Source organism: Acinetobacter sp. F16, from assembly GCF_052712855.1.
Genome location: NZ_JBRATK010000003.1, coordinates 1 through 115,343 on the forward strand (window position 1 = coordinate 1; position 115,343 = coordinate 115,343).

103 protein-coding genes, 4 tRNA genes and 2 pseudogenes (1 of these 109 running past the window's edge) are annotated in these 115,343 nt (G+C 42.9%); 50 read left to right on the forward strand and 59 right to left on the reverse strand.

What is annotated here, in order from left to right:
- Positions 1-145 precede the first annotated feature (145 nt).
- The 6 genes and pseudogenes from ACU0NF_RS02395 to ACU0NF_RS02420 form a co-directional block, all read right to left on the reverse strand.
- Positions 146-717: pseudogene (locus ACU0NF_RS02395) on the reverse strand (HdeD family acid-resistance protein).
- 136 nt (positions 718-853) lie between these two features.
- Complete coding sequence (locus ACU0NF_RS02400) at positions 854-1,612, reverse strand: hypothetical protein (RefSeq protein ID WP_171535654.1); 759 nt, start codon at positions 1,610-1,612, stop codon at positions 854-856.
- A 335-nt stretch (positions 1,613-1,947) separates the two neighbouring features.
- Positions 1,948-4,587 (reverse strand): type I DNA topoisomerase, encoded by a 2,640-nt coding sequence (topA, locus tag ACU0NF_RS02405; RefSeq protein WP_445660011.1) that lies wholly within the window; start codon positions 4,585-4,587, stop codon positions 1,948-1,950.
- 35 nt (positions 4,588-4,622) lie between these two features.
- Positions 4,623-5,072, reverse strand: a complete 450-nt coding sequence (locus ACU0NF_RS02410; protein WP_445660012.1) for an ammonium transporter — start codon at positions 5,070-5,072, stop codon at positions 4,623-4,625.
- A gap of 71 nt (positions 5,073-5,143) precedes the next feature.
- Positions 5,144-6,142, reverse strand: a complete 999-nt coding sequence (locus ACU0NF_RS02415) for a hypothetical protein (RefSeq protein ID WP_370982752.1) — start codon at positions 6,140-6,142, stop codon at positions 5,144-5,146.
- Between the two features lie 98 nt (positions 6,143-6,240).
- Complete coding sequence (locus ACU0NF_RS02420; protein WP_131384742.1) at positions 6,241-6,486, reverse strand: SlyX family protein; 246 nt, start codon at positions 6,484-6,486, stop codon at positions 6,241-6,243.
- Positions 6,487-6,519: 33 nt separating this feature from the next.
- Here ACU0NF_RS02420 and ACU0NF_RS02425 point away from each other — a divergent pair, with 33 nt between their 5' ends.
- The 3 genes from ACU0NF_RS02425 (at position 6,520) to ACU0NF_RS02435 (ending at position 10,600) form a co-directional block, all read left to right on the forward strand.
- Positions 6,520-8,415, forward strand: a complete 1,896-nt coding sequence (locus ACU0NF_RS02425) for an ATP-binding cassette domain-containing protein (RefSeq protein ID WP_407306361.1) — start codon at positions 6,520-6,522, stop codon at positions 8,413-8,415.
- Positions 8,416-8,521: 106 nt separating this feature from the next.
- Complete coding sequence (gene lpxL / locus ACU0NF_RS02430; protein WP_445660013.1) at positions 8,522-9,457, forward strand: LpxL/LpxP family Kdo(2)-lipid IV(A) lauroyl/palmitoleoyl acyltransferase; 936 nt, start codon at positions 8,522-8,524, stop codon at positions 9,455-9,457.
- A 36-nt stretch (positions 9,458-9,493) separates the two neighbouring features.
- Positions 9,494-10,600 (forward strand): glycosyltransferase family 4 protein, encoded by a 1,107-nt coding sequence (locus tag ACU0NF_RS02435; protein ID WP_445660014.1) that lies wholly within the window; start codon positions 9,494-9,496, stop codon positions 10,598-10,600.
- Positions 10,601-10,693: 93 nt separating this feature from the next.
- Here ACU0NF_RS02435 and ACU0NF_RS02440 read toward each other — a convergent pair whose 3' ends face one another.
- The gene (locus ACU0NF_RS02440; protein WP_445660015.1) at positions 10,694-11,101 is read right to left on the reverse strand and encodes a GNAT family N-acetyltransferase; all 408 of its coding nucleotides are present in this window, start codon (positions 11,099-11,101) and stop codon (positions 10,694-10,696) included.
- Positions 11,102-11,746: 645 nt separating this feature from the next.
- Entirely contained in the window at positions 11,747-12,874 is a 1,128-nt protein-coding gene (locus tag ACU0NF_RS02445) for an endonuclease/exonuclease/phosphatase family protein (RefSeq protein WP_445660016.1), read from the reverse strand.
- Between the two features lie 187 nt (positions 12,875-13,061).
- Here ACU0NF_RS02445 and asd point away from each other — a divergent pair, with 187 nt between their 5' ends.
- The 5 genes from asd (at position 13,062) to truA (ending at position 19,010) form a co-directional block, all read left to right on the forward strand.
- Positions 13,062-14,180 carry an aspartate-semialdehyde dehydrogenase gene (gene asd / locus ACU0NF_RS02450; RefSeq protein ID WP_131316035.1) on the forward strand — a complete coding sequence of 373 codons (1,119 nt, stop codon included), beginning with the start codon at positions 13,062-13,064 and terminating at the stop codon, positions 14,178-14,180.
- A 143-nt stretch (positions 14,181-14,323) separates the two neighbouring features.
- On the forward strand, positions 14,324-15,781 hold the full coding sequence (locus ACU0NF_RS02455; RefSeq protein WP_445660017.1) for a FimV/HubP-related protein: 1,458 nt from the start codon (positions 14,324-14,326) through the stop codon (positions 15,779-15,781).
- A 70-nt stretch (positions 15,782-15,851) separates the two neighbouring features.
- Positions 15,852-17,183: a fimbrial protein FimV gene (locus tag ACU0NF_RS02460; protein ID WP_445660018.1), complete on the forward strand. Its 1,332-nt coding sequence runs from the start codon at positions 15,852-15,854 to the stop codon at positions 17,181-17,183.
- A 48-nt stretch (positions 17,184-17,231) separates the two neighbouring features.
- Entirely contained in the window at positions 17,232-18,200 is a 969-nt protein-coding gene (locus tag ACU0NF_RS02465) for an asparaginase (RefSeq protein WP_445660019.1), read from the forward strand.
- 12 nt (positions 18,201-18,212) lie between these two features.
- Positions 18,213-19,010, forward strand: coding sequence for a tRNA pseudouridine(38-40) synthase TruA (gene truA, locus ACU0NF_RS02470; protein ID WP_445660020.1), 798 nt, complete (start codon positions 18,213-18,215; stop codon positions 19,008-19,010).
- A 278-nt stretch (positions 19,011-19,288) separates the two neighbouring features.
- On the opposite strand, the gene ACU0NF_RS02475 is transcribed toward truA, so the two are convergent.
- Entirely contained in the window at positions 19,289-20,299 is a 1,011-nt protein-coding gene (locus tag ACU0NF_RS02475; RefSeq protein WP_131267178.1) for an AraC family transcriptional regulator, read from the reverse strand.
- 231 nt (positions 20,300-20,530) lie between these two features.
- On the opposite strand from ACU0NF_RS02475, the gene infA reads away from it, so the two are divergent.
- The 3 genes from infA to ACU0NF_RS02490 all read left to right on the forward strand — a co-directional run bounded on the left by infA (position 20,531) and on the right by ACU0NF_RS02490 (position 21,857).
- Entirely contained in the window at positions 20,531-20,752 is a 222-nt protein-coding gene (infA, locus tag ACU0NF_RS02480) for a translation initiation factor IF-1 (protein WP_001284370.1), read from the forward strand.
- A gap of 161 nt (positions 20,753-20,913) precedes the next feature.
- Complete coding sequence (locus ACU0NF_RS02485; RefSeq protein WP_445660021.1) at positions 20,914-21,312, forward strand: hypothetical protein; 399 nt, start codon at positions 20,914-20,916, stop codon at positions 21,310-21,312.
- Between the two features lie 143 nt (positions 21,313-21,455).
- Positions 21,456-21,857 (forward strand): hypothetical protein, encoded by a 402-nt coding sequence (locus ACU0NF_RS02490; protein ID WP_445660022.1) that lies wholly within the window; start codon positions 21,456-21,458, stop codon positions 21,855-21,857.
- Between the two features lie 67 nt (positions 21,858-21,924).
- Here ACU0NF_RS02490 and leuB read toward each other — a convergent pair whose 3' ends face one another.
- From leuB to ACU0NF_RS02515, 5 genes are all read right to left on the reverse strand, one after another.
- Positions 21,925-23,004: a 3-isopropylmalate dehydrogenase gene (leuB, locus tag ACU0NF_RS02495; RefSeq protein WP_445660023.1), complete on the reverse strand. Its 1,080-nt coding sequence runs from the start codon at positions 23,002-23,004 to the stop codon at positions 21,925-21,927.
- Between the two features lie 24 nt (positions 23,005-23,028).
- Positions 23,029-23,574 carry a hypothetical protein gene (locus tag ACU0NF_RS02500; protein WP_445660124.1) on the reverse strand — a complete coding sequence of 182 codons (546 nt, stop codon included), beginning with the start codon at positions 23,572-23,574 and terminating at the stop codon, positions 23,029-23,031.
- Positions 23,575-23,716: 142 nt separating this feature from the next.
- Complete coding sequence (leuD, locus tag ACU0NF_RS02505) at positions 23,717-24,367, reverse strand: 3-isopropylmalate dehydratase small subunit (protein WP_445660024.1); 651 nt, start codon at positions 24,365-24,367, stop codon at positions 23,717-23,719.
- A gap of 24 nt (positions 24,368-24,391) precedes the next feature.
- A complete protein-coding gene (leuC, locus tag ACU0NF_RS02510) occupies positions 24,392-25,825 on the reverse strand; it encodes a 3-isopropylmalate dehydratase large subunit (protein ID WP_445660125.1) in 1,434 nt (477 codons plus the stop codon).
- A gap of 272 nt (positions 25,826-26,097) precedes the next feature.
- Positions 26,098-26,289: a hypothetical protein gene (locus tag ACU0NF_RS02515; RefSeq protein ID WP_445660025.1), complete on the reverse strand. Its 192-nt coding sequence runs from the start codon at positions 26,287-26,289 to the stop codon at positions 26,098-26,100.
- 174 nt (positions 26,290-26,463) lie between these two features.
- On the opposite strand from ACU0NF_RS02515, the gene ACU0NF_RS02520 reads away from it, so the two are divergent.
- Together ACU0NF_RS02520 and ACU0NF_RS02525 are read left to right on the forward strand one after the other, a co-directional pair.
- Complete coding sequence (locus ACU0NF_RS02520) at positions 26,464-26,718, forward strand: DUF2061 domain-containing protein (RefSeq protein WP_445660026.1); 255 nt, start codon at positions 26,464-26,466, stop codon at positions 26,716-26,718.
- 194 nt (positions 26,719-26,912) lie between these two features.
- Positions 26,913-27,773, forward strand: a complete 861-nt coding sequence (locus tag ACU0NF_RS02525) for a LysR family transcriptional regulator (RefSeq protein ID WP_131384775.1) — start codon at positions 26,913-26,915, stop codon at positions 27,771-27,773.
- Positions 27,774-27,887: 114 nt separating this feature from the next.
- Here the strand turns inward: ACU0NF_RS02525 and ACU0NF_RS02530 are convergent, their stop codons facing one another.
- Together ACU0NF_RS02530 and ACU0NF_RS02535 are read right to left on the reverse strand one after the other, a co-directional pair.
- Complete coding sequence (locus ACU0NF_RS02530) at positions 27,888-28,133, reverse strand: DUF2789 domain-containing protein (RefSeq protein ID WP_131384777.1); 246 nt, start codon at positions 28,131-28,133, stop codon at positions 27,888-27,890.
- Between the two features lie 179 nt (positions 28,134-28,312).
- Positions 28,313-28,963: an HAD family hydrolase gene (locus tag ACU0NF_RS02535; RefSeq protein ID WP_445660027.1), complete on the reverse strand. Its 651-nt coding sequence runs from the start codon at positions 28,961-28,963 to the stop codon at positions 28,313-28,315.
- 182 nt (positions 28,964-29,145) lie between these two features.
- Between ACU0NF_RS02535 and ACU0NF_RS02540 the strand changes: the two genes are divergently transcribed.
- Both ACU0NF_RS02540 and ptsP read left to right on the forward strand, forming a co-directional pair.
- A complete protein-coding gene (locus tag ACU0NF_RS02540) occupies positions 29,146-29,622 on the forward strand; it encodes an RNA pyrophosphohydrolase (protein ID WP_131267189.1) in 477 nt (158 codons plus the stop codon).
- Between the two features lie 87 nt (positions 29,623-29,709).
- The gene (ptsP, locus tag ACU0NF_RS02545) at positions 29,710-32,007 is read left to right on the forward strand and encodes a phosphoenolpyruvate--protein phosphotransferase (protein WP_445660028.1); all 2,298 of its coding nucleotides are present in this window, start codon (positions 29,710-29,712) and stop codon (positions 32,005-32,007) included.
- Between the two features lie 8 nt (positions 32,008-32,015).
- Here the strand turns inward: ptsP and ACU0NF_RS02550 are convergent, their stop codons facing one another.
- Together ACU0NF_RS02550 and ACU0NF_RS02555 are read right to left on the reverse strand one after the other, a co-directional pair.
- Positions 32,016-32,207: a DUF7230 family protein gene (locus ACU0NF_RS02550; RefSeq protein WP_445660029.1), complete on the reverse strand. Its 192-nt coding sequence runs from the start codon at positions 32,205-32,207 to the stop codon at positions 32,016-32,018.
- A 490-nt stretch (positions 32,208-32,697) separates the two neighbouring features.
- Positions 32,698-34,359 carry an acyl-CoA dehydrogenase family protein gene (locus ACU0NF_RS02555; protein WP_445660030.1) on the reverse strand — a complete coding sequence of 554 codons (1,662 nt, stop codon included), beginning with the start codon at positions 34,357-34,359 and terminating at the stop codon, positions 32,698-32,700.
- Positions 34,360-34,441: 82 nt separating this feature from the next.
- On the opposite strand from ACU0NF_RS02555, the gene ACU0NF_RS02560 reads away from it, so the two are divergent.
- The 4 genes from ACU0NF_RS02560 to ACU0NF_RS02575 all read left to right on the forward strand — a co-directional run bounded on the left by ACU0NF_RS02560 (position 34,442) and on the right by ACU0NF_RS02575 (position 37,848).
- Positions 34,442-35,110: a TetR/AcrR family transcriptional regulator gene (locus ACU0NF_RS02560; RefSeq protein ID WP_445660031.1), complete on the forward strand. Its 669-nt coding sequence runs from the start codon at positions 34,442-34,444 to the stop codon at positions 35,108-35,110.
- 285 nt (positions 35,111-35,395) lie between these two features.
- The gene (locus ACU0NF_RS02565) at positions 35,396-36,916 is read left to right on the forward strand and encodes a catalase (RefSeq protein ID WP_445660032.1); all 1,521 of its coding nucleotides are present in this window, start codon (positions 35,396-35,398) and stop codon (positions 36,914-36,916) included.
- A 97-nt stretch (positions 36,917-37,013) separates the two neighbouring features.
- Positions 37,014-37,457 carry a thiol-disulfide oxidoreductase DCC family protein gene (locus ACU0NF_RS02570; protein ID WP_445660033.1) on the forward strand — a complete coding sequence of 148 codons (444 nt, stop codon included), beginning with the start codon at positions 37,014-37,016 and terminating at the stop codon, positions 37,455-37,457.
- Positions 37,447-37,848 carry a DoxX-like family protein gene (locus tag ACU0NF_RS02575; protein WP_445660034.1) on the forward strand — a complete coding sequence of 134 codons (402 nt, stop codon included), beginning with the start codon at positions 37,447-37,449 and terminating at the stop codon, positions 37,846-37,848. Before ACU0NF_RS02570 ends, ACU0NF_RS02575 begins: the two co-directional genes overlap by 11 nt.
- A gap of 4 nt (positions 37,849-37,852) precedes the next feature.
- On the opposite strand, the gene ACU0NF_RS02580 is transcribed toward ACU0NF_RS02575, so the two are convergent.
- From ACU0NF_RS02580 to hcaE, 9 genes are all read right to left on the reverse strand, one after another.
- Entirely contained in the window at positions 37,853-38,908 is a 1,056-nt protein-coding gene (locus ACU0NF_RS02580) for an MBL fold metallo-hydrolase (protein ID WP_370982727.1), read from the reverse strand.
- Positions 38,909-38,985: 77 nt separating this feature from the next.
- On the reverse strand, positions 38,986-39,924 hold the full coding sequence (locus ACU0NF_RS02585) for a cation diffusion facilitator family transporter (protein WP_131267197.1): 939 nt from the start codon (positions 39,922-39,924) through the stop codon (positions 38,986-38,988).
- A 304-nt stretch (positions 39,925-40,228) separates the two neighbouring features.
- Positions 40,229-41,128, reverse strand: coding sequence for a DMT family transporter (locus ACU0NF_RS02590; RefSeq protein ID WP_445660035.1), 900 nt, complete (start codon positions 41,126-41,128; stop codon positions 40,229-40,231).
- 292 nt (positions 41,129-41,420) lie between these two features.
- On the reverse strand, positions 41,421-42,647 hold the full coding sequence (gene hcaD / locus ACU0NF_RS02595) for a 3-phenylpropionate/cinnamic acid dioxygenase ferredoxin--NAD(+) reductase subunit (RefSeq protein ID WP_445660036.1): 1,227 nt from the start codon (positions 42,645-42,647) through the stop codon (positions 41,421-41,423).
- A 5-nt stretch (positions 42,648-42,652) separates the two neighbouring features.
- On the reverse strand, positions 42,653-43,618 hold the full coding sequence (locus tag ACU0NF_RS02600; RefSeq protein WP_131316081.1) for a 3-carboxyethylcatechol 2,3-dioxygenase: 966 nt from the start codon (positions 43,616-43,618) through the stop codon (positions 42,653-42,655).
- Positions 43,619-43,698: 80 nt separating this feature from the next.
- Positions 43,699-44,514, reverse strand: coding sequence for a 3-phenylpropionate-dihydrodiol/cinnamic acid-dihydrodiol dehydrogenase (gene hcaB, locus ACU0NF_RS02605; RefSeq protein WP_131287640.1), 816 nt, complete (start codon positions 44,512-44,514; stop codon positions 43,699-43,701).
- A gap of 2 nt (positions 44,515-44,516) precedes the next feature.
- A complete protein-coding gene (hcaC, locus tag ACU0NF_RS02610) occupies positions 44,517-44,843 on the reverse strand; it encodes a 3-phenylpropionate/cinnamic acid dioxygenase ferredoxin subunit (RefSeq protein WP_005250582.1) in 327 nt (108 codons plus the stop codon).
- Entirely contained in the window at positions 44,843-45,361 is a 519-nt protein-coding gene (gene hcaF, locus ACU0NF_RS02615) for a 3-phenylpropionate/cinnamic acid dioxygenase subunit beta (protein WP_171535676.1), read from the reverse strand. Before hcaF ends, hcaC begins: the two co-directional genes overlap by 1 nt.
- On the reverse strand, positions 45,358-46,725 hold the full coding sequence (gene hcaE, locus ACU0NF_RS02620) for a 3-phenylpropionate/cinnamic acid dioxygenase subunit alpha (RefSeq protein ID WP_131384802.1): 1,368 nt from the start codon (positions 46,723-46,725) through the stop codon (positions 45,358-45,360). Before hcaE ends, hcaF begins: the two co-directional genes overlap by 4 nt.
- A 281-nt stretch (positions 46,726-47,006) precedes the next feature.
- Here hcaE and hcaR point away from each other — a divergent pair, with 281 nt between their 5' ends.
- The gene (hcaR, locus tag ACU0NF_RS02625; RefSeq protein WP_131384804.1) at positions 47,007-47,906 is read left to right on the forward strand and encodes a DNA-binding transcriptional regulator HcaR; all 900 of its coding nucleotides are present in this window, start codon (positions 47,007-47,009) and stop codon (positions 47,904-47,906) included.
- 294 nt (positions 47,907-48,200) lie between these two features.
- Complete coding sequence (locus tag ACU0NF_RS02630) at positions 48,201-48,878, forward strand: DUF1345 domain-containing protein (protein ID WP_445660037.1); 678 nt, start codon at positions 48,201-48,203, stop codon at positions 48,876-48,878.
- A gap of 97 nt (positions 48,879-48,975) precedes the next feature.
- On the opposite strand, the gene ACU0NF_RS02635 is transcribed toward ACU0NF_RS02630, so the two are convergent.
- From ACU0NF_RS02635 to ACU0NF_RS02655, 5 genes are all read right to left on the reverse strand, one after another.
- The gene (locus tag ACU0NF_RS02635) at positions 48,976-49,833 is read right to left on the reverse strand and encodes an alpha/beta fold hydrolase (protein WP_370982720.1); all 858 of its coding nucleotides are present in this window, start codon (positions 49,831-49,833) and stop codon (positions 48,976-48,978) included.
- A gap of 289 nt (positions 49,834-50,122) precedes the next feature.
- The gene (locus tag ACU0NF_RS02640; RefSeq protein WP_445660038.1) at positions 50,123-51,376 is read right to left on the reverse strand and encodes an OprD family outer membrane porin; all 1,254 of its coding nucleotides are present in this window, start codon (positions 51,374-51,376) and stop codon (positions 50,123-50,125) included.
- Between the two features lie 426 nt (positions 51,377-51,802).
- On the reverse strand, positions 51,803-52,822 hold the full coding sequence (gene dmpG, locus ACU0NF_RS02645) for a 4-hydroxy-2-oxovalerate aldolase (RefSeq protein WP_131267208.1): 1,020 nt from the start codon (positions 52,820-52,822) through the stop codon (positions 51,803-51,805).
- Between the two features lie 10 nt (positions 52,823-52,832).
- A complete protein-coding gene (locus ACU0NF_RS02650) occupies positions 52,833-53,747 on the reverse strand; it encodes an acetaldehyde dehydrogenase (acetylating) (protein ID WP_131384814.1) in 915 nt (304 codons plus the stop codon).
- Between the two features lie 25 nt (positions 53,748-53,772).
- A complete protein-coding gene (locus ACU0NF_RS02655; RefSeq protein ID WP_131267210.1) occupies positions 53,773-54,570 on the reverse strand; it encodes a fumarylacetoacetate hydrolase family protein in 798 nt (265 codons plus the stop codon).
- Positions 54,571-55,009: 439 nt separating this feature from the next.
- Between ACU0NF_RS02655 and ACU0NF_RS02660 the strand changes: the two genes are divergently transcribed.
- Positions 55,010-55,405, forward strand: coding sequence for a hypothetical protein (locus ACU0NF_RS02660; RefSeq protein WP_445660039.1), 396 nt, complete (start codon positions 55,010-55,012; stop codon positions 55,403-55,405).
- A 69-nt stretch (positions 55,406-55,474) separates the two neighbouring features.
- On the opposite strand, the gene ACU0NF_RS02665 is transcribed toward ACU0NF_RS02660, so the two are convergent.
- The 3 genes and pseudogenes from ACU0NF_RS02665 to ACU0NF_RS02675 form a co-directional block, all read right to left on the reverse strand.
- On the reverse strand, positions 55,475-56,143 hold the full coding sequence (locus ACU0NF_RS02665) for an HAD family hydrolase (protein ID WP_445660040.1): 669 nt from the start codon (positions 56,141-56,143) through the stop codon (positions 55,475-55,477).
- 271 nt (positions 56,144-56,414) lie between these two features.
- Positions 56,415-57,386: an RluA family pseudouridine synthase gene (locus tag ACU0NF_RS02670; protein ID WP_445660041.1), complete on the reverse strand. Its 972-nt coding sequence runs from the start codon at positions 57,384-57,386 to the stop codon at positions 56,415-56,417.
- A 55-nt stretch (positions 57,387-57,441) separates the two neighbouring features.
- Positions 57,442-57,780, reverse strand: a pseudogene (locus ACU0NF_RS02675) (hypothetical protein).
- A gap of 362 nt (positions 57,781-58,142) precedes the next feature.
- On the opposite strand from ACU0NF_RS02675, the gene ACU0NF_RS02680 reads away from it, so the two are divergent.
- The 6 genes from ACU0NF_RS02680 (at position 58,143) to ACU0NF_RS02705 (ending at position 64,317) form a co-directional block, all read left to right on the forward strand.
- Positions 58,143-61,568: an Rne/Rng family ribonuclease gene (locus tag ACU0NF_RS02680; protein WP_445660042.1), complete on the forward strand. Its 3,426-nt coding sequence runs from the start codon at positions 58,143-58,145 to the stop codon at positions 61,566-61,568.
- A gap of 174 nt (positions 61,569-61,742) precedes the next feature.
- The gene (locus ACU0NF_RS02685; protein ID WP_445660043.1) at positions 61,743-63,584 is read left to right on the forward strand and encodes a long-chain-acyl-CoA synthetase; all 1,842 of its coding nucleotides are present in this window, start codon (positions 61,743-61,745) and stop codon (positions 63,582-63,584) included.
- Positions 63,585-63,777: 193 nt separating this feature from the next.
- A tRNA-Lys gene (locus ACU0NF_RS02690) sits at positions 63,778-63,853 on the forward strand.
- Between the two features lie 17 nt (positions 63,854-63,870).
- Positions 63,871-63,946 (forward strand) — tRNA-Lys (locus ACU0NF_RS02695).
- Between the two features lie 65 nt (positions 63,947-64,011).
- A tRNA-Lys gene (locus tag ACU0NF_RS02700) sits at positions 64,012-64,087 on the forward strand.
- Between the two features lie 154 nt (positions 64,088-64,241).
- A tRNA-Lys gene (locus ACU0NF_RS02705) sits at positions 64,242-64,317 on the forward strand.
- 48 nt (positions 64,318-64,365) lie between these two features.
- Here the strand turns inward: ACU0NF_RS02705 and ACU0NF_RS02710 are convergent.
- Positions 64,366-65,001, reverse strand: coding sequence for a hypothetical protein (locus ACU0NF_RS02710; protein WP_445660044.1), 636 nt, complete (start codon positions 64,999-65,001; stop codon positions 64,366-64,368).
- Positions 65,002-65,318: 317 nt separating this feature from the next.
- On the opposite strand from ACU0NF_RS02710, the gene ACU0NF_RS02715 reads away from it, so the two are divergent.
- On the forward strand, positions 65,319-65,585 hold the full coding sequence (locus ACU0NF_RS02715) for a PspC domain-containing protein (protein WP_445660045.1): 267 nt from the start codon (positions 65,319-65,321) through the stop codon (positions 65,583-65,585).
- 82 nt (positions 65,586-65,667) lie between these two features.
- On the opposite strand, the gene ACU0NF_RS02720 is transcribed toward ACU0NF_RS02715, so the two are convergent.
- Positions 65,668-66,768 carry an HPP family protein gene (locus ACU0NF_RS02720; protein ID WP_445660046.1) on the reverse strand — a complete coding sequence of 367 codons (1,101 nt, stop codon included), beginning with the start codon at positions 66,766-66,768 and terminating at the stop codon, positions 65,668-65,670.
- A gap of 272 nt (positions 66,769-67,040) precedes the next feature.
- The gene (locus ACU0NF_RS02725) at positions 67,041-67,847 is read right to left on the reverse strand and encodes a transglutaminase-like domain-containing protein (protein WP_445660047.1); all 807 of its coding nucleotides are present in this window, start codon (positions 67,845-67,847) and stop codon (positions 67,041-67,043) included.
- A gap of 326 nt (positions 67,848-68,173) precedes the next feature.
- On the opposite strand from ACU0NF_RS02725, the gene glyQ reads away from it, so the two are divergent.
- The 6 genes from glyQ (at position 68,174) to ACU0NF_RS02755 (ending at position 74,963) form a co-directional block, all read left to right on the forward strand.
- Positions 68,174-69,157, forward strand: coding sequence for a glycine--tRNA ligase subunit alpha (gene glyQ, locus ACU0NF_RS02730; RefSeq protein ID WP_445660048.1), 984 nt, complete (start codon positions 68,174-68,176; stop codon positions 69,155-69,157).
- Positions 69,157-71,226 carry a glycine--tRNA ligase subunit beta gene (gene glyS / locus ACU0NF_RS02735; RefSeq protein WP_445660049.1) on the forward strand — a complete coding sequence of 690 codons (2,070 nt, stop codon included), beginning with the start codon at positions 69,157-69,159 and terminating at the stop codon, positions 71,224-71,226. The genes glyQ and glyS overlap by 1 nt, the downstream gene beginning before the upstream one ends.
- A gap of 97 nt (positions 71,227-71,323) precedes the next feature.
- The gene (locus tag ACU0NF_RS02740; protein WP_131316121.1) at positions 71,324-73,105 is read left to right on the forward strand and encodes an AAA family ATPase; all 1,782 of its coding nucleotides are present in this window, start codon (positions 71,324-71,326) and stop codon (positions 73,103-73,105) included.
- A 58-nt stretch (positions 73,106-73,163) separates the two neighbouring features.
- The gene (locus tag ACU0NF_RS02745; RefSeq protein ID WP_445660050.1) at positions 73,164-73,553 is read left to right on the forward strand and encodes a hypothetical protein; all 390 of its coding nucleotides are present in this window, start codon (positions 73,164-73,166) and stop codon (positions 73,551-73,553) included.
- A gap of 369 nt (positions 73,554-73,922) precedes the next feature.
- Positions 73,923-74,255, forward strand: coding sequence for a hypothetical protein (locus ACU0NF_RS02750; protein WP_445660051.1), 333 nt, complete (start codon positions 73,923-73,925; stop codon positions 74,253-74,255).
- A 204-nt stretch (positions 74,256-74,459) separates the two neighbouring features.
- Positions 74,460-74,963 (forward strand): hypothetical protein, encoded by a 504-nt coding sequence (locus ACU0NF_RS02755; protein WP_445660052.1) that lies wholly within the window; start codon positions 74,460-74,462, stop codon positions 74,961-74,963.
- Between the two features lie 46 nt (positions 74,964-75,009).
- On the opposite strand, the gene ACU0NF_RS02760 is transcribed toward ACU0NF_RS02755, so the two are convergent.
- From ACU0NF_RS02760 to ACU0NF_RS02770, 3 genes are all read right to left on the reverse strand, one after another.
- Complete coding sequence (locus ACU0NF_RS02760) at positions 75,010-75,963, reverse strand: 2-hydroxyacid dehydrogenase (protein WP_445660053.1); 954 nt, start codon at positions 75,961-75,963, stop codon at positions 75,010-75,012.
- A 111-nt stretch (positions 75,964-76,074) separates the two neighbouring features.
- The gene (locus ACU0NF_RS02765; RefSeq protein ID WP_445660054.1) at positions 76,075-76,272 is read right to left on the reverse strand and encodes a hypothetical protein; all 198 of its coding nucleotides are present in this window, start codon (positions 76,270-76,272) and stop codon (positions 76,075-76,077) included.
- A gap of 163 nt (positions 76,273-76,435) precedes the next feature.
- Positions 76,436-77,707: a hypothetical protein gene (locus ACU0NF_RS02770; RefSeq protein WP_445660055.1), complete on the reverse strand. Its 1,272-nt coding sequence runs from the start codon at positions 77,705-77,707 to the stop codon at positions 76,436-76,438.
- Between the two features lie 123 nt (positions 77,708-77,830).
- Here ACU0NF_RS02770 and ACU0NF_RS02775 point away from each other — a divergent pair, with 123 nt between their 5' ends.
- Entirely contained in the window at positions 77,831-78,613 is a 783-nt protein-coding gene (locus ACU0NF_RS02775) for a class I SAM-dependent methyltransferase (protein ID WP_445660056.1), read from the forward strand.
- A 9-nt stretch (positions 78,614-78,622) separates the two neighbouring features.
- A complete protein-coding gene (locus ACU0NF_RS02780; RefSeq protein WP_445660057.1) occupies positions 78,623-79,204 on the forward strand; it encodes a hypothetical protein in 582 nt (193 codons plus the stop codon).
- A gap of 41 nt (positions 79,205-79,245) precedes the next feature.
- On the opposite strand, the gene ACU0NF_RS02785 is transcribed toward ACU0NF_RS02780, so the two are convergent.
- From ACU0NF_RS02785 to ACU0NF_RS02795, 3 genes are all read right to left on the reverse strand, one after another.
- The gene (locus tag ACU0NF_RS02785; protein ID WP_445660058.1) at positions 79,246-79,656 is read right to left on the reverse strand and encodes a GFA family protein; all 411 of its coding nucleotides are present in this window, start codon (positions 79,654-79,656) and stop codon (positions 79,246-79,248) included.
- Between the two features lie 73 nt (positions 79,657-79,729).
- Entirely contained in the window at positions 79,730-80,932 is a 1,203-nt protein-coding gene (locus tag ACU0NF_RS02790; protein WP_445660059.1) for a TIGR03862 family flavoprotein, read from the reverse strand.
- Between the two features lie 7 nt (positions 80,933-80,939).
- Complete coding sequence (locus tag ACU0NF_RS02795) at positions 80,940-81,614, reverse strand: SAM-dependent methyltransferase (protein WP_445660126.1); 675 nt, start codon at positions 81,612-81,614, stop codon at positions 80,940-80,942.
- A gap of 84 nt (positions 81,615-81,698) precedes the next feature.
- Here ACU0NF_RS02795 and ACU0NF_RS02800 point away from each other — a divergent pair, with 84 nt between their 5' ends.
- A complete protein-coding gene (locus ACU0NF_RS02800) occupies positions 81,699-81,884 on the forward strand; it encodes a DNA gyrase inhibitor YacG (RefSeq protein ID WP_445660060.1) in 186 nt (61 codons plus the stop codon).
- A gap of 69 nt (positions 81,885-81,953) precedes the next feature.
- Here the strand turns inward: ACU0NF_RS02800 and ACU0NF_RS02805 are convergent, their stop codons facing one another.
- From ACU0NF_RS02805 to ACU0NF_RS02825, 5 genes are all read right to left on the reverse strand, one after another.
- Positions 81,954-82,598, reverse strand: coding sequence for an MBL fold metallo-hydrolase (locus tag ACU0NF_RS02805; protein ID WP_131385290.1), 645 nt, complete (start codon positions 82,596-82,598; stop codon positions 81,954-81,956).
- A gap of 21 nt (positions 82,599-82,619) precedes the next feature.
- A complete protein-coding gene (gene hemH, locus ACU0NF_RS02810) occupies positions 82,620-83,633 on the reverse strand; it encodes a ferrochelatase (RefSeq protein ID WP_445660127.1) in 1,014 nt (337 codons plus the stop codon).
- 66 nt (positions 83,634-83,699) lie between these two features.
- Positions 83,700-84,728 carry a DUF4062 domain-containing protein gene (locus ACU0NF_RS02815; protein WP_131385292.1) on the reverse strand — a complete coding sequence of 343 codons (1,029 nt, stop codon included), beginning with the start codon at positions 84,726-84,728 and terminating at the stop codon, positions 83,700-83,702.
- 131 nt (positions 84,729-84,859) lie between these two features.
- A complete protein-coding gene (gene murI / locus ACU0NF_RS02820) occupies positions 84,860-85,732 on the reverse strand; it encodes a glutamate racemase (RefSeq protein ID WP_131385294.1) in 873 nt (290 codons plus the stop codon).
- Positions 85,733-85,780: 48 nt separating this feature from the next.
- Positions 85,781-86,392: a DUF1285 domain-containing protein gene (locus tag ACU0NF_RS02825; RefSeq protein WP_131385296.1), complete on the reverse strand. Its 612-nt coding sequence runs from the start codon at positions 86,390-86,392 to the stop codon at positions 85,781-85,783.
- A 188-nt stretch (positions 86,393-86,580) separates the two neighbouring features.
- On the opposite strand from ACU0NF_RS02825, the gene ACU0NF_RS02830 reads away from it, so the two are divergent.
- Entirely contained in the window at positions 86,581-88,293 is a 1,713-nt protein-coding gene (locus ACU0NF_RS02830) for a 4Fe-4S dicluster domain-containing protein (RefSeq protein ID WP_445660061.1), read from the forward strand.
- Between the two features lie 149 nt (positions 88,294-88,442).
- On the opposite strand, the gene tusA is transcribed toward ACU0NF_RS02830, so the two are convergent.
- The gene (gene tusA / locus ACU0NF_RS02835; RefSeq protein WP_004649978.1) at positions 88,443-88,700 is read right to left on the reverse strand and encodes a sulfurtransferase TusA; all 258 of its coding nucleotides are present in this window, start codon (positions 88,698-88,700) and stop codon (positions 88,443-88,445) included.
- A gap of 202 nt (positions 88,701-88,902) precedes the next feature.
- Between tusA and ACU0NF_RS02840 the strand changes: the two genes are divergently transcribed.
- Positions 88,903-89,742: an HlyC/CorC family transporter gene (locus ACU0NF_RS02840; protein WP_445660062.1), complete on the forward strand. Its 840-nt coding sequence runs from the start codon at positions 88,903-88,905 to the stop codon at positions 89,740-89,742.
- Positions 89,739-91,298 carry an apolipoprotein N-acyltransferase gene (gene lnt, locus ACU0NF_RS02845; RefSeq protein ID WP_445660063.1) on the forward strand — a complete coding sequence of 520 codons (1,560 nt, stop codon included), beginning with the start codon at positions 89,739-89,741 and terminating at the stop codon, positions 91,296-91,298. Before ACU0NF_RS02840 ends, lnt begins: the two co-directional genes overlap by 4 nt.
- A gap of 178 nt (positions 91,299-91,476) precedes the next feature.
- On the opposite strand, the gene ACU0NF_RS02850 is transcribed toward lnt, so the two are convergent.
- The 3 genes from ACU0NF_RS02850 to gspF all read right to left on the reverse strand — a co-directional run bounded on the left by ACU0NF_RS02850 (position 91,477) and on the right by gspF (position 93,776).
- Positions 91,477-91,812: a hypothetical protein gene (locus tag ACU0NF_RS02850; protein WP_445660064.1), complete on the reverse strand. Its 336-nt coding sequence runs from the start codon at positions 91,810-91,812 to the stop codon at positions 91,477-91,479.
- A gap of 282 nt (positions 91,813-92,094) precedes the next feature.
- Entirely contained in the window at positions 92,095-92,532 is a 438-nt protein-coding gene (gspG, locus tag ACU0NF_RS02855) for a type II secretion system major pseudopilin GspG (protein WP_407307959.1), read from the reverse strand.
- Between the two features lie 38 nt (positions 92,533-92,570).
- Positions 92,571-93,776 carry a type II secretion system inner membrane protein GspF gene (gene gspF / locus ACU0NF_RS02860; protein ID WP_445660065.1) on the reverse strand — a complete coding sequence of 402 codons (1,206 nt, stop codon included), beginning with the start codon at positions 93,774-93,776 and terminating at the stop codon, positions 92,571-92,573.
- Positions 93,777-93,928: 152 nt separating this feature from the next.
- Between gspF and ACU0NF_RS02865 the strand changes: the two genes are divergently transcribed.
- From ACU0NF_RS02865 to ACU0NF_RS02905, 9 genes are all read left to right on the forward strand, one after another.
- Positions 93,929-96,151, forward strand: a complete 2,223-nt coding sequence (locus tag ACU0NF_RS02865; RefSeq protein WP_445660066.1) for a primosomal protein N' — start codon at positions 93,929-93,931, stop codon at positions 96,149-96,151.
- A gap of 59 nt (positions 96,152-96,210) precedes the next feature.
- Positions 96,211-98,052, forward strand: a complete 1,842-nt coding sequence (locus tag ACU0NF_RS02870) for a monovalent cation:proton antiporter-2 (CPA2) family protein (protein WP_445660067.1) — start codon at positions 96,211-96,213, stop codon at positions 98,050-98,052.
- Positions 98,053-98,102: 50 nt separating this feature from the next.
- Complete coding sequence (gene hslO, locus ACU0NF_RS02875; protein ID WP_370982684.1) at positions 98,103-98,978, forward strand: Hsp33 family molecular chaperone HslO; 876 nt, start codon at positions 98,103-98,105, stop codon at positions 98,976-98,978.
- Positions 98,979-99,205: 227 nt separating this feature from the next.
- Entirely contained in the window at positions 99,206-99,661 is a 456-nt protein-coding gene (locus tag ACU0NF_RS02880) for a DUF2147 domain-containing protein (RefSeq protein ID WP_445660068.1), read from the forward strand.
- A gap of 252 nt (positions 99,662-99,913) precedes the next feature.
- A complete protein-coding gene (locus ACU0NF_RS02885) occupies positions 99,914-100,345 on the forward strand; it encodes a DUF2147 domain-containing protein (RefSeq protein WP_445660069.1) in 432 nt (143 codons plus the stop codon).
- 183 nt (positions 100,346-100,528) lie between these two features.
- Complete coding sequence (locus tag ACU0NF_RS02890; protein WP_131385316.1) at positions 100,529-100,996, forward strand: DUF2147 domain-containing protein; 468 nt, start codon at positions 100,529-100,531, stop codon at positions 100,994-100,996.
- Positions 100,997-101,140: 144 nt separating this feature from the next.
- Positions 101,141-102,109, forward strand: coding sequence for a DnaJ C-terminal domain-containing protein (locus ACU0NF_RS02895; RefSeq protein WP_445660070.1), 969 nt, complete (start codon positions 101,141-101,143; stop codon positions 102,107-102,109).
- Between the two features lie 10 nt (positions 102,110-102,119).
- Entirely contained in the window at positions 102,120-102,458 is a 339-nt protein-coding gene (locus tag ACU0NF_RS02900; RefSeq protein ID WP_131385319.1) for a chaperone modulator CbpM, read from the forward strand.
- 97 nt (positions 102,459-102,555) lie between these two features.
- Positions 102,556-102,822, forward strand: a complete 267-nt coding sequence (locus ACU0NF_RS02905; RefSeq protein ID WP_131385321.1) for a YdcH family protein — start codon at positions 102,556-102,558, stop codon at positions 102,820-102,822.
- A gap of 127 nt (positions 102,823-102,949) precedes the next feature.
- Here the strand turns inward: ACU0NF_RS02905 and ACU0NF_RS02910 are convergent, their stop codons facing one another.
- From ACU0NF_RS02910 to ACU0NF_RS02935, 6 genes are all read right to left on the reverse strand, one after another.
- Positions 102,950-104,185, reverse strand: a complete 1,236-nt coding sequence (locus ACU0NF_RS02910) for a magnesium transporter CorA family protein (protein WP_445660071.1) — start codon at positions 104,183-104,185, stop codon at positions 102,950-102,952.
- 256 nt (positions 104,186-104,441) lie between these two features.
- Positions 104,442-106,529 (reverse strand): polyribonucleotide nucleotidyltransferase, encoded by a 2,088-nt coding sequence (gene pnp, locus ACU0NF_RS02915; protein ID WP_445660128.1) that lies wholly within the window; start codon positions 106,527-106,529, stop codon positions 104,442-104,444.
- 253 nt (positions 106,530-106,782) lie between these two features.
- Entirely contained in the window at positions 106,783-107,052 is a 270-nt protein-coding gene (gene rpsO / locus ACU0NF_RS02920; RefSeq protein ID WP_067722305.1) for a 30S ribosomal protein S15, read from the reverse strand.
- Between the two features lie 974 nt (positions 107,053-108,026).
- Positions 108,027-109,802, reverse strand: coding sequence for an exodeoxyribonuclease V subunit alpha (gene recD / locus ACU0NF_RS02925; protein ID WP_445660072.1), 1,776 nt, complete (start codon positions 109,800-109,802; stop codon positions 108,027-108,029).
- Positions 109,803-109,865: 63 nt separating this feature from the next.
- Complete coding sequence (locus ACU0NF_RS02930; RefSeq protein WP_445660073.1) at positions 109,866-113,567, reverse strand: UvrD-helicase domain-containing protein; 3,702 nt, start codon at positions 113,565-113,567, stop codon at positions 109,866-109,868.
- A 6-nt stretch (positions 113,568-113,573) separates the two neighbouring features.
- Positions 113,574-115,343: the 3' end of an exodeoxyribonuclease V subunit gamma gene (locus ACU0NF_RS02935; RefSeq protein ID WP_445660074.1), read on the reverse strand. 1,923 nt of this gene lie beyond the right edge of the window; the window shows 1,770 of its 3,693 coding nt (coding positions 1,924-3,693); its start codon lies beyond the right edge, outside the window; it ends in the stop codon at positions 113,574-113,576.

Here is a 115,343-nt window from a genome sequence, read left to right on the forward strand (position 1 = left end):
CACAACGTTTAAATCAGCGCCCAAGAAAAAGACTCGGCTTTAAAAGTCCGAGTCAGGTATTATGGCAACAACATGGCGTTGCACTTCAACTGCTAATCTAAGAATAAAAAAAGAGCACATATAGCGCTCTTTAGTCGAATTGGATTTAAACATCGGCAGAACTTTTGGGCAGTTCATGTTTGATATAAGAAGCTAAAATGAGATAGTTAATGCCCTGAAATAAAATATCGATTGCAAGGAATAGACCCAGCACCCAGAACGGCGCATCGGGTGACATCAAAATAATAACCCCGGTCACCAAGGTAACAATGCCGAAAAACAATACCTATCCCCAACATTGATAGGCTTTAAAAACAAAGGCACTCAAGACACGGATGACACCCGCAACAATCAAAACGATGGCCAAGAAATTGGTCAATACAATGGCGATTTTTACCGGCGTGCTAAAGGCATAATATCCTACCACTCAGTAAAGCAAGCCAAACAATGCCTACAACCAGCGATCCCCCCATCAAAGATTTTAAATGCTGCAATGAAGTGCAGAACACCACCGATCACCATGAGCACACCAAACAGAAAAATGACTGAAAGCATGGCGAAAGGTAAAGATGCCAGCAACACCATTCCAAATACGATGAGCAAAATGCCCAGACCTAAATACTACTTTCGATTTTTATACAGCTGATGCCAAACCAAATCATTTCCTACTGTTTTTATGATTCTTCTGAAGTCTCTTGCTTAAGAACAGGTTTATTTTTCAATATTTTAAAACAGATATCTGTTATGAATATGCGACATTTTTATCCACATCAGTGAGTTAAACTGTGGATAAATTAAGCGTTATCCACATCTTTTATTTTTTCCAGCCCAATTCAATCGCGGTAATTTCATTAATTAATGTCTGTTGCAAAGTATCCGGCATCTTACTTTTATCGAGTGAGACAGGAATATGTCCCGCCATCAATTCACATTTGGCTTGGGGAAATAAAGGCTTTTGATTGGGATAGGCATAACCAATTGGATACAGGGGTTGTCCGGTCGCCAAGTCGTATTTATCGGTTGCACCGAAAGCATGTAACAGCTCATGCACAAGCACAATTTTGTTTTGTTCAGCCTGTTTTTTAGAGGCAAATAAATTGACGGAACCAATCCGGCCTTTTTGCAAGGCGGTTGAATGCTTTAATTCTTTAGTGTGTGCAGGATCATAATAATTTAAAAACAAAGTCACACTAGGCGTGCCATCTTTACTTTCATGCTGTTTCCATGCATAAAAACGGAACTTTAAACTCCATAAAATGGTATTCAGCATGCTTGCATGCTCAGGTACTCTAGGTGGAAGTTGTTTGAGTTCTCGCCCCATTTGAAAATATATAGAAATGGGTTGTCCACGATATTCAGTCGACATTTGTTTCAAGTATTCTTGTGCAGCCGTTAATTCAGATAAATTAAGAGTCTGAATATAGTTTTGGGTAGCAACCTGCCCATCTGCATTAATGAGATGCAGCATGACAATAATGGGTTTGGACCAGTCTTGGTTCTGGTCACGGTAAGCATTGACTGCCACGATGAATAAAATGATGAGTAAACACAGTACCCGAATTTTTTTCCACATTTCCCCAATATCTCAATATTTTGTATTTATTTTCAACTATCATTAAAACATATAAGCATGATGGAGTCTTTCCATTCAGCCATGAAGAGCTGGAATTCATTCTGTACTTTTTGCTGTCAAAAAGTACCAAAAAACTTTGTCATGCACAAAACTCGACAACTTCCGTCTTCTATCTATTTTGTCGCTGAAACAGTATTTTACCGATGTAGTCCTGCCTCAAACAGTTGTGCATAACCTTGTCACGTATTCAAATGCTCTTTTATAAATTATGCTCAATACAATTTATAAAACAATAAAAATGCCGACATTCGTCAGCATTTTTCACTTGTTAAAAATTAGGCTTCAACCCATTTCCCATCTTGGTAAACCAGGCTCCACTTGGTTTGCTTACCTTCAGCATTTTCAGAACCAATATATTGCGCCTGATTCTTACGGCTGAATTTCACCAATGCCGGATTGCCATCAGGGTCTACATCTGGAGCTTGCAAGATAAACTGATATTTTGGATCAAGCTGTTCAGCTACAGAACGTAGTTCAGCGACTTTCGGCGCACGTGTTTCACGAACTTTCGGGAATTTGCTGGCTGCCAGGAATAAGCCAGCTGCACCATCACGAAGAACAAAGAAATCATCGTGTTTGGTTGAACGTAGGTGTTCCATTCTAATAGGATCAACACGTGGAGGTGCAGGCTGACCACTCTTCAATACTTTACGGGTATTGTCACAGCTGGTGCAGGCAAAGTAAGGTCCAAAACGCCCAGTCTTAAGCTGCATTTCACCATCACATTTGTCACATGGAATGGTTGGTCCATCGTAACCTTTAATTTTGAACTCACCTTCTTCAAGTTCAAAACCTGCACAGTCCGGGTTATTACCACAGACATGCAATTTACGGCCACCATCAATCACATAACTGTCCATTGCCGTTTCACAAATCGGGCAACGTTTTTTCGACATTAAATCCGCAGTTTCTGCCGTATCATCATCAGACAAGGCAGCAAGTGACTCAACCGGAGTCAGGTTCAAGGTACCCTTACAACGCTCTTTTGGCGGCAAGTTGTAGCCTGAACACCCTAAGAATACACCCGTTGTACCGGTACGAATCTGCATTGGACGTGAGCATTCAGGGCAATGTACCGCTTCAACTTCAACAGGTTGATTACGACGCATGCCGTTTTCGCCCTGTGCCGTGGTTAAACGTTTTTTGAAGTCACCGTAGAAATTATCCAGTAATTCCTTCCAGTTACGCTGTCCGTCAGCCACTTTATCGAGCTGACCTTCAAGATCGGCCGTAAAAGCATAATTCATCAGGTTGTTGAAGTTTTCATCGAGACGATCGGTCACGATTTCACCCATCTTCTCGGCAAAGAGACGACGGTTATCCAACTTCACATAACCACGATCTTGAATGGTTGAAATGATTGCTGCATAGGTGGATGGACGACCAATACCTTTTTTCTCTAATTCTTTAACCAATGACGCTTCGGTAAAACGTGCAGGCGGTTTAGTGAAGTGTTGAGATGGATCAAGCTTCTCAAGTTTAAGCACTTCACCCACTTTAACTGCAGGTAGCAAAATATCGTCATCTGCCTTGTTTGCAGCACGTACTTTGGTGAAACCATCAAACACTAAAGTACGACCTTTGGCTTTCAGTTCCACACCATTCGCATCGACTAAAATCGTTGAAGACAGGTATTCTGCTGGTGTCATCTGACACGCGACAAACTGACGCCAAATTAAATCATACAGACGTTGTGCATCACGATCGACACCAACTAACTGATCACCTTTTAAAGCTACATTTGAAGGACGAATCGCTTCATGGGCTTCTTGCGCACCGGCTTTATTGCCATAACGGTTTGGTTTGGCTGGAAGATATTTCTGGCCAAACTCTGTTTCGATATGACCACGTACCATATTGACCGCATCATCACTCAAGAATGTTGAGTCAGTACGCATATAGGTAATAAAACCTGCTTCATACAGACGCTGCGCCATCGTCATGGTTTTCTTTACAGAAAAACCTAAACGTGTGCTTGCTGCCTGTTGCAGGGTCGAGGTGATATACGGTGCGCTTGGATTAACCTTGGTCGGTTTGTCTTCACGCGTGCTAACTTTATATTCGGCATTATTCAGGATTTTTAACAAAGCATCCGTTTGGGCTTTGTTTTGCAGTTTTAAGGTTTTACCACCTTGTTTGACTGCTTCTAAGCGAATGTCATCGCTTGATGATTTGGTATCTGCAAATACTTGCCAATATTCTTCAGGAATAAAAGCACGAATCTCACGTTCACGTTCTACCACCAATTTTACTGCAACCGATTGCACACGACCTGCCGATAAACCACGGGCAATCTTTTCCCAAAGTAATGGCGAGATCATAAAACCGACAATACGGTCCAAGAAGCGCCGTGCTTGCTGCGCATTGACTTTATCAATATCTAAACGTGATGGCTGTTTAAAAGCCTCTTGAATCGCATTTTTGGTAATTTCGTTAAAGACTACACGTTGATAACGTGAATCATCTCCACCAATCACTTCTTTTAAATGCCAGGCAATCGCTTCCCCTTCACGGTCCATATCCGTTGCGAGGTAGATTTCATCGACTTGCGATGCCAGTTTTTTCAGTTCGGCAACGACATGCTCTTTACCCGGAAGCACCTCATAATGAGCTTTCCAATCGTGTTCAGGGTCAACGCCCATACGATTAACCAAGGCTGTTTGTGCTTTTTCAGCTTTTTGCTCATCGGTCAGTTTGGCACGTGATACAGGTTTTTTTTCTGTACTTTTAGAACCACCGGTCGGTAAGTCACGGACATGACCGACGGATGATTTCACAATGTAATCTGAACCGAGGTATTTATTGATTGTTTTCGCTTTTGCAGGCGACTCCACAATCACTAAGGCACGCTTTTTCGCAGCACTCGGTGATTTTGCTGTGGTGCTTTTGGATGTAGACCGAGGAGCGTTCGCCATAGTTAACCGTTAATCCTGTTTGTTTCGTATATAAATTAAATTTCAGCCAAAGACTGTAAATAGGTTTTAATGTCATCTAACTGTGTTGCTCGAAGGTCAGATTCTTCATCCCAATAGAGTCCTACACAGTTTGCCTGCATATCAATAGCATAAATGCCCTTTAATGCAATGGGCAAATCGTTAAACTTATCATCGCCCTGCACAAGTTTTAGCTTTTGGTCTTCAACCCGCGCACGCATCAAAGGCAGGCGAGCATCTGGAATAAGTACACTATAATAGGCCACCATACTGGCACGCTTTTCAGAGACCATTGGAATTTTTGTCCAATCGGGAGCTGCGACTAAACGTGGGTGCAGTGCCATCTTGCGTGCTCTCTCACGCATCATGCCTAATGCTTTTTCTCGCGGACTGACGCGAAGACCCAAAATCGAGCCCAAAACAAATAGGATGATGAAGCCAATGACCCAAATACCAGTGTTTTCCATAGTACAACCTTGTCTATTCCTTTATTAGAGTTGCATAAGCGCAATATAAAACGCAAGTTGCAACGATGAAATTAATTCAAGAACATCTCGTGACTATACAGCACTTCACTGCCATTCCAGTAGATATATCCCTTTTCAATCAATTCCTTAAGCAATAATCTAACATCCGATTTCGGGAACATTTGCTCCAGTAAATCGCGCAAGGCATAAATATCCTTAGGCTTATCCGACTTTAATTCGCGCAATTTACGCGCGACAATGACCTGAACCGGATCAATCTTAGAGAAGTTTTTAAATAAATCTTTTTGCGCATGATGAATGGGATTTGACTGCTCCAGTTCTTCATTCGAGGAAGCTTCTGTATGTAGTTGAGCAAAAATCGGGGAAATGTTCTGTGCTGTTTCTGAAGGCGTTGCTTGCTCTAAATCAAGTTCCGTCCATTGTTTTAAAACTTTTTTACGGAAGTTGATTTGCTCATCATAACGTTTCACAATTTTTAGATTGATCAGCAAAGCAATCAGCTGCTGTGCCTGATCGCTTTCAACTTGCAAAATATTACTGATCGAGTTTTTAAGTTTCTCAATCGAGTTCGGTTTACCCTTCATTTTACTTAAAGCATCACAATATTTTTTGACCAACAACAATTCTGGTTTTTGCTGAATGGTTTCAATACTTGGAAGTTTATATTTTGCATTTAAGCAAGATGCTTCAGCCTGAATTTGAATCAGGTGACAGTTCATGTCTGAAGATTGCATCATTTCAATCAGGATTTCACTGCTTGGCATGGCAGAAATGACTTCAATGGTCGTGTCCGGTTCTAACAATGCAATCAGCTGTCCAACTACCACGGCATATTCAAATTCTTTATGATCGATCTCTGCGGTTTCTAAGATAACCACTTGTCCACTACTGATCCAAGCTGAAAATTCGGTTAAATCTTCAAGTGAGTATTCAAACTTTCCTTGGCAGTTAAATAAATAAATTACGGCGTAGTGTTGAATAATGTCACGCAACAATTGTGCGGTGGGCATATTCTTTTCAAGATCAAGAAGAACGACTTTGTTGGACATAATCTCAATAGACAAGTAAGCGGACTTTGAGCCCGCATTAGAGCGAGCCTGGATGAAAAGGTCAAATCAATTCAGCAAAAAGACCCGTGAACATTAAATCAATAATGCGGTGGTCGATTGGTCATCGGATCAAAAGCGGCAATTCCATCGGATAAATCGGCAGACTCAATGCGTTGATACAGAAACTGCATTTGTTTTTTCAAATCAGCTATTTCGGCATGTTGCAGAGACACCTGCTGATTTAATTGTTCAACTAAATCATCTAAAAATGTAATTCGCACTTGCAAATCTTCTATGGGTGCGGAAAATGACGCCTGATCATTAAGATTTTTTTGTTTAGTCATTTTAAGTCCTCATTTTGGATTTCAGGAAACAGTATGGCCTATATTACGTTAAGGGATGTCCAACTCGCGTTTGGCGGACCTTCCCTGCTCGACGGCGCGAACTTCAATTTGGAACGCGGTGAACGAGTGTGTTTGATTGGCCGTAACGGTGAAGGTAAGTCTACTTTACTTAAACTCATTGAGGGAAGTTTACTGCCAGATCGTGGTGAAGTTTCTATACAAAATGGCATCACCATTTCCATGCTTGCTCAAGATGTACCCATGGATTCCGGTAAGGTCGCTGATATTGTAGCCGATGGCGCAGGTGAAGCGGCTGCTGTACTCAAAGCCTATCACGAAGCAAGCGATGCTTGTGTACTCGGTGATATGGAAGCATGCGACCGCATGGGTAACCTGCAGCACAAACTCGATCAGGTCGATGGTTGGGCTTTGGAGACCAAGGTAAATTCTATTTTAAGCAAAATGGGTTTAGACCCGGATGCCGATTTAGCCGATTTATCCGGTGGTCGTAAACGTCGCGTCCTATTGGCACGTGCCTTACTTACGCAACCCGATGTACTTTTACTCGACGAACCAACGAACCACTTGGACGTAGAAAGTATTGAATGGTTAGAAAAATTCCTGCTCGATCAAAATAATTTAACCTTATTATTTATTTCACATGACCGTTCATTTGTCGACAGCATTGCAACGCGTATTGTCGAACTGGATCGCGGTACTTTACGGAGTTATGAAGGTAACTATTCACGTTACCTTGAGCTTAAAGCGCAGCAGATGGAAGCCGAAGAAAAGCAGAATGCTTTGTTTGATAAACGTTTGGCTGAAGAAGAAGTCTGGATTCGCCAAGGCATTAAAGCCCGTCGTACCCGTAACGAAGGTCGTGTACGTGCGCTGAAAGATTTACGTGAAGAGTCGAAAGCACGTCGTTCACAACAAGGTAAAGTGAGCATGGCAACGCAAGATGCCAACCGCTCGGGTAAACTGGTCTTTGATATTGAGCATCTAAGTGTTGCTTTTGGCGATCAAGAACCCATCATCAAAGATTTCTCTGCATTGGTACTTCGTGGCGACCGTATTGGTTTGGTCGGCGACAATGGTGTGGGTAAAACAACCCTGATCAAAGCCATTTTAGGTGAGCTTGAGCATGGTGGCACAGTTAAAACGGGTACACAGCTGGAAGTGGCTTATTTCGACCAGCTGCGGAATGCACTAGATTTAGAGAAATCGGTTAAAGACAACATTTCTGAAGGTTCAGACTTTGTCGATGTTAACGGTGGTCGTCGTCATATCTACAGTTATCTTCAAGATTTCCTGTTCTCGCCTGAACGTGCCCGTACTCCGGTTAAAGCGTTGTCGGGTGGTGAACGTAACCGTATTCTTCTTGCCAAGCTACTGCTTAAACCATCGAATTTAATTGTGATGGATGAGCCAACCAACGACCTGGATATGGTAACGCTTGAACTATTGGAAGAAATGCTCGGTGGCTATACCGGTACATTACTGTTGATCTCGCATGACCGTGCATTTATGGACAACGTGGTCACATCGACTTGGGTATTTGATGGTAAAGGCAACATTGATGAATACATCGGTGGTTATCAGGATTATCTGGAACAACGCCCAGATCAAACTGCTGTCGGTCTGAAAAGCGATGCCAAGAAAGCCATTGCCAAAGCCGAAGCAGCAGTGCCAAAAAAAGTAAAGCTCAGCTATAAAGATCAACGTGCTTTAGAACAGTTGCCGGTTGAAATTGAAGCATTAGAGAAAGAACAGACCGCGCTGAATGAGCAGCTTGCAGATGGCTCTTTGTTTGTTAAAGATGCCGATGCAGCAGCGCAAGCATCACAACGTTTAGCTGAAATTGACGAGCTATTGCTTGAAAAATTGGAACGTTGGGATGAATTAGAAAACCTGACCAAAGGTAACTAATTTAGCCGCGTGATAAAAGCACCTGTAAAGTATTTTGCAGGTGCTTTTTTATTTAGAAAATAACTTCATGTTAAACTGCAGATAACTTTTGGTATAAACGGTCATTATGAGTAAAAAGCCAGACTACAAACCGGGTGAGTTTCAATGGTCTTTCCTTCTTCCACAATATTGGGGCATTTGGATTGGAATCATATTTTTAATGATTCTGGCAATTTTACCGTGGGCCATTCAGCATCGTTTAGCTACTTTTTTAGGCAACCTTGCATTCAATCAGCTCAAATCGCGTCGTAAAACAACAGTTCGTAATTTGGAACTCTGTTTTCCAGAATGGACAGCCGAACAGGTTCGGGAAAATACCCGACACGTTTTTGTCGATCAGATGATTGGGATTTTTGAAACCTTAAATGCATGGTATTGCCCACAGTGGTTTAAAGATCGTGTCAGCATTGAAGGCTTGGAACATCTGCAAAAGGCACAAGCTGAGGGCAAAGGCGTTTTACTGTTAGGCACGCATTCAACATTACTCGATGCCGGCGGATATTTATGTGCTCAATATTTTGAGCCAGATGTAGTCTACCGCCCGCAAAATAATCCATTGCTAGATATGCTGATCTACCGCTGCCGCGCCACCATTTATGCCAATCAAATTGACCATGATGATATGCGTGGCTTGATTCGTCATTTAAAAAATGGCCATGCGATCTGGTACAGTCCCGACCAGGATTTCGGTTTAAAACAAGGCGTGATGGCGCCCTTTTTTGGGATACCTGCAGCAACAGTCACTGCACATCGCCGGTTAATAAAGATGACCAAAGCCGCCGCAATTCCGCTGTATTTCTACCGTGATGGCGATATTGCCAATCCACAATACAAAGTTTTAATTGAAGCATCGGTAGAAAATCTGCCGAGCGACGATGAAGTGGATGATGCAACACGTGTTAACAAGATCATTGAAAGTCAGCTACGGATTGCACCCACTCAATATATGTGGTTTCACCGCCGCTTTAAAACGCGTCCTGAAGGCTATGACAAAATTTATTAACCAATCCCACCCTTTAAAATAATGAAGATAACACCTATGAAAATTATGCAGCTTCTTCCTGAATTGAACAGTGGTGGTGTTGAACGTGGCACACTAGAAATTGCACGTGCGCTTGTTGCAGACGGTCACCAATCTTTGGTGGTTTCCAATGGTGGACGTCTGGTTACCCAACTTGAAGCCGAAGGCTCAAAACATCTGACTTTGGCCATTCACAAAAAATCTTTATCCAGTCTTTGGCAAATACGCCCTTTACGAAAACTGATTGAACAGCATCAACCTGACATCGTGCATGTTCGTTCACGCGTACCTGCATGGCTGACTCATTTTGCCTTAAAAGGCATTCCGGCACATAAACGCCCGCATCTCATTTCAACGGTGCACGGCTTTTATTCGACCAATCGTTATAGTGCCATTATGACGCAGGCGGAAAAAGTCATTGCCGTTTCGGATAGTGTAGTGAAATACATTACCGAGCATTATAAAAACTGTCCGCCTGAAAATATCGTGCGTATTTATCGCGGCATTTCACCACAAGAATTTCCGCATGGCTATCAACCCTCTGCACAGTGGATCAATCAAACGTTTAAAGATTTTCCGCAACTGGAAAACAAGTTTTTAATTTGCCTGCCTGGGCGTATTACCCGTTTAAAAGGCCATGAAACTTTAATTGAATTAATGCAACAGCTGAAAAACCAATATCCAAATCTGCATGCGGTAGTGGTGGGTGGCGCGGATTCGAAAAAGGTTGCTTACTTACAAGAAATGCAAGACACCATTCAGAGCAAAGGTTTACGCGACAAAATCACTTTTGTTGGTCATCGTTCGGATATTCGTGAATGGCTAGCCTTTAGTGATGTGGTCCTTTCTCTTTCAAATCAGGCGGAAACCTTTGGTCGTACCGCATTAGAAGCATTATCGGTAGGTACACCCGTGATTGGCTGGAATCGTGGCGGTGTGGCAGAGATTCTATCCCAGGTTTATCCGCAAGGCTTAATTGAGGTAGATGATCAATCTGCACTTTTAAATGCCGTAAAGCATCATATTGATCAGTCTCAAGAAGTTACGCCAGTCACGATGTTTAGCTTAAAAGAGATGTGTGATCAGACCATTGATTTATATAAACAGGTTTTAAGTTCAAATTAAATTTGTTCAGCTCAGTCTATGGATGACGTCTTCGTGACATACAAAGACAGGTTGGGCATAAAATACAAGCTTAAATAAATCATCTAAAAATGATCAATGTTCTGTTCCTGCATAGATCCACATAGACTCGGTTTGTCCTGCGCGAACAAAGCCCATTGATTGATAAAATTTTATGGCTTGATGTTCAGCAACCAATATTTTTTGGTGAAAATCTTTATATTTAAACAACATGGCTTTTATCATTAAGCGGCCCGCACCCAAATTTTGAAACTGGGGATGCACGAGTAGGTGCGGAAAATACACCACCAGATACCCATCAGATATTGCATTTCCCAGACCAATAAGCTGTCCATCCTGTCTGGCTGTGACCAGACTATGTGAATGACGTAATGCTGCCATCAGCTGAACTGGCTTTTGCGCTGATGACCAGTCATTTGCCCGATAAATTTCTAAAACTTCTGCTTCATGAATCTGATCATGCATTGATATTTCAAAAGTCATCACGTGATTAGTCCTTTCACGCTCTAAACCTCACCATTAACCCACTCGCCAAAGGCCAGAAAATAGTATTTATATTATAATATTGTTCATACTGGCTCCAATACGCCAAAGTCCATGATTGATTAAATCATCTCGGGCAGCAAACATGGGCATTAAAACTGTTCTGCACTGATAGCAACAATCACCCCAGCCCAAATGGCAAAGTGTAATTGCAACTGACGATGATAATGAAAAAAGGTCCCTATAAAAAATATCAATAACCCTGCATAGATATCAAAAGCATCACGTGACAAATCAGTAAATTGAGCAATTAAAATTTAAGTGCGTGGAATTTGAATAAATACAGAGCTGAAATTTTATTTTTAGCATGTTCTATAAAAGTAGAACCCGAGTTCTGCATCCTGCAAAACTCGGGTGTATAAGGTTGTGCTTTTCAAACTTTATTTTTATTATCTTATTTGCGATCCATTGCTGCATCATATCCATGATGACTCACCATCAGCCCAACATCGTCTTCCATAATGGGATTTTCCGTTCCCAACTCCTTGGCTGATGAGGCTAGATTAAACAAAAATAGAAAAAAGAACTATTCGCAATTCACCTCTATCCATGTAAGCAATTTCGTACACTTTTCCTCTAATTACCTTAAAGTACTTTCGTACCATTTTTATAGTCCTGTGCAATTTCATCGGTGACCAATTTTTCTTCTTTTTCTGCTTTTTGAATACCTTCCTGAATCGCCTCTTGGGCTTCTTGTTCATCGGCATCGGTTTGTTCCAGCTCGTCCTGAAACTGTTCGAAAACGCGACCCGTTTGTAGTACAACATACACCGGAAAATGATCCGATCCAACATGTGGCAAACGCTCCATATGAACTAAAGCAAAGTCGGTGCTATGAAAGACATGGTCGAGTGACCAGCGAAACATTGGATAATCTGCATGAAAGGTATTGATATAACGTCGTCCTACACGCGGATCAAGCAACCCACTAATACGCTGAAATAATCGTGTAGTTCTTGACCATGCCACGTCATTCAAATCCCCCATCACAATACAGCTTTCATCCAAATCTTTAATTTGATCACCCACCATTAAAAGCTCTGCATCGCGGAGGGTCGAATCTTTGGCTTCGGTTGGGCTGGGCGGTTTAGGGTGCAGACAATACAGTTGCACCGGTTGGCCTGAACGTAAAATTACAGTGGTATGAATGGAAGGAATTTCATTACTTAAAATGAATTTCACTTCGGTATCTTTCAGTTCAAGCTTACTGTAAAGATGCATACCATACAGATTGTCCAAAGGCACAGGCACACGGTAGGGATAATCTTTTTCAATCACAGCAAGGGCTTTTTGCCAGATGAAATCTGTTTCTAAGGTCAGTACCAAATCAGGCTGATGTTTCTGGATCTGCTCAACCAACAGGTGATATTTATCATTTGGAGTTAATACATTAGATACAATCAAAGAAATTTGCTTATCGGGGTTGAGCTGATGCTTATGGACTTTTTTGACCTGTTTTTTCCAGATAAAGGTATAAGGCAGCACCATTTTAAGCTGATATGCGAGTGCCGCAATCAAGGCAGTAAAGACAATTTCACGCCGTAGATCCCATGGTTGATCCCAGACCAATAACAGCACCAAAGCAATCAGTCCCAAAACTAAAATTTGCAAGCGTGGAAAATCGGCCCCTCGAATCCACCATTCATCCCGTGGAATTAATGACCAAAATGTCAGCCATATAACAAAAACTGAAATTAACTCCACCCAAATCATAAGTCTCTGCTCTTTTGTTGCTTTTAGTTTTTCTATGATGAAATAACTTTATCAATTTTCTATGTAACATAAACAAGATATTCCGCTCAATAATATTGATGTTTTCATTGTGTAGTACTTGCAGTTGCGGTCGCTTTTGATACACTCAAGCCCCCTTTTATTTTTTTACGCACCGAGGCAAAGTGACATGAAAGTAGGTCTGGTCGGTTGGCGCGGGATGGTTGGTTCTGTCCTCATGCAACGTATGGTTGAAGAGAATGATTTCGCTCATTTTGAGCCATTCTATTTTTCCACCAGTAATGCGGGTGGTGAAGCGCCTGCGTTTGGCGGTAAGACTGCCCCAGCACTTATGGATGCATCAGACATTAACAGTCTGAAGCAGATGGATGTCATTATTACCTGCCAAGGCGGTGATTATACCTCTGAAGTTTTCCCTAAATTAAAAGCGGAAAACTGGAACGGTTACTGGATTGATGCTGCATCTACCCTGCGTATGGATGATGAAGCGATCATCGTGCTTGACCCAGTCAACATGCACGTGATTAAAGATGGTCTAGTCAACGGCACCAAAACATTTGTCGGCGGTAACTGTACCGTTTCATTGATGTTGATGAGCATGGGCGCGCTTTACCAAAACAATTTGGTTGAGTGGATGACTGCAATGACCTATCAGGCAGCATCGGGTGCAGGTGCACAAAACATGCGCGAGCTGATCACTGGTATGGGTTATTTATATAACAATACCAAAGATTTGCTTGATGACCCGCGTTCACCCATCTTAGACATCGACTCTAAAATTGCATCGTTGCAACGTGGTGAAGGTTTCCCTGCTGCCAACTTCGGTGTGCCTTTAGCGGGTTCTTTGATTCCATATATCGACAAACAGCTCGACAATGGTCAGTCAAAAGAAGAGTGGAAAGCGCAAGTTGAAACCAACAAGATCTTGGGCAATCAACAAATCGTTCCAATTGATGGTCATTGTGTCCGTATTGGTGCGATGCGTTGTCATTCACAAGCTTTAACTTTGAAGCTTAAGAAAGATGTTCCTTTGGATGAGATTGAAGACATGATTCGTCAATCCAACCCATGGGCGAAAGTCGTTCCAAATACACGTGAAGCGTCGATGACAGATCTGACTCCTGTAGCCGTTACCGGTACATTGTCTGTTCCGGTGGGTCGTTTGCGTAAGCTGAATATGGGTAAAGAATACCTGGGCGCATTCACTGTAGGTGACCAATTGCTTTGGGGCGCTGCGGAACCTTTACGCCGTATGCTTCGCATCCTCATTGAATATAAAAATGCTTAATTGTTAAAGTTAAAAAAACGAAAAGCCGGTCACAATTGATCGGCTTTTTTTATGTAGGCTTTATGTTAGTATTTTACAATTATTCAACATCTCGTTAATCTACAACTTTCGCAATGCGATACAGAATTGAGCTAAAAATTAAGATGACTGCATATAACAAATTAAAGATTGCCATTTTAGCCATTATTACTTCACAGAATATTCATGCGATTACTATTGATCCTATTCAAATTCAATCTGCACCGGGCGAATTGCTCTATGCAGAAATGAATTTCCGCCAAGCTGATCCTAATTCACAAATACAAGCCAGCTTGGCTAGTTCAGAAGACATCACCACTTTAGGCGTAGGCCACCAACCGCCTGGACATCTTAATTTTTTTACCCGTCGTGATGGCTCGGGGAATGGCGTGATTACCATTACCTCTTCGCGTCCATTAACTGAAGCTGAACTGAATATTATTATCAAAATTCAGGAAGGCAATGCCACGCGCTTGCAGCATATTAAAACCCCGTTACAACGGGGTAGCACCAATACTCAGGCACGTATTGCCAGCAATGAAAAACCTTTAGCGCCCATTACCATTGTTAGTGAAAAAGATATTGCCTTGCACCTGCCTGAAAGCACTCAATATCAGCTTGCAAAAGCACAACCAGCAGCTGAGCAATCCTTTGAAGCCCCATTGATGGTGCAAAAAGCAGCGCCACCTCGCTTAAATGCCATGACTGCTGCACCTGTGGTCATCTCATCAATGAGTATGCCTTCCGCGCAGCCCCATACAACGACTTTAGCTGAAATAAAAACATCAGCACCAGAACAAATCACCACAAAAAATCAGATTAAAAACACGCCTGTTGCATCGAACAAAACGTCTTCCAATGCAATGACTTCTGCAGACCCATTAGTGAAGAAATTTGCAGAATCACCCACTCAAAAGATAGCCGAAAATAAAATAGCCAGTAAACCAGCAGAACAAGCTGCCGCAAAAACCAAACCGGAAATACCTGCGCCTGCTCCTAAGCCACCCAAACAGCAACATGAAGGTGTAGCTACAGCGCAAACCACAAAACATGTGGTGCAATCCAATGAGTCGCTTTGGGTGATCGCTTCACGGGTTGCAACTGAGCAAAACCGTCCGGTTGGCGAAGTCATGAAGCAGATCAAAGCGAACAATGAACACGCCTTTATTCAGGGGGATATGAATCGCTTACGTCGTGGTGCGGCATTGAATCTAAATACCGCCCATAGTCAAAAAGAAGAGAAGAAAGTCAGTGTCGCACATTTGGCAAAAACCCCGTCTAACCAATCAGGAAAAGCCAAATATCGCCTAAATCAGGCAGAGATGAGCCTGGTTGCAGAGAAAGAACAAGATTCAGCCAGCGGTTCTGCTAAAAAGAACACAGAAAAAAATCAAACATCGAACGAGTTGTCATTAAAAGTTATGACATCGCGTGAAAAAACCGTTAAATTACAGAGAAACGTAACACAGTTAGAATTGGCATTACGTCACAAGGATCACAGAATTCAATTATTAAATACTCGTCTTGCCCAATTGCAACAACAATTGAAAGCACAACAAGTAGAGAAAAAGCCAACACACTAAGGTGTTATACAATTTGATTTTTTTGGATGAGTTTCATTGATAACAACTCAATCCTGTAAGGGGTAACAACATGCTGCTTTATGTGATTCCGTTTATATTATTATTAGTGATCGCAATTGTATTAAAAAAGCGTGACACCAATAAACAAGCAGAGCAAACGTCAGCATCCAAGGCGAAAGCTAAAAAAGTAAGCTCAACAAAAAAACCCGCGCAAAAAACTCAAATTGTGGCAAATACGGTTGTTGAGAAGAAAAAAACAACCCCTTTATCTGCTGATGTGCGCAATAAAATTGAAGCGCTCATCCGTGAACGTAACTTTTTCTCTGCTGAAGCACAGATTAATCAGGCGTTAAACAGAGACAATTCACAGCATGAGTTGTATTTACTGTTGCTGGATATTCACATCTTGCAAAAAGATGAATTTGCAATTAGCCAGCTGATTAATCATCTCCGTTCATTAGAGCTTGATGAGATTTTAGAACAAGCGCTTGCTAAAAAAGCAGCACATGACAAAGAAGCAGAAGGTTCTAGAGATACTATTGATTTCAAAACAGAAACTTCTATTTCAACACCTACGTATACAGCACCGACTGAACAAAAAAATACGGCTGATTTTGATGCGCTCATGAATACTGCTGCTCCATCTGGGACAGCAAATGATGTATCTTTCGATCAGTTGCAGCAAGAATCGCTTTCGGCCAAAACAGAAGCAGCTGAAGAAATTCAGCCCTTAGATTTCAATACCCTTTCCTTAGATACAACAATAAAAGCAGAAGCACCTGCCGCTCCTATTGAAGAAATCAAGCCTTTAGACTTCAGTACATTCTCTTTAGACCCGAGTCCTGCGGCAACGGCTCCCAAGCAAGAAGCGGCTCCAGTAGCAGAAGAAATCAAGCCTTTAGATTTCTCTTTTAGTTTAGATACTCCGGCAGCAGAACAAAGCACAATAGCTGATGTAGCTACAACTGCTAAACCTGTGCTTGATGAGAAACCTGAATTTAATTTTGATTTTTCAGCTGCAGAAACTGTTGCAGCGCCTGAAGCAAAAATTACAGTCGAAGAAACCAAGCCAAGTTTAGATTTAGACTTTAATTTAGAACCCGTAACGACAACTGAACAACAGCCTGTAGAACCTGCTCCAGCAAAAGCTTCAGGTGTAAGTTTTGATATTAGCAATATCAGCTCATCTGCATCTAAAGCAGATCAAAATGATCCGCTGGTTCAATCTTTCCCTGAACTGATTGAAGTCAATGAAATCAGTCTGAATTTAGATCTTGCACAGCAATACATTCAATTGGGTGCTTTTGAATCGGCACGTGAATTACTGGCAGAACATGAAGCTGAATATACAGCTGAACAACGCCAACAAGCCGATCAGTTGCGCAATCAGATAGCTTCTTAAGTTATTTCGCTCTACTATAAAGCAGTCATCATTGACTGCTTTTTTATTATGAAAAAAATAGCTTTAATTTATATGGGGGGAACGTTTGGCTGCATTGGCGAGCCACTGAGTCCCATGCCTGCTGAAAATTTTATTCCCCAGTTACAACGCGTTCTCCCTTTGCATCTTGATATCGAATGTTTTGTTGCACCCAGCATAAAAGACAGCAGTGCCAGTACTGCAACTGACTGGCTGCAACTGATTCAGTTGATTCAAAGCTTACAACTTAAAAATTACCAACATTTTGTCGTAATTCACGGCACTGATACCCTCAGCTATGCCAGTGCAACACTTGCACGATTTCTGGGACAATCCGCACATGTGGTACTCACCGGTAGTCAATATCCACTATTGAATATAAGTGGAAGCAATATCCGTGAATTTACCGATGCCATCGATAACCTTAATTTTGCCCTCGATGCGGTAGCAACATGTTCTGTCGGTGTATATTTAGCTTTTCATCACCAGCTTATTCACGCCCAGACAGCGCTGAAACGACATACGACTGAGTTAGACGCTTTTGCTGGATTAAACGCTACAGAAAACATCATTAACCATCAGCAAAGCTATATCGTCCATGAACCTGATATTGAGAAGGCACGCTCATTTAACTGCTTAAGTTTAATGGCACAGCCCATAGATATAGAACAGCAAATTAAAAACCTGAAAAATTTACAACAACATCTCCCTGATGTTCTGATTTTACAAGGCTTCGGCACAGGGAACTTGGCAGTCAATGATGAATTCATTGCTACGCTTCATGATATACAAGCTGAAGGTTGCGCCATTATTCTCACCACCCAAGTCCCTTTTGGCACGATTAACCAACACTATGCCGTGAGCGAATGGACTCAGCATGCCAATATCATTATTAGTGATTGCTTGGGACATGCAGATCTTTATGCAAAAGCACTGAAAATGTATTTACAATACGACAGCGTAGACCAGTGGCATGCTCACTGGCATGATTCAATGTAAATAGAGGTAAATATGCAGCGTTTTGCGGTCGGTATTGAGTTTTCTGGGGTTGAGTATCGAGGATGGCAAACCCAGCAAACTGGCGTGCGTAGCGTACAGGAAACCATTGAAAAAGTACTGTCCAAAGTCGCAAATGAACCGATCATGTTACATGGCGCTGGACGTACCGATGCCGGCGTACATGCCACCAATATGGTGGCGCATTTTGATACCTCTGCCATTCGTCCATTGCGTGGTTGGCTGATGGGTGCAAATAGCACTTTGCCTAAAGACATTGCCATCCAGTGGATTAAACAGATGGATACGGACTTCCATGCCCGTTTTAAAGCACAATCACGTCGTTATCGCTATGTCGTCTACAATTCACCCAGTCGCCCTGCACTGCTCTATAAACAAGTGACACACGTCTATTACCCGCTTGATGTAGACAAGATGATTGAGGCTGCAAAGAAATTTGAAGGTACACATAACTTTGAAAGTTTTCGTGCTGCATCCTGCCAATCGAATCAGCCTGTCCGTCATGTCAGCCATTGCCGTTTAATTCGTCATGGTTGTTATCTAGTACTCGACATTCAGGCCGATGGTTTTTTACATCATATGGTACGCAACATCATGGGTTGCTTACTTGAAATTGGTCAGGGCATGTATGAAATTGACCATATTGACCAAATTTTTGCAGCTGAAGACCGTAAAGCTGCGGGGATTACCGCGCCACCCGATGGCTTATATTTTATTCAAGCACATTATCCTGAACAGTTTAATTTACCCAAAGCACCGCTTGGTCCACATTGGCTGAATATGCCGGAGTGATTTTAAGGGATTCTCATCCTGTTTCTTATTCACCTCTTCTAGCTGATTCACCTCCCCTAGCCCCTCCTAAAAGGAGGGGAAAAGTTCCTCCCTTTTTCAAAGGAGAGGGATTTTACTATGAGCTAAAATGGATGAGAAAAAATCCCTCCTTTCAGGAGGGACTTAGGGAGCTGCTTTTATAAAACTAACGCTGCTTTCTTATTTAACCTCCCCTAACCCCCTCCTAGAAGGAGGGGAAAAGTTCCTCCCTTTTGCAAAGGGAGGTTAGGAGGGATTCCTTAACGCTGCTTACGCTTTCTATATTCCACTGGCGTTTCATTGGTCCAGCGTTTAAAAGCACGGTAGAAAGTGCTTGGCTCAGAAAAACCGGTAAGATAGACAATCCGTTCAACACTTTCCGCGGTATTCGCCAACAATTTTTTCGCCAAACGACATCGATAATCGGAAAGAATCTGCTGGAAACTGGTATTGGCCTCAGACAGCTGGGTACGCAAACGGCGCGGTGTAATATTCAAATGCGTCGCAACGGTTTCTAAAGTCGTTTCACCACTTTCTAGCGTTGAACCGATGGCACGGCGAACCTCACCGACCAAGTCATAGCGTGCAAGTTCTTGCAGCTTTTCAAGCGCCAGTTGCTCATGTAACTGCAATAACTCGGGCTCTGCTTGCCATAATTGATAATCCAAAATGGCAGGATCAAAATACAAACGTGTTTCCTTTTGCCCTAAACTCACCGGACATTCGTAAACCCGAAAATATTCTTCATCAAACGCACCCTGACTAAAATTAAAGTCGATATAAATCGGCTGAAAACGACCTTCGGTAATAAATTTAAAGAAGCGCAATACCCCAGACATCGCACATTCAGAAAAATGACGATTGACCAAATTGTCCGACCAAGCACCCTGTTCCCCATTGGTGAGATAGCAACGGTCATCTTCAATAATCAGTTTGGCATGAAATGCATCGCTGATCAGCCGTTGATAGGCCAAGGCACGTTTTAGCCCTTCACCAAAGTTTTCACTCGAAATAAACAGGTGTTCAATCACCTGCCCACGATATAAAGGCAGGTGTTCACCTAAATGCAAACCGATGTCAGGATCTTTACTCACCTCCTCTGCAGCCACCCAAAACGCATATTGGGCACTGAGCGGAGTGCGATCATTGGTTTCGACCTGATTTAAGGCCACACCAGCTTTCGTTAAAATTTCTTCAGTTGGCAAACCTGAACGACGAATGGCCTGGTAGCCCAATCGCAAAATAACCGATGCATCAGTTAACTGACCCACGCAAAGACCTTCCTTATATATTATTCATTTATACTTAAAAAGATTAATTTTAGATTAACTGCGATTGACCAAACTGACAACAGAACAATACGATTTTTTGTAGAAAAAATTTATACCCATGGTTCGCTTATTTAACTGACAGATGATCGGGCAAAGCCGCATTGTGCCTTGTTTTATGCAAAAAAATTGACTATAATTTGCGCCTTTCCAATTTATTCATTCAGGTAGGCTATGGCCAATAAAGAGGAACTCATCGAGTTCGAAGGCGTTGTCACCGAGACGCTTCCTAATACTATGTTCCGTGTACGTTTAGAAAACGGTCATGAAGTGATTGCTCACATCTCTGGTAAAATGCGTAAACACTATATTCGTATTTTAACTGGCGACAGTGTTAAAGTAGAAATGACTCCTTATGATTTGACCAAGGGTCGTATTACTTATCGTGCACGCTAAGTTTTAGCGAAAGCAAAAGCCACTTTACAGTGGCTTTTTTATTGTCTGCAATAACGCAATTCTGACTTAAAGATCGACTTAAAAATTGACTTTAAATACAAATCCAATCTATAAGTAAATGGATTAAAATCAATTATAAATTTAAAAATATCAGTAGGAAAATGACATTTAACAGAAAGCACCTTTCTCTAGCCAATATGCTCGCTTGTCCAATTTTTCTTATGGCCTGTGCTACAGGCGGCAATCATCGTCTTGATCAGTCTCTACAACACTATGTGGGTCAAACTGCAGATCAGGTTCGTAGCCAACTTGACCTGAATAAAATGGGATTTAAAACCACTCAAGAACCCACTCAGACAGCAGAATTGCTCAGCTACACCATTTTTCGTGATATGAATATTCCAATGGGTACGCCCAATATTAGCCACAGTGTCTCGATGGGCGCACCGGTGTCTACTCCCTCAAATGGTGGATATGATATCGAGATGAAATGTCAGATAGGGTTTGCTCTAAAAGAAAAAATTGTTCAATCGATTCGTTATACTGGTAGAGCGTGCTAATGCCAGAGTACAGTCTAAAGCCTGTGTCAGGTTTTAGATAATAGGCTTTGATCTCCAGTCACCCATCTGTACCGTGTATCAAATAACAACGTTCATTGACAGTTTATTCATCTAAAATAAAGTTTTATTCAATGGAGAAAGCCATGTCATTTCTTCCCTCCGTTGGTCTGTTTACCACGCTTTGCTTGTTGTATGGCTGTGCCACCTCCCCAATCACCACCGCACAACAACGTGAAGCGTACTTAGAGCAATTCATTGGGCAGACTAGCCAAAGTATTCAAGCCAACCTGGATTTGAGCAGTATTGATTATCAACAAATACAGTCACCTACCCTAGATAATCAGACACTCACTTATACGGTGATTCGTCCCATCACCATTCCTGCACCCATGGCACAAAATCCTGCTGACATCGACTCTGGTGCAGTCCCCATACAAATCACGCCTCGAGCGCAAAGCTATGACGTGAACTTGCAATGCAAAATTATCTTTCGTTTAGAAAACAACATTGCCAAGTCTGTTCATTACTCAGGGCGAACCTGCTAAATCAGGCCTAAATATCCATAAAAAAACGCAGCTCTTTGGCTGCGTTTTTTATTTAGATCTTGATGGCTTAGTTCAGAGCTGTAACCACAGCTTGGCCCATTTCAACAGTACCCACTTTGCTCATACCTTCAGACATAATATCTGCTGTACGCAAACCTTGGTCTAATACATTACCTACAGCATCTTCAATGGCTTGAGCAGCAGTTTCTTCACGGAAAGTATAACGAAGCATCATGGCAACCGAAAGAATGGTTGCAAGTGGATTTGCCAGGTTTTGACCTGCGATGTCTGGCGCCGAACCGTGGCAAGGTTCATACATGCCCTTACCATTTTCATCTAAAGATGCAGATGGCAACATGCCAATTGAACCGGTTAACATTGCCGCTTCATCCGACAAAATGTCACCGAACAAGTTAGAGGTTACAATCACGTCAAACTGTTTAGGCGCACGCACCAGTTGCATAGCTGCATTGTCGACATACATGTGTGATAGGTTGATCTCTGGATATTCTGCTTCTTTCATTGCAGTCACAGTTTGTTTCCAAAGCTCAGTCACTTCAAGGACATTGGCTTTATCGACAGAACAGACTTTACCACCACGTAAGCCAGCAAGTTCAAACGCCACTTTAGCAATACGCTTGATTTCAGATTCTGAATAAACGTCAGTGTTAAAACCTTGTTTCTCACCATTCTCTAATTCACGAATACCGCGCGGTTGACCGAAATAAATGCCACCTGTCAATTCGCGCACAATCAAAATATCTAGGCCAGATACAATTTCTGGTTTCAAGCTCGAAGCGTCTGCCAATTGCGGATATAAAATCGCAGGACGCAAGTTAGCAAACAAATTCAGTTCGCTACGCAATTTTAATAGTCCGCGTTCAGGGCGAATTGAACGCTCAATCGTATCCCATTTAGGACCACCGACCGCACCGAGTAAAATTGCATCTGCTTTTTTTGCCTGTTCAGACGTCACTTCCGGATATGGCGCACCATGTGCATCAATCGCGGCACCACCCAATAAACCTTGTTCCCAAGTCAAACCTAAATTGAATTTTTCATTTACGCGTGTGAGTACTTGCTCTGCGGCTTTAACAATTTCAGGACCGATGCCGTCACCAGCTAAAATCAAAATATGTTTAGACATGAGTTTTTCCATTTTTCAATTCAGTCATTTGACTGATGGGGATTTTAAATTTTTTTGTTCTACAAACTCGCCTAAGCCATTCAGGACATTATACGGTTTGCAGAAACGCCGAATGGTCTTTTGTTCTTGATGAAGTTCAACACACAGTGGATCTGGTGCAGATGCGTTCAACAAATTACCTTTATGGTTGCTTCGGTCACGATACATCTTAAAGGTATAGGTTTTTTGCGAAATAAAATTGTGGAATACATGCAGCGTTTCAGCGCGGTCCTTGGACACAGGATAGAAGCGAATCACTAATTCATGCTGCCCGGCAGGTACCGACAAAGACAAGGGATTAGCGTCATTTAACGACTTCTCTTTTAAACGGACAATCCCTTGCTGAATGGCTTCACGACTCACCCGATGACTTTGAGCATCGACAATGTGAATCTGATCCAAACGTTCAAATTCACATTGTTCTGTACCGCTACAGAAGATCAAGGCATTCAATTCTGTCGATTTTGTTTCTTTCACATGTTTAATGCGTACGGTATCAATGCTTTGGCATGCACTTAAGGATGCGACCATAAGACCAAGTACCGCAAGCTGACCATAAACTTTTGCCACTGTTCGAGCCCCCCTCACCAATTAAAGCCAACGAGATATTTTTATGGACTCGATATTAGCAAGAGTTAAGCTCCGATACTACTAGCGCTGAAAATTCAAACAATTAACTACGAATTTCCTGAAATACCCAAGGACGCGATTGCTTGGTTTTCTCTTCATAGGCACGAATATCATCTGCAGCTTGGAGAGTTAAACCAATATCATCTAAACCATTCAATAAACAGTGTTTACGGAATGGGTCAACTTCAAATTTAAAGCTTTCACCCGATGGTGTACGTACTTCTTGCGCTTCCAAATCAATCGTTAGCTGATAGCCTTCAGTCGCAAAGCATTCTTTAAACAGTTGATCCACAATCTCTTCAGACAAGATCACAGGCAACATGCCGTTTTTAAAGCTGTTATTAAAGAAGATGTCTGCATAACTTGGTGCAATCACGGTACGGAAACCGTATTCTTCCAATGCCCACGGCGCATGTTCACGACTTGAACCACAACCAAAGTTGGCACGTGAAATCAAGATTGAAGCGCCTTGATAACGTGGTTGGTTCAACGCGAAATCAGGATTCTTTGGGCGTTTTGAGTTATCTAAACCCAAATAACCTTCATCCAAATAACGCAATTCATCAAACAGGTTTTCACCAAAACCGGTACGTTTGATCGATTTCAAAAACTGTTTTGGAATAATTAAATCTGTATCGACATTGGCACGGTCTAATGGTGCAACGATACCTTGTTCAACGGTATATTTTTTCATGTTGTTTGCTCCTATTAGCCGAAATTAGAATGAACGTACGTCAACGAAATGACCTGCAATGGCTGCTGCTGCCGCCATGGCTGGACTCACCAAATGCGTACGACCGCCATTACCCTGACGACCTTCGAAGTTACGGTTAGAGGTTGAGGCACAGTGCTCGCCCGGCTGCAATTTGTCAGCATTCATCGCCAAGCACATAGAACAGCCGGGTTCACGCCATTCAAAGCCAGCTTCCAAGAATACTTGATCCAAGCCTTCCGCTTCAGCTTGCTGTTTCACCAAACCAGAACCCGGAACCACCATCGCCTGTTTAATTGAAGCTGCAACTTTACGGCCTTTAATGACTTCCGCAGCAGCACGAATATCTTCGATACGCGAGTTGGTGCACGAACCAATAAATACACGGTCTAACTGAATGTCAGCCAATGCTTGACCGGCATTTAAACCCATATATTGATAAGCACGGGTCCAGTCGTTGCGTTGCACGTCGTCTTTGGCTTGTTCCAAAGTCGGTACAGCTTCAGAAACTGGAATCACCATTTCAGGAGAAGTTCCCCAAGACACTTGTGGCTCAATTTCTTCACCTTGCAACACCACAACAGTGTCAAAGTGTGCACCTTCATCAGAATGCAAGGTATTCCAGTATTCAACGGCTTGATCCCACTGCTCACCTTTTGGTGCGTAGTTACGGCCTTTTACATATTCGATGGTTTTGTCATCGACAGCGACCATACCGACACGTGCACCGGCTTCAATTGCCATGTTACACACGGTCATGCGGCCTTCGATCGACATGTCACGGAAGACTTGACCACCGAATTCAATCGCGTGACCTGTACCGCCAGCCGTACCAATTTTACCGATGATCGCTAACACGACATCTTTTGAAGTCACGCCTTGACCCAATTTTCCGTCAACACGCACCAACATGTTCTTCATTTTCTTTTGAACCAAGCACTGGGTTGCCAATACGTGTTCAACCTCTGAAGTTCCAATCCCGTGTGCCAAGCATCCAAATGCACCATGCGTCGCCGTATGCGAGTCACCACACACCACGGTCATACCCGGTAAAGTCAAACCTTGTTCAGGCCCAACCACATGCGCAATCCCCTGGCGAATATCATTGATTTTAAATTCAACGATATTGAACGCTTCACAGTTGTCATCCAAAGTTTGTACCTGGATACGTGAAGTTGCATCTTCAATACCAGCAATCCCTTGATCGCGTTCAGCTTTTGAGGTTGGCACGTTATGGTCTGGGGTTGCGACATTGGCACTTAAACGCCAAGGTTTACGACCTGCAAGCTGTAAACCCTCAAAAGCTTGTGGTGACGTTACTTCATGTAATAAATGACGATCGATATAAAGTAAGGCTGAACCATCATCTCGTTGTTTTACTAAATGGTCATCCCACAATTTGTCATACAAAGTCTTTGCTTTTTGGGTATTGCCTGCCATGTCGACGCGCTCCATAGAACTGGGTAATGCTTTCATTAACTTCGATTATAACCACGTATTTGCATAAATCTAATTTATCATTTTTATTAGTTTGAAAACTTTTTGGAATTAGTTTTTAGTCTATAAAAACCTGCATTTTTCCAAAATTTCATCTTCAGTTTTTCAAACCAATATCCTATTTCCGCATTATTTTATTGGACACCTCACGATCAATAACCTCAATTTAGCTACACATTGAGTCAGGTCCAAAGCTATAGATCTTGAATAAGCACTTATTTAGCAGAATGCTCTTGGCTCTCTGCCAGTTGCTCAATCGCCTTGATTAATTCAGCCTTGGCCTCGCTACACTCAGCTGCGGCTCGGTTTTCATTGCCTTCATCATCTGCAATCTCGTAGACACCCATCCGTTTTTCGACCGCTTCCTCAAAAATATCCAGCAAGTATTTAATATGTTTAATGTCCATCATTTATATCCTTTTAGTCGCGCATCATGAGTTGATACTGTTTATTTGTAGTTGTGATTGGCTCACTTTTCAATTCGCAAAACCGATTAAAAAATTTAAAATATTCGTTTTTACAACTTAAATAAGACTGATTATCATTTAGCCATACCCCGAGTAAAGATTGAGGACCGACCTATGGCTCATATTCAAAAGTTCGTTGACAACAACCAACGTATGTTTAAGAAGACCTTTAGCTATTATATTATGCACATCACCATTGCCATGTTGGTGGGCTATTTCGTGACAGGAAGTATCTGGATGGCCCTCACCTTGAGCTTGCTTGAACCAACCATTCAGGCCATTGCATTCTTCTTCCATGAAAAAATTTGGGAAACAAAACCATCCAAAAATACCAAACAGCAGCAATATGGTCAGCTAAACGCAGGTTAAAGCAGATAAATCCTGGGTTCTGGTGTTCTCATCTTTATCAAAATCACTCTACTGATATAGGGTGATTTTTTTACTTCTACGATTCAAATTTACATCTGTATACATTTTTATGTATAGATTTTTTATGATTAGATTCACTTTTAATATAAAAATATTTTATAATTACTTCAATATTGCATAACCAGACTATTCCTATGAATCTTGCTGCTTTTGAAGCGTTTATTAAAGTCATGGAAACAGGCTCTATTTCTATGGCGGCCGATCTGCTGTTTATTACCCAACCGGCAGTCACCAAACGAATTCATAGTCTAGAAGAATATTTTGGGGTGAAACTTTTTGAATCTGCAGGTCGTGGCGTTCAAGCGACCCATGCCGCACATTCGCTCTTACCCAAAGTTAAAAACTGGTTAAATGAACTGGGTGATATTCACCACACCCTCAGTCATGAACAAGGACAAGTTCAGGGCAAACTCAAAATTGGCACCAGTCATCATATCGGCTTGCATCATTTACCCAGTCACCTGCGCAATTATGTTCAGGAATTTCCGAATGTGACCTTGGATGTGCATTTTGTCGATTCTGAACAGGCGCATGAAAAAGTGCTTGCCGGTGAGTTGGAACTGGCATTTTTAACGCTTCCTCCGCAGGGCGATGATCGCCTCCGTTATGTCACCATCTGGAATGATCCTTTGGTTTTTGTGGCTGCGCCTTTTCATCCCTTAGCCAATCAGAAAGATTTGCAACTGGAAGATTTGACGCTCTATCCAAGTTTATTGCCCGCTGCACAGACATATACCAGTCAAATCACCTTGGCTGAATTTGAAAAACGTGGTCTGAAACCAAAAATCAGCATGAGCAATAATCCGCTCGAATCCATCCGGATGCTGGCTTCTATTGGTTTGGGCTGGTCGGTATTGCCCAAGACTTTACTGAATCAAGATTTACAACAGCTCGATATTAATTTTGAGATGAACCGTCAATTGGGTATGGTCTGGCACCCTGGACGCACTCAATCCAAAGCCGTTTTAGAACTGATTAAGATGATGAATGGATAAAAACAAAAAGCCGTCTTAGTGACGGCTTTTTCATATTAAACTAGCGAGATCATCGTTAATTGATGATTTCAAGTTGAGGCAAAACTCATTTGTCTCTTACACCTCAACATAAAACTATTTCTTAACTGAATCTTCATGTAAAGATTCATTCAGCTGATCGATAACAATGGCCCAGGAACCATCGGATTTAAGTTTTTCTGCTAACAACTGGTGTTGTGATTCGGTCCAGTAACTCGCTTCGGTAATTTTGGTCTCGGCAGGAAGCTGATGTGTGGCAATGAACTGTGCAATGGCCTCATCACTTGAGTCTAGTCCGAGTTGCTCAAAAAGGTTGGTCATTCGTGGTCTTACATTACTCATTATCATCCCTCTACTGATCATTAAGCATTTACATCAGCATAGCATTATTCAAAACCTTTAAAAGCATCCTGGAAGATTTAAAAATCTATAACATCGCAGCAGGTTTCATAAATAAAGCCTGACTGATGTTTTAATCAGTCGGGCTTTAAGTGTTTATTTAAAAAAGATTTGAAATTGAATTAAATTGACCAGTCCTGAATTTCCCAATCTTGTTCTTTGGCAAGTGCAGCTAAACGCTCATCCGGATTCACCGCAACCGCATGATCGGCATGCTCCAACAAGAAACGGTCATTGATTGAATCAGAATATGCCCAAGATTCTTCGACATTTCGTCCTGAAAGCCATTGTTCCAAACGGATCAGTTTACCTTTTTGGTAACACGCGGTATTGATCACCTTACCGGTATATTTACCATCAATGACTTCAGCATTGGTGGCAATAATTTCTGTAATGCCAAACTCACGGAAAATGGGTGCAGTAATAAAATCAGAAGTGGCGGTAATGCCGACCAGCTCATGCCCTGCCTGTTTATGTTTTTGAATCGCGGCAAAACCTTCGGGACGCATTTGTGGACGAATTACTTTTTTCATGAATAATTCATGTAATTCAGCCAAATAATCATGGTCATGCTGGGTTAAAAATTCAAATACAAATTCGTTATAAGCAATCGGGTCCAGTTGCCCGGCTTTATAGTCCTCATAAAACTTGTCATTCATTTGGCGATGCCGGATGGGATCGACTAAACCTTCGTTAACTAGAAACTCACCCCATGAATAATCCGAATCGGTGTTTAGCAAGGTGTGATCGAGGTCAAATAAAGCCAATTTCATGAAAATACTCGTAAAAACTGCAATTTAAGAAAAAAATTGTAAATCTATCTCCGCTAGTCGATAGAAATTCGTTAAGATCATAGCAATTTTTAACATTTAAGCTGTGCTTTTTTTCGAGATGGATATAGAAATAATAATCCCCGAACAAAAAGCTACACATTACATATGATTTAGGTAGCCAAATGATCGACTCAGAAGGTTTCCGACCGAATGTCGGGATCATTTTGGCAAACGACGTTGGACAGGTTTTATGGGCAAAACGCATTGGACACAATGCTTGGCAATTTCCACAAGGAGGTATCCAGTATGGAGAAACCCCTGAACAGGCACTTTATCGTGAGCTGAGAGAAGAAGTTGGCTTATTGCCCGAACATGTTCAAATCGTAGCGCAAACAAAAGGTTGGCTACGTTATCGTTTGCCTCAACGGTATATACGCTCGGATTCAGACCCGGTGTGTATTGGTCAAAAACAAAAGTGGTTTTTACTCAAACTGACGGCTTCAGCAAAAAATATTCAGCTGGATTTGTCTGACCCACCCGAGTTTGACCAGTGGCAATGGGTAAGTTACTGGTATCCATTAGGACAGGTCGTGAATTTTAAACGCGATGTATACCGAAAAGCGATGGTGGAACTGTGTAACCAGTTACCGTCCATATAAGCATAAAAAAATCGCATGAAAATGCAGATTTTTTAGTAGCATGTTGTTATAAATAAAATAGATTTATACTTTTTTGGAGCAGATTTTATGTCGAATATGCAACTGGACACCTTAAGACGCATTGTGCAGGAAATCAATGCGTCCACCAGTTTGCATGAATCACTCGACATTATGGTCAATCAGGTGGCAAATGCCATGCAGGTTGATGTCTGCTCCATTTACCTGCTTGACGAACGTAACCAGCGTTATCTGCTCATGGCTTCTAAAGGTTTAAAAGCGGAAGCTGTAGGCCACGTTTCACTGCATACCGGTGAAGGCTTGGTCGGTCTGGTCGGGCAACGTGAAGAAATCGTCAACCTGGACAATGCACCCAAGCATGAACGCTTTATCTATCTTCCGGAAACCGGTGAAGAAATTTACAACTCTTTTCTTGGCGTTCCGGTGATGTACCGTCGTAAGGTTATGGGTGTACTGGTCGTTCAAAATAAAGAATCCCAGGACTTTAGCGAAGCGGCAGAATCTTTTCTGGTCACCTTGTGTGCACAGCTTTCCGGGGTGATTGCCCACGCACATGCGGTCGGAAATATTGATGTTTTCCGTAAGCCAAACAACCTGCCAGCGTATAAAACCTTCCAGGGCGTGTCAGGTTCTGGAGGCATTGCCCTAGGGCGTGCTGTAATTCTGTATCCTCCTGCCGATTTGGCTTCTGTACCGGACCGTGAAGCCGATGATATCAGTGAAGAACTGGATCTGCTGGATCATGCGATTAATTCTGTTCGTGAAGAAATTAAATCTCTTGATGAAAAAATGCAAGATGCCTTAATGGCGGATGAACGTGCTCTATTTAGTGTGTTTCTACGCATGCTGGATGAAAATGCACTTCCTGCCGAAATTAAAGCCGAGATTCGCGATGGTAACTGGGCACAAGGTGCGGTTCGCATTGTGATCGACAAGCATATTGCCCTGTTTGCGCAAATGGAAGATGGCTATTTACGTGAACGTGTTTCCGACCTCAAAGATCTGGGGCGCCGTATTTTAGCGTTCTTGCAGGAAGCAGATGCCAGCCATCGGGAACTGACGGATGAAAGCATTCTGATTGGTGAAGAAATTTCCACGGCGGCACTGGTGGAATTGCCGGTGGATAAAATTGCCGCGATTGTCACCACTGAAGGTGCGATGAACTCACATATGGTGATTGTGGCACGTGCACTTGGCATTCCAACTGTGGTCGGTGTAACTGAACTGCCGATTAATACCCTGGATGATGTCGAGATGATTGTCGATGCGCATCAGGGCCGGATTTTTATCAATCCACCGCGTCGCTTGCGTACCCGCTATAAAGAAATCCAAAAAGAAGAAGAACAACTCGCCAAAGATTTAAAACAGTACGAAACCAAAGATGCGATTACGCCTGATGGGGTTGCGGTGAGACTGTTCGTCAATACCGGCTTAATGATTGATGTGGTTCGTGGCGTACAACGCGGTGCCAAAGGCGTCGGCTTATACCGCTCTGAAATTCCATTTATGCTGCGTGACCGTTTCCCGGGCGAAGAAGAACAACGTGCCATTTACCGTCAGCAGCTGAGCCACTTTGCCAATAAACCGGTGGTGATGCGAACTCTGGATATTGGTGCAGATAAGGATCTGCCTTATTTCTCCATTGAAGAAGATAATTCGGCACTCGGCTGGCGCGGTATCCGCTTTACCCTGGATCATCCTGAAATTTTCTCATCGCAAATTCGTGCCATGTTAAAAGCCAGTATTGGACTAAATAACCTGCATATTTTGTTGCCGATGGTGACCAGTGTCAGCGAAGTTGAAGAAGCTTTATATTTGCTGGAACGCGACTGGACAGCGGTGCAAGAAGAAGAACAGGTTAAAATTACCAAGCCGAAAATAGGCATTATGGTTGAAGTACCCAGCGTACTTTTACAAATTGAAGAATTTTCCGAGTTAGTCGATTTCTTTTCGGTCGGTTCCAATGACTTGACCCAATATTTACTGGCAGTGGATCGTAATAATCCACGTGTTGCCAATGTCTATTCGCACTTCCATCCGGCGATATTACGTGCCTTAACCCGCCTGGTTAAAGAATGTCATAAGTATGATAAACCTGTCAGCATTTGTGGTGAGATGGCAGGTGATCCATTAGCGGCAATATTATTGATGGCGATGGGCTTTAATACCCTGTCGATGAGTTCGAGTAACATTTTGCGGGTACGTAAAGCGATTTGTCATGTGCCGATGAGCGAGGCACTGCAACAACTGGAACATGTTTTAAAAATGGATAATCCATTGATCGTGAAAAGCTGGATGGAATATTACTTTAAGACCCACGGTCTGGCAGATATGGTGAAATCTGCAACACGCATTGTTGGTGCTTAAGCTCACATTCAAATAAAATTCAAAGCAGGGAAACTAAAAGGGCGATAATCATCAGAATATCGCCCTTGCTTATGTTTGCTATAACCACGTTTTGCATTTTTCTTTCGATCTACAAACACCTGGCTTTTATTGACCTCATGCATGTGTTTTGCCACAAAGTTGTTGATCACAACCTCTGGCTGTTGTTTTTGTTTCGCCATTTTATTCACCTTTTAAGTCAAGATTTTTTCTACTCTTTTCCACCAATTAGGTGGGAAAGCGATCATATACCTTTTAGAACAGTTTACAAGCATATTTATGGGGATGGGTTTAGAGATTTAAAGGTTAATTAAAAATCTTCTCCCTTGCATAGCAAGACTGCTCAACTCTCACAGAGAGAAAACTTCATTACTAATTCAATCCTTGATTTTCTAACTTAATATTCTCTCTCCTATGAGGGAACATTTCATTTTTAAATCAGGATTGAGAAAGAAATTATAAATGGAAAGTTCCTCCTTTCCTTTTAGAAGAGGGCTAGAGAGAGATCAATTCAGAAACAGGCCTATAAATACTTATCCTCCATTGCGGAATATATTCCTCATTTCCGAGGGTACACGGATTTAAATGATGCTCTACAAATTTAAAAAGTGTCCTTCTCTTTTTTCAGGAGAGTAACAGCATTGCCACGTCAGGGAACGCGTGAGAGTCAATTCAAGATGCGAATGCCCTTTGCAGCAACTGTTCCACATCCACCTCTCTAGGGCTCAGCATACCCACCACTTGTCCATGAAAAATACTATAACGAGACTGGATAAATCCGTTCGTAACAAAATCAGGTGCATGACGCTTCAATAAAACCGCTTGTGCCAAAATCACCAGACGGCTGACCAGACTGCGGCCCATAAACTGCAAGTCATCAGGTGATTGCTGGAACAATTTAAACAAATTCTGTAATTCATTTTTCAAGGTTTCATCCTGCAGCGCAGTAGATGCCAAATCTTGAAACAGCACCTCGATGGATTCAGGTTCACGCTGAATGGCACGCAGTACATCCAGACACATCACGTTGCCCGAACCTTCCCAAATGGTATTCACTGGAGCCTCTTTAAAAATGCGTGCCATGATGCCGTTATCGACATAACCATTGCCGCCAAAAACCTCCATCATCTCGCCGGACAGCTCGACTGCACGCTTGCAAATCCAGAACTTGGAGGCTGGCGTCATAATCCGTTTCCAGGCTTGTGATAAGGCATCATCCGATTCATAACAATGCGCCAAATGAAAACTTAAATGCATGGCCGCTTCTGTTTCCAAAGCTAAATCGGCCAGTACAGCGCGCATCAAAGGCTGTTCGGCCAAGTGTTTACCAAAAGCCTTACGCTGACGGGTATAGGCAATACATTGCACCAAAGCCTGACGCAGCATGGCTGTACTGCCAACGGAACAGGTCAGGCGGGTGTAATTGGCCATTTCAATGATGGTCGGAATCCCGCGCCCTGCTTCACCCATCATCATGCCCCAAGCCTCGTGAAATTCGACTTCTGAACTGGAGTTGCTGCGGTTGCCGACTTTGTCTTTCAGCCGCTGAATGTGAATCCTGTTTTTCGTGCCATCTTCCAGCCAGCGAGGTACAAAGAAACAGGCCAAGCCATCCTGCTCGGTTTTGGCAACCACCAAATGCGCATCACACATCGGTGCCGAGAAAAACCATTTATGCCCAGTCAGCAAATAGGCTTTGCCACGGCCTGACTCAGCCACAGGAACAGCCATGGTTTCATTGGCACGCACATCCGAGCCGCCCTGTTTTTCGGTCATGCCCATACCCAGCCAGATCGATTTCTTCTGGGCAATTGGCAGGTCACGTTCATCGTATTCGGTGGATAATAATTTTTGGCCAATTTTGCTCCATAGTTCAGGTTCACGCTGAATAAGAGGAATACTGCCTAGTGTCATTGAAGTCGGGCATAAACTGCCGCATTCAACCTGTCCGCTTAAGTAAAAACGAGTCGCCCAATCGACCCATTTGGAGGATGATTCCACATGATTAAAAGGATGGGCATGGCTATTAAATTCACGGTTGAGCCTCATCCACTGATGCCAGGCAGGATGAAATTCGACAAAGTCTTTACGGCGGCCTCGCGCATCAAAGGCATGCAAAATCGGCGTGTGCTGATTGGCAAGGTCTGCATATTGATAATATTCAGATGAACCGACCACTTTGCCCATTTGCGCCAAGCTTGCCTGATCCTGACTGCCATAATGAGACAGGATTTCCTGCAACACCTGATCGGTTTCAAACAGGTTGTAATCTTGCAGCTCATCAAACTGGTTGCTGATCTGATGGGTCATCCATGCCTGATTCGATATATGCATCGTTTATATTTCCTGCTTGTTGTTCTGGGCGTTTCACTTCAGTATAGAGAAAAAACAAACACAGGATGTTCGGCTTTCTTATATGAAAATTTCAGCAGTCCAGGCACGTCGAAAGCCACGTCAATCCAGAGCCAAGCTGACTCAGGAAGCCTTGCAGGAAAGTTTCGTTCGGCTTTTGCATGAGCGTGCTGCGCAGGAGATTACCATTCGGGAAATTACCGATCTGGCGGGTGTCGGTTTGGGCACCTTCTATGAATATTTTTCCAAAAAGCAAGATTTGATCGCGCTGATCATTCACCGGCAGGTGAAAAACAATGCCGAAGACTTAAAAACTTATGCACAAAGTCTGATCAGGTTATCCACAAATTTAAGTCTGGAAGATTATTTAGAGCAGATCGTTCATTTTCAGATTCAGCAGATTCAGGCTCAGCAATTTTTATGGGCGCAGACATTTTTACTGGAACGGCAAGTGTCGAGTCAGGATGCCTATCAAAAACATTATCAGCTGATGACAGAACTCTGGAATGACATTCTGAAACCTTTTATTCAACAAGAACAGCTCCGACAACGTAGCGCATTAAACCTGCATCGCATCAGTTATGGATTCATTTCTCAAACACTGCTTGTCAATTGTCATTTCAAAGACTGGGAGGGTTTAACCCAAGATATTTTAGCCGCTGCGCAATCTTTCGTCGGCAATCTGAATCCGGCTGTGATTTCTCATGAGGTGAGCAGAAAGCCAGATATTTGAATGATCGAATATTCCTTTTAGCAACAGCAGATTAATCCATTTGTTTTTATTGAGGCTGCGCTTTACAGTCTTTAACCATCAAGAACGTTGTTTATCGCTACTCATTTCCTGTTTAAGCTTTTAATTTTCATGGAAAATGAATGTATTGGCAAATGACAGATGAACTGAAATGGCTATGCTGTAAGTCTGGATAAATAAAACGGTTAATCGCAGCTTTGAAACCGCAGCGTTGAAGTTGCATAACGCGACCGGCTTCCCCCTTGCTGCTCCTACTGGAGAAATACAATGAGCCAAGACCCTAAAAAATGTCCCGTCTCCCACCTCACGACTGCTTTTGGCGCGCCGGTTACGGACAACCAAAATAGTTTGACGGCAGGTGCACGTGGTCCGCTACTTGCCCAAGATTTATGGCTGAATGAAAAACTGGCGAACTTTGTCCGTGAAGTGATTCCTGAGCGCCGTATGCATGCCAAAGGTTCAGGTGCATTTGGTACTTTTACCGTGACGCATGACATTAGCCCATATACCCGCGCGAAAATTTTCTCTGAAATTGGTAAAAAAACCGAAATGTTCGCCCGTTTCACCACCGTTGCAGGCGAACGTGGTGCAGCCGATGCTGAACGTGACATCCGTGGTTTTGCTTTAAAATTCTATACCGAAGAAGGCAACTGGGACTTGGTCGGTAACAATACCCCGGTGTTCTTCTTGCGTGATCCGCGTAAATTTCCCGACTTGAACAAGGCGGTGAAACGCGACCCGAAAACCAATTTACGCAGTGCCACCAATAACTGGGATTTCTGGACCCTGCTTCCAGAAGCCTTGCACCAAGTGACCATTGTGATGTCAGACCGCGGTATTCCAAAGTCTTACCGTCATATGCATGGTTTTGGTAGCCATACTTACAGTTTCATCAATGCCAATAATGAGCGTTTCTGGGTTAAATTCCATTTCCGTACTCAACAAGGCATTCAAAACCTGACCGATGCAGAAGCGGCAGCCGTCGTTGCAGCAGACCGTGAAAGCAATCAGCGTGATTTGTTTGATGCCATTGAAAAGGGCGATTTCCCGAAATGGAAACTGCAAGTTCAAATCATGCCGGAAACCGATGCTGAAAAAGTGCCGTATCATCCGTTTGATTTAACCAAAGTCTGGCCACATGGGGACTATCCGCTGATTGATGTCGGTGAGTTTGAATTAAACCGCAATCCAGAAAACTTCTTCCTGGATGTTGAACAGTCGGCATTTGCGCCAAGTAACCTGGTTCCGGGAATCAGTGCTTCTCCAGACCGTATGTTGCAGGCACGCTTGTTTAACTATGCCGATGCGCAGCGTTACCGTTTGGGTGTGAATTATCAACAAATTCCAGTCAATGCAGCACGTTGCCCTGTTCATTCCAATCATCGTGATGGTCAAGGCCGTGTCGATGCTAACTATGGCGGTTTGCCACACTACGAACCAAACAGCTTTAGCCAATGGCAAGAACAGGCTGAATACAAAGAACCGCCTTTGAAAATTTCAGGTGATGCAGCACATTGGGACTTCCGCGCAGATGATGCGGATTATTTCAGCCAGCCACGTGCCCTGTTTAATTTAATGAGCCCTGAACAACAGCAGGCATTGTTTAACAACACTGCAGGCGCGATGGGCGATGCGCTAGATTTCATCAAATACCGTCATATCCGCAACTGTTATGCCTGTGATCCTGCATATGGCGAAGGCGTAGCAAAAGCTTTGGGCATGACTGTTGCTGATGCTCAAGCTGCGCGCGCAACTGATCCAGGTCAAAACAATCCGGGCTGGCTTTAATCCTTTAATTTAAGCTCATAAAGAAACCGCCTTCGGGTGGTTTTTTTATTCATTTAAAAAGATATATTAAACAGAACTCAAAAAAGAAGTATTAAAAATGGAGCAGAAAATTGAAGATATCATTCAGCAATATGACATCATTTTATTTGATGCCATTTGCGTGATTTGTAATGGCTGGGCCAAGTTTTTAATCAGACACGATAAACCTGCAAAATTTAAACTGGTTTCTGCACAATCGCCTTTAGGTGAGGCAATCTTAAAATATTATGCAATGTCGACCGAGCATTACAGCACCATGCTGGTGATTAAAGATGGGCAACTTTATACGGAATCCACTGCACTGCTCAAAGTCATGCAGCATTTAGGTTTGCCATTTTCCCTGATGAATTCAGGCTATCTGATACCGCGTTTTATCCGGGATTTTCTTTACAGACGTGTGGCATTGAATCGCTATCGACTTTTTGGAACCACCGATAATTGCCTGCTTCCATCAGCTGAAAATAAAAGTCATTTTCTGGAGCACACCATTCGTGAATCATAAGCTTCAGTTAGATCAACCCCTTCGACTGATTCAGACCACACTGGCTGGACTTTGGATTTATCAGGGATTGATACCCAAAATACTGTTTCAGTCGACTGCGGAAATCACCATTTGGCAGAACATGGGCCTAGAGCTGCCACTGGCAAAAATGTGTGTTGCTCTATCTGGCCTGATTGAAATCATGTTTGGCTGTACTTTCCTGATTTGGCAAAGAGCAGTCTTCGTCCATCAGCTGAACATTGTCGGCTTGAGTGGATTATTACTGCTGATTATGCTCACAGATCCCATACAGCTCAGCACTGCATTTAATCCCGTGGTAATGAATACTGCCATGATTACGCTTTCAATGCTGGCCATTCGACTTCTAAAGCTCCGCACGCAGCAATCTTAAAAGATCAAACCACCAAACGCCGCCCTTCTCGCACACAATAAAACGGCGTCATCAATTTGGAGGTATTTTTCATCGCCACTTTTAAATCGATTTCAGGTTGCTCGCGACTTTCATCGGTCAGTTGAAAGGTCCGGTAATGAATCGCCAGCGAACATTTTGAATGTAAATCCTGATGCGCCTGAAAAGCCTCTTGCGGATTCATATGCATATAACTCATCAGCTCGCGCGGTTCATACGCCCCGATCGGTAATAGCGACACCCGAGGACGCCCCAGACGGCTTTGAATTTCTTTAAAATGCGGTGCATAGCCGGTATCTCCGGCAAAGAAGCAGTGATCTTGTCCGGCAAGCACTGAAAAACCGCCCCACAGTGCCCGATTGTGATCGCGCAAGCCGCGGCCGGAAAAATGCTGTGCCGGGGTATAGATAATTTTTAAGTCATGCAATAAAGACGATTGCCACCAGTCCATTTCCAGTACATGGAAACTTTTCGGCAAATACCATGAATTGCCCAGTCCGGTATAAATCGGCATGGCAAATTTGTCATGCAACCAGTTTAAGGTAGCCAGATCCATATGGTCATAATGGTTATGACTGAGCAGCACCGCATGGATGGTTGGTAATTCTTCTAAAGCAATCCCGGCAGGGATGACCCGTTTTGGACCCTTGCCCTGCTTGGGACTGACATATTCACACCACACCGGATCGGTGAGCAGGTTATAGGGGCCAATCTGTAACAGCACCGTGGCATGTCCAACAAACCACACTTGCCAGTCATCAATGCTCGCATCGGGACGGTCTTGTGGAATCGCCCGTTTAGTGGCATGGAATTCGGCATATTCTTTATCAATATCCACATTCCAGGTCGATGACTTACGGGTGAGCAGCCATTTGATCAGGTCTGCACGGCCACGCCCTTCCGGACGTGGTAATGCATTAAAGAATCGATCACCATCATGATGATTCGAATGCATAAATTGAAATGAAGGCTGACGCCAGGTATGTGACCAGCATTCTTTAGTCGGGAGTCGAAAGTGTAATTGCTCGGGCTTTTGCTTCATGTACATTCAATTTCTTAGTGTGACGTAAATATTCAAAATCCGATATTTTGAATATTGCGCCATATATATCACGTTTTTTATTCCAAACGTCCTTTCATACGTTCCAACCACACTTTTTTAGTTTGCGGTTTAATAAACAATGCCACAATTTCAGGATGAATCTGTTTAATTTTCGCTTCAATTCTGTTGACGCAGGCTTCGATGTCATCCGAGCTTAAATTGTCTTCAAATTCCAGACTGAGCGATGCAATCACCTGATGAGCACCCATCTGCTCGGTCAGCACGCCATTGGCAGAGAGCACAGCCACATCTTCCTGGGCAATCAGCAAGATATTATTACGTAACTCAGGAGCCGCCGTTTCGCCCAGTAACAAGCCCTTGGTTTCCCGTCCCAGCAAAATAGCCGAGACTGCCAATACAATCCCAATCAGGATTGAAGCGACCCCATCCAACTCTGGCATATTTAACTTATGTGCCAGATAAATCCCGATTAAGGCAATGAACAGGCCACATAAAGCTGCGGTATCTTCAAACAATACGGTAAAAGTGGTCGGGTCTTTACTGCGTCGAAAAGCCTCGAAATATCCTTCCTTGCCTTTCACTTTACGAAAAGCTTTCAAGGCGACAAGCCAGGAAGCCCCTTCACAAAGAATCGCGACAATTAACACCACATAATTGATGGTTGGATTGAGCATTTCTTCAGGGTTGCGCACATGTTGTATGCCCTGATAAATAGACACGATTGCACCCAGTGCAAACACCATTAGTGCAACAATAAACGCCCAGAAATACAGTTCACGCCCATAACCAAAGGGATGTTTTACATCCCCCGGCTGTTGTGATTTTTTCATGCCGTAGAGCAATAAAATTTCATTTAGCGTATCAACCACCGAGTGAATGGCTTCACTGAGCATAGCCGAACTATTGGTAATATATGCAGCAATGAACTTGACCAAGGCAATCGCCAAATTGCCTGCCAGCGCCGCATAGACCACAACTTTATTCGAATCAGACATTCAAATTTGTCCTAAATTTATTGTTATCAAATAGATCTATTTGATTTTTCTCTATATCCAATTTTCATATTAACCAAACTACGCTGATAAATTCTTTACATTTTGTTGTTGCATGCTTTAAACGGCGAATCGTTAGGCAAGATGTCTGCACATCCAGCAACAACATCAGATTGCGCCATTCAAGCTTTGAAATGAATAAGCGCTGCAAAGCCGATCGCGAATAGAATCCCTACCCGATTTTACATTTCGAATTTAAAAATCAAAGAAGAAAGCGCAAACTTCCTTTCATGTTCAAATTTTCGATTTAAAGTTTGGAAAAATACTGCTCGCGCCATTCTTTCCAGAAATACATCACAATCCCCAACATCACCACTGCAATGCCGATGAAAGCATTCGGGCTGATATGCTCATGATTTAAAGTTGCACCCAGTACCAGCGCAATGATGGGCGTCATCACGTTACTCAGCGACACGGTAGAGGCTGCCAGACGGCGAATCAGCCAGAAGTAACACAGCATCGCCACAATGGATGACATGATCATGGTAAAGACAAAGCCAATCAGGGTTTGCATCCCCGGCATTTGAGTCGGCATGTGCTGCCAGATAAAGGGCAATAAACACAAGGAGCCGAGGGCTGAAATGATCAAAGAGCCGGTGGCTTGTGACATTGGACTTAAAGGCGCATTAATCTGCTTTACCCAAAAGATCGAGCTGATATAGGACACCATACTGATCAGCATTAACACCACACCAATCGGATTGATCTTGCTGTCTGCTGAATCGGCAAAAACAAAGCTTAAACCGGAAACGGCAATCGCCATACCCAGCCATTGCAACCCGATCAGCTTTTGGGTTTTTAAAATGACGTGTCCAATCAGACCTGCAATCAATGGTGAAAAACCGAAAATTAGTGCCATTAAGCCTGAAGTCAGATAGTTGGCTGCAAGATAGATAAATAGCTGTGCGCCAATTAAATTTAAGCTCCCTGCGAGGTAACTTTTCATCGAAGTATTATCGAATGGCAGCGGATCACGCATCAGCTTGAGTAGAAACAGCGCAATGATGGATGCCCCGAAGTAACGGATAATCAGCACCCACATCGGGTGGACTTCCTGCACGCTCCAGACAATCGCCAGTGGCGTCGTCGCCCAAATCAAGACCAATAAAGCGTAGATACTTGCCGTGACAGGCAGTGAAGATTTCATATCATTCTCAAATCTGATTGTTCTAAATAGTAAACTTGAAACCTGTTATTCAGCTCTGTAGATACTATCGTGACTGGCGGCATGGATGCCGCCCGATCGTTTGGGGTATATGGACGTACCTTCAAACAATCAGAAGATTTTTGTTACTTTTAATCTTTTAAAAGTAAAACATACCTACACAAACACATTTCTAAATCACAAAGCCAATTGTGGTCATGACAACGAAGCAAAAGACGTAAAAAAACAGACCTGAGCAAAGCAGAGGTCTGTTCCTGATTGGGCGAACTAAAATTTAAGCAATTTTGCGTAAATCTTGTGCCAAATCTAAATGTTTTTCAGCTTCGAAAGCAGTATTTTTGCTGATCATTTTTTTCAAATGACGCATTTCTTTCGCAGCATTCACCGTAATCCCTGCAACGATTTGACCATCAGTCACACCGTACATCACGAATGAATTGTCTGCACCTTTGGCTACATCCATTTCACCGCGAACCAGCCATTGCGCCGCTGCCATATCACCGACGAACTGGAAGTTGATATCCAGTTGATCTGTCCAAAACCACGCTGGATTGGCTTTTGGATGTTCAACACCCATCACGTGACGCGCAAAAATACCGGCTTGCAGGTTGGCATTTTCCCAAGTTTCGACACGGCGGTGATTACCACAGTCACGAATTTGAGTGGCTACATCGCCTGCTGCATAAATATCAGCATTCGACGTCTGGCAGTTCTCGTTGACTTTAACCGCAACGTCAACATCCAGACCCGCATCTACTGCAAGCTGAGCATTGGGTACGATCCCAATACCGTAAACTACAGCATCAGCACGAAGTTCTTCGCCACCTGCAAGAGTCACCACAACTTCTTCACCATCAAGTCGGCAATTCGCGATAGAGGTTGAAAGACGAACATCTACACCTTTCGCGCGGTGCTGTTCAAGCAAGAATTCGCTGAGGATGCGTGGTGAACAACGACCCATCACCATTGGACCCATTTCAATCACGGTCACGTCACACTCTTTGAAACGTGCAGATGATGCAAGTTCAAGACCGATCACACCACCGCCAATCAAAATTAAACGGCGACCGGCTTGAAGCACAGGAACCAGCGCTTGAGAATCTTCAAGGTTACGCAAGGTGTAAACGTGTTTGCCCAAAGCATCGAAGTTTGGCAAACGACGCGCTGCACCACCGGTTGCAAGAAGCAACTTGTCGTAGGCAACCACTTCACCATTTTTCAGAACCACGTTGTGATCTTCAGCGTTGATTTTCACCACCCCATTGCCACGAATTACTTCAACATTCAAATCAGCCAGTTTTTGTTCTGACAGGATTTCAATTTTGGTGTCTTCAGGTTTAAGAATCACATCTTTAGATAACGGCGGACGTTCATAAGGAAGATGGGTTTCATCGCCTACAAGAATGATTTTGCCTTCGTACTTGTTGCCACGAAGTTCTAAAATAGCGCTGGCACCGGCTTGACCTGCACCTACAATAACGATGGTTTCGATGTTACTCATGTGCTTTACCCTTTTAATTCTGCAGATACAATGCCGAAGCCTGCAATCCATTCACTGATTGCTTCATAGACCTGCGTGGTCATTTCGTATTCGCCCAATTCAGAGAGTGCTGCAAATGCGGCAATCCATGAACGAACTTCCTGACCACCACGGCCACCTTCACGGCGAATGTCTGCTTCAGTCATAGCTTCAATTGCTGCGAAATCGGCATTCTTGAAAGTTTCAAGCAATGCAATATCCCATTCAGCATTTAAAGGCACGGCTACAGAGGTATCCCCTGCTGCCAGCTTTTGACCGACTGCAATAATTTTTTCCTGACGTGCTGTACGTGCTTCAGGACTAGGATTACGACCACAAATCAGGAATTCTTCCACTGCAGGTGGAACTGAGCCCATTTGCGGTGTCGGTGGATCATGTGAAAGACCACCAGTTCCTAAAATAAGAACACGTTCATTTTCAAGATTTAAAGATTTGATGAACTGACCAATCGCACGGCCTAAAGCCACTGTACGTTTCGTGGTTGGCATAGGCGCTGCGGCACCATTAATAAAGACCGGAATCGTTGGATAACGATCGAGTTGACCACTGCACAGGAAATGCAAAGGTTGAGTCACACCATGGTCGGCCTGCATGCGGTAAGAGTAGGCAACATCTACACCTTCATCCAATACGCGGCGCACCAGGGCAAGCGCAGTATCTTCAGGCACGTTAATCTTGTTGTTCTCTGCACCATAATTCCAGTCCCCTGCGGCTGTGGCACGAATGCCCACGCAGAAACTTGGCATTAAGTCGTAAAAGAAACCGTTAAAATGGTCGGGTCCAAAAGTAATAATTAAAGTTGGATCAAAGGCTTTGACTTCAGCTGCCATTTTTTCAAACGCGGCACGAACATTGGTTTCCTGTTCTGCACGTTGTGGCGAAGCAAATTCCATTAATGGGCTGTGTGAAGCACAAATAAGTTTAACGGCCATGTTTGACTCCTAAACGGAAGGCAGCCAAAAGGCTGCCGAGTATAGTTCTTTGTATTTAAACGCTTTAATCTTTTAAAGACCTAGTCTTCAAAGAAGCCTGCGCGCGGCTGACGTAAACCACGAATACCCAAACCACATTCAGCGTTAATTAAAACACCAGTCAGCGGACGGTTATTGGCACGAGACGCCAGCAATACATAAGAACCAGTCATATCTTCAGGTTCTGGTAAGAAATTCAACGGCATACCACGAGCAATTTTCTCAGGATCACGTGCATCGAGCAGACCAAGATTTTCCTGACCGAGTGACGCAGCGCCTTTGATATTCACGTTCATGCCTGAGGGTGCAACCGCATTGACTCGCACTTTCGGTGCAAGCTCGTAAGCAAGTTCTTTCATGATGCCTACACCGGCATGTTTAGATGCGGTATAGACTGGACCACCACCTGCTGAATACAACGCAGAGTTAGACAATGTGAAGATGATTGAACCTTCAGATTTCACTAACTCATCTAGCGCAGCTTTGGCCCCAAGAATAAGAGACTTGGTGTTAATGCCCATGATTTCATCAAAGGCTTTTTCCAGCTGCTCGCCAGAGGTATTCACGATATCAGCGTAGTGATCCCAGATGCCGGCATTACCCACGAAACAGTCAAGCTTACCAAAACGCTCAACGGTCGCCTGAACAGCACGGACATTGTCTTCATAGTTGGCAACATCCCCAGCGATTGCCACAATCTTGTCACCAAAGTGTTCTTTCAAAGCATCCACTTTAGCTTGTGAACGTTGCAATACTGCAACCTGCGCACCTTCTTCAAGGAAACGCTCAACTAAAGCCCAACCCAGACCTGAACCGCCACCAGTGATTAGTGCAACTTCGCCTTCTAGCCAACCCATGATTACTCTCCTGCCATCTCTACGAACAATTGACCATCTTCAACAATCACAGGGAAAGTCTTGATTGGATCAGTTGCAGGTAGACATAAAGCTTCACCTGTTTTCAAGCAGAAACGTGCTGAATGCAATGGGCATTCAACCGTACCGTCATCTTCAAGATAACCTTCAGACATAGAAGCATTACCATGTGAACAACGGTCATTCATGGCGAAGAATTCTCCGCCATTGTTGAACACTGCAAGCGCATCGATACCATTTACGCCGCAATCTACTTTTAGCGCTTCGCCTTCGTCCAATTCGTCAACTTGGCAAACAAAAATCTTATTCATTAGAAAAATACACTCAGGTTATGTGAGTTATAGGTCACTTGATCTAACGTAATTTTACGGTTGAAGATCTGGAAGCCCAAATCAGTTTCAACTTTACGGATCTTGTCGTGACGCTTACCACAGTAAATCGTTACGTCTTTCTCTTTTTGCGTACGGTATAGCAAATACGTTACGTACACGTCGTATTCGCCTTCAACTTCAGTCGGCTCTACAATCACGTTGCTCACCATGTGAGTAGTACGTGATGGAGGCTCTTCAGCCCAAGCCATACCGGTTTCAAGACGCGCAACACGACGTTCGAGCAAGTCTTTGGTGTCGTTAAATACCCAAGTCGTCGGTGGCTCAATTGAACGGCGACGGTCACGGGTTTGTGCATTTGGCGTGGTACGTAGCGTGTAAGAGATGTCTTCTGCCAGCATGTCCAGCCATTCGCGGAATTTCCAGTCGTCTAGTGCTTTACCTTCACGATAGAGGAACTGACTAATTTGATGATGAAGTTCTAAACTGATCTGACTCATTTCATTAGCTCCTTCTCGTATTCTTCAGCGGCTTTCTCTACATCTTCCCATGTTTCATGGATTAACAGGTCTGCCCAACGGCGGTATAGGCCACGTGCTGCAGTTTCAGAGAAAATGTAGTTGGTAATCCCTGGGATGCCATCTTCACGTTTTTTCTCGTTACCCAAGCCCATTTCCATAATGAGTTTGTTGTTACGCGCTTTATAACCACGTAATACTTTTTGAATCTCAATCCAGTTCTCAGAGTCATCTTGCTCTAGGAAACCGGCAGGACCAAAGGCACGGGTCGCAGAACGTTCAAATGCTTCTTTCACTTCTTGCGACGCTTCAGCATCGGCAATACAGAATGCCCACACTTCAGTTTTGTTTGGACCACGTGGGTGCCATACGCGAAGTGTTGCAGTACCGTTCAACCAAGACATGGTTGGGAACATGTTGTTATGACCCGCAAGACGAAGTGCTCGCGTTTCACCCAAACGTTCTTTTACTTCCTCGAAAGTTTCACGGAAGTAGTTGGCAACTTCACCATCTACCCAAACGTTCGCATCTGGTTTTTCAGTAAAGAAGAAGCCTGAACCGTGACCACGTGAACCGTACTGGATTGCGTCTTTAGCGGTTTCCCAAACTGGACGGGCGGTTTGAGCAGCGCCGAGTTTCTTAGAGCCTTCGTCATCTGGTTTTGCACCCAACACCTGGATTGCAGATGCGTGAGAGAACAATGCGTGATATTGGTCAGATGCAAACTGTTCAGCTGCAAATTTCCAGTTACAATCGATTTCCCACTTGTGCACACCACCGATGATTTCAGTCCCACCCGGACGACGGTCTAATACGCCATCAAGATACCAAGCGATATCACCCATGTATTCGATTAAATCTGGTGTGGTTTCATCCCAACAAGCAAAGATCAAGCCTTTGTAAGATTCAACACGGTTAACTTCAACCAGACCCCATTTTTCTTTGCATGCGCCTTGCGGGAATGCACGCTCTTCTAATGGAATGTCTTTGAGTGAACCGTCAATACCGTAAGACCAGCCGTGGTATGGGCAAGTGAATGCGCGCGTATTACCACAGTCTGCAAAGCTCACACGCATAGAGCGGTGACGGCACTGGTTTAAAAATGCTTTGATTGAGCCATCTTTTTGACGAGCCACAATAATTGGGTCTTCACCCATATAAGTATTGAAGAAGTCGCCCGCTTTAGGAATTTGGCTTTCATGACAAAGGAATAACCAAGTACGGCCAAAAACGCGTTCAAGCTCTAATTCATATAAATCTGGATCTGTGTAGATATATGGCGAGATACGACCATTTTGTGCATCGACCAAAGCGTCGATTTCGCGCACATCAATTTTTCCACTCATGAGAAGCTCTCCTGTGACGTACTCTGTCACAAAGTAAATAGACTCAACTTTTAGTGGATGATGGTTTTATAGCGGCTTTTAGTGAAATATTTTTTTTGTTTCAATTAAGATATTTTAGAGATTATTAGCAGCCATTTTTTTTATATTAAAATGATCATGAAAAATGCAAGACCATTTATTTTCTAAATGGCAGAATCATCTTCACGGAATAGTTGTTTATAGATTATACTCTCATCAAATTATAGTAAGACATTTTTTGGATTACTCATGGGACTGGTTATATGGAATTACGACATCTTCGATATTTTATCACCGTTGCAGAAGAACTGAACTTTAGTAAAGCTGCGTTAAAGCTCTATACCGCCCAACCCTCTTTAAGTCAGCAAATCAAAGACCTTGAAGAAGATGTAGGCGTGCAGCTGCTCTATCGTACCAAGCGAAAAGTTGAACTCACGGAAGAAGGTGCAGTATTTCTAGAACAGGCCCGTTTGACCTTGGCACAGGCAGACAAAGCCATTGCCATGGCACGTCAAGTCTCGCAAGCCAAACAGCAAATGCTGCGTATTGGCTTTGTACCTGTGGCGGAAATGAAAATTTTTCCCTATGTACTGCCGAACTTACGTGTGCAAAACCCTGATTTAAAGATTGAATTGCTCAGCTTAAACAACAGCGAGCAAATGAAACTGTTAAAGAAAGGTGAACTGGATGTCACCTTTACCCGCCACAACTCTAATAGTGATGAAATAGAAAGTTTATTCGTTTTGCGTGAACCGCTTATCTTTATTTTGCCGGAAAATCACCCTTTGGCGAAGTATGAGCGCATTCCGGTGAAGGCATTAAATGGAATCGACTTTATTATTCCTGCTGCCGAACAGTCTCTGACGCTACACAATGCGATTCTGGATTTTGCCAAAGCCAATGGGATTGAATTTAACATTGTGCAAAAAGCCGACAATATCCTGTTTAATATCAACTCGATTGGTATGGGTTTAGGTTGTACGATCTTACCGGGCTATGTGGCACCCTTGACCATGAACAATACCGTGATTCGTCCTTTAGACGTAGAACTGCCCTATCTGGACCTGTATGTCAGTTACCATAAAAACAGCAGTTCTGTGGCGGTACAAAAATTTATTGAATTACTGACCCGTGTGTTTTATCTGAATATCAATCGCGATTGATCAATTTTTTATAACTTTACCTTTCCAATTCAACACACCATTATTTCCTTGGTAAATAGTAGTGTGTTTTTTTGGCCTATTTTGATTATTTTTCTATCACATTAGACTGAAGTCTTATAAAAAATCACCATTTTAAAGCTGCTCATGATGGGAAATAACGTATAACTTATATTTTTGTCATTTATAAAAATATCTCATAATCAAAAAATTACAACTTAAGTCTAATAAGTGCAGCACAATCTTTTTAAAATATTTGTAAAAAATAATAACCAAATAACGACTATAGGCAAGATTATGCAAATTCAGCCGTTGCACCGGATAAAAGCCGGTGTCCGATATCACCCCTATTTCTTTTTTATCTTCCCGGCAATCGCTGTTTTCTATTATTTTTTTCATTTGCTCAGCCCATGGAGCTGGTCTACCTGTCTTTTAATCAGCTGGAATATCGCGATCTATGGCTATTTATTCTTAACCCTAAGAAAATTGTGGCGTACAGAGCACGACCATATTTTGCAGCGCGCGCAACAACAGGATGCCAGCAAATGGCTGATTCTATTTTTAGTGATTCTGACCTTGATCATCTGCTTCATTGCCATCGTGATTGAAATTAATCATTTGCCCAAAAATTCTGCCATTCCAATCGGTCAGTTAAGCTTGTCCATCCTGACCCTGATTGCGGCCTGGTTTTTTATGCATACCATCTTTGCCATTCATTATGCCCATGACTTTTATCTGGCATTGGAAAAAGACAATGATGGCGGCCTGGATTTCCCCAAGACATCACACCCCACTTATCCGGATTTTATTTATTTTAGTTACGTGGTCGGAACCTCGGCGCAAACTGCAGATGTATCTACCACTTCACGCCCTATGCGGGTGTTACTTACTTTACACCTGCTATTAGCGTATGGATTTAATACCACTATTTTAGCCATCAGTATTAATGTTGCGGCTAACTTTATTAGTCCTTAACTATATAGTCCTTGATTGTAAGTCTTTAATCCTTAATTAAAGGCATAAAAAAAGGATGACTGTGGTCATCCTTTTTCATTTTATTTAGGCAGCTGGATTAAACACCACGAGCTGTTAAATAATTTTTAATTACAGTGTTGAATTCTTCAGATTTTTCAACTTGAGACCAGTGACCACATTGGCTGAAGATATGTGCATCAGCATGTGGAACAATGTTCAAGATATCCCATGAACGGGACACAGGAATCACCACGTCTTGTACGCCATGAATCAAAAGTACAGGAACCTTAATTTCTTTCATTTTTTCGAAATCAAGCGGGAATTCGAAACGGTCGCGGTCACGTGCGCCAACCACATCCATCAAACGGTTTGATGCGTAGTCATTTGCTGCAGAATCAAAACGTACTTTCACCAGTTCATCGGTAATCAAGTCTTTGTTCACGACAAACATAGACAAGGTTTTCTTGATCCCTTCTTCGGTAAGCACTGGATTTGCATGCGCTTTAAGTGCAGCAGTCTGTTTCGCACCGCCCGTACCCATAGACACGATACCCAAAACACGCTCAGGGTAATCCAGTGCCATCTGGAATGCTAACCAGCCACCCAAAGAGTTACCCACCAACCAGGTTTTTTCGATACCCAAAGCATCTAAAGTACGCACGGCATGATCAACCCAGGCGCGGATACCATAAGCAGTACCTGGTGCAACCACACTTTGGCCATAACCGATGGTGTCAATTGCGATACAGCGTGCTTGCTCACCAATTTGTGGCAAGTTTAACCACCAGTTTGCAGCAGCAGATACGCCTGTACCTGAACCGTGTAAAAATAGAATAGGTGTACCTTCACCAATTTCGTGGTAATGCGTCAACTCGCCTTCAGCGGTTTCAATCCATTTGTCTTCTAAGCCAAAGAATGGATCTGTTTGATAGTCAGGGATTTGAACAGTGCTCATATTGATTCCTCTTACAGTCTTTAGCTTGCGTGTCCCTCTATTACAAGAATTCGACGTCAAGTTGACTCATTAAAATGACTTTTTACAGCTTTATATTAACCGCTCAAGACCTGCAAACTGATACAAAATTACGATCACACCCTATAAAAAAACGATTATTTATGTATTTGTTTTTATTCAATTAAAATAAAAGCATCGCCATAATTTTCTTAAGGTATTTCAAGCCAGAATATTCCGGACTCAAAAAAAGAGCGACTGATCAACAGCCGCTCTTTTTTGATTCAATGATTTAGAACTTGTAGGTATAGGTGGTCGCTACACGATATTCCTTAAGGTCAGTTTTATAATCGAAGTCAGCATCGATATACATGGCCTGGAAGCCTAAACCTTTCAACTTACCTTCAGGCACCGTGTAGTTCACGATTAGATTTAGCTCATCTGAATCCTGGTTTTCCTTGCCATTTGTGTCAGCATCAAAGCCCATCATGTACACCGCAGTAGCATTCAAACCTTTTGCACCCAGTTCAGAGAAGTCATAACCGTAAGTTAAGCCTACTGATTTCTCATCAACAGCAGTGAAGGTCGCAACACCCCAGTTTACAAGGTAAGGCTGTGGCACCCAGCCGCCCAATGTAGGGAATGCTGAATCACCAAACATTTGCTGATAACCCAAACCTACTGTATGCGCACCATGGTTAAGTTTAGTGCCTAGTGATAAAGCTTGGTTATCAATGTCGCCATATAATTTGTTGCCTGATTCTGAGTTATCAAAGTAACGTGCATGGCTGGTGAGTTTGGTTTTTTCACCTAATGTTGTGCTGTGATTTAAACCCACATAGTGTTGCTGGTAAATATCTTGAACATTTGCATACCAGTAGCTCGCACCAATCTCTTTATTGAATTGATGATCTACTCCGGCAATCCACATTCCATCAGAAGCTTCACCATTATCGTAATACTTTTTGCCCTTAGCAGGTGCAAACAAGGTTAAGTCACGGAACTGATTATCATAGCGGTTATTGATCTTATCAATATAAGCCAAAGTCAGTTTGGTATCTTTAATGTCTTTAGATTCTAACCACGCACCGCTGAAAGTCGTCAGCAACTGACGCGATGGATCGAAGACCAATACTGGAGATACCGGTAACAACTCACCCACTTTTAATTCGGTTTGCGAAACTTTGGCTTTTAAGGTTGCGCCCACTTTACCGAAGTTGTCTTTTGACTCTTTACCGTCATGCGGTAAAACGAAGTCGGCATTTTTATCACGGCCATTCAATTTAAATGCGTGCTGTACCAAAAGGTCTGCACCCACTTGAATACCGCCACCTATATCCTGATAACCGGATTTTGCATCCAGAGTAATGCCTTGTGACCATGAACCCCAGTTATTTTGTGGAAGATCCGCATACTGACGGTCTAAATAAAAGTTTTTAAATTTTAATTGGACTTGGCTATCGTCGATAAATTCTGCATTCGTTGCAGTTGTACCTAATGCTAGAGTCGCAGCACAGATGGCTTTCCATAAAGTTTGACGACGCATGGCCTATTCCCAGTAATCAAATTAAGCTATGACGCCATCATGCTCAACAATACAGCCAAAAAAAATCAGACCAGAGTATTAAGATTCAGGGCATTCATCCGGCTTTTTTGTTTTTTAAGATTCGCCATCAATTCTTGTTAAGAACTTTAAACAATAAGATATTTACGCTTTATTTTATGGCATTATTTTTAAGCCCTTGTTGCAGTGCTTATTTTTAAGAAAATTTGACTTTTTGGGATGTAATTTTTTTTTATTAATCGTTTTTAGGTTTAAGCAGCTTTTAAAGCTTCTTAAATAATTGATTGTTTTGATATATTTTAAATATCATATGATCTTTTTTATCTATAAATACAAATGCTTAGCCATAAAAAAAGCACCCTGAACAGGGCGCTTTTTTAAAACTTAATTGAAAAGAAGATTTTAAAATTAAGCTTGAGCTTCTTTGGCTTTAGACATGGTCAATGCCAAGTCTTCGATCATGTCTTCCTGACCGCCTACTGTGCCACGGCGGCCCAATTCCATCAGAATTTCACGAGCAGAGACACCATATTTCGCTTCAGCACGTTTAGCAAACAACAGGAACGATGAGTAAACACCGGCATAACCTAAAGTTGCTGCATCACGGTCGGCACGAATCGGTTGCTGCATCATTGGAACAATCAGTTCTTCAGCAATATCCTGAACTTTGAACAAGTCTACGCCTGTTTCCATTTGCATACGGTTAGCAACCGCAACAAACAATTCAAGTGGCGTATTACCTGCGCCTGCGCCTAAACCGGCAGAAGCCAAATCGACACGGGTTGCACCGGCTTGAACCGCTGAAACAGAGTTAGCAACGCCCATACCCAAGTTATGGTGACCGTGGAAACCGATTTCGATCTCTGAACCCAGGTTGGCACGTAAAATACCCACGCGGTCAGTCACGTCATTCGGCAACATATAACCCGCAGAGTCAGTGACGTAGATACAGTTTGCACCGTATGACACCATTTTTTGCGCTTCTTCCAGAAGTTTTTCTGGAGCCGCCATGTGCGCCATCATCAAGAAGCCCACAGTGTCCATGCCAAGTTTACGCGCAGCAGTAATGTGCTGTTCAGAAACGTCAGCTTCAGTAGAGTGCGTTGCCACACGAATGGTTGCTACACCTACATCGTGCGCCATTTTCAAGTGGTCAACCGTACCAATACCCGGAATTAAAAGCGCAGATACTTTGGCTTGTTTAAGCTTTGGAATAACCGCTGATAAATATTCTTCATCTGTCGCAGCTGCAAAACCGTAGTTCACAGAGTTACCGCCTAAACCGTCACCATGTGTCACTTCGATTAAAGGTACACCCGCATCATCAAGTGCAGTTGCAATTGCAACCATTTGCTCTGGTGTAGTTTGATGGCGCATTGGGTGCATACCATCACGTAACGTCATATCATTAATAATAATTTTTGACATGGTCTGCTCCTTAAGCTTCTGCTTCAGCTTGCGCTGCTTGGTTCGCGATGAGACGTTCTGCAAACATTTCTGCAGTACGTGCAGCAGCTGCAGTCATAATGTCCAGGTTACCGGCATATTTAGGCAAGTAATCACCCAAACCTTCCACTTCGAGGAACATTGAAACACGGTTACCGTCAAATACTGGACCATTTACAAGTTTGTAACCTGGTACGTATTTTTGAACTTCCTTGATCATGGCATGCACAGATGCTGTGATGGCAGCCTGATCCGGCGTACCTTCAACAAGACAGTGTACAGTGTCACGCATCATCAGTGGTGGCTCAGCAGGGTTGATAATGATGATGGCTTTACCTTGTTTCGCGCCACCCACCTGCTCGATTGCACCGGCAGTGGTACGTGTAAATTCATCAATGTTTTTACGTGTACCCGGACCCACCGATTTAGTTGATACTGTTGCGATGATTTCACCATAGTTCACAGGTTGAACACGTGAAATCGCTGCCACCATAGGAATGGTTGCCTGACCGCCACATGTCACCATGTTTACGTTTGGCAATTCACCCTGTTCAAGCAAAGCTTCCAGGTTTACCGGCGGTACGCAGAATGGACCAATCGCTGCAGGCGTCAAGTCAATCATCTGTACGCCAAGCTCATTTAACTTGCGGCTATTTTCAGCATGTACATAAGCAGAAGTTGCATCAAAAGCAATTTGAATATTGTCTGCTAAAACGTGCGGCAATAAACCGTCTACGCCTTCAGCAGTGGTTTTTAAACCCATTTTCGCTGCACGCGCCAAACCTTCAGAGGTTGGGTCAATCCCCACCATCCATACAGGTTCTAAAACTTCACTACGTTGAAGTTTGTAAAGCAAATCTGTACCGATATTACCCGGACCGATTAATGCACATTTAATCTTTTTCATTAACGTACTCTCTTAAAATACAGACTTATTCAGCAGCAAATGCAGCAACAACAGAACCAAAGCCTTCAATTTCAACTTTGAATTCATCACCCGGATGTGCAACAACCATAGGACCCAATGCACCGGTCAATACGATGTCACCAGCAAGAAGTGGACGACCACGGCGAACCATTTCATCCGCCAACCAAACAGCAGCGTTGAGTGGGTTTGCAAGGCAGGCTTTACCTACACCAGTCGATACCACTTCATCACCACGGGTCATGGTCATTTTGCAGTTCACCAAATCCAGGTTTTCAAGTTTCACCGGTTTTGAGCCCAAAACAAAAGCTGCTGAAGATGCGTTATCGGCAACGGTATCAATCAAGGAAATTTTCCAGTTTTCGATACGGCTATCTACTACTTCTACCGCTGGCAAGGCATATTCAGTCGCACTGATAATGTCTGCATAGGTATGATGTTCTTGGGTCAGATCTTTATTGATGATTAATGCGATTTCTGCTTCAACTTTAGGCTGAATCAATAGACCTGCCGGGATAGCTTCGCCATCACCATAAGACATGTCTGCAAACAACATACCAAAGTCAGGCTGATCTACACCGAGTTGAGCTTGTACAACTTTTGAAGTCAAACCGATTTTGCGGCCAACTAAACGACGTCCTTCGCCTAGGGCACGTTGGGTATTTAATTCTTGAACTGCATAGGCAATATCTACATCTGCACTTTCACCACCCAGTTGCGGGCGAATCGGTGCAATCGCAGTTTGTGACAACTCAGCTTCTCTAAGCGCTAAGGCGACTGATTCAACAACAGCAGAATTCGACATCAATGTTTCCTTAAACTGCAAAAAATTGGACTTATACCGTGATCGATGGAAATGGAATGAACAATCAGAAAAATTCTATGCAAATGATCAAACGCATCAGCAAATGGGTGCTGCCCATCTTGGGAAAACGTGTATATGTATAAACTGATTTAGAATCTGAAAAATGCGCTTTTTATGCCAATACTTATTTTATTTTTTACAATAGCTATTACCTATAAAAGGAATTCTACTTTTTTGAGTGATACAAAGCACTTAGCCTAGATATTGCATGATATCCGAGTCAGCAGCTCTGCAATACAGGTGATTCATTTTAACAATCAATCCCGTCTACGACTAAAAGATGAGACGATCCTTACATTTTGAGTAAAAACGATATATTCACTTCTCAATCAACATGATATTTTTAAATAATTAAAAACAAGGACTTAAGATATTAGCAATGAAAATTAAAACACTGGTATTGATGGCTTTACTGGGCACCTTATGTAGTACAAGCTTTGCACAAAGTTATCAAAACCAACTTAAAAACAAGTATCTCATTTTAAATGGTGCAAGTTGTGCCGGACTTAAATTTAATCCTCAAGCGACCGCTGCTGCTTGGCAAAATGAAATGGACTGTAGTCGTGGCGACTCCAATACCGATGCATGGCGCATTACCTGGATTACACCCGAGATTTTTATGATGACTGAAGTCATTCGTCCCAATGAAATTTCACCGCCGCGTAATGATCTTTATAAAATCATGAGTATTGAAAATAAAACCGTCACTGTAGTCAATTACTGGACCGGTTGGGGCAACCACGAACCTGATCTGCAAAAATTTAGAATAAAATAAGTCAATTTAGAATTGAATACGTATAAAAAAGGGTGATTTGAAATCACCCTTTTGAGCATTCGAGATCTCTTAAACTGCCTGTTTCAAATTCACCTGATTTAATAATAGCTGGTGCAGACTTGCGACATCCTCTGCAATGGCAATTGGCTTATATTGAGCCAGAGTTTCAGGTGTATGCACCCCATAACTCACCCCAATACGTGGCATGGCAATGTTCTGTGCCATTTCCAGGTCATAGGACGTATCACCGACCATAATCGCATTTTCAGCATTGACACCGGTAAGGTGCAAAATTTCGGCAAGCATCAGTGGATCAGGTTTGGATTTGGTTTCACTTGCTGCACGGGTCACGACAAAAAGCTCATGACTCTGGGTTTGAGTTAATACCCGGTCCAAACCTTTACGGCTTTTTCCGGTTGCCACTGCAAGTTTGATGCCTTCAGCTTTTAATGTGTGCAGCATTTCAGCCACACCTTCAAACCATGCGTCACTTTTCGAGTTTTCAACATAGTGGGTTGCATAGCATTGCAAAATATCAGCGTGCAATTCCGGCACCTCCGGAAATAACACTTGCGCGACTTCCGGCAATCCCAAACCAATAATACTTTTTGCAGCTGCTTCGGTTAAAGGTTGCTGATATTCTTTGGCAGCAAACTGCAGGCTTTCCACAATCTGCCCGACTGAATCAAATAAAGTACCATCCCAATCAAAGATAATAAGTTCCACAGGTTGTTGCATAAATAAATTCCAGTATTTGATTCATGGTGAATAATAACTTGAAATTAACCTCTCCTAAAAAGCGAGGGATTTTCTATTATTTTTCAAGCTCAAGGAATGAACTAAATATTGTGAGATATGTTTAACCAAATTTAATTTATTCCTCTCATTCACTATCGTGACATACCCTCTCCTTTTAGGAGAGGGTTAGGGAGAGGTCAAAGCTATTCGTCCATATTCTTGAGTAACGGGATTACTCATCAAATAGACCCGCCACTCTAGAGAAGAGCATTCAGTCTTCGTCACGATCCGTTAAAGCCGATTCTTTATCTTTCTTCTGCGCTCTTAACTGTGCCACCAGACTCTGCATATCTTCAGGCAATGGCGCTTCAATAGTTTCATAACCCGGAATTTCCAGACGCATTGCATGCAAGCATAAGCGACGTGCTTTCGGACCTTTGTAGGCAGTTTCATGACCATATTTTTCATCGCCAATTAAAGGATGACCAATACTTAAACCATGCACACGAATCTGATGGGTACGACCTGAAAGCGGTGAGGCATATACAAGCGTTGCATGCATAAAGCGTTCAGCCACATTCCACTGGGTTTTAGACTCTTTACCTTCTTTAGAGACACATACACGGCGCTCGCCATTGGCAAGCTCATAACGGTGTAAAGGTGCATCAATCAGTTGACGATCGATCGCGACATTGCCTTTCACAATCGCTGCATAGGTTTTTTTGATCTTATGTTCACGCAGCAAATCTTGCAGGGTTTTTAAGGTACTGCGTTTTTTACTGATCATCACCAGGCCGGAAGTATCACGGTCAATACGGTGAATCAGTTCCAGATACTTCTTCCCGGTTGCTGCGCGTAAGCCTTCAATCAGACCATACGCCACACCACTGCCCCCATGTACGGCAATACCTGAAGGTTTATTCACCACCATGAGACCTTCATCTTCATAAATCACACGGCTGAGCAGACTTTGAGCCACTTTGTCCGACACTGGAACTGGCGTTTCATCTTTCGGCTCATAACGAATGGGCGCAACACGAATCTGGTCACCAATGGCCAGTTTGGTTTCCGCTTTGATACGCTTTTTATTGACCCGAACCTGTCCTTCACGCATCAAACGGTAAATACGACTTTTAGGCACGCCTTTAAGTCGGGAAAATAAAAAATTATCGATGCGCTGGCCTGATTGATGCTCGTCCACTTCAAACCAAGTGACACTTTGCCATTCTTGCGTAGAATTCATACAGTTACGATGACCCAAAAAAATACTAAAATTGATTAAAAACTGATCACTTAGGCTATGCTTTACACAAGAAACATAAGCTTAACCCATAGGCAGATGATGCAAGGTTTGATATAGTCAGCGCACGGATACCACCGTTAGTGTGAAAAAATTTAATCACTTCAATATTTTTGAAGCTGAATATTAAATTTGACTATTCACATTAAACACGGAAAGGTCCCTAAAGAATATGCCGACGCCGAAGGCTTATTATATCGGCAAAAAAGCAAACTGTTGCGTTTAATTGTACTTATGTACATAAATCAGTCTGCCCTAAAAAATATGTCGCCAACTTAAAGTTGGTTTTTAAACGTAAACTGATACACATCAGATTAGTCGCACCCTGAAGTCGCATTCAGGCTACAACGTTGATGCATTGGATCTGCACATAAAGCAAAGATACGATGATAATTCCGTATCAAGACGCTCTATCTTAATGGAAGGGATGATCTTCAAGCTACGTGACAGTGAAAGTTACTCACATCTAATGCACCGTTTGTCCGCCAGTGAAGCGTTCAGGTGACTTTAATCGTTTAAGGATTGAAGCCGTATTGCCATCATCGATACGTGAATCAAAAACCGAAGCCCAAAAAAAGGCCGGTAAAAAAGCTCAGACCACAAGCGTTTATTTGAGATCTGGGTATTGATCCGTAATGTGTGATGTTCGCTACGTGAATAGCGATGTTTTGTTGTGTATCACTATTAGGTGTTACACCCATGAAACGTATGTTGATTAATGCAACACATGCCGAAGAGATTCGCGTTGCACTTGTCACTGGTCAGCGTCTTTACGATTTTGATTTAGAAAATCGTACCCGTGAACAAAAGAAATCCAATATCTATAAAGGTCACGTGACTCGCGTTGAACCTTCTCTAGAAGCTGTATTTGTTGAGTATGGTGCAGGTCGTCAAGGCTTCCTGTCTATGCGTGAAATCGCAAACTCATATTACAAGGCAGACCCTCGCCAAACTTCGAATATCCGCGAACTGATCACTGAAGGCACAGAACTTCTTGTTCAGGTGGAAAAAGAAGAACGTGGCAATAAAGGTGCTGCCCTTTCTACCTTTATCTCGCTTGCCGGTCGTTATTTGGTGCTTATGCCAAACAACCCTAAAGGTGGCGGTATCAGTCGTCAAATTTCAGGTTCAGTTCGTGAAGAATTGAAAGAAATGTTGTCGTCACTCAATATTCCGCGTGGCATGAGCGTGATTGTTCGTACTGCCGGTATTGGTCGTTCACAAGAAGAATTGCAACTTGACTTGCAACACCTGATGGATCTTTGGGCACAAATCCAAACCACAGCAAGTTCTGGTCCTTCACCAATGCTGGTGCATCAGGAAGCGGGCGTGGTTACTCGTGCCATTCGTGACTATTTACGTGATGATGTTGCAGAAATTTTAATTGACTCTGAGCAAGCCTATACCGAAGCTTATAACTTCGTGAAAGCCGTGATGCCGCGCCAGTTAGAAAAGCTTAAAACCTATACCTTAAATGAGCCGCTATTTGCTCACTTTGCCATTGAAAGCCAAATTCAAACAGCTTATGAACGTGAAGTAAAACTTCCTTCTGGCGGTTCAATCGTGATCGACCAAACCGAAGCTTTAGTGTCAATCGACATTAACTCAGCGAAATCGACCCGTGGTCATGATGTTGAAGACACCGCTTTAAATACCAACTTGGAAGCTGCTGAAGAAATTGCACGTCAACTGCGTTTACGTGATATTGGTGGTTTGGTGGTGATCGACTTTATCGACATGACCAAAGACCGTAACCAGCGTATGGTTGAAGCCAAACTTCGTGAAGCCACTCAAAGTGACCGCGCACGTATCCAGTTCGGTCAATTGTCTCGTTTTGGCTTGATGGAAATGAGCCGTCAACGTCTGCGTCCTTCTCTTGAAGAAGCGACTGGCTACGTTTGCCCACGCTGTCATGGTACCGGCATGGTACGTGACCTGCGCTCTTTATCCCTTTCAATCATGCGTAAAGTGGAAGAAATTGCACTGCGTGAACGTCAAGGTGAAGTTCAGGTCGAAGTTCCGGTTGAAATCGCAGCATTCATGTTGAATGAAAAGCGTCATACGCTGGTGTATTTAGAACAAACTTCAAATGTCCGTGTAACCGTGTTGCCCCATCCGCACTTGGAAACACCGCATTATGAAATTACTTATAATGCTGAAGGTTTTGCACCAACCAGCTATGAACGTACTGAAGCAACACGTTCAAGCGAAAAAGAGCTGGGTTATGAATCTTCTGAATGGCATTTGGAAGGTGAGCAACAAGCTCAAGCTGCTGCACAGGCACCTGCTCAGCAACAGGCTAAAAACCAGAACAACAAGCCACAACGTCGTCCACAACAAGTGGCTCAAGACGTACAGCAACCACAACCAGCTCAAGTTGCGCCTGCTGCTCAAGCTTCAGCAAGCCCATGTGCATGGCTAGAAAACCTGTTTGTGCAAAAGCAAGCTAAAACAGTTGATCAGGCACGTACTGCAAACAATGCTGCTGCTGCCATTGAACAAATGGTCAATGGTGGTGCTGTAAGCCGTGGTCAATTCGGTCAGGTTGCGACATCTGCACCTGCTGCAACTGCACCAGTTGCAACTGCAAACAATGCTTACTTAACGCCAAATGCACCTGTAACACCAAAACAGGAACAGCGTGAAATTGCGGACAAGTATTCTGATCGAGAAGAAAAAGCGCAACGTCACAATAAAAAGCGTAACAAGCCTAAAGAGCAACGTGAACAAGTTCAGCACGACAATCAACAAAATCAAGTGCATGAAGAAATTGTTCAGGTTCCTCGTCATGAGCAACGCCAAGAGCCGCGTCATGAAGCACGTCAAGAACAGCGCGAGCCACGTCAAGATCAGCGTGACAACAAGCGTCCGACTCGACGTCAACACGTTGAACAACAAGCCTCTGAAACTCAACCAGAGCAAAATGCTGTTCCACGTCGTGACCGCAATAGCCCGCAACGTCCAAATCGTCCAAATCGCCACCGCGATCAAAGCGTATTGAACGAACAGGCTGCTCCTCAGCAAGCCATTGCTGCTCCAGTAGTGAACGAACAACAGCCTAAAGTCGAAGTGATTGATACACCTCGTCAGGAAGTTATTCCAACTGCATTGGTGGTAAATGTCGATCAGGCGAAAAGTGAAATTGTGGCGTTAAATGCATCAGCAACTGTTGTTGAAGCACCAATCGCGCAAACTGCACCTGTCGCTGTAGCAGAAATCAAAGCAGCTGTGGTTGAGAAACCTGTTGCTGCGAAGGAAGAAAAACCTGCTGCAACGCCTGAAACCCGCGAGCCACAGCAACCGCGTTCTGCTGACCAACGTGCCAGCAACGATCCGCGTATGCGCCGTCGTCAAAAACGTGAAGCTCAGGCCAAACAGGCTCAAGCTCCAAAATTGAACCCATCTCAGGTTCCAACTTTGGGTCAATATACCGTTGGCAGCCTCATTCGCCACGTCTATGGTGAAGATTGTTCAGTACTGATTGAGCAATTTGGTTTAATCCCGACGTTCAACCGCGCATTGGTGAAATTCACTGAGCAATATGCGGCAACTCTCGTGCGTCAGGCAACTGAAGCGGAAGCACCAGCACAACCGGTTACCCGTGATGTTGCTGTAACCAAAGCGGCACCAGAGGCAGAACCGGCACCCGTGTTGGACTTGACCCCACCGGCTGCTGTTTCAGACAATCGTGTTGCCAATGATCCACGTGAGCGTCGCCGTTTGGCAAAACTTGCTGCGGAACAGGCTTTAGAGCAAGCCAAAAAGGCACAACATAGCGAACCTGAAGCTGCAAAAGAAGTTGTTGAAACAACAGCGACTGAAGCTGCTCCGGTTAAACAAGCAGAAGCTGTGATTGAGCAAGCACCCGTAGCGGAAGTGACTGAAGTCACAGCCGCTCCAGAAGTGGTTGCCGAGCCAGTCAAGCAAGCTAAAGCTGCTCCTGTTGAAAAGGCAGCAAAGCCAAAACCTGCCCCGACAGAGGTCGCTCAAGACGTGCAGGCACTGGCTGAGCCAAAAGCGGATACGGACACCCCGGATGCTGACGATGACGCAGACAAACCTGTCCGTCCCCGTCGCCCTCGCGGTCGCCCTCCAAAGAAAGTAACTCCTGCAAATGAGACATAATTAGCTCTAATGCAGCGAATAAAAAAAACCTAGTCATTTCGGTGACTAGGTTTTTTTTGATACTTTTGTCAAATTAGGTTGATTGCACTAGGATTAAACGATTAAAAAGACACCTGTACAGATGACCGCAAACAAATAGACATATTGGATTATGAAAAAATAAATAGGATTCTTATGAACCACAACACACAGAGCGATCTTATTGGTCTTGCTGATGTCGCAGCAAAATTACCCAAATTTATGAGCAAAGTCCCTCATCTATTGAGTGGTCTGAAACAAGCCTATTTACGCACATCCAACACACCTGCGGGCTTGGGCATTGCCTTTGAAAAAGCAGTCAAACGCAATCCTCACGGTACAGCGCTATTATTCGAAGATCAAAAATTCAGTTATCAAGAACTGAATGAATGGGCCAACCAAATCGGGCACTTTTATCTGTCGCTTGGCGCACGTAAAGGCGATGTCATTGCCGTAATGGTGGAAAACCGCCCTGAACTGGTGGCAACAGTGGTGGCTTTGGCGAAAATTGGCGTGACTTCAGCTTTGGTCAACACCTCGCAAACCGCTAAGGCACTGACGCATAGCATTAACCTGGTTAAACCGATTGCAGTTATTGTCGGTGAAGAATGCCGTCATGCTGTGGAAGAAGTGCGCCTAGACTTAACAGTTGCAGCAGATCGTTTTCACTGGTTTGCAGATCAGTCCACTCGAATGGATGCAGGTACAGCACCGAAAGACTGGGCAAATCTTGCAGATAAAATCGATCATTTTCCCAAATTCAACACACCGACCACGCATAGCATTCAAGGTAAAGACGGTTTATTTTATATCTATACCTCGGGTACCACCGGTTTACCCAAAGCGGTCATTTTCACGCATAGCCGCTGGACTTTGGCCTATGGCACCTATGGGCATGTGTTAAACCTGACTAAAGACGATGTCATGTACGTGACCTTGCCGCTCTATCATGCGACAGGCATTGTAGTCTGTTGGTGCGGTGTCATTGCCGGTAGTGCCACACTGGCCTTACGACGCAAATATTCCACCTCTGCTTTCTGGAAAGATGTGCAAAAATTTGATGTCTCGGCAATTGGCTATGTCGGTGAATTATGCCGTTACCTCATGGATGCGCCTGTATCTGAACTGGAACACGGTCATCGTGTCAAAAAGATGATTGGTAATGGCATGCGCCCGAATATCTGGGACAAATTCAAGCAGCGTTTTGGGGTAGAAGAAATTCTTGAGCTGTATGCTTCAAGCGAAGGCAATGTCGGTTTCAGTAACGTGTTTAACTTTGACAACACCGTCGGCTTTTCCCCTACTCCCTATGCCATTGTTGAGTTTGATAAAGAAAGCAATGCACCGGTGAAAGATGCCAAAGGCTGGTGCAAGAAGGTTAAAAAAGGTGAAGTCGGTTTATTGATTGGTAAAATTACTCGTCGCTCACCTTTTGATGGCTATACCGACCCGGAAAAGAATCAATCCGTGATTATGAAAGACGTGTTTAAATCGGGTGATGCCTTCTTTAACACCGGCGACCTGGTACGCGATATCGGCTTCCGTCATGCCCAATTTGTGGACCGCCTGGGTGATACATTCCGCTGGAAAGGTGAAAATGTATCGACCACTGAAGTGGAAAATGCAGTCAGTGAATATGAAAAAATTGCTGAAGCTGTGGTTTATGGCGTAGAAATCCCCAATACCAACGGTCGTGCCGGTATGGCAGCAATTACGCTTGCAGAGGGTACAGAATTAACAGCACAAGATTTAAAGCAAATGGCAACCGAGTTTAAAAAATGCTTGCCTGCTTATGCTGTTCCTGTGTTCTTGCGTGTTCAAATACAGGTCGAAACTACCGGTACGTTTAAGTACCAAAAGAACAAGTTAAAAGAGCAGGCTTTTGATCCCAGCAAAAATGATGAACGCTTGTTGGTTTTACTGCCGAATGCCGCGGAATATTGTGATTTAACAGTCGAAATATTCAACAATATTCAAGCTTATCAGTACCGTTTCTAACCCAAACCGTATGTTTTTTGAGTAGATATAGCAAATTTGTTGCATTTATAATCAAACATCAACAAGTTTGCTATTTTTTACTTGCGCTCGTTTGATAACTTGCTACAATACGCCCATCAAAACGAAGTGGTGTTTAGAAAATTCTTTTATTTTCTTACACTGTGCATCCAAGCAATGCTTGAATGTTGGTTGAGGGCCGTTAGCTCAGTTGGTAGAGCAGTGGACTTTTAATCCATTGGTCCCGCGTTCGAGTCGCGGACGGCCCACCACTTATTTTGATTATCTTGGGCCGTTAGCTCAGTTGGTAGAGCAGTGGACTTTTAATCCATTGGTCCCGCGTTCGAGTCGCGGACGGCCCACCAAGATTCTAAAGAGCTTCTCTACAGGGAAGCTTTTTTACTTCTCAGATATTTTCTTCTGAAAATATGGGCCGTTAGCTCAGTTGGTAGAGCAGTGGACTTTTAATCCATTGGTCCCGCGTTCGAGTCGCGGACGGCCCACCATATCTTTCTTAAGGCTTCTTTCTGTACTACAATAGAAACGAAACCTGCAAATATTCCGACCAAGACAAACCATACCCCTTTCGGTAGATTCGCCATTCTCGAAATTTTGCTTCATCTTGTAATTCATTTAAAACAGAGTTTTTAAATGCATTCTGGGTTGTTAGCTCAGTTGGTAGAGCAGTAGACTCTTAATCTATTGGTCGAGGGTTCGAGCCCCTCACAACCCACCAAATTTAATGATCATAATTGCAATAAATTTCAATTTTTTTGCTTAAATTTTAGGATTCGCTGGGTTTTACTGGAGTACTTTCTTTGACTAAGCGATAGGCCTGCTGAGGAAATGGATTACCATCAGCAAAATATTGTTCGTTTCGCTCCGATGCATGGGCAATTTTATCTAAATCCATGACCAGGTTCTGGTCTTGATCGATGTTATAAAAGAAATCGACCCCATTCGATCGATGCACAATCACTTGATGATGTGCGGAATCATAAGACCAATAATCCTGACGACGGTAAAGGTTCGAAGCAAAGGTAATTTTGCCAAAATGAATAATAGTGCGATATGCCCTGCCATCCTGCAATAAATTAATAACCAGATCGGCAGTTCCCTCTTTGCATTTCATCAAAGGATCACTACAGCTAATCGCACTACGATAACGCCCCACATAGGGCTCCGCACTTTCTGGAATTTTTTCCCAGGTCTCGGTTGTGTTATCCACTGGCGGCAGTGTGGCCTGCCCGGCTACCTGGGTCAGTTTGTTGCCTTCAGTATCTGGACTGCTAGAGTTGACTGCCTGATTTTCCAATTCCATTTGTTCAGCCACAGGCTCTTCTAGTGGCTGATTACAGCCCACAAGCCCCAATAAAACAGCCACAAGCATACATTTACGATAATCTGTTTTTAGAAACACCCACTTACCCCTAAATTTTAGATTTTCTTTGTTTCGTTGTGCATTCAATTATTTATTAGATAAGTTATCTGGTTTTATTCTCATTTCCCTATAAGACAGTTCAGATATTGAGTTGATTTGCATTGATATAAATCAACATTCTTAAGATATAAGCTAAATATAGCTTATAACGCACTCTGGTAAATAAGGCATAGCCAGTTACATAACTTAACGATTTACTATTCCCCATTACTTTAAAAAGTCTTTTTCATCACCATTTTCTAATTATGGATAAGTTGTTTTAACTTCATATCTTTTCTAATTTCAAGGAGACCTAGATGGCCAATGTTGGTTTATATCGCTCTAACCGACAGAACATGATTGCAGGTGTGATGGGTGGTATTGCTGAACGATTTGGTTGGAATGCAAATTTACTCCGCATTATATTTGTCATTGTTTCTATTATGAGCGCAGCATTTCCAGGGATTTTAGTCTATCTGGTTTTATGGCTGATTATGCCTAAAAAAAAGTTTCAAATAGATGTTGGCTCAGGCTATCAGAATCCAGTTCGTACGGTAAATCGGGACTCGAATCCATACCGTTAAAACTTTAACTGTGAACAGTTTAGCGTTTTATGCTACGGCTCTTACCCCAATGAGCCGTAGCTTTTTTTTGCCTGATTTTGCCTTATACAGCAACATTCAACTGCTGGTTCAATGCCGCAATCATATCGGCACGGCTAATAATCCCGACCATTTTCTGCTTTTCCACTACTGGAATGTAGTTAAATGAACGTTCCACAAAATACGGCACCAAATCCTGAATCGGTTGCTCCGCTTTTACCGTAACCACTTGACGCACCATAATGTCTTTAACCTGACGCTGCCATGTGGTTCTTAAATCGGTCGCACGCTTAAACCATTCCACCACTTCATACAAAGCCAGTGTTCCCACCAATTGATGCTGATCATCGATCACAGGCAGGCTCATTAAATTCATGTGCTTGAATTTATCCAAAGCCGAATGGATATCATCGTTTTCATTCAGGCTAATGACATCTTTGGTCATAATGTCCTGACACTTAAACTGGCTCACTCCCCTCGCATTGGCTTTTTCCTGCGCTGCTAAAATAATTTTTTGTAAGTCATATTCACTGATATCTAACAGCTCGGTTTGCTGATCCAGAGTGGCTTGAATATCTTGCGGTTGAATCGTGACTTTTTGGGTCGGCGTCGGGTCTTTAGAACGCTGATTGATTTGCGCAACTTGCGGATACTGTTTGCCCAGCAAGCGATTAAACAAGATCGCAATCATCAGCAATAAAAGTGAATTCAATAAAACCGGATAGAAAATAAAGTTGTATCCCAGCTGATGTACTGCCTCGCCGCCCAAAACTGCAGTAATGGCCACTGCCCCACTGGGTGGATGCAGGGAATCTGTAGTCATCATTAAGACAATCGAGAGGCCCACCGCAACACTAAAGGCTTCCGTCAAGTTAGGGATATACATTGCACAGGTCACGCCAATAATGCCTGCAATACTATTTCCGACCACCATATTCCACGGTTGAGCCAATGGACTGGCAGGTACGGCAAACAGCAACACCGATGATGCACCCATTGGCGCGATATACCAGGCATTGATATCGCCCAATACCCACCAGCTGATCAGCGATGAAAGTGCAAGTCCCAGCAATGCGCCTATGCCACACAGCAGGCGGTCTTTGAGCGGCAGGACTTTGAAATTGGGTTTTAAGGTATTGAGCCATTCAAGTTGCGGATGAAACACAGCATGCCTTTTTTTATTTTCGAATTGAAGCTGTGAATTATAGAATGATGCTGTGCGAAGATGTATTCATTTTATATCTTTTTATTATCAATTTTTTGATGATTCTCCAAGTAAAAATGTCCCCCCATTATTTGGAGCAGTGATGACGATTTTGCAAAAGTTGTAATACATTATCCACGGCGTTTTAACCCACGGCACGATCCTCGGTTGACGCTATACATTGCTTTAAAATCATTATAGTGAGTGACACTTTTAATCCCTTTTAAGGATGACTAGTCATCCAGCTGATCGCTAATTATCGGCTCAATTTTTATCAGCTCAATCTCGCCATAGTAGGTTGAAAACGCAACATCTCCGGCATCAATACCGGTGGCAATACGAACCATATTTTCAACAGGCGCCAGTCGCGTCGGGTCAAACAACACCCATCCGCCATCTAGATAGGCTTCAAAAATCGCGTGAAAATCGGGTAGAAATTTTTCAATTTCGACATAACCAACCACCATGCGTGCCGGAATGCCTAAAGCACGACACAGCGCAATGCCCAAATGGGCAAAATCACGGCACACCCCCGCGCGGTGAATAAGTACATCTGTCGCTGTATTAAATTGATCCGAGCTGCCAGAAACATAAAAAATATTGTTATAAATCCACTGTTCAATGGCTTTGACTCTAGTATAGCCCGGCTCCATCCAGGCAAATGAGCGGTTTGCCATGTCGACCAGCAGGTCTGAATTACAATAGCGACTAGCCAATAAATAAGGCAGCACTTCATCGGGTAAATCGGAAACAACCACTTCATTCAGATTTTGCTGAAGATCGACATTGATGGCAGGATGACGTTCAACTGTCGCGCTATAGTTGACTTCAAAATGGTCACAAGGTTCGACATGCAGGCGAATATGACGGTTTTGATGGCTTGAATCTTGAAATTCGCGCCATGCGATGGGTGGATTAAATGTCAGTTGTTCTTCAATAATCGTTTGATCAGGATGATGGGCAACTTGTATCAGAAAAACAAATTCTGTGGCTTGAACAATCTTGTATTTTAAATGGCACTGAATTTTACAAGTTGTCATGATCTTCCTTATTTTTAAGCATTATTTTACTGTATGCAGATTAAACCAGTTTCATGCAAACAATCGTATAAGATCAGTTTATCTTTATCACAATTTCATTGATCTGCTGAAATAGAGGAATGCAATCTATCCGATTTATTGTTGGTTTTTAGATCAGCATAAAGTACTCATAAAAGACCAAATTGCACGGCTGAAATAGAGGACTGTGATCTTTTCAGGGCATTGTGGTTTTTTTCAAAAAAGTATCGATGCATTAACCCTTTGCCACTCCCCTGCAAAGTCCTTATAATTGAGCACAATTTTTCTCTAATTTTAAGTGGATGACCATGAGTCGCGCCATATCGCATATTGATACCTTCCAAGGCTTAATTCTTGCCTTACAAACTTACTGGGCGGAGCAAGGCTGCGTCATTTTGCAACCTTATGATATGGAAATGGGCGCAGGCACATTCCACACTGCAACCTTCCTTCGCGCACTTGGCCCTGAAACATGGAACGCAGCTTACGTTCAGCCATCACGCCGTCCGAAAGATGGTCGTTATGGTGAAAACCCGAACCGTCTGCAACACTACTACCAATTCCAGGTGGTGCTTAAGCCAAACCCGGACAACATCCAGCAGCTTTATCTTGATTCATTAAAAGCGATTGGTATTGATCCTTTAGTTCACGACATTCGTTTCGTAGAAGACAACTGGGAATCTCCAACATTAGGTGCTTGGGGTCTTGGTTGGGAAGTTTGGCTCAATGGCATGGAAGTGACGCAGTTCACTTACTTCCAGCAAGTCGGTGGTGTTGAGTGCTACCCAGTGACTGGTGAAATCACTTACGGTCTTGAACGTCTTGCAATGTACTTGCAGGGTGTAGACTCTGTTTATGATCTGGTGTGGACCAAAGGTCAATTCGGTACGGTAACGTATGGTGATGTATTCCACCAAAATGAAGTGGAACAATCGACCTATAACTTCGAATATGCCAACGTTGAAAAAATGTTTGAATTGTTCGATTTCTATGAAGCTGAAGCAACGCGTTTGATCGAAGCGAAACTTCCACTTCCTGCATATGAGCAAGTCGTGAAAGCATCACACAGCTTCAACTTATTGGATGCGCGTGGCGCGATTTCTGTGACTGAACGTCAACGTTACATTTTACGTGTACGTACATTAGCCCGTTCAATTGCACAAAGCTATGTGGCTGCACGTGCGGAACTTGGTTTCCCAATGGCTGAACCTGCATTACGTGATGAAGTGTTAGCACAGTTAAAAGCACAAGTTGAAGCAGAAGCGAAAGAAGCCCACAAGGAGAGCAAATAATGTCTAAACATACCGTTTTGTTCGAATTGGGTTGTGAAGAACTTCCACCAAAAAGCCTGAAAAAATTACGTGATGCCTTACATGCAGAAACCGTAAAAGGCTTAAAAGATGCAGGCCTTGCTTTTGATACCATCGAAGCTTATGCAGCACCACGCCGTTTAGCATTGAAAATCGTTAATGTTGAAGGCGCACAAGCCGACACGCAAAAACGTTTTGACGGCCCTGCAAAACAAGCAGCTTTTGATGCTGAAGGTAACCCGACTAAAGCTTTAGAAGGCTTTATGCGTGGTCAAGGCATCACGGTTGATCAAATCTCGACTTTCCAAGCGGGTAAAGTTGAAAAAGTTTGCTATTTGAAAGACGTAAAAGGTCAAAGCCTTGACGTTTTACTACCACAAATTTTACAAACTGCCTTGGACAACTTGCCAATCGCAAAACGCATGCGTTCTGCGGTAAGCCGTACTGAATTCGTACGTCCTGTAAAATGGGTGGTGTTGTTAAAAGACAACGATGTGGTTGATGCAACCATTCAAGATCACAAAGCAGGTAACGTGACTTTTGGTCACCGTTTCCATGCACCTGAAGCGATCACACTTAACCATGCTGACGAATACTTAAGCAAGCTTAAAGCAGCGCACGTTGTGGCTTCATTTGAAGAGCGTCAAGTAATCATCGACCAACAAGTCAAAGCATTGGCTGATGAAGTGAATGCGATTGCGATTGTGCCTGCGGATCTTCGTGACGAAGTGACTGCATTGGTTGAATGGCCTGTTGCGTTACGTGCAAGCTTTGAAGAACGCTTCCTTGCTGTTCCTCAAGAAGCATTGATCACCACCATGCAGGACAACCAAAAGTACTTCTGTTTAGTAAATGCAGACAACAAACTGCAACCGTACTTCATTACTGTGTCTAACATCGAGTCGAAAGACCCGACACAAATCATTGAAGGTAATGAGAAAGTGGTTCGTCCACGTTTGTCTGATGCTGAATTCTTCTTCTTGCAAGATCAAAAGCAACCGCTTGCATCGCGTAAAGAAAAGCTTGCAAACATGGTCTTCCAGGCAGAATTGGGTACGCTTTGGAACAAATCGACTCGTATTGCAAAACTCGCTGTAGCACTTGCGCCAATTACTGGTGCTGCGCCTTCTGACGCTGAAAAAGCTGCGCTTCTTGCAAAATGCGACTTAACTTCTGAATTGGTGGGTGAATTCCCTGAACTTCAAGGGATTGCGGGTACTTACTACGCACGCATTGAAGGCGAAAATGATGAAGTGGCTGAGTCTTTAGGTGAGCAGTATTTACCTAAATTCGCGGGTGACGTTTTACCTAAAACCAAAACAGGTACAACCATTGCCCTTGCCGACCGTTTAGATACGCTCACCGGTATTTTCGGGATCGGTCAAGCACCTACAGGTTCTAAAGATCCATTTGCACTTCGTCGTTCTGCGATTGGTATTTTGCGTCTAGTCACTGAAAACGAGCTTGATGTATCAATTGAAGATTTGATCAAGTTAGCACTTGTTGCGTATGGCGATGTATTGAAAGATCACGACAAGACTTTAAATGATGCTGTTGCATTCTTAGAAGGCCGTTATCGTGCCAAATACGAAGACCAAGGTGTCGCGGTTGACGTGATTCAAGCCGTTCAAGCGTTGTCACCAAAATCTCCACTTGATTTTGACAAACGTGTAACTGCGGTAAATCACTTCCGCGACTTGCCGGAAGCTGCTGCACTTGCTGCTGCAAACAAACGTGTTGCCAACATTCTTGCCAAAGAAGCAGAGCCTACAGGCGCTGTTGTTGAAGCAAACCTGGTTGAAGATGCTGAAAAAGCATTGTTCGCTGTACTTGCTAAAATCACACCTGAAGTTGAGCCGTTATTTGCTGCTAAAGATTACACTGCTGCATTGTCTGCTTTAGCTGCGCTTCGTGCGCCAGTGGATGCATTCTTTGATGGTGTAATGGTCATGGCAGATGATGCTGATTTGAAAGCAAACCGTTTACGTTTACTTGCTCAGTTACGTGGCTTGTTTACCAGTGTTGCGGATATTTCTGTATTGCAGCACTAAGTCTTAAATTATTGTAATTTAAGCAAAACCCCGCTATAAGTTAGTGGGGTTTTTATTTACCCCTATAAAAGATATAAAATATTGTAGGGGGATAACAATGAGTGTAATTATTAAAGAACTGAAAATAAAAAATTTTAGATCATGTATAGAGTCACATGTAATTTTAAATAATTTTACTGCTCTTATTGGTTATAACAATGCTGGAAAATCTAATCTTATTCTTGCTATTAAATTTTTACTTGAAGGCACTATAAAAACTTTTAATTATTCAACTAATGCTAATAATTTAGAAGAACCTATTGAAGTATCAGGTATATTTGAAAATGTAAAAGAAGAATTTTTGACACTATTAGATACCGATCATGCTAATAAATTGCGACCTTTCATTTTTGATGAACAATTACAATTTAAACGCACAACGTACCTCACTGATAAACAAAAAATTGAAGTAAAATTATTTAATGGTGAAGTTTGGAAACCTATTGCTTCAGGTATTGAGCAATCAATAATAAAAATATTTCCGAAATTTATTCATATTGAAGCAATGTCAGATGCACAAAAAGACTCAACTAAAAACACAAGCGGCACAGCTATATCTAAACTTTTAGATCTAATTTCTTTAGAAATTCAAGAAAACTACCAGAAACAATTTAGCAATAGTCTATCTGCTGTGTCAGATTTATTATCACATAATGGAGAACAAAGAATATCTGCATTATCTGAGGTAGATACAGGTATAAATAATATTCTTAACAACTTTTTCCCAGATATATCAGTCAAACTTCATTTTCCTACACCGACCATTGATGAGATTTTTAAAAATGGAACTATAAAGATTTTTGAAGATCAAAGTACTGAAAGGGATTTTTCTAATTTTGGACATGGAACACAGCGCTCAATTCAAATGGCGTTAATTCGCTATTTAGCAAATGTACAGCAAAATACTCCTACTTTAAAAAGATCAAATACTATTATTTGTATCGATGAACCAGAATTATATTTACATCCAACAACTATTGAATTAGTTCGTGATGCTTTGATGTTTCTAAGCAATTCAGGTTTTCAAATCGTATTTTCAACCCACTCAGCAAGTTTATTATCATCGGAGCAGGCTATTAATGCTTTGCAAATTTTCAAAACACAGCAGTCAGGCACACAAGCTAGAAAACCGATATCACAGATAATTAATGAACTGAATAATCGATATCCAAGCCAGTTCAATGAAGTATTTAAATTAAATAATGCTTCCCAAATTTTCTTTAGTGATGAAGTACTTTTAGTTGAAGGTAAAACTGAATTACGTGTCCTACCCAATATTTTTTCAAAAATTAAAAATACCCCATTTCATTTAATGAAGTTAGCATTAGTATCTGCTGATAGTAAAACTAGCCTATTCCCCATACAAAAAGTACTGAATTCACTAGGAATTCCCTCAAGAATTCTAACCGATTTAGATTTTATTGGTAATTGTAGTGATTGGGATTTAATAGACGAAAGTAATTCAATATATTTTGAAGAATTTAGAAAGCTATTAGAAGCAAATAAAGACCATCCTGAATTAAGTTTAAATACAGATCACGTAAAGGATTGTTCGTCTTTAAAACAGATAGGAGCAAAAAAATTTAGATTCATTGCATCCCTTCCTAATGCTCTTCCTATTATTCAAAATATTCACAATTCGTTGAAAGAAAAAAATATCTATATTTGGAAGAATGGTGATATCGAATCTGTATATGGATTTACTTCAAAAAAAGAAGCTGAATGGAAAAAATTCAATTCGGCATTAATAAGTAATGAAAATCCAATAGAAAATTTAGTGCATGATTTCAAACAACTTCAAGATGCTATTGAATGGATAAATTCAACCAAACAAATATAGGCATTTTACGTTCAATTTCATATACTCGAACTAACAACACTCAACAAGAAAGAATCATATGAAATTTAAAGCTCTTATTTTGACTGGTCTTGCGGGTATTGCTCTTTCAGCGTGTACTTCTGCACCAAAAATCCCACAACTTGAAACGGGTGTATTACAGGAAGTCCAAAACCTGGAAGTCTATCCGGACACGGCCAACAACAAAGCAAAACTGACTAAATTCCCTGGAAAATGCGTAATTGAATTTACCGGCAACCTGGAAGCAGGAAAATCGGTAGAACAATGGGCATTCAAAGGCTTAACCCTTATTTCAGGCGGCTCAGCAACTTTTGCTAAAGATGGTACAAGTACAGCAAATAACTTTGACCTGAATGCGCCAGAAGTGCAAAAAAACTTCCTTGCATTACGTAATCATTTTCATGAAGATGCTTTAGCGCAATGTAACTGATCCCTCTCGGAATCACTGACTCAACATTGATTCGGTGATTCTTCTCCCCTCTTTCATATAAAATCATCCATTGTTTGAATTTTCAGTCAAATACCGTTTATCGATATTTAATTTAAAATGTCACATATCAATACTTTGTATCCAAGCTCAATTCTGTTTTTTGAAAAATAATTAAAATTCAAAAATTAAAAAATGACAGCTAAAAAATCGCGTTCACATACCCTTCCAAATTGTTCATTCGATGTTATTAAAACGTTTGAATTTATGCTCAAGTTAATGATTTACCTATTAAACCGAATATGATGTTTGAGTCTGAGAACTCGACCTCCATCGGTTTTTTCATATAGGATAAATCGCGCTATGAAAAACATGAAACTAAGATTGACCGCAGCGATCCTTTTAAGCACTTCTTTCGTTTTTGCAAATACTGCCGTACAGGCGGCGAAGGATGCGAAAGCAGAACCCAGTACCCAAAAAGTCGATAAGGCTGGAGAAAAAGGTAGCAATAAAACTCAAGCTGGCAAAAGCACTTCAGGAAATAGTAAATACTCGGCCAGTGAAGAACGTCAAAGCAACGATGAGCTAAGTTCACATCCCAGCAATATGGATATCAATGGCAAAACCCATGCTGAGTTGAATAATCTGGCGGGAAGACCGCATGCACCCTCTTCCGATGAAGTCCTAGTTGCTGATGAAAACTAGAATCCTGTGTTTAAGCCCTATATTGAAGAAAGCCCACTTTTATGGGCTTTTTCTTTAGCTGTGGAGCAAGAATTTATTTTTAATGTTATGAATCTGTAGCCATTTCATCAAACTTCATATTTCCAGCAAAATTAGCCTTTAGAATAAAATTAAATAGAGATGAAATGACTCGAAACGAGCTTTAAAACAGGAATAAAACCCACAATGAAAAAGATGAAAGCTGCATTAATTACCAGCGCAATTTTAGCTTCGACGCCACTTTTTGCCCAAACGACGACAACCACAACCGAAACAGCGACTTCAACACAGCAAGCTGCACCTTATGGTGATAACCCGAATATCTTTAAAGTACTCACCCAGAAGGCTCAAACAGCGGTGCAAAACACGGCTGAAAGAGTTGACCATGCAGCGCAAAAGGGAATCACCAAAGTAAAACCTAAGGTTGAAAATGCCTGGGAAGAAACCAAAGATTTTGCCAGTGAAAAATCAGTGGTTGCGATAGAAAAGACTCAAAACGCGGCAGTAAAAGTGAACAAGAAACTGAATGAAACCAAAGATGGACTGATTGGCAGTCCAAAAGACCAGCCTGCACCTATTGTTTCGCATCCTTTGAGTCAGTCATCAACTGGAGTTGAGTCTGCACCTGTGCAACAAATACTGCCTAATCAAATACAGCCAGTACAAGATAATGCAAGCACAAAATTATAATTGATATGCCCTCTGCCTGTTGGCAGAAGGCGAAAGTGACAGCCCGTTAATTCACCTGTCGAATCGGCTGTCCGGCTTTAAATGCTGCGACATTATCTAGCATCTGCTGCACAATACGTTGCCGCGCATCGACACTGCCCCAGGCACTATGTGGGGTAATAATCAGGTTTGGAATATCATCTGCCAATAACACATTACCATTCTTTGGCGGTTCAACCATGAGCACATCGGTTGCAGCCCCAGCAATTTTGCCTTGGCGTAACGCATCGGCAAGCGCTTGTTCATTGACGATACCGCCACGTGCACAGTTAATTAAAAATGCCGTAGGCTTCATTGCATCGAAGGCTTGGGCATCTATCAAATCACGGGTATCTTCGGTTAATGGGCAATGCAGGGTCAGGAAATCGACTTGTGGCAGTAAATCTGCAAAAGGGATACGACTGGCATCCGATGGACGATTTGGCAATGATCCGATCAATATTTTCATGCCAAACGCTTCGGCCAGTTTCGCAACCGCCCGTCCCAATTCACCATAGCCAACAATCCCTAAAGTCTTGCCTGCAAGTTCAATAATCGGGAAATCCAGTAAACAAAATTGTGAAGCTTTATTCCACTCGCCCTGCTTCACCGCACGGTCATATTTCAGTAGTGAAGTGGCCAAAGCCAACATTAAAGCCAAGCTATGCTGTGCTACAGCAGAGGTGCCATAACCTTGACAATTGCACACCACAACATTTTGTTCACGCGCCTGAATCAGGTCAATATTGTTGGTACCTGTCGCAGAAATTAAAATCAGTTTTAAATTTGGGCATTGCTGAATCGTTGCTGCATCCACCAGTACTTTATTACTAATAATGACATCAGCATACTGCACGCGCTCTAAAAGCTGCGCGGGGCTGGTACTTGGAAATAAAGTTAACTTATCAAAAGCCGCTTCGAGTGCACTAAAATCCAAATCATTTTTATCGAGCGATTCATAATCTAAAAATACGGCTTTCATCATGCATTCCTTAGCGGGTATAGAGGCGGCTGAAATTATCTTGCCCTACATTAAAAGCCAGATTTGCACGCTGTTTCAACCACCTTCAGGCATGAGATATGAAAAAACCCACTATTTAGTGGGTTTATTGATATGAACTTGAATCGACTTGCGGATTTCACAAAACACATAGATTGCCAAGGCAAGAACCACCAGCAATCCCCCGCCCATAATCATATAAGTCGGATATAGACTGTGGGCAAAAGCATAGGAAGGGATTGATATAGAAATGATGGTTAAAAGTACAGCCGGTATAAAATCACGTTTCATCCTTACGCACCCTGTAATGTTTATTTGTTTATTCTTCAATTTTTAGCAAATTTAACTTGCCTTATATTTTCTATCTTAGACCGATTAAAATATAAAGCAAGCGTTCAAAAATCAGGCCAAAGCCTGAGGTTATTTTAAACAATTACAGGCGATTCACTCCTGCTCAAGGCAGTTCGGGTTGGGTGACAAATTGAGCAGTTTCCGATGTATCTTCAATAAAATCTTGACTGCCAAATTCATTGGTACTTAAGTTTAACTGCTTGTAACTGAGCAAATAAAAATCGCTATATTTCTTGATCACAATGGGATGCATGCCCGCTGTTAAAGGCTCTTGTTCCTTAAACAGCTTCATGACCTGACGATCATTCATTGCCACCACATAGCGTTCATCATTCAGATTAATCTGCACCAAACCACTGCCCTTGGCAAAAATCGGGATCAGGAATTTATGGTTTAAGGCAATTGCACCGGCTGCATAGCTTTCAATTTTTTGGCTGATGACATTGAACACCAGACCATGACCGAAACAGTCCAATAAATGACTGCGGTTTTCCTGTGGCAAATTCACCTGAATCCCGAGTTTCAACAAATCCTGCTGACTGACCTGCTTGTTGCTCAGCAATTCTCGCAGTAAATTCTGTTTCAGCTTCGAGTCAAAAAACTGGTTATCTAACTGCAAATCATTGTTAATCAAAATTGAACCCAAGGCATTGCGGTGGCGCGGCAATAAATTTTCAATCACTTTACGATAATAAAACTTGCTGCTCTTTTTCACCTGACGAATTTTTTTATAGAAATAGCTTTCATCAAACTCATGCATTAAAAAATCATGCAGTAATTCTGAACTGGCCAAAACCGCGATCGCATCATGCCCGGTAAAGGGTAAATTCAAGGTCTGAATTTTCGGCACAACCTGTTCAAGTTTCAGATATTGCGCGCGGTCTTCCGTACAGTAAGGATCATAAACCACAATGTATTCACGTTCGGCTGAAACATCTTGAGGCCGCACCTGCATATTGGCATTTAATTCCGCATGGAAAAACATATTATAGCGCGGGTCTTCAACATCTTCAGGATTGATTGAATACTGCGGGACCAAGGCAACCACACGTTTTAAATCGAGCAAGTTAGAATACTTGATGGCGGCATAACCACCCATTGAACCGCCATAGCCAATTCGGGTTTTAAACGGCGCAATCAGTTCCTGAATCTCGGCAAACATCTGTCGCATCGAGCTTTCAGGAAACCACGATTTCTGCTTCGGCATAATCCCAATGACATTAAAATCATGTTTATGCAGCGATTTTTCGGCATTAATTGACAGTCCCTTGGCGCGGGTAATTAAATCGCCAAAAGAGAAAATCAGCTCATCCGATGAGCCTTTTAAGAATATTGCACGAATTTGTTCGTCTTCAAAAATAATGTGTTTATCCATTTCCACACCGAAGCAAATCGGCCCTTGTTTTTTACAGTCAATAGAACAAATAGACACCTTGCCTATTTACGAAAAGCGACTATGGTATTTTATAGATGCCAAGAATATTAAAAAGCGCAAAATATGACACAATCACTCCATCCAGCCGCTCAAAAAGGCTTTAGTTCTGCTGCAGAACTTTATCAACAGGTTCGTCCGGATTATCCACAAGACATCGTGAACTGGCTGCAACATCAGCTGCAACTTGGTGAAAAATCGCGGGTCATCGATTTGGGTGCTGGCACTGGCAAATTCTTACCCTACTTACAGCAAATCACTTCACACATCACCGCGATTGAACCAATTGCGGAAATGCTTGCACAGCTGCAACAAGCATATCCAGAGATTCAAACCCTACAAGCCAGCAGTGAAGATTTGCCTGTCGCTGCAAATAGCATGGATGCCGTGATCTGTGCGCAATCCTTCCACTGGTTTGCCAATCTGGAGACTTTACAGCAAATTCATCAGATCTTGAAACCTTCAGGACATTTGGCGCTAATCTGGAATCAACGCGATATAACCGTTGACTGGGTCAAAGCGCTGGCTGACCTGATTGAACCTTTGGAGGGTAACACACCTCGTTATCATAGTGAAAAGTGGAAAAATGTGTTCGAGCAGCAATCGTTATTTCAGCTGGAAAATGTCCAGACTTTTCAGCAGCGACATGTCGGTACAGTAGAAAATGTGGTGTCTAAACGTCTGCTTTCTACCAGTTTTATTGCCGCCCTGCCTGAGCAGGAACAACAGCAATTAAAAACCCTATTTGAACAGATTGTCTTCAGCTACACTGGTCAATATCCCCAGGATGAAATCGCTTTCCCTTATCTAACCCATGCTTATGATTTTAAAAAAATTGATCAAAAATAAGGAATCATCATGAAAAAGCCTCAACTGAAACAACTTGGTCTGTCTGTTTTATTGTGTTCGGGTGTATTCCTGAGTGCCTGTGATAACAGCAAAAATAGCGCCACTCAAAACGATAAAATTCAGCCTGAAGATAAAGTCATGCAGGAGTTAATTACCGAACCGGTCAAATCTTTTGAAAAAACCCCAGATGACCAGCATGACATTGCCTTACTCACCGACTTCGATCAGCGCTTCAGCCAAATGAGTGACGAGATGGAAGACGAACTGATCAAAATGGAGGATGAAGGCTCGCTGACCGATGAATTTGCGCAGAACCGTAAACGCGACAATATTCGCTCGGCTTTAAACATGCTCAAAGAACTGGATTTAAAAACCGAACAAGGGCGCTATATTCAGGGCCTGATTGCAGAATACTGGCAAAATCAAGCCAGACTGTATGATGGGCGCAAAGATAAAAAAGCAGAACCCGTGAAGAACTCGGCAGACAAGGTCAAAGGCCTGGGCGAGTTTTTGCATGCTCAGGAACAACTGGAACATTGGCAGTCACAATATCCTGAAGCGAGCAAAGCTGGGACCGCAAAATCGGCCTGATAAGAAGGATGACTTAATCCCTTCATCTTTGTTGGAGTGACTTATGCCCGCTCGTCATATTGTGGCAGGCCATCGCAAATGCTATCCCACTCTGCCTTGGAGGCAGCAAAGATATGTTGGGTCGGCTTTTGCTGAAGTGGTGTGTCCAAAGTGCCAATTCTCAAACGATACAGATCCGGTGTTTCAGCTTTAATACTGATAATCGGTGAGCCACAATCGGCACAAAAACAGCGCTGAGTCGTTTCACTCGATTGAAATTTTTTCAGTAAATGTTCACCTTGCACAATTTTAAAATCTGCTTTTCGAATGGGAGCATTGCTGGCAAAAGCTGTGCCATTGGCTTTACGGCATTTTTGGCAATGGCACTGCACGATGTCACCAATTTCGCCATGAATTTCATAGCGTAAACCGCCACATAAACAGCTTCCGCTATACAGGTTTTGTTTAGACATAACAGCCGCATTTTTTATAATGATTGAACTTTCAGCCTAGCATGCTTCAAATCACAGTTCAAAATGTTCCCGGCTATATTTTCGCAGCCAGATAGCCATGCACCCCTTCAGCTGCGGCACGGCCTGTGGCAAAACATGCTGTCAATAAATAACCGCCAGTTGGCGCATCCCAGTCCAGCATCTCGCCACAACAAAACACATGCGGATTTGACTTCAACTGGAGTCGTTCAGACAAGACTTCTCGCTTGATGCCACCAGCACAGCTAATCGCCTCTTCAATCGGACGGAAGCCCGTTAGAGCAATAGCCAAATGCTTGACCTGCTGTGCTAAAGCCAGTGGATCATTCCATAGATCTTTAGCCACCAATTCACGCACCAGATTGGCTTTGGCAGGGTCTAAACCTGCTTTACGCCAGACATTACTTAAAGACTGCTTTTTACTCGGTTGTAATTTTTGCGCAAGCTGTTCAACAGTTTGATCTGGAATTAAATCCAGAAAGAGTTGCATGGCTTGACCATTTTTAAGCTGCTGACGTAAGGCACGACCCTGTTTATAGATCAGGCCGCTTTCTAGACCATAATGGCTAATCACAATATCGCCCATGGTTTTGGCCTGATCATCCACCCATGCTTCAACACGCTTTAAAGGCTGGCCAAATACCGGTTGCATAAACTTGGACCAAGACCGTTCTACACCGGCATTACTGGCTTGAAAGGCTGCAATTTCATCCTGAGATAACCATTGTTGCCACACACCATCACTGCCAAGTCTTGACCATGACACTGCACCGCATGCCATCACCATGGCATCAAACTGCTGGGTTTCCACCTGTTCCGTGACCAGGTTTTTAACCTGTAATTCGGAACTGCTTAAGTCCAGACATTGATGCCGATAATGAAAAATCACGCCGTGTTCAACCAGGCGTTTTAACCAGGCACGAAGCAGTGGTGCAGCTTTCATCTCAACAGGAAAGACCCGACCGGATGAACCGATATAAGATTCAATCCCTAAGCCCTTCATCCATTGTTGAATCCAGTTTGCATCCCACTGTTTTATCCAATCTGCCAGCCAGTCTGCCTGATCATAACGCTCTATAAACTGTGCTACAGGCTCGGCATGGGAAATATTTAATCCAGTTTTCCCCGCCATTAAAAATTTACGTGCGGCCGAGGGTTTCTGTTCATAAACATGCACGTCATAATCGTACTGGGTTAAAACTTCTGCCGCCATCAGCCCCGCTGGACCTGCCCCAATAATTGCAACACGTTTTTTCATAGCAAATTTATTCAGCATCTTTTGGCTTGGTTTCTGATGCAGTTTCGATCACCGCATTTTGACCTTGTAGCGGCATAAAATCATCAAAACGGGTGGTATAGCCTTCTGGCTTGATGATGATCAGTTGCTGACAGAGTTCCCCACGCTGCAAATATTTAATTTCAAAATGGGTACGTGCCGATGTAGCTGGAATGACTTCTTTAACAAATGGTAATTTCCAGATCTCAATTAACTGCTGCTGCGCTTCTGCTATATATTCAGGAATATTGCTGGCTAAAGTCACCGTTCCACCAATTTTTAAGCGTGACAGTAAAAATTCAAAAAATGGCATATTCAACCAGCGCTGTGCCGGATTATGCGGTTCAGGATTAGGATACAGAATAAAAAATTGCTGCACTTGTGCTGGCAATAAAGCATGCACAATCCATGGCATGGCATCGGCATGAATCGCCTGTAAATTGCTTTGTCCTTCTAGATCATGCTGTTTTTGCATCGCCAAATATTTTTCACGGGTGCGTTCAATGGCAATCAATTTATGTTCAGGATGCTGACTCGAAAAAAGCAAGGCATGTTTACCTTTACCTGCACCAATTTCCACACAAATTGGCTCTGGGCAAATCATTTGAAAATCACGAGGCGCATGCATACGCTGTGCTTGAAATTGACGAATTGGCATAATCAGATCAAACTAACAAAAATCGGCTCAAGTCTAGCAAGAGCGGTTGAGTTTGACTAATCGAATCATCATTTTTATCCGGAGAATAAGATGCCTCGCACTTTTCCTTGCCCGCGTTGTGGCAAACCTTCGACTTGGGAAGGCAACGAGTTCCGTCCTTTTTGTTCAGAACGCTGCAAGATGATTGATCTGGGCGCTTGGGCAAATGATGAATACAAACTGTCTACCCAAGATGCACCGCAAGCGGATGGCGGCCGTGAAGAAGATGAGTTTTAATTATTTCAAAGAATTGCATATGTAAAAAAGTCTGCATCTGCAGACTTTTTTACGACAAAATTTCAAGCGTTAACCCGCTTTACCCGCAACAAAGGGATTATGCTGTTTTTCAAAACCAATGGTACTGATTGGACCATGACCTGAAATAAATTGGGTTTCATCTGGCAAGCTAAAACATTCACGCTGAATTGAATCTAACAGTTGTTGATGATTGCCGCGTGGAAAGTCGGTACGACCGATAGACCCTTTAAACAGCACGTCACCTGTCCATAACAGACTATAATTCTTGTTATAGAACATCACGTGACCCGGAGTATGACCGGGTGCGAAACGTACTTCAAATTCTTCATCGCCCAGCTTTAATACTTCACCACCTTCAAGCCATTGGGTAACGTCCACTTTTTCTGGAATAGGAAAACCATAACGTTGCGATACTTCCTGAATCATGTCTAGCCAGAAAGCATCTTCTTTATGCGGGCCAATCACAGGAACATTCCACACTTGGGTTAATGCTCCCACTGCACCGGCATGATCCAGATGACCATGGGTCAACCATAAAGCTTTCACTGTCAAACCGAGTGCTTCAACTTCAGCTGCTAATTTTTCAGGCTCACCCCCTGCATCAATTAAAACGGCTTCTTTAGTTTCTGAATCCCAAACAATTGAACAGTTTTGCTGAAATGCCGTGACAGGAACAATTTTGACTTGCAACATAAGGGCGAAACCTCGGTGAAATTAGTGGGCAAATGTCTGCGTTAATGCATCAAGATTAGCTTGAAGCAAGGTGGTGAGCAATGCGATATGATCTGTACGGGCATTTAATGCAGGAATATAGGCATAGTGTTCACCTCCTGCTGACTTAAAGGTTTCAGCATTTTGCAAAGCCAGTTCCTCTAAAGTCTCAAGACAATCTGCGGAAAATGCCGGGCTCATAATCTGCACCGATTTTACCCCTTGCTCTGCCCAGTCTTTTAACAGCTGATCAGTATACGGTTTCACCCATTCCTGTTTGCCAAAACGCGACTGAAAACTCAATCCCCATTGATCATCCTGCAAACCCAAAGCCTGCGCCACAAGTTGCCCGGTAATTCGACAACGGTCTGCATAAGGATCGCCCTTATCTGCATAAGGCTGTGGAATACCATGGAATGACATCAACAGTTTTTCTGCAACCCCATGTTCAGCCTGATAGTCGCGCACACTTTGCGCCAAAGCCTGAATATATAAAGGATGCTGATAATAATCACGAACAATCGACAAACCTGGTAAATTGCGCTGGGTCAGGATCCACTTTGCCACTGCATCATACAGCGGAGCAGTCGAGGTTGCCGAATATTGAGGAAACAGCGGAAGTAAAATAATGTGATCTTGCGGATTTAGACTTAACTTTTGCAGCAATTCCTGAATGCCCGGATTACCATAGCTCATGGCCGGGACAATATTTAATTCAAATTGTGGATAATGCTCAATTAACTGCTGTTGAACCGCTTGAACCTGTTCCAAAACAATTTCACGCATCGGTGAATCTTGCCCCCAGACCATTGCATAAGCATGGGTCACCCGCTTAGGACGAAACGGTAAAATAAACAGTCTTAAAATAATTTGCCAAATGGGTTTTGGAATTTCAATGACCCGCTGATCAGATAAAAACTGTTTCAGAAAACGGCGCACTGCAGGAACAGTAGGTTCGTCCGGCGTACCCAAATTGGCTAAAATAATGGTGACTTTCGCTTTAGGTGCAGAAAACATCAAACCCTTTTCCAACATATATGAACTGCTTTACTTTAACAGTTTTCTGCACTTTCTCTATATAGATTAATATTGTGATTTAAATTGAAAAACACGATTATTATCCAGCAAATTGCTTTCTAAAAGCTTTTGCCCTTTGGCGGTGATTTGCCACAACATACGCTGACGATCGTCACGTCCAGATTGTACAATCCAGTCATTTTGACGCATTTGCATTTTAATACTGTGCAAGGCACGAATATTAATTTGCGCACGTGCCACTGCATGTGCACGCGGCATTTCTACACGTGCATCCTCTAAGCCCGTATCATTTAAATAATCATTCATACACTTAGAAAAATATTCTTCTGGCGTCGGATTGACAAACATGCTGCCTAAAATATTCAGTAATTGTGCCCAGGTCAGTTTCTTTTGAATTTTCAGTTCTTTGAAATTCCCGTCCTGATAAGCATGCATTCGATATTCAAAAGAAAATAATTCATGCATTGAAACCTTGGGTAAAGATAAAAACGGATCGACTTCTCGCTTGCCCACTTCAGTTTCAAGCTGCTCAATTTTAGCTTTAAGCTGATCAATTTCATCATGCAAGGATTGCGTATTCTGCGGTCGAACCCAACCTGAAACAGGATAGCGTTCGAGCATTTGTGGCATGTTAAAGCGCACTGCCATTTCCAAATCACGAATGCTACGGTAAGTAAAAATCTGATCCGCTTCTTGTTGTAATAATTTGCGGAATTCCAAGAATTTTTCGCGAAGCTCCGGTTTTTGATCCTGCAAAGTCGAGTCCCGGGACGCCGGATCTTCATGCATAAAGACAATAATCGGTTTCTGTTTGGTGACCGCATAAATGTATTCGAGATGCATATACCCGACACCTGACACCGATTGCTCACCGTATTGGCTGCCTAAAAGAATCACCACATAGTCGCAGTCATCAATCTGACGACGTGCAAATGCCGTACTCAAGGGGGTTCGTTGCTCTAATCCCCAAGAAAAGAATCCCATTCCCACCAGAGTTTGAGCTAAAACGATACGTTCGGGCTGCATCTCACTGCCAGACGTAGAAATAAAAACCTGATAACGCTTATCGAGCATTGGTTATCCTCTTCCAATTGCACATTACATCCCTAACTGTAGCTCTGCTGATCAGTTAGGCTGTAATCGACCACCCCAATTTAAATTTAATTTTTTTACTATATTTCAAAAGACTAGCTACGTTTCTTTGCTTATTCAACACTAATGTTACGAATATCCCAAGTTAAATTCTCTTGAATCAGGCACTGCAACACAGTTTTTAAATTTTCTGCATTATTGCCACTGACATGACATTCAATTCTTAAGCTGTCTTTTTGATCTTGTTCAAATAATAACTCATTTTTAATCAAAATTCGGGCTGTTTGTCGCGCAACTGGTACACCAGAGTCAATTAATGTCAGTTTCTGACCAAAAATCGATTCAATTGCAGGTTTGAGAAAGGGATAGTGGGTACATCCCAAGACTAAATAATCTGCGCCTTGGTCGACCACGGGTTGTAAAATCTCTTTTAAAGTCGCTAAACATTCCGCGCTCATCTGCGCACCACTTTCTACAAAGGGCACCAAATCCAGACAGGTCACCGGAATAACATTTACCTGGGCAGGCAGGGCAAAACGCTGCATTACATCTTGAATCAGTTTGCCCCGAAAAGTTGCTGGCGTTGCCAGAACCGCCACTGTTTTGGATTTGGTTTGTAATACAGCAGGTTTTAATGCAGGCACTAAGCCGATAATCGGAAAGTTTTCACCATAATGATCACGCAAATAATCCAGGCTAAAAGCAGAAGCGGTATTGCATGCTACCACTGCCACTTTACAACCTTGACGATACAGCCATTCAATTGCATAAGCGGTGAGCTCACGAATATTTTGATCTTCACGCGGTCCATAAGGCACATTTGCAGTGTCTGCATAATAAAGGATGCGTTCTTTGGGCAAATAATTCGCAATGTCCTGTGCGATAGACAACCCACCTATTCCAGAGTCAAAAATCCCAATCGGTGCATCAGGTTGCGCCTTGGGCATTGGATTTGTTAAAGGATAAATAGGATGAATGGCTGTCATAGTTTCACTTTCAGCAGTTCAGGAAATCGGAAGCACAAAGCTTAAACCTCAGGTGCCTAATTGCAAGTGAAAATCACCACTTTGTAAGCTTAAAATGGTTTCATTTTTGTCATTTTCAAGTAGCTCTCCCATTTCAATTAAATGAAAAAAAGCAGAACGTTGAATTAAGGCATTGATGCCAAAACGGACATATACATAAGGACGCAATTCACCTGAATATTCACGCATGAAAACTGGATGTTCCTGATCCACAATCACCACATCCTGGGTTGTAGTGGTAAGTTGAATATAGCTTTTACCCTCAATTTCGACCTGATCCACCTGATTGACAAATAAAGGTTCATCTTCAACTTCTATTTCAATTTTCTCAACAGGTGTCTTTAAATAGAACTTGCCGTCTTCTTTCCAGAGTACGGTAGAGAACAGGTCAATCAGGGCTTGCCGTTTGATCAATTGACCTTCGTGCCACCATTCTCCGTTGGCTTTTACCTTTAAATCCATTGCACCGCAATGCTTTGGGTTAAATTGGTCCAATGGAGGAATTGACCTTTTGTGACCGGTCTGTGCATCTTTTAAGTATTGTGTAATACCCATTAAATTTTTATCATCAGGAATAGTGACATTTTTCGTCTGATTTGGTGCATTATTTTGATTAGCCATACGGAATACCCCTGCTGACGGAAAAATAATATGATTCAGCCAATTGGCTAGATCAAGCTTTAAAACTATACTAGCCCACAATATAAAAGACATGATAATAAAATTGTGTCTGGGCATTAAGAACACTCATGGCAGCACCGGGTGAAATCACCACGGTTGCCCCCTTCAAATCATATGAGGAGTCCTACATGGAACACATCGAACGTGAATCGATGGAGTTTGACGTCGTCATCGTTGGCGCAGGACCGGCCGGTCTGTCTGCAGCGATCAAGATCCGTCAACTTGCAATTGAAAACAACCTGAATGATCTGTCCGTTTGTGTCGTGGAAAAGGGCTCTGAAGTCGGTGCACACATCTTGTCGGGCGCGGTACTTGAACCGCGTGCCATGAACGAGCTGTTCCCGGACTGGAAAGAACAAGGCGCGCCGTTAAATGTTCCGGTGACTGAAGACAAAACCTTCTTCCTGCTCTCTGATGAAAAATCACAGGAGGCCCCGCACTGGATGGTGCCAAAAACCATGCACAATGACGGCAACTATGTCATCTCGCTTGGCAACGTGGTGCGCTGGTTAGGCACTAAAGCCGAAGAGCTGGAAGTATCGATCTTCCCGGGCTTTGCGGCTGCTGAAATTCTCTATCATGCAGATGGTAGCGTTAAAGGCATCCAGACCGGTGACATGGGCATTGGCAAGGATGGTGAACCGACACATAACTTTACTCCGGGTTATGAACTGCATGCCAAATACACCATTTTTGCTGAAGGCTGCCGCGGTCATCTCGGCAAGCGTCTGATTGAACAGTTCAACCTGGCCAAAGATGCCGATCCGCAGCATTACGGCATCGGGATTAAAGAACTCTGGGAAATTGATCCTGCAAAACACAAGCCGGGCTTAGTGATGCACGGTGCCGGCTGGCCTTTAAGCGACACCGGTTCTTCAGGCGGCTGGTGGCTGTATCATGCTGAGAATAATCAGGTGACCCTGGGCATGATCGTCGATCTTTCCTACACCAACCCGCATATGTATCCGTTTATGGAAATGCAGCGCTGGAAAACCCATCCTTTAATCAAGCAATATCTGGAAGGCGGCAAGCGTATTTCCTATGGTGCGCGTGCCGTAACCAAAGGCGGCTTTAACTCCTTACCGAAATTCACCTTTCCGGGTGGCTCTTTAATTGGTGATGACGCAGGCTTCCTGAACTTTGCCAAGATCAAGGGCTCTCATACCGCAATGAAATCGGGCATGCTCTGCGGTGAAGCAGTGTTTGAAGCGATCTCTGCCGGTGTTGCAAAAGGCGGTGACCTTGCAGTTGCCCGTGTGGTTGAAGGCGAAGATTTCTTCACTAAAGAATTGACGGCTTATACCGACAAGTTCAACAACAGCTGGCTGAAAGAAGAGCTGTATAACTCACGTAACTTTGGCCCGGCCATGCACAAGTTTGGCCAGTGGATCGGTGGTGCATTTAACTTTATCGACCAGAATGTGTTTAAAGTCCCGTTCACGCTGCATGACCTGGTACAGGACCATGCCGCACTGAAAACCCAGGCAGCAGAAACCTTTAAGCCGAACTATCCAAAACCGGATGGCAAGCTAACCTTTGACCGCCTGTCTTCGGTGTTTGTTTCCAACACCGTGCATGAAGAAAACCAGCCGGCACATTTGAAGCTGACCGATGCCTCGATTCCAGTTGACGTGAACCTGCCGAAATGGGATGAGCCTGCGCAGCGTTACTGCCCGGCCGGGGTGTATGAAATCATGGAAAATAATGACGGCTCCAAACGTTTCCAGATCAATGCAGCCAACTGTGTGCACTGCAAGACCTGTGACATCAAGGATCCGTCTCAGAACATCACCTGGGTAACGCCGGAAGGCGGTGGTGGTCCGAACTACCCTAACATGTAATGTCCTTGCGGCAGGTTAAAACAGTGTTTTTCCTGCCTCATCTTGCGAAGCAGTGCTCCTCATATCCAAACATGTAACTTTTAATAAAAAAATCCCCTTTCGAGGGGATTTTTTATGTCATCTTAAAATGAAGACTAAAATATGTTGAATTAGCCTTTCTTGACCAAATAATGAAACTCTTTATTGCCCGCTTCATCCAGCACTTCTTCTTGTAATAATAATTCATGGCCTAAATGCATACAGAACTTCGGAATATCCCAAGAGGTCGAATTATCCGTGGCAAACACTTCCACCACATCACCCGATTTTGATTTACGAATCGCTTGATGCAACATCATTACAGGTTCAGGACAACGTAGTCCTCGTGTATTCAGCTGAATAGTGGGAGTAACAAGCGGTTCAGACATTCTTAAACTCGGTATCAAAAAATCATCGTCATTTTACCATAAACTTAAATGCTGTCTTTTGCTTTCAAGACAGGTACTCCAAAGATCGAAAATGATGACTCATGCATTCATGGAATACTGCAATTTTATAGATAGACATCTATATTTTCTCGAGTATGATAAAATTTGTTTTTTTAGATATTAAGAGTCTTTAGGAAAGATCATGCACGAGGAATCAGGCCCGTCGTGGGGCATGCGTGGCTTACGTAAATGGTTAAGCACTGCACCCGAAACTCGCGACGAACTGCTAAAATTAGTACAAGATTCACGTCGTTTTTTAGAACCCGATACTGTTGCAATGCTTGAAGGCGTACTTGACCTTCCTGCGACAAAAGTCCGTGAGGTCATGACCCCACGTACCTCAATGATTAGCCTGCAAGAAGATGATCAGCTACTCGACATCTTGCATACCCTTATAGAGTCTGCGCATTCTCGCTTTCCGGTATTTTCGTCCGATCAGCCCGACAATGTGGTTGGAATTTTATTGGCCAAGGATTTACTGCCATTTTTAACCGAACAGAGCAATAAAGTCGATATTCGCACGCTTATGCGTCAACCGATCTTTGTCCCGGAAAGTGCCCGATCTGACCAAGTACTTCGCATGTTAAAGAACACTCAAACGCATATCGCGGTGGTCATTGATGAATATGGCACAACCTCCGGACTGGTGACTTTAGAAGACATTTTAGAAGAAATTGTCGGTGAAATTGAGGACGAACACGATAAGGTCGATGAAGAGGCCCAATTCATTATTCCAGATAATGATCCTCAGACAGCGAATACCTGGCTCGTTCAAGCGCTTACACCAATTGAACATTTTAACAATGTTTTAGATGCTGATTTTTCCGATGATGAAGTAGAAACTGTCGGCGGTTTATTGCTTCAAGAAATGGGTCTAGTCAGCGATTTACAAGGTCAAATCATTGAGCTTGAAAATTGGGAATTCACCATTGTAGAAGCAGATGCACGCACTATTCATCTGATTCGAGCTGTCCGTAAATGAGAACATACTTTGATAAGCTGTTAAATTCCGCTCAACAAAAAAATCAGCTCCCGTTTATTTATCCTTTTTTAATTTCGTTATTTTCAGGCGCCATGTTCAGTTTTGCGCTGGCACCTTATTATTACTGGTGGCTTGCACTGCTGTCCCCTGCCTTGCTGTATGCATCACTGCGTAAACGTTCGGCACGACAAGCCTTTGGCATTGGCTGGGCTTACGGCTTTGGCTTATGGTTTGTCGGTGCATTCTGGCTCTATACCTCAATCCATGTTTATGGTGATACCAGTGCCTTTTTAAGTGTACTGATGATCGCCTTTATGGCATTGGTGATGGGACTATTTACCGCCCTGCAAACCTGGATTTATCGTCGATTCTTTCCTGAAACGCCACTAACTTTTGCACCGCTTTGGGTATTCTTCGAGTGGGCAAAAACCTGGGTATTTACCGGCTTTCCGTGGTTATTTGTCGGCTATGCCTTCACTGAACGCTTCCTGGATGGCTATGCACCCTTGTTTGGGATCTTCGGCGTATCGTTTGTGGTGATCATACTGGCCTGTGCGTTGGTTGAAATTCTGAATAAACGTGTGTTTTGGATTGTCCCTTCCGCGATTTTATTGCTCGGGGCTTGGGGTGCGTCATATCTCAACTTTGTGGAAAAAAAGGATGAGAAACCACTTTCAGTTTCGCTGATTCAAGGCAATATTCCGCAAGACCTTAAATGGCTGACCGAATATCAAGTCAAAACCTTGATGATCTATGCCAATTTAAGTCGTACTGAATGGGGCCGTGATCTGATCATTTGGCCTGAATCATCCATTCCAATGTTCCAGACCGATATCGAACCCTTTCTAGATGCCATGAAAGTGCAGGCAGAAAAATCTGGAACGGCATGGGTCACTGGTCTTCCTTACTGGGATTTGAAAGAATCAAAAATCGAACAGCAGCCAATGTACTACAACAGCATTATGGCTACAGGTGATGAGACTGAAGGCTTATATAAAAAGCAACGTTTAGTCCCTTTCGGTGAATATATTCCTTTATCTGGCTGGCTGAGCTGGGTATTACCCGCATTGCAAAATGACCCATCGATGAGTGGTTTCTCTCGGGGTGCACGTGATCAAAAACCATTGAATGTGAAAAACCATGCGCTGGGTGCGGCGATTTGCTATGAAGTGGCTTATCCAAACCTGACGCGTCGTAATGCCAGTCAAAGCGATTACCTGGTCACTGTGTCAAATGATGCCTGGTTTACCGGAACTGCAGGCCCTTGGCAACATTTACAAATGGTGCAAATGCGCGCCAAAGAAAATGGCCGCTGGTTTATTCGTGCCACCAATACCGGTGTGACTGCATTTATCGATCATCACGGACATATTGTAAAACAGGCTCCAACGGATCAAACCGCCATTCTTCGTGGTGATGTTCCAGCAATGCAAGGTGAAACCTTATATATGCGCCTGAGTGACTGGCCAATTCTAGGTTTCTCATTGTTGTTGTTGATTCTGGGCTGGATTTATCGTCCACGTAAGGTAGATGTGTCGTTTAAATCACGACGTTAAGCATTACGGTGTTCCCTCTCCTGAACGAGCTTTAAAGCATTGCTTTTAAAGCGAAGTGCAAGTGAAGGTAGGGATAGGATTTAAACTCTCCTCATCCCAGCCTTCTCCCAGAGGGAGAAGGCATAAAAAGGCTATAAAAAAACCGAGGTCAATGCCTCGGTTTTTTATTCAATTGATGTTAAAACTGGGTCACTAAATAAGACATCATGGCTGCTAAAAACAGCATCGGGATATAACGGTAAACATTCACTACACTTTGTTCTAAAGCTGAAATCTGTTGTTGTTTTAAGCTGAGTACAGTCGCTTTTAATGCAGACCAAAAGCATAATATAAATAGCGCACTAAATAAACTGATGGCAAAAAAGCCGACCATAATCTGGCTACTTCCTTGCGTCGCATTCCATAAAGTTAAAATGCCCTGACTTATGGGAAGCAAACTCAAAATTAAAAGAACAGACTTGAGCATTGCTCCATGAAACTGGTTAATTTCATCCGATATGATTAATGCTTTCATTCCACCCTCCTTGGCTAAAAAAGTGCCATTAAGGATATTATGCGCAGTTTTAATTAAATAAAAAGACTATATTTCTTCATACCTTACCATTATTGTAACCATTACATATGCTAATCATTCTTATTATAAGTCTCAAAAAGAGATTATTATATAATTTCAAAAAATCCAATAACTTAATATATATTTTATAATCAAGATGTATTATCACTTCACTTAGTATTGCAGAGCATCACACAGTGAAGTGATATATTCTATAACTTTGAAATAAATAATGATTCTCAATTAAGGCTGATAATAAATATCGGCATCTGTACCTTCGCCGCCCTCTTTACCATCGGCGCCAAAAGAATATAAATCGAATGCCCGGCCTTCGGCACCTGGAATCACATATTGAATGTCATTTTCCCAACTGTCTTTTGGATAGCCACCTTTGACATAACCACCCTGCATCCAGTTTTTTGCAGAAGCAGGCTGATTCACCAGTGCATCTAAACCACCATCTTGCATGGATGGATATTTACCATTATCCAGCTTGTACTGATCTAAAGCTCCAGCAACACCTTTTAAGGTAATGGCAGAAGTATCGACTTTGGCTTTTTCACCACGTCCCATGACATTCGGTACAATCAGCGCAGCCAAGACACCTAAAATCACAATCACGACCATGACTTCAATCAGAGTAAAGCCAGACTGTTTCACTGGATATAGTTTCCCTTGCATATCACTCTCTCGCAAATTCGTTATCTTTATAAGATGGGTTAAATCATATTATTCATATTGACAATCGGCAGCATCACCGCAATCACAATCACCAGCACAATACTGGCCATCAACACCAGCATCAATGGTTCAAGCAGTGCCAGCAAGGTAGAAATCAGTGTAGTCACTTCGCGATCCTGCATAGTCGAGGCACGCTCCAGCATACGGTCCAGCTCGCCTGATGCTTCACCACTTTTGATCATTTGTACCATCATCGGTGGGAAATAACCACTGCGCTCCAGTTGCGTTGCAAGGTTGCCACCTTCAGTGACTCTCTCTGCGGCCAGATTAACAGAATCACGAATCACCCAATTGTTACTTACCGCAGCACCAATTTTAAGTGCATCCACCAGCGGTACGCCAGACTGGGTTAAAATCGATAAGGTACTGGCAAAACGTGCTGCATTTATACCACGCGATAATTTACCAAATAATGGCAATTTGAGCGTTAAACGGTCAAAAGCATAATGTCCTGCCGAGGTTCTTAAAAAGCGGACTAAAGCCGTAAAACCAACGATACTCGCGACCAATAAAAACGGCCATGCCACACGAATGAAATCACTGGTTTTCATCAATGCCACGGTAATCCAGGGCAATGCATCTTTATTTTGATCAAAGGTTTTTACAATGTCGGGAACCACATAGGTCATCAGTCCCATCACAATTGCAAAGGACATCAGCATGAGAATAATCGGATAAATCATCGCGCCCTGCACTTTCTTTTGCATGGCAAAGCGGTTTTCGGTGTAATCTGACAACTGATCCAGAATTAAATCCAGATGTCCCGAGCGTTCCCCGGCAGCGATGGTGGCGATATATAAATCCGGTAAACGTCCGGCTTGCTGCAAGGCATTGGCCAGTGAATGCCCTTCCATGACTTTTGAGCGCACGGACATCAACAAATTTTGTACATGGGCTTTTTCACTCTGCTTGCCCACTGCACGCAGCGCTTCTTCCAAAGGAATTCCTGCTGCAACCAAAACTGAAAGCTGACGGGTAAACAAGGCCAAATCATAAGCGGTGATTTTTTTCTGAAACCAGCGTTCTGAGTTATGCTTATCTTTTTGCTCAACAGGATCGACCGTCACAGGAATGAGTTCTTTATCCCTCAGCTGTTGACGAATTTGACGTGCTGAATCCCCTTCTAACACGCCTTTTTGTTGCTTCCCTGAAGCATCAATGGCAGTAAATTGATATGCAGGCATTGTGATGCTCTAATTTTCCAAAATTTCCTTCAGCGCTGTTGCGTCTGACCACCAAAATCATTCATATTCTTAGATATTCATGATTTGCTCACTCTAACATAACTCTATCTTTAGCACGACGAAATTTGATCAGGACGCTTTAACCCTTATTTATGCCAAATACACCATCGACTCCTTCCGACATTTATCGCATCCGTGTTGCAGTGCCTGTACATATCTATGACTGCTTTGATTACATGCTCAGCGCTGAACAATACCAGCAAGCTGAAGTTGGGGCACGTGTTGCCGTGTCGTTTGGACGTCAGAATCTGGTCGGCATTATTGTTGAAAAATTAACAAGTGATACTCCTATTGATCCGCGTTTCAAGCTTAAAGCCATTAGCGAACTGCTGGATGAGCATGCCCTTTTAGATCAGAAAAGCTTGAATTTACTCACCTGGTCCGCTCAATATTACCAATTTCCGATTGGTGAAGTTTTCCAGAGTGCCTTACCGACCTTCTTGCGTCAGGGCAAACCGTATAATTTATTGGCGCGGATGTGGAAAGTGCTGGATTTAGCGGCTGAAGCAAAAGTAAAACGCTCTGAAAAACAGCAACAAGCCTATAAAGTGCTGAAATTACATCCGAAGGGAACCACAGAAAATATTTTAAATCTGGCCGGTATTGAAACAGCGACGCTAAAGGCTTTAGAGAAAAAAGACATTGTGGAATGTGTTCTGGAAAATCAGGATTTCAGTCCGCAGCCTGTCACATTGGCGCAAATGCCGTTAACGGCGAATGAGGACCAAAAGAAAGCAGTACAACAGGTGCTTAAAGCACAGAAAAAATATCAGGCTTTTTTACTGGATGGCTTAACCGGAAGCGGTAAAACCGAAGTCTATTTGCAAATCATGCAAGAGGTGCTGAAACAGGGCAAACAGGTCTTGGTTTTAGTTCCTGAAATTGGTTTAACCCCACAAACCATTAGCCGCTTTCAGTCACGTTTCCACGGCAATATTGTGCTGCTGCATTCGGGACTGAACGATTCAAAACGCTTGCAGGCATGGCAAGCCGCACAAACCGGTAAAGCCTCGATTATTCTGGGAACCCGTTCTGCCATTTACACCCCGCTACCGAATCTGGGCTTGATCATTCTCGACGAAGAACACGACCTCTCGTTTAAACAGCAGGAAGGTTTTCGTTATCATGCCCGTGATGTTGCAATGTATCGTGCACATCTAGAAAGTTGTCCGATTATTTTGGGTACAGCCACACCTAGCATTGAAAGTTATGCACTGGCTGATTCAGGAAAAATGACACGTTTAGAATTAAATCAGCGTGCAGGTATCGCGCTGATGCCAAAAATCCATCTGATTGACCTAAAAATTGCACAAAAGCAAAATGGCATCAGTCAAAGCCTGATTGATGAAATTCAAAAGCGCCTGGATAAAAAAGAACAGGTGTTGGTATTTTTAAACCGCCGTGGTTATGCACCTGTGCTGATTTGTGAAAGCTGTGCCTGGCAGGCGAAATGTCCGCATTGCGATGCCAACTTTACCGTGCATCGACAGCCGTATCAACATTTGCATTGTCACCACTGTGGCAGTATTCACCGCATGCCCGAGCATTGTCCGCAATGCAAACATACTGAATTAAAGCCTATTGGTCTGGGCACGGCTAAAGTTGAAGAAAATTTACAAGCCTTGTTTCCTAATTTTGAGGTGATTCGGGTGGATCGTGATTCCACCAGTCGAGTCGGCAGCTGGCAAAAAATTTATGACAAAATTCAAAAAAGTGAACCGATTATTTTGCTCGGCACCCAGATGCTGGCCAAAGGGCATCATTTTCCTTATGTCACCCTGGTCGCTATTTTAGATATTGATTCCGGCTTACTCAGTGTGGATTTTCGCGCTACGGAACGCACGGCGCAACTGATTGTACAGGTTGCAGGACGTGCCGGACGCGGTGAACGCAAGGGTGAAGTGTATTTACAAACTCTGAGACCGGATCATCCTTTACTCAACACTTTAATTGACAAGGATTACCGTCATTTTGCCAAACAGACCTTAAAAGAACGTCAAGCTGCATTACTTCCACCTTTTCGTTACGGGGCACTCATTCGCTGTGAATCGAAAAGCCAGGAACAGAACCAGGAATTCTTACAGCAACACGCCCAAGCCCTAAGACAGGTCTCTGAAAACCTGATTGATATTTGGGGACCGATTCCAGCTCCAATGGAACGCAAAGCTGGACGTTATCAGGCGCATATGGTGCTGTTGTCACAAGATCGTGCCCGATTACACTTCTATATTCGTGCGTGGTGGCAAAATATGTTGCATCAAAAGCCCTCAACCATGAAACTTACACTGGATATAGACCCTCAGGAATTAAGCTAAGTCAAAGCTGATACTTTGCTTAAAATTTTTGGATTTAAAATAAATTCTAGGACAGGCCGATGTCGCTACTATTACAAATTACGATTTTCTTGGGTGCTTCCTTACTCTTGGTGCCGCTTGCCAAACGCTTTGGTATCGCCACCGTACTCGGCTATTTGTTTACAGGCATTTTGCTTGGTCCCAGCGCATTCAATCTGGCCAGCGATCCGGAAGCGATTCAGGAGTTGGCTGAATTTGGCGTGATCTTGTTGATGTTCATTATTGGTCTGGAGTTACGTCCACAGCGATTATGGGAAATGCGCAAATCCATCTTTTTAATGGGCAGCCTACAGGTCGGCATTACTGGTGTTATTCTTGCCATCCTTATCTTTTTCGCCTTAAACCAAAGCCTCTCTGCCAGTTTTGTGATTGGAACTGCATTGGCTCTATCTTCTACCGCCTTTGTCCTACAACTGCTTTCTGAAAAACAACAACTGAATACCACCTTCGGGCAGCAATCTTTTTCGATTTTATTATTTCAAGATATTGCCGCCATTCCCCTGCTGGCGATTATCCCCTTATTGGCCGGCACTGAATCGACCCATCATGGCGTTGCCTATTTTGCCGCAATCATTGCGACCTTTAGCGGCTTGTTCCTGTTTAGTCGTTATATGATGCGTCCATTTTTCCGCTTTGTGGCAAAAAGCGGTGCGCATGAACTGATTACTGCTGTGGGTTTGTTTATTGTCTTGGGCGTAGTTGCACTGATGGATGTACTCGGCATCAGTACGACTTTGGGGGCTTTCTTAACCGGTGTTTTACTCGCCGATTCTGAATTCCGCCATGAACTTGAAGCCAGCATTGCGCCCTTCAAAGGGCTGTTACTCGGTCTGTTTTTTATGACGGTCGGCATGACCACACAGTTGTCTCTCCTGGTCGATATGCCCTGGATGATTATCGGTGGTGCACTTATTTTAATGCTGGTCAAAAGCCTGACCCTCACTGCAATTGCGCGCTATTTAAAATATTCCTGGCGCAACAGCTTGCTGCTTGCCACCTGCTTATCGCAAGGTGGTGAATTTGCCTTTGTGGTGCTGAAAGTCGCAAGTAGCGAAAAAGTCTTAACCCAAGCTATTCTTGAGCCTTTAACATTGATTGTTACACTTTCAATGGTGCTCACCCCAATGCTGTACTGGATGATTAGCAGCTGGATTATTCCATTGATTGATAAAGAAAAAACTCCAGTCTATGATGAAATTCCAGATACGCACAACCCGATGATCATTGCCGGATTTGGGCGTTTTGGTCAGATCATTGCCCGTATTGCGCATTTACAGCATCAGTCCTTCACCGCAATTGACAGCAATTTGGAAAAAGTTGATTTCGTGCGAAATTATGGCGGTACAGTATACTATGGTGATGCCACACAACCGGATATCTTACGTTCTGCTGGTGTTGAACACGCCAAAGTCTTTGTTCTGGCAATTGATGATATTGAAGACTCGATGAATGTCGCACGTCATATTCGCTTAAACTATCCGAACCTGAAACTTTTGGTGCGTGCACGTGATCGTCATCATGTGCATTTACTGCGAGATTTAGGGGTAGAACATATCTGGCGTGAAACCTATTTATCGTCTATGGGTATGGCCTATCGTGCCTTGCGTGAACTGGATATCAGTGAAGAAGATGCTTATAAAAGCATTGAATTGTTTCGTGATTACGATGAAAAATTATTGCTTCAGCAACAACGGGTCTATACCGATGAACAAAAGATTTATGAAACGCATCGTAATGCTTTAGCCGAGCTGGAACACTTATTTGAAAGTGATGCTCAAATTCGTCAAGAACCGACTGGCGTCAATTTACAACGCGGCCTAGAACATCAGCGTATTGATGTCACAAGAGATGATAGTAACTAGCTTGTGTTTTACAATGTAGACACCATTAACACGGGCTATTGGAGAAATTTATGTCTGAATCACGTCAACGCTTTTATATTGAAAATTGCCCGGTTCGTGGGGAAGTGGTGCATCTCGAAAAAGTTTTGCAAACCATTCTTGCCCAACGTGACTACCCGCAAGCCATTCAAATCCTTTTGGGGGAAATGCTCAGTGCGACCGCCCTACTGGCAAGCACCCTTAAAATTAAAGGACGTATTAGCCTTCAAATTCAGGCAGCAGGTACATTCAAATGGGCCATGGCGGAATGCAACCATTTAGGTCAAATACGTGCTTCAGCCGATTACGAAGAAGATCCACGCTTCATCGAAGCAGAGGATAGCAGTACGGTTTTCAAAGCACTGGTCAGCCCGGTACTGTTTATTAATATTGAACCTGAATTTGGTGAACGCTATCAAGGTATTGTTCCTATTGAACACGATACCCTAGCCGGCTGTTTGATGCAGTATTATGATTTATCTGCACAAATTCCAACAAAAATCATGTTAGCCAGCACCACCGAACGTTCTGGCGGTTTACTCATTCAACTGTTGCCGCGCATCAATGAAGAAGAGCAGCAACTTGTCGATGATGATCTCTGGCCACGCCTAACCATGCTGACTGACACATTAAAGCCAGCAGAACTGACCGACCTTGAAGCCACAGAAATTCTCTACCGTTTGTATAACGAAGAAGATGTTCGGTTACCCGAAGTTGAACAATTAAGCTTTGGTTGTACCTGTTCTAAAGAGCGTTGTGCCAATGCACTGATTCAAATTGGGGTTGAGGCGGTACGTGAAACCTTGGAGTTTCAAAACCCGATTACCATGGACTGCCAATTCTGCAGTACGCGTTATACCTTTACGGCCGAAGAAGCCTTTGGCTTATTTGGTCAACATCTGAGTTAATTCAGCTTCAAGCCTATAAAAAAATCCATAAAAAGAGTAGCGTTATCGCTGCTCTTTTTTATGCCCAAATTTAATGCCCCGTCTGTCTGCCAACCTGTTTAGATCTAGGTTGGTGACTTGTAATCTGATTATTTTTAAGTAAAATTCCATACCGAAATAAAGCAAATAATCTCAATAAAGCTTTTATTTTTCATACATAAAAATAAATTAATGACTGGAATGTTTACATGAACACAAAAATAATTTTGGGTGGATTGGTGCTTCTTGCCAGCAGTATCCTTCATGCGGAAACGCCTGACTTAACCGGCACATGGAAAACCATTGACGACAAAACCGGATATGCACGTGCAGATGTTTTAATCACCCAGCAAAAGAATGGAACTTACTCGGGAAAAATTGTCAAAGTTCATGCCATTCCAAACCGCCCTGCCATTGATCATTGTAAAAAATGTAAAGGAGCATTAAAAAATGCACCGCTCATTGACCTTCCCATCCTTTCAGGCTTTAAGCAGAACCCCAAGAATAAAGATGAATTTATTGATGGCCATGTTCTAGATCCACTTTCAGGTCATGTCTACCAGGGCAAAGGACGCCTTAATGCACGCGGAAATGTGCTTACATTACGTGGATTTGTAGGCACCAGCCTGTTAGGTCGAACAGTGTCATGGATTAGGACTGAATAAAAATACTCTACAGTCATTCCAGGTTTTCATAAAAACTTGTGATTTTATCCAGAGCATTTCTTAATTTGTTTTTACAACCTTATTCACATAATAAAGTTATTAATTTTTATTTATTTAACTGGTAATACCCCGTTAAATTCGTTATAAATAAAACCATAATTTTTTTATGCCTTTATTGTGTTAGGTATGCTTTCTCTCATTTTTCTTGGGGTTAAACGGTTTATGAACTCAAAATTACGCATGTCTTTTTTTATGTTATTCACTATAACCGTCAGCTGTTCTGGCTTTGCTTCTAGCGACCCTTTAATTGGCCAGTGGAAAACCATTGATGACCGAACTGGCTACTCGCTATCGGATGTGATCATTCAAAAAGATAAGAGTAATCATTATTCCGCTAAAATTATCGATGTTCGTGCGGTACCTGGAGCCTATCTAAATTCGGTTTGCGAAAAATGTAGTGGTGCAAATAAAAATAAACCTCTTGTGGGCATGACCACGCTGTCTGGTTTAACACTCAATCCAGAGAAGAATAATGAATTTATTGACGGTACTTTTCTAGATCCTGTTACCGGACAGCAATACCCTGCTCGTGCCCGACTGGGCAATCATGGAAAACATTTAATCATTCGTGGCTCTAAAGATGGCTCAGCGGTCGGCCGAAACATCACTTGGGTCAAAATTTAATTTTCTAAAAGCCCTTTTTGGGCTTTTTTAACATCTAATGATTCGAAACAATAAATCAACAAGCATAATCCGTTGTTTTTGTGAAATATTTGGCTTTTTATTTGTTTGATTTTTCAAGCAATTATCGCTATAAATTAGGCGTTTTACTCTAAAACTAAAAATATTTCATTTTAAGGGGGATTAATGAAGAATTTATATAAAGGTATTTTTGCAGGGGCAATATTGGCCACACTTTCTTGCTTCAGTTTTGCTGAAAACGGAACTGATCCTTTGGTCGGCAAATGGAAAACCATTGATGACCGAACGGGTTATTCGCGTGCCGATGTTGAAATTAGTAAAAAGCCAGATGGCAGCTACGAAGGTGTTATTGTAGCCACCCGCAATATTCCGGGAACCGAAAAAATGGTGATCTGTTCTAACTGTCCGGGCCACTTAAAAAACAAACCTTTTCTCGGTTTACCTTTTATCTGGGGATTTAAACAAAATCCGGATAACCCGCGTGAATTTAATTCTGGCCGGGTGCTTGATCCTATTGGCGGTAAAATTTACAAAGGTAAGGCACGCCTAAGTGCAAGCGGCAAGCATTTAAACCTCCGTGGTTATGTTGGTGTATCCGTGATTGGACGCAGTGTAACCTGGATTAAATATTGATCTTGTTCAATATTTCCAAAGGCTCCTGAAAGGGAGCTTTTTTTTCGTCATAATTTGAAACAATAAGGTACAGATCTACACTATTTCAGTTTTATGAAAGGCACAATAATGATTAAAACCTAGCCAATTTTAGCTTCTTATTTTATGTCTAAAAGTCATTATGAAGTTCTTGGCATTACGCGTAATGCTACCCCAGATCAAATAAAGAAAGCCTATCGGAAACTGGCTCGAAAATATCATCCCGATGTAAGTAAGGAAGCGGATGCGGAAGAAAAAATGCAGGCAGTTAACGTGGCTTACGACACTTTAAGCAATCAAGAGAAAAAAGCTGAGTATGATTTTCAGCTCGATCATCCTGAAGCTTTTTATCAGTCTGGGGCAAATACAGGGACAGGCGGCTTTGATAACGCGCACTTCTACCGCCAGGGATTTGACCAGCAGGGCCATTCAGACTTTAGTGGCTTTGAAGATCTTTTCGGACGTTTCGGTTCAGGCTTTGGCGGAGGCAATTATCAATATCAAAAGCAGCAAAGACAGCAGCAGCGCAGTTATCAAGGTGAAGACCAGCACGCCAGTATCGAAGTCGATGTTACAGTTGCATATCACGGGTCAACCCAACAGATTACCTTGCAAATTCCGACTTTAAATGCTTTGGGAGAGCCTGAAGTTCAGCGTAAAACTTTACAGGTCAAAATTCCGAAAGGGATGAAGGAAGGTCAACACATCCGCCTTGCAGGACAAGGTCAGACAGGAGTGAATGGCGGGAAAAATGGCGATCTTTATATTGAAATTCACTATAAAGACACGGAGAAAATTCGAGTTGAAGGCGCAGATGTTTACTACACCGTCAATGTTGCTCCCTGGGAAGCAGCACTAGGACAAAGTATTGAAACGTCAACGCCTGAAGGAAGTAAAGTGCAGGTGAATCTGCCTAAAAATGCCAAGACCGGTCAGCAGCTTCGGCTAAAAGATAAAGGGATCCCCGGTAAAACACCAGGTCATCTATTCCTGGTTTTAAATATCGTGTATCCAGCTGCACAAAATGAACATGAACAGCAGGCTTATCAAGCTTTTGCGGAAGCTTTTTCAGCATTTAAGCCTCGCAATGCTTAAGGAGAGAATCATGACCACTATTCATTATCGTGAAATTGTATGTGATGGGTCTAATCATGCCGAAGTCATTGATGAGCATCATAGTTTTGATTTAAAGCATTTTGCTGATGCCTGCGGACAAAGTCCGGAATGGGTTTTACAACTGCTCGAATACGATATTTTAGATACTCGCCCAGAAGAACGTATTCACCAGTTCTTTGGTGATGATGTTTCTCGTGCACGTCGGGCTTACCGTTTACAACGCGACTTTGATGCCAGCTTTTCTGCGGTGGCGATGATGCTGGATTTAATAGATGAGGTTCAACAATTACGCAAGCAAGTTAAGCACATGAATGTAAAAGGCTCTTGATTGAGCCTTTTAAACTGGATCGTACTGTTCGATATGGCCAAGTACGTGATGGTTATTTTTATCCTGAAAACCCACTTTGTGAGAATAATCTAGGCTTATGAAAACCAAAGAATGCAATAAAAAAGTGAAAAAGATGTTTCCTGAACATCAGGAACTCATCCATAAACTACGTCATGATGACCCCCATTTTGCAAAAATATTTGAAAGTCATCAGGAACTGGATAAGGAAATTACTCAGCTTGAACTCAATCCGGTCAATCTGATCAATGATGATATTGAGTCAATGAAGCGCAAAAAACTAAAAATAAAAGATGAGATATATAAAATACTAACGCGAACTGCTCAAGTGGGTGATCTGTCTTAGCTTTCAATCTTAATAAGCAAAGACACATCATTCCACTTATCTGATTTTAAGTTTAGGGCAAGCTATCTAGGTTGCGCTTAAAAATAGGATTTCTTTTTATAAAAAGCGATTTATAAAAAGCAAAGCTCTATTTTAACTTGGTCAGTTTTTCAACTTCTTTCATGGTTTCTTTAACCGATTGCTTAATTGGCTCATAATCCAGGAACCAGAACAGATTCACACGCTGATCTTTATGTTGTTGTGCCAACAGGTCAATCACACTCCTTTCCCCTCGCCCAACCAAATGTCTACGATAAAAATAATAGACCAACAATACAGTAGTGATGAGCATGACGACCAACATGCTCCAAAACCCGGTTGGAGATTTCAAACCTGGAATAAACTCAAAATTCATCCCATAAACTCCAGTCAATAGAGTCAGCGGTGCAAAAATGGCAGTAATAATCGCCAAGATGCGCATATTTTCATTGGTCTGGTTGGCGATGGCTGAAAAATGCAAGTCGATTGCAGCCTGAATGGAAGCACGCAGGCGAACAGTATGTTTTTGAATTCTCTCAACATGACTGACCAAATCATTCATGCGGACCAGCATGATATCCTGTCGTTCAGACCTCTTCTTGCCTTTTAAATGGGGGTAATTATCAACAATTTCATCTCGTAGTTCTTGTAAAGTATCAATCTGTTCTTCACAGAGATTTTCCACCTGTTGAAAAGACATGCTTTCCTGTAATAGCTGATTCCATTTGGTAAACCGGCGATGGCCTTGCAACAATTCCTGCTGCCAGAACTCCACCCGTCGGGTCAGCGGCACACGCAAATCCAGATAACCATCCACTATGCTATTCAGCAAGCGTAAGGATAAATCGAGCGGTGTAATCGGAAGTTTTCGTGACTTATTTTGTTCTTGAGTAGAACGGATAAAATTGGTTTCAATACGTGAAATATAATTTTCTACTGCTTTATTGCCTTGCTCACGCACCGTAATTAGTACCTGAGGCGTCATGATAAAACTAATTGGTGTTGTGGCTAAACCAAACGTGTTTTCATGCTGTTCAAGCGCCTGTTCGCCCGTTTCTATTTCATCATCTGGTGTAATCAGTTTACGAAAAATAAGTAAATCATATTCATCCATGGTATCAAATGCGCAAGGATGCTCTAAATTGAGAATATCTTTGACATGAAATTCGTTTAAGCATACAGGTGTATGCTGATCTATTTCTTTTTGCCACGCCTCCGCACGATTGACCACATCAGCCCGAGTACAATCGATCCAGATAAATTCAGGCTCGGCTTCAGCATTTAGCTGTTTTTGTACAAAAATATGATGTTCTGTCGGATGTTGGTAGAAATAATAAACCTGCATTAAAACAATTCTCTATTCACAATTTTGCTTTTTTGTTGTTACTCGATAGAAACTTGGCCCATTCAATCTATCGGTCTTAAAATTATGAGCTGAGCGCAGGACTTAAGCAATCAAATAAGATTTTATTTCCAAATGTCCTGCTCAGTTAAACTGCAAAAAAAAGCCCTGAACCAGCCAAAGTGATGACTTTGGCGAAGCTCAAGGCTTTTCATGTATTTGCATTCACATGCGTTAACACATGTGAATATTCAAGACATTAAACTTGTTCGATGTCTTTCATGGTCAATTTAATACGACCACGGTTATCAACGTCAGCAACTTGTACTTTAATTTCCTGACCTTCTGTCAATACGTCTGCAACATTGGCAATACGTTCGTTAGAAATTTGAGAAATATGAAGTAGACCGTCAGTACCTGGCATGATGTTTACAAACGCACCGAATTCAACGATACGAATCACTTTACCGAGGTAAATTGTACCTGGTTCGATTTCAGCAGTAAGTGCCTGGATTTTAGCAACCGCAGCAGCTGCAGCCGCTTTAGTTTCACCAAATACGCGAACTGTACCGTTATCTTCGATATCAATTGCAGCTTTAGTTTCTTCAGTGATTGCACGAATTGTCGCGCCGCCTTTACCGATTACATCACGGATTTTGTCTGGGTTGATGTTGATCACCTGGAATGTAGGCGCATGCATAGAAATTTCAGGACGAGCACGTGAAATCACTTGATTCATTGCATTCAGGATATGCATACGACCCGCATAAGCCTGGTTCAATGCAGCTTCCATGATTTCTTCAGTGATACCTTCAATCTTGATATCCATTTGAAGCGCAGTAATACCGTTTGCAGAACCGGCTACTTTAAAGTCCATGTCACCTAGGTGATCTTCATCACCCAAGATGTCAGAAAGAACTGCGAAACGTTCGCCTTCTTTCACTAGACCCATTGCGATACCCGCAACTGGCGCTTTCAATGGAACACCTGCATCCATAAGTGACAATGAAGCACCACATACAGAAGCCATTGAAGATGAACCGTTAGATTCAGTGATGTCCGATACAATACGGATGACGTACGGGAAGCGGTCAGCTGGTGGAAGCACGGCTTGAACACCACGGCGTGCCAAACGGCCATGACCGATTTCACGACGTTTAGGACCAGATTCACGACCTGTTTCACCTACAGAGTATGCAGGGAAGTTGTAATGCAACATGAAGTTGTCAGTTTTAGTACCTGACAAAGTATCAACCATCAATGCATCACGTGTATTACCCAAAGTCGTTGTTACCAACGCTTGAGTTTCACCACGTGTGAACAATGCTGAACCGTGTGCGCGGTCAAGAACGCCAACTTGTACGTCTAGGCCACGAACAGTTTTCGTGTCACGGCCATCAATACGTGGTTTACCAGATAAGATGTTGTCACGAACGGTACGGTATTTAAGGTCTTCAAATAGTTCGTTAACTTCGTCAGCAATACCTGTTTCATCATTTTCTGGAACGAACTGAGCAACAGCTTCAGCATAAAGTGCATCAAGTGCCGCATAACGGTCTTGTTTAACTGCAATTGTGTATGCTTCAGAGATTTTCGCTTCGAATGCTTCTTTAAGTTTGCCAAGAAGGTCTTCATTCTTCGCTGGAGCCACCCAAGTAGATTCAACTGCGCCTGCAGCAGCAGCAAATTCTTTAATCGCTTGAATCGCGATTTGCATTTCGTCATGACCGAAAAGCACAGCACCCAACATTTGGTCTTCTGAAAGTTCTTTCGCTTCAGATTCAACCATAAGCACTGCAGATTCAGTACCTGCCACAACAAGATCAAGATCAGATTCTTTCAATTGTTCGTGGTTCGGGTTAAGAATGTATTCACCGTTGATTAGACCAACACGCGCACCCGCGATAGGGCCACGGAACGGAGTACCGGCAATTGACATTGCAGCTGAAGTACCGAGCATTGCAGCAATGTCAGCATCCATAGTTTTGTCAGAAGAAATAACAGTGGCTGTTACCTGGATTTCGTTAAAGTAACCTTCTGGGAACAACGGACGAATTGGACGGTCGATTAAGCGTGAAATTAAAGTTTCAGCCTCGCTGGCACGGCCTTCACGTTTACCATAACCACCTGGGATACGGCCGGCAGCATATTGTTTTTCTTGATAGTTAACAGTAAGTGGGAAGAAATCCTGGCCTGCTTTTGCTTTTGGTTGAGCAACCACAGCAACAAGTACAGTAACACCGCCCATCGTGATTACAACTGTGTTGGCTTGACGTGCAACACGACCAGTTTCAAGTACAACCTGGTGTTGACCGAACTGGAATTCTTTACGAATGATATTAAACATCGACATGTATTTTTGTTTCCTGATTTTATTCTAGTGGAGACCCCTAAGGTTTGGCATTCACATTACTCAGCTGTAAGTATAAATGACAAAGCTTAGAAGCCGACCTCACCAGATTTTCAAAACACTAATTTAAGACACAAAGAAGGAGCGAAACAATCGCCCCTTCCCCTTACCTGGTTGGAGCCAGGTAGACTTTCTTTTTCAGTCTGACAGCATTCAAAATGCACTAGTCCGAAAAATAAGTTTAATCGAATTAACGACGTAAACCTAAAGCAGCGATCAAAGCGCTGTAACGAGTAGTATCTTTACCTTTAAGGTAGTCAAGAAGCTTACGACGTTGGTTAACCATACGGATAAGACCGCGACGGCTATGATGGTCGTGTTTGTGTTCTTTAAAGTGACCTTGCAAATCATTGATTTGTGCAGTCAACAAAGCTACTTGTACTTCAGGTGAACCAGTGTCGTTTTCAGCGCGAGCATATTTAGCAACGATCTCTGCGCGATCTGCGTTTGTTAAAGCCATTCGATTTCTCCGAGATGCTTAAAAAATTACATATGATAGGAATCAATCGATCACTCGATTGACTGCCGTGCATCACTACAGCAAGTGCGCTATTTTAAGGGAAAAGTCAGGTGATTGCAAAAATAGAAACATGTTTTCATCTTTTTATTTCAATTCGCTGATCAACTACAGTTTTTCTTGTTCTATCTTTAAATTTAACTTAGCAATCCAGTCATAAAATCACGCCCCGCAGATCCTTTGTTTTTTGTTATTTTCAATAAATATCATCTTAATCATGCTTAGTTATTCTATACATCATAACAGTACAAGATAAAAAAAAGCCCAAGCTAGGCTTGGGCTTTTTTGCGCTGTAGTTTCTTATGTTTTAATAATTATTATTTTATTTATAGTAATAATTTTCGCTTTTTCGCGGTTATTATTATAAACAATCCTTGTGTAACTGATCTTCCCTGTGTGATTGATTTTGCCATAAAGCTTTATGTAAAGAAGTCGCCTTTTACGTATCTATTTGTAAGCTTTTACGTACGTTAGTTAGCTTTTCAGTACCAATTCAATGTGACTTGTTTAACAAATTTATTTAAATACAATAACTAATTTATAATTTCGCGTTTATTCAATACAAACCCTGAAATTGCAGCTATTTTAAAATAAATTGTCTACTTTGATTATTATCCATGACAGATTAAGCAAATCATTTTGTGAAAAAGCCTCATGTTTTGCATATAAAAAAGCCCTGTAGTCTCTCCCAAAACTACAAGGCTTAGCGGCTGTAAGTTTCCTCTTTTTCCTTACTTCACTGTAAGTTCGCTGTCTTTCGACATTATTATTATATTTTATGGCGATTTTACCCAACTTTCCGTGTTGAGCTTTTTATGTGCAGCCATCATCTCAAAAACATTCATAAAGCTCTATGCGCCAATTTCTCGAATCGATGTAAGCCATTTCGTACAAAGGCAAAGATTATTAATTTATCGTTAATAATTCTGGGAATAACCCAGCAAATTATTAACCTGCTCTAATACCCCGCTTTTTCTCATGGTTTTAACGGTTAAAGATTGTATTAAGGCATCTGGGGCTGCCAAAAGACTCACGACCTTTTTGGCACGGGTAATTGCGGTATACAGTAATTCTTTACTTAATAAATCCTGTGCCATTTCATCCAAAACAACGGCGGTATGGGTAAATTCTGAACCTTGCGATTTATGAATCGTCAACACAAATGCCGTCTCAATACTTTTCGGTAAGCGGGTCGCAGGTACCCATTTTTCCAGACTGGGAAAATAAACTTCAAACTGAGACTGCCCATCACGACTGCGTTTAAAACAGATCCCGATATCCCCATTGGACAAGCCGAGTTGGTAATCGTTATAAGTCATCATTACGGGACGACCGACATACCAATCCCCTTGCTTGCTCATCTGTAGTGATAAAGCATCCAGTAAGCGCTGTTCGATCTGTAGATTCAGCTGGTTCAAACCCAAGGCACCATGTCGAATGGCAGCCAGAATTCGGTAATCATCAAAAACCTTGACGACTTGTGGCACCCAAAGTTCAGGTTCATCGGCCGTTAAATAGCTTTTCAAGACTTCAATATAATGTTGATAACCCAGCATCAGTTTGTCGTAATAGGGGCTTCGATCAAATTGCTTGGACATATGCTGTGGCAGATATTCCAGTTGAATCTGGTCATCCATTTCGGACTGAAGAAATACCATTTGGATTTCACTCGGATGAACCACTTGCTCGGCAAACTTTTCTAATAATGCTGCGCTATTTTGATTGGGTTGTTGCGCCTGAATAAATTTTGCCATTTGCCCAATCAATGCACCTTCTTTAAAACGGCGACTGGTGACCAGGTTGACCCGATTCTCGGCTAAAGCGGGAACTTGCTGTAAATCTGCCAGCACCGAACCGACATCAACTGCTGCCAACTGATCCGCATCGCCCAATAAAATTAACCGGGCATGATCAGGCACCGCAGACAGCAACATATTGGCCAGACTGAGGTCCAGCATCGAGGCTTCATCGACCACAATCACGTCATAGGGCAAAGGTTGTTTGGCATGAAAGCGTGGCTGATACGTCGTTCCCAGCCCCAATAATCGGTGAATGGTAATCGGATTGAGTTGTTTTAAATCATCCGTGACCAAGTCTTGCAGTTTTTCATCATTCAGCGAGTTTTGCAGCGCTTCTTTCATCCGCTGTGCAGCCTTACCGGTCGGTGCTGCCATGGCAATCCGAATATTCGGCATCGCTTGATTCAGCACGGCAATAATACGTGCCAGCGTATAGGTTTTCCCGGTTCCCGGGCCACCGGTAATAATGTTCAGCGCCTGCTTCGCCACCATACTTAAGGCTTGAATTTGGTGTTTATCTGTTAATAAATCGGGATAGGCTGAAATATCAACGGCTTCAATCTCTTGCTGTTTTAAGCGCACCACTTGCTGAGCCAAGGACTGTTCCAGTGCCCAATAGCGATATAAATACAAACGATTGTCTTCATAGACAAAGGGGGCAATCTGTTTCTGGATATTGGACACCGAAACTACTAAATCCTGCAGGGTATCGGCTTGCGCTTGAGTTGCAGAAATACAACTGTCGCCTTGTTGAATCGCGCCCAGAACTTGCTCGATAATGTCGCTGCTATTTTCCTGCTGTGATGTATGGCTAAAGGGCTTCTGGCGAATAAACTGACTCCAAGTGCTGATCCATGCAGCGCTTTGATCATCTTTATATTGTTTATTTTCCACACAGTTATCCTCAAAGTTATCCACAACTTAATCTATTGTTTAAAATCTACTAATTTCTACAAATCAGGCAATTTTGCTGCTTTTATCTTCAGCAAAGTAGCCCAAAATAGCATCAAGACGCAGGACAAATTCGGCATCTGGTTTCCAGTGATAAAAACCGTGTTCAGCCTGCCCATTCATGCCGCGCAGATACAAATAACTTGCCCCACCCAAATGCTGCTCAATGTCATAGTCCTGCATTTGCACGCTTAAATAACGGTGCAATGCCACCAGATACAATCCTGCCTGCAACCAGTAACTGGCTTGCGACATACTTTGCCTGATTTCCGTCTCGGCATAATGCGATTGATCGGTGCCTAAAAAGTTACTTTTATAATCGGCAATGTGATATTGCTGACCATCAAAATAAACCAGATCGATTGAACCGGTTAAATAGCGTGCAGAATTGGCCTGATTAAAATCCAGCATGTCTATGCCATATTCTGCATATAGTTGATGAATACGCTGAATCGCCAAGACATGATCGGATAAAGACAAATAGAAAGGAAATTCGGCCAGATGTTCATGTTCAGTCAGTTGATTCAGCTGAAAATCCTGATGCAAAGGCGTGACTAAAACCTGTTGCAGCCATTCACCCATCCAGGCAATCAGTTGTTCTTCATCCTGCTGCTGAAACTCTTGCTCATATTTATTTAAGAGTTCTAACCATAAACCCGGGTAGTCATTTTTAAAACGGCGGCGAATCTCCAAAGGCCAATCCTGCTGATTCTTGAAATCGATATGTTCAAAAATTTCATGCAGAAAAGTTCCCGCTACAGTACCCATCGGAAAATTACGCTTGATCCATGACAGCGGTTGGTTCGAAACGGTTTCAATCGATTCAATCACGTGAATTTCATCTGCCGCGCTGAGCATTTTTTCAGTATTCACCGCCAAGGCATCGATGGCCTGTTTACGCGTTAAATGCTGTGCCAGTGCACTAAAACTGGTTTTGGAACGTGGGTAGAAACGCTGCGTGGGAAATTCCAGTGCCTGTAAGGGCAAAGGTTGTTGCTGTTGTTTAGCCTGCAACTTAATCGGCTTTTCATTCAGCAAAGCTTCATCTGTACAGGCCGGATGATTAAAGTCCTGTCCACGCCAGAATGCCAAACCATGATTCGATTTGCCGTCCTGATCCTGCAACATCGCATAGACACGATGACTTGCTCGAGTGATTGCCACATACCAGAGCCGATGCTGTTCCGCCACAGCACGCGCATTGTGCTGATCAATTGCGCCTTGTTGCAGCAGGTTCTTGTCATTCACCGCAACCACACGTCGCACTTCAACTTTTCCTGTCACCGGATGGATATGCTCCACGGTAGAAAAGTTCAGGGTTTTGTTCATCTCCCTGAAGTCTTTATCTGCGCCGAGCAAGAAAACAATTTTAAACTCCAAGCCTTTGGACTGATGAATGGTCATCAGTTGCACCCCTGCTTCATTCGACAGTTTGCGCTCAAGTTCCCACTCGCGTTCCGCCGGAGATTGCAGTTGCTTCAAATACCAGTGATAGAGCTTTTGTGCGCCTTGATATTGCTCACTGTGCTGGCTGAGTAATTCAGTCAGATGGCGCAAGTTCACCACCGTGCGTTCATTATCGCGGCTTTGGGTAGCGACCAGGTTTTTCCAGACCTGAAATAAATTCAGGCAATACTGCCACGCGGTTAAGAAGCCCTTTTCCAACCACATTTCCCGAATGCAGTCAAAGTCATAAATGAACTGGCTCAAACCATCTGCCTGGGCCTCAAGCTGAATCAGTTGCTGTAAATTAAAACCCAGTAATCGGCTGAGCAAAGCCCGTTTAATTTTGCCTTCATCATAGGGATGCATGATCGCAGTCAGCACCGCACCGACATCTTTTGCGACCTGATGATCGAACACGCTGCGTTTCGATGGGCGATTAACCCGAATCCCCAGACGCTCCAATTCATATTGGACTTTGTCCAGACCATCATGGTTTTTCGATAAAATCGCAATATCATTTTCAATCAGATATCTCGGTCCAGTTTTTTCGACCAGATAGAGCTTTTCCTCAATGCCCTGATTGAGTAAATCGCGAATTTTCCACGCCACCTGAATCGGTTCGGCTTTTTTATCGATCAATTGCAGCCAGCGCAGCGGTTGATGGTTTTCACCTTGTCCATCAATAAGCGGTGGATGTGGACGAAAACCCACTTCAACCGGACTGTAAAAAACATCTTCACCAAAATCCATCTGGCGCTGGAATAAAGCATCGACCGCTTCCACCAGTGCCTTAACTGAACGATGGTTGTGTCGCAAACTGTATTCCTGACCGTGTTTGGACAGCACATCGGCACGGGCCTTGTTATAGGTCAGCATGTCGCCACCACGGAAACCGTAAATCGCCTGTTTCGGGTCACCGACCATGATCATGCAGCCTTGCATATAGCGCTTCTGACCCCGCCAGATTCGCGCCAGCATATCGTCCTGATCCTGGTTGGTATCCTGAAATTCATCTACTAAAATCAAGGGATAATGCGCCTGTACAAACTTGGCAAAACGCAGGCCTTGCTCGCCTTGCAAGGCTTCAGACAAAGTTCTAATCTGCTGGGCAAATGTGGTTTCACTTTTCTGCTGCAGCACTTGCGGCAAGCGTTTTTTCACTTCGCGGCTGAGATAAAATTTTAAATACGCATCCAGTAAATCCAGATCCATGCTGAGTTTGGATAGAGCCTCACAGAAACTTTTCAGCGATTGCATCACTACATGCTGCTCGAACTGGTTCAGTACATCTTCAGCACATTTATTCAGGACTTTTTTAGTCGCCAGATCGGTCAGATTTTTTAAGGTTTTTTCAAAATGCGGTGCAAATAAAGCATAGCTGTGCTGTTCAGCCAAAGCCTGAATAAAAGCAGGCAAATCATCACATAGCGTGCGTTGCATCAAGCCATCGGTGCGCCATTTTTTAGCAATCACCGAATGATACTGCCCATCCGCCAAATAATATTCGCTTAAGGTTGGAATCAGGCTTAAATCCAGCTGAATAAAGTTATCCACCAGCTGTTCAAACTGGTTTAAATCCAGTTCTGGCGCAGTGACTTCCTGAAACTGTGCCGAAGCGAAGTTCAGGGTGTTTTCCACCACAGGAACATAGGCCTCCTGCGACTTTAACTTTTGATTGAGCAGTAGATAATTGACCACATTTTGTGGCTGTAACTGAATCCATTCACGCAAGACATCATGAATCAGCTGATGGGTATAACTCTTGGCATCATCGGTAATATCAGCCCGTTCAATCTTGCCGCTTTCAAATGAAAACTCGCGCAATAATTTCTGACTGAAACTGTCCAAGGTACCGACAAACAGTTCATCCAGCTGATCAGTTACCAGCTTTAAACGTTCACGGGCAAAATCCACGCGCGTTGCATAATCAGTCAGCACTTTTTGAAATAAGGGATCGGTTTCAGCCGCAATTTTGGCCTGAATATCAGCCTCGGTCAGGGTTTGGCAACTTTCAAAATAACGTAAAGTTTCAACCAGACGCAGCCGAATCCGGTTTTTCAGTTCTGCTGCAGCGGCACGGGTAAACGTCGTCGCAATCACCTGATTCGGCAGATACTGATTCAGGAATATCCGCACCATCAGACTCGACAGGGTAAAGGTTTTACCTGTGCCGGCCGAAGCCTCAATCCAGTGCAAACCTTTGAATTGCATATCCGCAATCGGGTTAAAAGACATTCTTCTTAAGCTTTGAGGATGATTCATTTATTGTTATTCCTCAATGACTTGTTGATGCATAAATACCGGCTGATAAAGACGATAAGAGAATTGCGCGCAGGCATCTTCTAGCAATGCTGTGGCATCCTGTTCCTGTAAAATAAACTGCCAGTCCCGGTGCATTTTGGTGGCTTCATTATCGGCAACCGAAAAGCCCGTGAACTTGCCATCTTCATGCCAGTCTTTATAGATCACATCCATATCATCAATGCACATCTGGTTCTGTTCATTGGCTTGCCAGTCATGCTCCTTGTCTTTTTCAGCAATTTTCAGCAGCAAGGCTGCCGGTAAAACCAGCGGTTGGCTTTGCCCGTATTTCCAGGCTGCCAGCCAATGATCCAGCCACTCGCGTGCTTTATTCGAGGTCACGCCATGACATAAAATAGTTCGGTCACTAAACACCACAATCCGCGCCAGCTTTTCACCGCCCTCACCCATATTCAGATAAGCCAGCCAGAGCAGATATTCCAGCCAGACTTTGGCGCGACGCTTGGCACGTGCACTCGATGCTTCCAGGCTGACCCATTTTTCCGCGCTATTTTTCGGCAGGTTAATGTTCATATAAACATGATCATTGACCTTCCATACCTGTTGCGTGGTCGGAGTCACTTCAGTGGCGTATTTCAGCAATCGCGCTTTTAAGCGTTCTTGCTCCACCACACTCATCTGCCAGCTGCTTTGCTGCAGTTTGCCAATCGGCAATTGATCCATCAATAATTCAGGCTGTGCGGCACCCTCCTGCTTTTGCAGAAATTGGCGCACGGCATAACGTCCCAGACCATCGAGTAACAAAGGTTCCTGTACCGCAGGTAAATCTTCAGGACGCAAATTTTCCACGCCTAAGGTTTTTAAATATAGGCGTGCCGGGAAAGTCACATCCTGAATCCATTGATGGCTGTCGAGCACCTGAACATCCTGTTGCAGATGTTGATAGGGCGTATTGACCCAAGATGAGCGCTGTCCCGTGGCATGCCGAAGCTGCCCCGCCACACAGAACCATTGATCCTGATAACGCACCGGTCGAGCCGATTCAAATCCCACCGGATCAAAAGGCAATAAAGGATGTACATGATAAAGTGACTGCAGTTGTTCAGGCACCTCTATCCCATTAATCTCCACGGTTGCATCCGCTTCTGTATCGGGCTGTTTGCTTTGAACAATAAAGGCCAGATGCTGAACCAGTTCCTGCAGCACGGTTGATGGATCACGCACTTCACCATCACTGATATCGAAGCCGTTGTAGAACAGCCACAGGTTATCCTGAGCCAATAAAAGATTATCTAAAAATGCACCCTGATCATCTTCCAGACGCGAACGATCGCCCAACTGCGGTTTCAGCAAATCCATCAAATCGAAAGGTAAATGCTGGGTACGATTCGGAAACTTGCCGCTGTCGAGTCCAAGCATCACAATCAATTTATACGGTACAGGACGAATCTGCCCAATCTGGCTAAAGGTAATCTGCCCGGTCGGTTCAGCATGATCCAGCTGTGCTTCCAAAGTGGTGTTAATTTCCGCCAGCAAATAAGGCAACGGCAAACTTAAACTACGCAAGGCATGATGATCATGTTCATCATAGAAACTGGCCAGTGTCAGCATCCGTTCCTGTTTCTTGATAATTTTATAAACCGCGGTTAAGGATTCAACACCTGCCTCTTCAAACTCGGTAATGTCCTGCATCAGGCGTTTTAGCCACTGCTCTACCGCTACATTTTGGCCTTGCTCATGCGCAATCATCCAGTCACGGCGTGCGTCAAAATCCTG

Coding starts and splice junctions, on each gene's coding strand:
- ACU0NF_RS02400 (WP_171535654.1), bottom strand. CDS start 1,612: ATGTGGAAAAAAATTCGGGTACTGTGTTTACTCATCATTTTATTCATC.
- topA (WP_445660011.1), bottom strand. CDS start 4,587: ATGGCGAACGCTCCTCGGTCTACATCCAAAAGCACCACAGCAAAATCA.
- ACU0NF_RS02410 (WP_445660012.1), bottom strand. CDS start 5,072: ATGGAAAACACTGGTATTTGGGTCATTGGCTTCATCATCCTATTTGTT.
- ACU0NF_RS02415 (WP_370982752.1), bottom strand. CDS start 6,142: ATGTCCAACAAAGTCGTTCTTCTTGATCTTGAAAAGAATATGCCCACC.
- ACU0NF_RS02420 (WP_131384742.1), bottom strand. CDS start 6,486: ATGACTAAACAAAAAAATCTTAATGATCAGGCGTCATTTTCCGCACCC.
- ACU0NF_RS02425 (WP_407306361.1), top strand. CDS start 6,520: ATGGCCTATATTACGTTAAGGGATGTCCAACTCGCGTTTGGCGGACCT.
- lpxL (WP_445660013.1), top strand. CDS start 8,522: ATGAGTAAAAAGCCAGACTACAAACCGGGTGAGTTTCAATGGTCTTTC.
- ACU0NF_RS02435 (WP_445660014.1), top strand. CDS start 9,494: ATGAAAATTATGCAGCTTCTTCCTGAATTGAACAGTGGTGGTGTTGAA.
- ACU0NF_RS02440 (WP_445660015.1), bottom strand. CDS start 11,101: ATGACTTTTGAAATATCAATGCATGATCAGATTCATGAAGCAGAAGTT.
- ACU0NF_RS02445 (WP_445660016.1), bottom strand. CDS start 12,874: ATGATTTGGGTGGAGTTAATTTCAGTTTTTGTTATATGGCTGACATTT.
- asd (WP_131316035.1), top strand. CDS start 13,062: ATGAAAGTAGGTCTGGTCGGTTGGCGCGGGATGGTTGGTTCTGTCCTC.
- ACU0NF_RS02455 (WP_445660017.1), top strand. CDS start 14,324: ATGACTGCATATAACAAATTAAAGATTGCCATTTTAGCCATTATTACT.
- ACU0NF_RS02460 (WP_445660018.1), top strand. CDS start 15,852: ATGCTGCTTTATGTGATTCCGTTTATATTATTATTAGTGATCGCAATT.
- ACU0NF_RS02465 (WP_445660019.1), top strand. CDS start 17,232: ATGAAAAAAATAGCTTTAATTTATATGGGGGGAACGTTTGGCTGCATT.
- truA (WP_445660020.1), top strand. CDS start 18,213: ATGCAGCGTTTTGCGGTCGGTATTGAGTTTTCTGGGGTTGAGTATCGA.
- infA (WP_001284370.1), top strand. CDS start 20,531: ATGGCCAATAAAGAGGAACTCATCGAGTTCGAAGGCGTTGTCACCGAG.
- ACU0NF_RS02485 (WP_445660021.1), top strand. CDS start 20,914: ATGACATTTAACAGAAAGCACCTTTCTCTAGCCAATATGCTCGCTTGT.
- ACU0NF_RS02490 (WP_445660022.1), top strand. CDS start 21,456: ATGTCATTTCTTCCCTCCGTTGGTCTGTTTACCACGCTTTGCTTGTTG.
- leuB (WP_445660023.1), bottom strand. CDS start 23,004: ATGTCTAAACATATTTTGATTTTAGCTGGTGACGGCATCGGTCCTGAA.
- ACU0NF_RS02500 (WP_445660124.1), bottom strand. CDS start 23,574: ATGGTCGCATCCTTAAGTGCATGCCAAAGCATTGATACCGTACGCATT.
- leuD (WP_445660024.1), bottom strand. CDS start 24,367: ATGAAAAAATATACCGTTGAACAAGGTATCGTTGCACCATTAGACCGT.
- leuC (WP_445660125.1), bottom strand. CDS start 25,825: ATGGCAGGCAATACCCAAAAAGCAAAGACTTTGTATGACAAATTGTGG.
- ACU0NF_RS02515 (WP_445660025.1), bottom strand. CDS start 26,289: ATGGACATTAAACATATTAAATACTTGCTGGATATTTTTGAGGAAGCG.
- ACU0NF_RS02520 (WP_445660026.1), top strand. CDS start 26,464: ATGGCTCATATTCAAAAGTTCGTTGACAACAACCAACGTATGTTTAAG.
- ACU0NF_RS02525 (WP_131384775.1), top strand. CDS start 26,913: ATGAATCTTGCTGCTTTTGAAGCGTTTATTAAAGTCATGGAAACAGGC.
- ACU0NF_RS02530 (WP_131384777.1), bottom strand. CDS start 28,133: ATGAGTAATGTAAGACCACGAATGACCAACCTTTTTGAGCAACTCGGA.
- ACU0NF_RS02535 (WP_445660027.1), bottom strand. CDS start 28,963: ATGAAATTGGCTTTATTTGACCTCGATCACACCTTGCTAAACACCGAT.
- ACU0NF_RS02540 (WP_131267189.1), top strand. CDS start 29,146: ATGATCGACTCAGAAGGTTTCCGACCGAATGTCGGGATCATTTTGGCA.
- ptsP (WP_445660028.1), top strand. CDS start 29,710: ATGTCGAATATGCAACTGGACACCTTAAGACGCATTGTGCAGGAAATC.
- ACU0NF_RS02550 (WP_445660029.1), bottom strand. CDS start 32,207: ATGGCGAAACAAAAACAACAGCCAGAGGTTGTGATCAACAACTTTGTG.
- ACU0NF_RS02555 (WP_445660030.1), bottom strand. CDS start 34,359: ATGCATATATCGAATCAGGCATGGATGACCCATCAGATCAGCAACCAG.
- ACU0NF_RS02560 (WP_445660031.1), top strand. CDS start 34,442: ATGAAAATTTCAGCAGTCCAGGCACGTCGAAAGCCACGTCAATCCAGA.
- ACU0NF_RS02565 (WP_445660032.1), top strand. CDS start 35,396: ATGAGCCAAGACCCTAAAAAATGTCCCGTCTCCCACCTCACGACTGCT.
- ACU0NF_RS02570 (WP_445660033.1), top strand. CDS start 37,014: ATGGAGCAGAAAATTGAAGATATCATTCAGCAATATGACATCATTTTA.
- ACU0NF_RS02580 (WP_370982727.1), bottom strand. CDS start 38,908: ATGAAGCAAAAGCCCGAGCAATTACACTTTCGACTCCCGACTAAAGAA.
- ACU0NF_RS02585 (WP_131267197.1), bottom strand. CDS start 39,924: ATGTCTGATTCGAATAAAGTTGTGGTCTATGCGGCGCTGGCAGGCAAT.
- ACU0NF_RS02590 (WP_445660035.1), bottom strand. CDS start 41,128: ATGAAATCTTCACTGCCTGTCACGGCAAGTATCTACGCTTTATTGGTC.
- hcaD (WP_445660036.1), bottom strand. CDS start 42,647: ATGAGTAACATCGAAACCATCGTTATTGTAGGTGCAGGTCAAGCCGGT.
- ACU0NF_RS02600 (WP_131316081.1), bottom strand. CDS start 43,618: ATGGCCGTTAAACTTATTTGTGCTTCACACAGCCCATTAATGGAATTT.
- hcaB (WP_131287640.1), bottom strand. CDS start 44,514: ATGGGTTGGCTAGAAGGCGAAGTTGCACTAATCACTGGTGGCGGTTCA.
- hcaC (WP_005250582.1), bottom strand. CDS start 44,843: ATGAATAAGATTTTTGTTTGCCAAGTTGACGAATTGGACGAAGGCGAA.
- hcaF (WP_171535676.1), bottom strand. CDS start 45,361: ATGAGTCAGATCAGTTTAGAACTTCATCATCAAATTAGTCAGTTCCTC.
- hcaE (WP_131384802.1), bottom strand. CDS start 46,725: ATGAGTGGAAAAATTGATGTGCGCGAAATCGACGCTTTGGTCGATGCA.
- hcaR (WP_131384804.1), top strand. CDS start 47,007: ATGGAATTACGACATCTTCGATATTTTATCACCGTTGCAGAAGAACTG.
- ACU0NF_RS02630 (WP_445660037.1), top strand. CDS start 48,201: ATGCAAATTCAGCCGTTGCACCGGATAAAAGCCGGTGTCCGATATCAC.
- ACU0NF_RS02635 (WP_370982720.1), bottom strand. CDS start 49,833: ATGAGCACTGTTCAAATCCCTGACTATCAAACAGATCCATTCTTTGGC.
- ACU0NF_RS02640 (WP_445660038.1), bottom strand. CDS start 51,376: ATGCGTCGTCAAACTTTATGGAAAGCCATCTGTGCTGCGACTCTAGCA.
- dmpG (WP_131267208.1), bottom strand. CDS start 52,822: ATGTCAAAAATTATTATTAATGATATGACGTTACGTGATGGTATGCAC.
- ACU0NF_RS02650 (WP_131384814.1), bottom strand. CDS start 53,747: ATGAAAAAGATTAAATGTGCATTAATCGGTCCGGGTAATATCGGTACA.
- ACU0NF_RS02655 (WP_131267210.1), bottom strand. CDS start 54,570: ATGTCGAATTCTGCTGTTGTTGAATCAGTCGCCTTAGCGCTTAGAGAA.
- ACU0NF_RS02660 (WP_445660039.1), top strand. CDS start 55,010: ATGAAAATTAAAACACTGGTATTGATGGCTTTACTGGGCACCTTATGT.
- ACU0NF_RS02665 (WP_445660040.1), bottom strand. CDS start 56,143: ATGCAACAACCTGTGGAACTTATTATCTTTGATTGGGATGGTACTTTA.
- ACU0NF_RS02670 (WP_445660041.1), bottom strand. CDS start 57,386: ATGAATTCTACGCAAGAATGGCAAAGTGTCACTTGGTTTGAAGTGGAC.
- ACU0NF_RS02680 (WP_445660042.1), top strand. CDS start 58,143: ATGAAACGTATGTTGATTAATGCAACACATGCCGAAGAGATTCGCGTT.
- ACU0NF_RS02685 (WP_445660043.1), top strand. CDS start 61,743: ATGAACCACAACACACAGAGCGATCTTATTGGTCTTGCTGATGTCGCA.
- ACU0NF_RS02715 (WP_445660045.1), top strand. CDS start 65,319: ATGGCCAATGTTGGTTTATATCGCTCTAACCGACAGAACATGATTGCA.
- ACU0NF_RS02725 (WP_445660047.1), bottom strand. CDS start 67,847: ATGACAACTTGTAAAATTCAGTGCCATTTAAAATACAAGATTGTTCAA.
- glyQ (WP_445660048.1), top strand. CDS start 68,174: ATGAGTCGCGCCATATCGCATATTGATACCTTCCAAGGCTTAATTCTT.
- glyS (WP_445660049.1), top strand. CDS start 69,157: ATGTCTAAACATACCGTTTTGTTCGAATTGGGTTGTGAAGAACTTCCA.
- ACU0NF_RS02740 (WP_131316121.1), top strand. CDS start 71,324: ATGAGTGTAATTATTAAAGAACTGAAAATAAAAAATTTTAGATCATGT.
- ACU0NF_RS02745 (WP_445660050.1), top strand. CDS start 73,164: ATGAAATTTAAAGCTCTTATTTTGACTGGTCTTGCGGGTATTGCTCTT.
- ACU0NF_RS02750 (WP_445660051.1), top strand. CDS start 73,923: ATGAAACTAAGATTGACCGCAGCGATCCTTTTAAGCACTTCTTTCGTT.
- ACU0NF_RS02755 (WP_445660052.1), top strand. CDS start 74,460: ATGAAAAAGATGAAAGCTGCATTAATTACCAGCGCAATTTTAGCTTCG.
- ACU0NF_RS02760 (WP_445660053.1), bottom strand. CDS start 75,963: ATGAAAGCCGTATTTTTAGATTATGAATCGCTCGATAAAAATGATTTG.
- ACU0NF_RS02765 (WP_445660054.1), bottom strand. CDS start 76,272: ATGAAACGTGATTTTATACCGGCTGTACTTTTAACCATCATTTCTATA.
- ACU0NF_RS02770 (WP_445660055.1), bottom strand. CDS start 77,707: ATGGATAAACACATTATTTTTGAAGACGAACAAATTCGTGCAATATTC.
- ACU0NF_RS02775 (WP_445660056.1), top strand. CDS start 77,831: ATGACACAATCACTCCATCCAGCCGCTCAAAAAGGCTTTAGTTCTGCT.
- ACU0NF_RS02780 (WP_445660057.1), top strand. CDS start 78,623: ATGAAAAAGCCTCAACTGAAACAACTTGGTCTGTCTGTTTTATTGTGT.
- ACU0NF_RS02785 (WP_445660058.1), bottom strand. CDS start 79,656: ATGTCTAAACAAAACCTGTATAGCGGAAGCTGTTTATGTGGCGGTTTA.
- ACU0NF_RS02790 (WP_445660059.1), bottom strand. CDS start 80,932: ATGAAAAAACGTGTTGCAATTATTGGGGCAGGTCCAGCGGGGCTGATG.
- ACU0NF_RS02800 (WP_445660060.1), top strand. CDS start 81,699: ATGCCTCGCACTTTTCCTTGCCCGCGTTGTGGCAAACCTTCGACTTGG.
- ACU0NF_RS02805 (WP_131385290.1), bottom strand. CDS start 82,598: ATGTTGCAAGTCAAAATTGTTCCTGTCACGGCATTTCAGCAAAACTGT.
- hemH (WP_445660127.1), bottom strand. CDS start 83,633: ATGTTTTCTGCACCTAAAGCGAAAGTCACCATTATTTTAGCCAATTTG.
- ACU0NF_RS02815 (WP_131385292.1), bottom strand. CDS start 84,728: ATGCTCGATAAGCGTTATCAGGTTTTTATTTCTACGTCTGGCAGTGAG.
- murI (WP_131385294.1), bottom strand. CDS start 85,732: ATGACAGCCATTCATCCTATTTATCCTTTAACAAATCCAATGCCCAAG.
- ACU0NF_RS02825 (WP_131385296.1), bottom strand. CDS start 86,392: ATGGCTAATCAAAATAATGCACCAAATCAGACGAAAAATGTCACTATT.
- ACU0NF_RS02830 (WP_445660061.1), top strand. CDS start 86,581: ATGGAACACATCGAACGTGAATCGATGGAGTTTGACGTCGTCATCGTT.
- tusA (WP_004649978.1), bottom strand. CDS start 88,700: ATGTCTGAACCGCTTGTTACTCCCACTATTCAGCTGAATACACGAGGA.
- ACU0NF_RS02840 (WP_445660062.1), top strand. CDS start 88,903: ATGCACGAGGAATCAGGCCCGTCGTGGGGCATGCGTGGCTTACGTAAA.
- lnt (WP_445660063.1), top strand. CDS start 89,739: ATGAGAACATACTTTGATAAGCTGTTAAATTCCGCTCAACAAAAAAAT.
- ACU0NF_RS02850 (WP_445660064.1), bottom strand. CDS start 91,812: ATGAAAGCATTAATCATATCGGATGAAATTAACCAGTTTCATGGAGCA.
- gspG (WP_407307959.1), bottom strand. CDS start 92,532: ATGCAAGGGAAACTATATCCAGTGAAACAGTCTGGCTTTACTCTGATT.
- gspF (WP_445660065.1), bottom strand. CDS start 93,776: ATGCCTGCATATCAATTTACTGCCATTGATGCTTCAGGGAAGCAACAA.
- ACU0NF_RS02865 (WP_445660066.1), top strand. CDS start 93,929: ATGCCAAATACACCATCGACTCCTTCCGACATTTATCGCATCCGTGTT.
- ACU0NF_RS02870 (WP_445660067.1), top strand. CDS start 96,211: ATGTCGCTACTATTACAAATTACGATTTTCTTGGGTGCTTCCTTACTC.
- hslO (WP_370982684.1), top strand. CDS start 98,103: ATGTCTGAATCACGTCAACGCTTTTATATTGAAAATTGCCCGGTTCGT.
- ACU0NF_RS02880 (WP_445660068.1), top strand. CDS start 99,206: ATGAACACAAAAATAATTTTGGGTGGATTGGTGCTTCTTGCCAGCAGT.
- ACU0NF_RS02885 (WP_445660069.1), top strand. CDS start 99,914: ATGTTATTCACTATAACCGTCAGCTGTTCTGGCTTTGCTTCTAGCGAC.
- ACU0NF_RS02890 (WP_131385316.1), top strand. CDS start 100,529: ATGAAGAATTTATATAAAGGTATTTTTGCAGGGGCAATATTGGCCACA.
- ACU0NF_RS02895 (WP_445660070.1), top strand. CDS start 101,141: ATGTCTAAAAGTCATTATGAAGTTCTTGGCATTACGCGTAATGCTACC.
- ACU0NF_RS02900 (WP_131385319.1), top strand. CDS start 102,120: ATGACCACTATTCATTATCGTGAAATTGTATGTGATGGGTCTAATCAT.
- ACU0NF_RS02905 (WP_131385321.1), top strand. CDS start 102,556: ATGAAAACCAAAGAATGCAATAAAAAAGTGAAAAAGATGTTTCCTGAA.
- ACU0NF_RS02910 (WP_445660071.1), bottom strand. CDS start 104,185: ATGCAGGTTTATTATTTCTACCAACATCCGACAGAACATCATATTTTT.
- pnp (WP_445660128.1), bottom strand. CDS start 106,529: ATGTTTAATATCATTCGTAAAGAATTCCAGTTCGGTCAACACCAGGTT.
- rpsO (WP_067722305.1), bottom strand. CDS start 107,052: ATGGCTTTAACAAACGCAGATCGCGCAGAGATCGTTGCTAAATATGCT.
- ACU0NF_RS02930 (WP_445660073.1), bottom strand. CDS start 113,567: ATGAATCATCCTCAAAGCTTAAGAAGAATGTCTTTTAACCCGATTGCG.